The sequence below is a fragment of the Streptomyces physcomitrii genome, from assembly GCF_012273655.1.
In the GTDB taxonomy this organism is placed as follows: domain Bacteria; phylum Actinomycetota; class Actinomycetes; order Streptomycetales; family Streptomycetaceae; genus Streptomyces; species Streptomyces physcomitrii.
Window position 1 is genome coordinate 171118 of record NZ_JAAWWP010000002.1, and the last position, 82522, is coordinate 253639.

General features: G+C 72.8%; 78 protein-coding genes and 2 pseudogenes (1 of these 80 cut by a window edge). 40 read left to right on the top strand and 40 right to left on the bottom strand.

What is annotated here, in order from left to right; genetic code table 11:
* Positions 1 to 176, bottom strand: the 5' portion of a protein-coding gene (locus HFV08_RS03940; RefSeq protein ID WP_168535919.1) for a hypothetical protein. Its footprint begins 118 nt before the window's first position; only the first 176 of its 294 coding nucleotides appear in the window; the start codon lies at positions 174 to 176; its stop codon lies off the left edge, out of view.
* Positions 169 to 1050 (bottom strand): mycothiol conjugate amidase Mca, encoded by an 882-nt coding sequence (gene mca, locus HFV08_RS03945; RefSeq protein WP_168535921.1) that lies wholly within the window; start codon positions 1048 to 1050, stop codon positions 169 to 171. Before mca ends, HFV08_RS03940 begins: the two co-directional genes overlap by 8 nt.
* A 215-nt stretch (positions 1051 to 1265) precedes the next feature.
* Here mca and HFV08_RS03950 point away from each other — a divergent pair, with 215 nt between their 5' ends.
* Both HFV08_RS03950 and greA read left to right on the top strand, forming a co-directional pair.
* On the top strand, positions 1266 to 1700 hold the full coding sequence (locus HFV08_RS03950; protein ID WP_168535923.1) for a DUF4307 domain-containing protein: 435 nt from the start codon (positions 1266 to 1268) through the stop codon (positions 1698 to 1700).
* A 187-nt stretch (positions 1701 to 1887) separates the two neighbouring features.
* The gene (greA, locus tag HFV08_RS03955; RefSeq protein WP_040253125.1) at positions 1888 to 2385 is read left to right on the top strand and encodes a transcription elongation factor GreA; all 498 of its coding nucleotides are present in this window, start codon (positions 1888 to 1890) and stop codon (positions 2383 to 2385) included.
* A gap of 96 nt (positions 2386 to 2481) precedes the next feature.
* On the opposite strand, the gene HFV08_RS03960 is transcribed toward greA, so the two are convergent.
* The 3 genes from HFV08_RS03960 to ilvA form a co-directional block, all read right to left on the bottom strand.
* The gene (locus HFV08_RS03960; RefSeq protein WP_168535925.1) at positions 2482 to 3339 is read right to left on the bottom strand and encodes an ABC transporter permease; all 858 of its coding nucleotides are present in this window, start codon (positions 3337 to 3339) and stop codon (positions 2482 to 2484) included.
* Positions 3336 to 4349: an ATP-binding cassette domain-containing protein gene (locus HFV08_RS03965; protein ID WP_168535927.1), complete on the bottom strand. Its 1014-nt coding sequence runs from the start codon at positions 4347 to 4349 to the stop codon at positions 3336 to 3338. The genes HFV08_RS03960 and HFV08_RS03965 overlap by 4 nt, the downstream gene beginning before the upstream one ends.
* A 553-nt stretch (positions 4350 to 4902) precedes the next feature.
* A complete protein-coding gene (ilvA, locus tag HFV08_RS03970; protein WP_168535929.1) occupies positions 4903 to 6132 on the bottom strand; it encodes a threonine ammonia-lyase in 1230 nt (409 codons plus the stop codon).
* Positions 6133 to 6390: 258 nt separating this feature from the next.
* Between ilvA and HFV08_RS03975 the strand changes: the two genes are divergently transcribed.
* The 3 genes from HFV08_RS03975 to HFV08_RS03985 all read left to right on the top strand — a co-directional run bounded on the left by HFV08_RS03975 (position 6391) and on the right by HFV08_RS03985 (position 7862).
* Complete coding sequence (locus tag HFV08_RS03975) at positions 6391 to 6906, top strand: MarR family winged helix-turn-helix transcriptional regulator (protein ID WP_168535931.1); 516 nt, start codon at positions 6391 to 6393, stop codon at positions 6904 to 6906.
* A gap of 201 nt (positions 6907 to 7107) precedes the next feature.
* Positions 7108 to 7605 (top strand): sigma factor-like helix-turn-helix DNA-binding protein, encoded by a 498-nt coding sequence (locus HFV08_RS03980; RefSeq protein ID WP_168535933.1) that lies wholly within the window; start codon positions 7108 to 7110, stop codon positions 7603 to 7605.
* Entirely contained in the window at positions 7602 to 7862 is a 261-nt protein-coding gene (locus tag HFV08_RS03985) for a hypothetical protein (protein WP_168535935.1), read from the top strand. Before HFV08_RS03980 ends, HFV08_RS03985 begins: the two co-directional genes overlap by 4 nt.
* A gap of 33 nt (positions 7863 to 7895) precedes the next feature.
* On the opposite strand, the gene HFV08_RS03990 is transcribed toward HFV08_RS03985, so the two are convergent.
* The gene (locus tag HFV08_RS03990) at positions 7896 to 9050 is read right to left on the bottom strand and encodes a cystathionine gamma-synthase (protein WP_168535937.1); all 1155 of its coding nucleotides are present in this window, start codon (positions 9048 to 9050) and stop codon (positions 7896 to 7898) included.
* Positions 9051 to 9153: 103 nt separating this feature from the next.
* Here HFV08_RS03990 and HFV08_RS03995 point away from each other — a divergent pair, with 103 nt between their 5' ends.
* The 4 genes from HFV08_RS03995 (at position 9154) to HFV08_RS04010 (ending at position 12688) form a co-directional block, all read left to right on the top strand.
* Positions 9154 to 10272, top strand: a complete 1119-nt coding sequence (locus HFV08_RS03995; RefSeq protein WP_168535939.1) for a hypothetical protein — start codon at positions 9154 to 9156, stop codon at positions 10270 to 10272.
* A 105-nt stretch (positions 10273 to 10377) separates the two neighbouring features.
* The gene (gene msrA, locus HFV08_RS04000; protein WP_168535941.1) at positions 10378 to 11037 is read left to right on the top strand and encodes a peptide-methionine (S)-S-oxide reductase MsrA; all 660 of its coding nucleotides are present in this window, start codon (positions 10378 to 10380) and stop codon (positions 11035 to 11037) included.
* Positions 11038 to 11221: 184 nt separating this feature from the next.
* Complete coding sequence (locus HFV08_RS04005) at positions 11222 to 11632, top strand: hypothetical protein (protein ID WP_168535942.1); 411 nt, start codon at positions 11222 to 11224, stop codon at positions 11630 to 11632.
* Positions 11633 to 11770: 138 nt separating this feature from the next.
* On the top strand, positions 11771 to 12688 hold the full coding sequence (locus tag HFV08_RS04010) for a phosphotransferase enzyme family protein (RefSeq protein ID WP_168535943.1): 918 nt from the start codon (positions 11771 to 11773) through the stop codon (positions 12686 to 12688).
* A gap of 23 nt (positions 12689 to 12711) precedes the next feature.
* Here HFV08_RS04010 and HFV08_RS04015 read toward each other — a convergent pair whose 3' ends face one another.
* Positions 12712 to 14088, bottom strand: coding sequence for an NsdA family TPR-like regulatory protein (locus HFV08_RS04015; RefSeq protein ID WP_168535944.1), 1377 nt, complete (start codon positions 14086 to 14088; stop codon positions 12712 to 12714).
* A gap of 281 nt (positions 14089 to 14369) precedes the next feature.
* Here HFV08_RS04015 and HFV08_RS04020 point away from each other — a divergent pair, with 281 nt between their 5' ends.
* Positions 14370 to 14849 carry an ATP-binding protein gene (locus HFV08_RS04020; RefSeq protein WP_244296377.1) on the top strand — a complete coding sequence of 160 codons (480 nt, stop codon included), beginning with the start codon at positions 14370 to 14372 and terminating at the stop codon, positions 14847 to 14849.
* Positions 14850 to 15049: 200 nt separating this feature from the next.
* On the opposite strand, the gene HFV08_RS04025 is transcribed toward HFV08_RS04020, so the two are convergent.
* A complete protein-coding gene (locus HFV08_RS04025; RefSeq protein ID WP_168535948.1) occupies positions 15050 to 15310 on the bottom strand; it encodes a CU044_2847 family protein in 261 nt (86 codons plus the stop codon).
* Positions 15311 to 15584: 274 nt separating this feature from the next.
* On the opposite strand from HFV08_RS04025, the gene HFV08_RS04030 reads away from it, so the two are divergent.
* Both HFV08_RS04030 and HFV08_RS04035 read left to right on the top strand, forming a co-directional pair.
* Positions 15585 to 16238 (top strand): ATP-dependent Clp protease proteolytic subunit, encoded by a 654-nt coding sequence (locus HFV08_RS04030; RefSeq protein ID WP_168535950.1) that lies wholly within the window; start codon positions 15585 to 15587, stop codon positions 16236 to 16238.
* Between the two features lies 1 nt (position 16239).
* Positions 16240 to 16848 (top strand): ClpP family protease, encoded by a 609-nt coding sequence (locus HFV08_RS04035; RefSeq protein ID WP_168535952.1) that lies wholly within the window; start codon positions 16240 to 16242, stop codon positions 16846 to 16848.
* Positions 16849 to 17519: 671 nt separating this feature from the next.
* On the opposite strand, the pseudogene HFV08_RS04040 reads toward HFV08_RS04035, so the two are convergent.
* Positions 17520 to 17903: pseudogene (locus HFV08_RS04040) on the bottom strand (helix-turn-helix domain-containing protein); the annotation flags it as partial.
* A 334-nt stretch (positions 17904 to 18237) separates the two neighbouring features.
* Here HFV08_RS04040 and HFV08_RS04045 point away from each other — a divergent pair.
* Positions 18238 to 19392, top strand: coding sequence for a right-handed parallel beta-helix repeat-containing protein (locus HFV08_RS04045; RefSeq protein WP_168535954.1), 1155 nt, complete (start codon positions 18238 to 18240; stop codon positions 19390 to 19392).
* Between the two features lie 60 nt (positions 19393 to 19452).
* Here the strand turns inward: HFV08_RS04045 and HFV08_RS04050 are convergent, their stop codons facing one another.
* Together HFV08_RS04050 and HFV08_RS04055 are read right to left on the bottom strand one after the other, a co-directional pair.
* Entirely contained in the window at positions 19453 to 19815 is a 363-nt protein-coding gene (locus HFV08_RS04050; protein ID WP_168535956.1) for a DUF1330 domain-containing protein, read from the bottom strand.
* Between the two features lie 260 nt (positions 19816 to 20075).
* Positions 20076 to 21116, bottom strand: a complete 1041-nt coding sequence (locus HFV08_RS04055; RefSeq protein WP_168535958.1) for an NAD(P)-dependent alcohol dehydrogenase — start codon at positions 21114 to 21116, stop codon at positions 20076 to 20078.
* 179 nt (positions 21117 to 21295) lie between these two features.
* Here HFV08_RS04055 and HFV08_RS04060 point away from each other — a divergent pair, with 179 nt between their 5' ends.
* Together HFV08_RS04060 and HFV08_RS04065 are read left to right on the top strand one after the other, a co-directional pair.
* A complete protein-coding gene (locus HFV08_RS04060) occupies positions 21296 to 22219 on the top strand; it encodes a helix-turn-helix domain-containing protein (RefSeq protein ID WP_168535960.1) in 924 nt (307 codons plus the stop codon).
* Positions 22220 to 22585: 366 nt separating this feature from the next.
* A complete protein-coding gene (locus HFV08_RS04065) occupies positions 22586 to 23776 on the top strand; it encodes a S1 family peptidase (RefSeq protein ID WP_312885363.1) in 1191 nt (396 codons plus the stop codon).
* A 166-nt stretch (positions 23777 to 23942) separates the two neighbouring features.
* Here the strand turns inward: HFV08_RS04065 and HFV08_RS04070 are convergent, their stop codons facing one another.
* Both HFV08_RS04070 and HFV08_RS04075 read right to left on the bottom strand, forming a co-directional pair.
* Positions 23943 to 25208 carry a L,D-transpeptidase gene (locus tag HFV08_RS04070; protein ID WP_168535962.1) on the bottom strand — a complete coding sequence of 422 codons (1266 nt, stop codon included), beginning with the start codon at positions 25206 to 25208 and terminating at the stop codon, positions 23943 to 23945.
* Between the two features lie 238 nt (positions 25209 to 25446).
* Entirely contained in the window at positions 25447 to 25821 is a 375-nt protein-coding gene (locus HFV08_RS04075) for a hypothetical protein (RefSeq protein ID WP_168535964.1), read from the bottom strand.
* Between the two features lie 111 nt (positions 25822 to 25932).
* Between HFV08_RS04075 and HFV08_RS04080 the strand changes: the two genes are divergently transcribed.
* Positions 25933 to 26280, top strand: a complete 348-nt coding sequence (locus HFV08_RS04080; protein WP_168535965.1) for a hypothetical protein — start codon at positions 25933 to 25935, stop codon at positions 26278 to 26280.
* A gap of 13 nt (positions 26281 to 26293) precedes the next feature.
* Here HFV08_RS04080 and hutH read toward each other — a convergent pair whose 3' ends face one another.
* Positions 26294 to 27832, bottom strand: a complete 1539-nt coding sequence (hutH, locus tag HFV08_RS04085; RefSeq protein WP_168536531.1) for a histidine ammonia-lyase — start codon at positions 27830 to 27832, stop codon at positions 26294 to 26296.
* 336 nt (positions 27833 to 28168) lie between these two features.
* Here hutH and HFV08_RS04090 point away from each other — a divergent pair, with 336 nt between their 5' ends.
* From HFV08_RS04090 to HFV08_RS04100, 3 genes are all read left to right on the top strand, one after another.
* Positions 28169 to 28774, top strand: a complete 606-nt coding sequence (locus tag HFV08_RS04090) for a response regulator transcription factor (RefSeq protein WP_168535966.1) — start codon at positions 28169 to 28171, stop codon at positions 28772 to 28774.
* A gap of 75 nt (positions 28775 to 28849) precedes the next feature.
* Positions 28850 to 29365 carry a GNAT family N-acetyltransferase gene (locus tag HFV08_RS04095; RefSeq protein ID WP_168535967.1) on the top strand — a complete coding sequence of 172 codons (516 nt, stop codon included), beginning with the start codon at positions 28850 to 28852 and terminating at the stop codon, positions 29363 to 29365.
* 174 nt (positions 29366 to 29539) lie between these two features.
* On the top strand, positions 29540 to 29953 hold the full coding sequence (locus HFV08_RS04100) for a TraR/DksA family transcriptional regulator (RefSeq protein WP_168535968.1): 414 nt from the start codon (positions 29540 to 29542) through the stop codon (positions 29951 to 29953).
* 31 nt (positions 29954 to 29984) lie between these two features.
* On the opposite strand, the gene HFV08_RS04105 is transcribed toward HFV08_RS04100, so the two are convergent.
* The 8 genes from HFV08_RS04105 to HFV08_RS04140 all read right to left on the bottom strand — a co-directional run bounded on the left by HFV08_RS04105 (position 29985) and on the right by HFV08_RS04140 (position 43060).
* Entirely contained in the window at positions 29985 to 31859 is a 1875-nt protein-coding gene (locus HFV08_RS04105; protein WP_168535970.1) for an ATP-binding cassette domain-containing protein, read from the bottom strand.
* Complete coding sequence (locus HFV08_RS04110; protein WP_312885365.1) at positions 31856 to 34300, bottom strand: ABC transporter ATP-binding protein; 2445 nt, start codon at positions 34298 to 34300, stop codon at positions 31856 to 31858. Before HFV08_RS04110 ends, HFV08_RS04105 begins: the two co-directional genes overlap by 4 nt.
* Before the next feature lie 170 nt (positions 34301 to 34470).
* The gene (locus tag HFV08_RS04115) at positions 34471 to 34602 is read right to left on the bottom strand and encodes a SapB/AmfS family lanthipeptide (protein WP_168535975.1); all 132 of its coding nucleotides are present in this window, start codon (positions 34600 to 34602) and stop codon (positions 34471 to 34473) included.
* 12 nt (positions 34603 to 34614) lie between these two features.
* Entirely contained in the window at positions 34615 to 37275 is a 2661-nt protein-coding gene (lanKC, locus tag HFV08_RS04120; protein WP_168535977.1) for a class III lanthionine synthetase LanKC, read from the bottom strand.
* 1076 nt (positions 37276 to 38351) lie between these two features.
* Complete coding sequence (locus tag HFV08_RS04125; RefSeq protein ID WP_168535979.1) at positions 38352 to 39497, bottom strand: GGDEF domain-containing protein; 1146 nt, start codon at positions 39495 to 39497, stop codon at positions 38352 to 38354.
* Between the two features lie 159 nt (positions 39498 to 39656).
* Positions 39657 to 40472 (bottom strand): enoyl-CoA hydratase-related protein, encoded by an 816-nt coding sequence (locus HFV08_RS04130; RefSeq protein ID WP_312885366.1) that lies wholly within the window; start codon positions 40470 to 40472, stop codon positions 39657 to 39659.
* A gap of 200 nt (positions 40473 to 40672) precedes the next feature.
* Positions 40673 to 41968 carry an adenylate/guanylate cyclase domain-containing protein gene (locus HFV08_RS04135; RefSeq protein WP_168535981.1) on the bottom strand — a complete coding sequence of 432 codons (1296 nt, stop codon included), beginning with the start codon at positions 41966 to 41968 and terminating at the stop codon, positions 40673 to 40675.
* A gap of 192 nt (positions 41969 to 42160) precedes the next feature.
* Positions 42161 to 43060 (bottom strand): biotin--[acetyl-CoA-carboxylase] ligase, encoded by a 900-nt coding sequence (locus HFV08_RS04140; RefSeq protein WP_168535983.1) that lies wholly within the window; start codon positions 43058 to 43060, stop codon positions 42161 to 42163.
* 162 nt (positions 43061 to 43222) lie between these two features.
* On the opposite strand from HFV08_RS04140, the gene HFV08_RS04145 reads away from it, so the two are divergent.
* From HFV08_RS04145 to HFV08_RS04155, 4 genes are all read left to right on the top strand, one after another.
* Positions 43223 to 44830, top strand: a complete 1608-nt coding sequence (locus HFV08_RS04145; RefSeq protein ID WP_168535985.1) for an acyl-CoA carboxylase subunit beta — start codon at positions 43223 to 43225, stop codon at positions 44828 to 44830.
* Positions 44831 to 44877: 47 nt separating this feature from the next.
* Positions 44878 to 45084: an acyl-CoA carboxylase epsilon subunit gene (locus HFV08_RS04150; RefSeq protein WP_040253068.1), complete on the top strand. Its 207-nt coding sequence runs from the start codon at positions 44878 to 44880 to the stop codon at positions 45082 to 45084.
* Between the two features lie 144 nt (positions 45085 to 45228).
* A complete protein-coding gene (mmpB, locus tag HFV08_RS32050) occupies positions 45229 to 45357 on the top strand; it encodes a morphogenic membrane protein MmpB (protein WP_257786943.1) in 129 nt (42 codons plus the stop codon).
* 52 nt (positions 45358 to 45409) lie between these two features.
* A complete protein-coding gene (locus HFV08_RS04155) occupies positions 45410 to 46033 on the top strand; it encodes a nucleoside triphosphate pyrophosphatase (protein ID WP_168535987.1) in 624 nt (207 codons plus the stop codon).
* A 125-nt stretch (positions 46034 to 46158) separates the two neighbouring features.
* On the opposite strand, the gene HFV08_RS04160 is transcribed toward HFV08_RS04155, so the two are convergent.
* On the bottom strand, positions 46159 to 46611 hold the full coding sequence (locus HFV08_RS04160; RefSeq protein WP_312885367.1) for a hypothetical protein: 453 nt from the start codon (positions 46609 to 46611) through the stop codon (positions 46159 to 46161).
* Between the two features lie 441 nt (positions 46612 to 47052).
* Here HFV08_RS04160 and HFV08_RS04165 point away from each other — a divergent pair, with 441 nt between their 5' ends.
* Positions 47053 to 48825 carry an acetyl/propionyl/methylcrotonyl-CoA carboxylase subunit alpha gene (locus HFV08_RS04165; RefSeq protein WP_168535991.1) on the top strand — a complete coding sequence of 591 codons (1773 nt, stop codon included), beginning with the start codon at positions 47053 to 47055 and terminating at the stop codon, positions 48823 to 48825.
* Between the two features lie 140 nt (positions 48826 to 48965).
* On the opposite strand, the gene HFV08_RS04170 is transcribed toward HFV08_RS04165, so the two are convergent.
* Complete coding sequence (locus HFV08_RS04170) at positions 48966 to 49916, bottom strand: DeoR/GlpR family DNA-binding transcription regulator (RefSeq protein WP_168535993.1); 951 nt, start codon at positions 49914 to 49916, stop codon at positions 48966 to 48968.
* A gap of 224 nt (positions 49917 to 50140) precedes the next feature.
* On the bottom strand, positions 50141 to 51589 hold the full coding sequence (locus tag HFV08_RS04175; protein WP_040253063.1) for an NAD(P)H-quinone dehydrogenase: 1449 nt from the start codon (positions 51587 to 51589) through the stop codon (positions 50141 to 50143).
* Between the two features lie 149 nt (positions 51590 to 51738).
* On the opposite strand from HFV08_RS04175, the gene HFV08_RS04180 reads away from it, so the two are divergent.
* The 3 genes from HFV08_RS04180 to HFV08_RS04190 all read left to right on the top strand — a co-directional run bounded on the left by HFV08_RS04180 (position 51739) and on the right by HFV08_RS04190 (position 55145).
* Complete coding sequence (locus tag HFV08_RS04180; protein WP_168535995.1) at positions 51739 to 52176, top strand: gamma-glutamylcyclotransferase family protein; 438 nt, start codon at positions 51739 to 51741, stop codon at positions 52174 to 52176.
* Between the two features lie 278 nt (positions 52177 to 52454).
* Positions 52455 to 53279: a purine-nucleoside phosphorylase gene (locus HFV08_RS04185; RefSeq protein WP_040253061.1), complete on the top strand. Its 825-nt coding sequence runs from the start codon at positions 52455 to 52457 to the stop codon at positions 53277 to 53279.
* Positions 53280 to 53492: 213 nt separating this feature from the next.
* Complete coding sequence (locus HFV08_RS04190; protein ID WP_168535997.1) at positions 53493 to 55145, top strand: phospho-sugar mutase; 1653 nt, start codon at positions 53493 to 53495, stop codon at positions 55143 to 55145.
* A 164-nt stretch (positions 55146 to 55309) separates the two neighbouring features.
* Here the strand turns inward: HFV08_RS04190 and HFV08_RS04195 are convergent, their stop codons facing one another.
* The gene (locus HFV08_RS04195) at positions 55310 to 56260 is read right to left on the bottom strand and encodes an LLM class F420-dependent oxidoreductase (RefSeq protein WP_168535999.1); all 951 of its coding nucleotides are present in this window, start codon (positions 56258 to 56260) and stop codon (positions 55310 to 55312) included.
* 124 nt (positions 56261 to 56384) lie between these two features.
* On the bottom strand, positions 56385 to 57044 hold the full coding sequence (locus HFV08_RS04200; protein ID WP_168536001.1) for a PH domain-containing protein: 660 nt from the start codon (positions 57042 to 57044) through the stop codon (positions 56385 to 56387).
* A gap of 146 nt (positions 57045 to 57190) precedes the next feature.
* Here HFV08_RS04200 and deoC point away from each other — a divergent pair, with 146 nt between their 5' ends.
* The 3 genes from deoC to HFV08_RS04215 are packed head-to-tail and all read left to right on the top strand — an operon-like array spanning position 57191 to position 60613.
* Complete coding sequence (deoC, locus tag HFV08_RS04205; protein ID WP_168536535.1) at positions 57191 to 58159, top strand: deoxyribose-phosphate aldolase; 969 nt, start codon at positions 57191 to 57193, stop codon at positions 58157 to 58159.
* Between the two features lie 5 nt (positions 58160 to 58164).
* Positions 58165 to 59616: an aldehyde dehydrogenase family protein gene (locus tag HFV08_RS04210; RefSeq protein WP_168536003.1), complete on the top strand. Its 1452-nt coding sequence runs from the start codon at positions 58165 to 58167 to the stop codon at positions 59614 to 59616.
* The gene (locus HFV08_RS04215) at positions 59609 to 60613 is read left to right on the top strand and encodes an aldehyde dehydrogenase family protein (protein WP_168536005.1); all 1005 of its coding nucleotides are present in this window, start codon (positions 59609 to 59611) and stop codon (positions 60611 to 60613) included. The genes HFV08_RS04210 and HFV08_RS04215 overlap by 8 nt, the downstream gene beginning before the upstream one ends.
* 140 nt (positions 60614 to 60753) lie before the next feature.
* Here HFV08_RS04215 and HFV08_RS04220 read toward each other — a convergent pair whose 3' ends face one another.
* Entirely contained in the window at positions 60754 to 61173 is a 420-nt protein-coding gene (locus tag HFV08_RS04220; protein WP_168536007.1) for a hypothetical protein, read from the bottom strand.
* 236 nt (positions 61174 to 61409) lie between these two features.
* On the opposite strand from HFV08_RS04220, the gene HFV08_RS04225 reads away from it, so the two are divergent.
* On the top strand, positions 61410 to 62096 hold the full coding sequence (locus HFV08_RS04225) for a nucleoside/nucleotide kinase family protein (RefSeq protein WP_040253046.1): 687 nt from the start codon (positions 61410 to 61412) through the stop codon (positions 62094 to 62096).
* 492 nt (positions 62097 to 62588) lie between these two features.
* Here the strand turns inward: HFV08_RS04225 and HFV08_RS04230 are convergent, their stop codons facing one another.
* Positions 62589 to 63359, bottom strand: coding sequence for a SigE family RNA polymerase sigma factor (locus tag HFV08_RS04230; protein ID WP_168536008.1), 771 nt, complete (start codon positions 63357 to 63359; stop codon positions 62589 to 62591).
* Positions 63360 to 63540: 181 nt separating this feature from the next.
* On the opposite strand from HFV08_RS04230, the gene afsQ1 reads away from it, so the two are divergent.
* The 5 genes from afsQ1 (at position 63541) to HFV08_RS04255 (ending at position 67503) form a co-directional block, all read left to right on the top strand.
* Complete coding sequence (gene afsQ1 / locus HFV08_RS04235; RefSeq protein ID WP_040253041.1) at positions 63541 to 64218, top strand: two-component system response regulator AfsQ1; 678 nt, start codon at positions 63541 to 63543, stop codon at positions 64216 to 64218.
* Positions 64219 to 64255: 37 nt separating this feature from the next.
* Complete coding sequence (locus tag HFV08_RS04240) at positions 64256 to 65878, top strand: sensor histidine kinase (RefSeq protein WP_376770556.1); 1623 nt, start codon at positions 64256 to 64258, stop codon at positions 65876 to 65878.
* On the top strand, positions 65875 to 66501 hold the full coding sequence (locus HFV08_RS04245) for a hypothetical protein (protein WP_168536009.1): 627 nt from the start codon (positions 65875 to 65877) through the stop codon (positions 66499 to 66501). The genes HFV08_RS04240 and HFV08_RS04245 overlap by 4 nt, the downstream gene beginning before the upstream one ends.
* Positions 66502 to 66651: 150 nt before the next feature.
* A complete protein-coding gene (locus HFV08_RS04250) occupies positions 66652 to 67212 on the top strand; it encodes a VanZ family protein (protein ID WP_168536010.1) in 561 nt (186 codons plus the stop codon).
* Positions 67213 to 67299: 87 nt separating this feature from the next.
* The gene (locus HFV08_RS04255; RefSeq protein ID WP_168536012.1) at positions 67300 to 67503 is read left to right on the top strand and encodes a PspC domain-containing protein; all 204 of its coding nucleotides are present in this window, start codon (positions 67300 to 67302) and stop codon (positions 67501 to 67503) included.
* An 81-nt stretch (positions 67504 to 67584) separates the two neighbouring features.
* Here HFV08_RS04255 and HFV08_RS04260 read toward each other — a convergent pair whose 3' ends face one another.
* Together HFV08_RS04260 and HFV08_RS04265 are read right to left on the bottom strand one after the other, a co-directional pair.
* Positions 67585 to 68052: an ATP-binding protein gene (locus HFV08_RS04260; RefSeq protein WP_168536014.1), complete on the bottom strand. Its 468-nt coding sequence runs from the start codon at positions 68050 to 68052 to the stop codon at positions 67585 to 67587.
* Between the two features lie 123 nt (positions 68053 to 68175).
* Positions 68176 to 69330, bottom strand: a complete 1155-nt coding sequence (locus tag HFV08_RS04265) for an adenosine deaminase (RefSeq protein ID WP_168536016.1) — start codon at positions 69328 to 69330, stop codon at positions 68176 to 68178.
* Between the two features lie 116 nt (positions 69331 to 69446).
* Here HFV08_RS04265 and HFV08_RS04270 point away from each other — a divergent pair, with 116 nt between their 5' ends.
* Positions 69447 to 70226, top strand: a complete 780-nt coding sequence (locus HFV08_RS04270) for a dienelactone hydrolase family protein (RefSeq protein WP_168536018.1) — start codon at positions 69447 to 69449, stop codon at positions 70224 to 70226.
* Positions 70227 to 70450: 224 nt separating this feature from the next.
* Here the strand turns inward: HFV08_RS04270 and HFV08_RS04275 are convergent, their stop codons facing one another.
* Positions 70451 to 71494, bottom strand: a complete 1044-nt coding sequence (locus tag HFV08_RS04275) for a LysR family transcriptional regulator (RefSeq protein WP_168536020.1) — start codon at positions 71492 to 71494, stop codon at positions 70451 to 70453.
* A gap of 62 nt (positions 71495 to 71556) precedes the next feature.
* On the opposite strand from HFV08_RS04275, the gene HFV08_RS04280 reads away from it, so the two are divergent.
* Both HFV08_RS04280 and HFV08_RS04285 read left to right on the top strand, forming a co-directional pair.
* Positions 71557 to 72957, top strand: a complete 1401-nt coding sequence (locus tag HFV08_RS04280) for an MFS transporter (protein ID WP_246341491.1) — start codon at positions 71557 to 71559, stop codon at positions 72955 to 72957.
* 265 nt (positions 72958 to 73222) lie between these two features.
* On the top strand, positions 73223 to 74239 hold the full coding sequence (locus HFV08_RS04285; protein ID WP_168536022.1) for a sigma-70 family RNA polymerase sigma factor: 1017 nt from the start codon (positions 73223 to 73225) through the stop codon (positions 74237 to 74239).
* A 39-nt stretch (positions 74240 to 74278) separates the two neighbouring features.
* On the opposite strand, the pseudogene HFV08_RS32280 reads toward HFV08_RS04285, so the two are convergent.
* A pseudogene (locus HFV08_RS32280) lies at positions 74279 to 74485 on the bottom strand (STAS domain-containing protein); the annotation flags it as partial.
* Between the two features lie 161 nt (positions 74486 to 74646).
* Here HFV08_RS32280 and HFV08_RS04295 point away from each other — a divergent pair.
* Positions 74647 to 75582, top strand: a complete 936-nt coding sequence (locus HFV08_RS04295) for an AEC family transporter (RefSeq protein WP_168536024.1) — start codon at positions 74647 to 74649, stop codon at positions 75580 to 75582.
* Positions 75583 to 75601: 19 nt separating this feature from the next.
* Here HFV08_RS04295 and HFV08_RS04300 read toward each other — a convergent pair whose 3' ends face one another.
* From HFV08_RS04300 to HFV08_RS04330, 7 genes are all read right to left on the bottom strand, one after another.
* A complete protein-coding gene (locus HFV08_RS04300; RefSeq protein ID WP_168536026.1) occupies positions 75602 to 76012 on the bottom strand; it encodes a type II toxin-antitoxin system VapC family toxin in 411 nt (136 codons plus the stop codon).
* A complete protein-coding gene (locus tag HFV08_RS04305) occupies positions 76009 to 76272 on the bottom strand; it encodes a hypothetical protein (RefSeq protein ID WP_168536028.1) in 264 nt (87 codons plus the stop codon). The genes HFV08_RS04300 and HFV08_RS04305 overlap by 4 nt, the downstream gene beginning before the upstream one ends.
* 159 nt (positions 76273 to 76431) lie before the next feature.
* Positions 76432 to 77718, bottom strand: coding sequence for a thymidine phosphorylase (locus HFV08_RS04310; protein WP_168536030.1), 1287 nt, complete (start codon positions 77716 to 77718; stop codon positions 76432 to 76434).
* A 177-nt stretch (positions 77719 to 77895) separates the two neighbouring features.
* On the bottom strand, positions 77896 to 78303 hold the full coding sequence (locus HFV08_RS31340; RefSeq protein WP_168536032.1) for a cytidine deaminase: 408 nt from the start codon (positions 78301 to 78303) through the stop codon (positions 77896 to 77898).
* A complete protein-coding gene (locus HFV08_RS31345) occupies positions 78300 to 79589 on the bottom strand; it encodes an ABC transporter permease (protein WP_168536034.1) in 1290 nt (429 codons plus the stop codon). The genes HFV08_RS31340 and HFV08_RS31345 overlap by 4 nt, the downstream gene beginning before the upstream one ends.
* 1 nt (position 79590) lies before the next feature.
* On the bottom strand, positions 79591 to 80718 hold the full coding sequence (locus tag HFV08_RS04325) for an ABC transporter permease (protein ID WP_168536036.1): 1128 nt from the start codon (positions 80716 to 80718) through the stop codon (positions 79591 to 79593).
* Positions 80715 to 82295, bottom strand: a complete 1581-nt coding sequence (locus HFV08_RS04330) for an ABC transporter ATP-binding protein (protein WP_168536541.1) — start codon at positions 82293 to 82295, stop codon at positions 80715 to 80717. Before HFV08_RS04330 ends, HFV08_RS04325 begins: the two co-directional genes overlap by 4 nt.
* Positions 82296 to 82522 lie beyond the last annotated feature (227 nt).

Below are 82522 nucleotides of genomic sequence, written 5' to 3' on the forward strand. Positions count from 1 at the left end.
TCGACCCGCTTCATATGGCGGTTCATCGACTTCATCAGTGCCCATACGGCGACTGCCATCACCGCGAAGACGATGAAGCCGAGAACGCCCGGGGTCACCTTGTTCTCGTCCAGCTCCTTGGCCAGCGGGACGAACTGGGTCATTGCCAGGCTTGCGCTTGCGCTCATATCAGGCATTGTCCCGGATGCCCGCGAAGAGGTCGTGCTCGGGGAGGGAGGTATCGACGAGCGCCTTCGCCAGCTCGTACTCCTCGGTCGGCCAGGCCTCCCGCTGGATCTCCAGCGGCACCCGGAACCAGGCCCCGTCCGGGTCGATCTGCGTCGCGTGCGCGATCAGCGCCTTGTCCCGGATCTCGTAGAAGTCGCCGCAGCTCACATGGGTGGTCAGGGTGCGCTCGGGGATCCCCATCTTCTCCCAGCGCTTCAGCCAGTCCGCGTACGGGGACTCCAGGCCCCGGTCCAGCATGGCCTGGTGCAGCGCCTCGGTGCGGGCGCGGTTGAAGCCCTGGTTGTAGTAGAGCTTCTGCGGCTGGTAGGGGGCGCCGAATTCGGCCTCCGGGTACTTCACGGTGTCGGCCGCCGCGTCGAAGGCCACCATCGAGATCTTGTGGGTCTGGATGTGGTCGGGGTGCGGGTAGCCGCCGTTCTCGTCGTAGGTGGTGATGACCTGGGGGCGGAAGGAGCGGATCGCGCGGACCAGGGCGCCGGCCGCCTCGTCCACGTCCTGCAGCGCGAAGCAGCCCTCCGGCAGCGGCGGCAGCGGGTCCCCCTCGGGCAGTCCGGAGTCGACGAAGCCCAGCCACTCCTGGCGGACGCCGAGGATCTCGCGGGCCTCGTCCATCTCCTTCTTGCGCACCTCGTGGATGTGCTCCTCGATGTACGGGTCGCCCTGGAGCTTGGGGTTGAGGATGGAGCCGCGCTCACCGCCCGTGCAGGTCACGACCAGCACGTCCACCCCCTCGGACACGTACTTGGCCATGGTGGCGGCGCCCTTGCTCGACTCGTCGTCGGGGTGGGCGTGCACGGCCATCAGTCGCAGCTGCTCAGTCAAAGCTCGATCCTCGTTGAGTGATGGTGGGTCGTGGTGGGTGATCCGGCGTTCCGGTCGGTCCGTCCCCCTCCCGCCGGGGCGGGCACCCGCGGCGGGACGGCCTTGCGGCGGCCCCGGGGCGGCGGCCGGTCCGCACTGCGCGACTTCTATAGTGACCGAAGCAGCGGGCGAAAAATTCCGGTACCCCGGGCGTATCGCCCACGAGAGGACATGCGATGGATTCCGCGGTGGAGGGCGAGCGCGCGAAGGACGCGGCCCAGCCGCCCCAGGGCCGCTACGGACGCACCGCCGAGGAGGCGGACGCGCGCACCGACCGCAGGCTGAAGACCCTCGGGGCGGTCCTCGGCGTCCTGCTGCTCGGCGTCGTCGGCTGGTTCGGCTACGACTACGTGACCGGGCAGCGGATCAGCGGCGAGGTCATCAAGTTCCAGGCCGTCTCGGACCGCTCGGTCGAGGTCCATCTCGAAGTACGCAAGGACGCGGGCACCGACGGCTACTGCACCCTGCGCTCCCGCTCGGCGGACGGCACCGAGGTCGGCCGGGCCGACTTCCGCTTCGACCAGGACCGGGACCGGATCGACAAGGTCGTCACGCTGCGCACCACGGCGCGCGGGACCAGCGCGGAGCTGGTGGGCTGCCACACCGGCTGAGCCCTCGCCCGGCTCTCCGGGTCCGCCCCCTTTGACCGGCGCTGACCTGGAACGACCTCTTCTGGATGACATATGTCCTCCCCGTTTCGCGGGGGAATTGTTAGGCTCGTGGTTTCGCCCTTCCGTGAAGGAACATGCTTCTGGGTAGGGCGATGCTTTGTCTTCCCAGTACCTACGAGGAGCACCTGTGACCCAGACCAGCGAGAACGTCACCTGGCTCACCCAGGAGGCGTACAACCAGCTGAAGGCGGAGCTGGAGTACCTGTCTGGTCCCGCGCGCACCGAGATCGCGAAGAAGATCGAGGCGGCGCGTGAGGAGGGCGACCTGCGCGAGAACGGCGGGTACCACGCGGCCAAGGAGGAGCAGGGCAAGCAGGAGCTCCGGGTGCGCCAGCTCACCCAGCTCCTGGAGAACGCCAAGGTCGGCGAGGCGCCCGCGGACACCGGCGTGATCGCGCCCGGGATGGTCGTGACGATCGCCTTCGACGGCGACGAGGACGACACCCTGAGCTTCCTCATGGCCTCGCGGGAGTACGCCAGCGAGGAGATCGAGACGTACTCCCCGCAGTCGCCGCTCGGCAGCGGCGTCAACGGGCACAAGATCGGCGACACGGTCGAGTACGAGCTGCCCAACGGCAAGCTCGCCTCCGTGAAGATCCTCGACGGCAAGCCCTACAACGGCTGAGCCCGCAGGAACCCCGGCCCGCCTGCGCGAACGCCCCCGGACCCCGCCGAGAGCGGGTACCGGGGGCGTCGTCCGTGCGGCCCCCGCGGGCGGGGATCAGGCGGAGCCCTTGCGGTACTTGCGCACCGCGAGGGTGCGGAAGAGGACCAGGATCACCAGCGACCACAGCACCGAGGCGAGCACCGGGTGCTGCATCGGCCAGGCGTCCGGGGTCCGGTAGCCGGGCGGGAGGTTGCCGAAGAGTTCCCGGCAGGCCTGCACCGTGGTGCTGAAGGGGTTCCACTCGGCGATGTGCCGCAGGAAGGTCGGCATCTTGTTGGCGTCCACGAAGGCGTTGGAGATGAACGTCAGCGGGAACAGCCAGATGAGTCCGCCGGAGGTGGCCGCCTCCGGGGTGCGCACGGTCAGCCCGATCAGGGCGCCGATCCAGGAGAAGGCGTACCCGAGCAGGAGCAGCAGCAGGAAGCCGAGCAGCACCTTGCCCGCGTTGGTGTGCACCCGCCAGCCCACGAGCAGCGCGACACCCGCGAGCACCACGAGGGTCAGCGCGGTCTGGACGAGGTCCGCGAGCGTACGGCCGGTGAGGACGGCGCCGCGGGCCATCGGCAGCGAGCGGAAGCGGTCGATGAGGCCCTTGTGCATGTCCTCGGCGATACCCGCACCGGCGCCCGCGGTGGCGAAGGTGACGGTCTGCGCGAAGATGCCCGCCATCAGGAACTCGCGGTAGGCGCTGGTCGACAGGGAGCCGCCGACCTGGATGGAGCCGCCGAAGACGTAGGTGAACAGCACCACGAACATGACCGGCTGGATCATGCCGAAGATGAGCACCTCGGGGATGCGCACCATCCGGACGAGGTTGCGGCGGGCGACGACGAGGCAGTCGCGCACCGCGCTGCCGAAACCGCCGCTGACGGCCGGGACGCGGGCCTCGGCGGCTTGGGACACCGTACTCACTTGCTGGTCTCCTTCGTGTCCTTCGGGGAGTCTTCCGCTTCCGGGCCGGCCTCGTCCTTCTTCTCCTCCTCGGCGCGGTGCCCCGTGAGGGAGAGGAAGACGTCGTCGAGGGTGGGCCTGCGCAGGCCGATGTCGTCGATCTCGATGCCGCGGGCGTCCAGTTCGCGGATGACCTCGGCGAGCAGCTTGGCGCCGCCGGTCACCGGGACGGTGAGCCTGCGGGTGTGCTGCTCGGTGGTGACCTGGCCGCCCTTGCCGAAGGCGGCGAGGATCTCCGCGCCGGAGGCGAGGTGGGCGCGGTCGTGCACGACGACCTCGACGCGTTCGCCGCCGGTGCGGGCCTTCAGCTCGTCGGCGGTGCCGCGGGCGATGACCCGGCCGTGGTCCACCACGCAGATGTCGTGCGCGAGGTGGTCCGCCTCCTCCAGGTACTGCGTGGTGAGCAGCAGGGTCGTACCGCCCGCGACGAGTTCCTGGATGACGTCCCACAGCTCCTGGCGGTTGCGCGGGTCGAGGCCGGTGGTCGGCTCGTCCATGAACATCACCGGCGGCGAGACGACCAGGGCCGCGGCGAGGTCGAGCCTGCGGCGCATGCCCCCGGAGTAGGTCTTCGCGGTGCGGTCCCCGGCGTCGGCGAGGTGGAAGCGCTCCAGGAGCTCGGCGGCGCGGGCCTTCGCGGCCTTCGCCTTCATCTGGTACAGCTCGCCGACCATCTGGAGGTTCTCGCGGCCGGTGAGGTACTCGTCGACCGCCGCGAACTGCCCGGACAGGCCGATCGAGCGCCGCACCTGGTTCGGGTGCTTGACCACGTCGATCCCGGCCACGGTGGCATGGCCGCTGTCCGGCCGCAGCAGGGTCGTCAGACAGCGCACGGCGGTGGTCTTCCCCGCGCCGTTCGGCCCGAGCAGGCCGAGCACGGTGCCTTCGGGTACGTCGAGATCGACGCCGTCCAGCGCCCTGACGTCGCCGAAGGTCTTCACCAGACCTTCGGCATGGATGGCGCCTGGCATGAGAGAGCTCCAAGGGGTCGGGCCGCCCGACTCACGGTCGGCGAGGAAGGGAAGAAGAGAGGAGGGGAGAAGGGGGAGAAGAGGAGGGGAGGAGGGGAGGGGAGGGGAGGACGAGGCGGAGAAGTACGGACGGGACGGGCGCAGGGCTACAGGAGGCAGGCAGGAAGCGACCGGCGGGTACCCGTGCACCCGCACACGCGGCGGCGGCACGTGAGGTGGACCACAGACTAACGCGATACATCGCGTCTCCTCAAGCCGCTTTCGCGGGCGAACGGGAGGCGCCGGTTCACTTCCCGGGGAAGCGTACGAGCCGGGTCTGACATCGGCCCCGGAATTAATCGCCGGGTCCGGCATCGCACGTATATCGGGCAGCCGACGGCGGGCGGTGACCGACCGCCGAGAGGCAAGAGGTACGGCCCGCTCCGCCCCGCCGGGGCCACGGGCCGCGATCCGCCCGGGAGCGCCACCGGCTGCGATCCACCCGGGTCCACCCCAGCCGGAGTTCGCGCACCGCCGCGCAAGCCGGGACGCGCGAACCGGGCCGCGCGGGCCCTCACCCCCCGACCGTGTACCCCGCCGCCCGCAGCCGCTCCGCGACCTCCGTGCAGTGTTCCGGCCCCTTGGTCTCCATCCGCAGGTCGACCTCCACCTCGCTGAGGCCGAGCTGCGGATCCGTACGGACGTGAGAGATGTCCAGGACGTTGGCGTCGGCGGCGGAGAGTTCGCCGAGCAGGGTGGCGAGGGCGCCGGGGCGGTCGGTGAGGCGTACCCGCAGGGAGAGGTAGCGGCCGGCGGCGGCCATGCCGTGGCGCAGGATGCGCTGCATCAGGAGCGGGTCGACATTGCCGCCGGAGAGCAGGGCGACCACCGGGCCCTCGAAGGCGCGCGGGTCGCTGAGCAGGGCGGCCACCGGGCTCGCCCCGGCCGGTTCGACGACCAGTTTGGCGCGCTCCAGGCAGAGCAGCAGGGCGCTGGAGAGCTCGTCCTCGGTGACGGTGCGGACGCCGTCGAGCAGCTCCGCGAGGATCGCGAAGGGCACCTCGCCGGGGCGCCCCACCTTGATCCCGTCCGCCATGGTCACCGGGTGCTCCACGGACACCGGGCGGCCCGCCGCGAGCGAGGGCACGTACGGCGCGGAGCCCGCCGCCTGGACGCCGATCACCCGTACGTCCGGCCGCAGCGCCTTGACGCCGACCGCGATCCCGGCCGCCAGGCCGCCCCCGCCGACGCCCACCACGATGGTGCGCACCTCGGGGCACTGCTCGATGATCTCCAGGCCGACCGTGCCCTGCCCGGCGATCACGTCCCGGTGGTCGAAGGGGTGGATGAAGACCGCGCCGGTGCGGGCCGCGTAGTCCTGGGCGGCGGCCAGGGTCTCGTCGACGACCTGGCCGTGCAGCCGGACCTCGGCGCCGTACTCGCGGGTCGCGGCCACCTTCGGCAGCGGGGCGCCCTCGGGCATGAAGACCGTCGAGCGCACCCCGAGCAGGGAGGAGGCGAGGGCGACGCCCTGGGCGTGGTTGCCCGCGCTGGCGGCCACCACTCCGGCGGCGCGCTCCTCGGGCAGCAGTCCGGAGATGCGGACGTAGGCGCCGCGCAGTTTGAAGGAGCCGGTGCGCTGGAGGTTCTCGCACTTGAGGTGGACCGGGGCGCCCACCAGCGCGCTGAGGTGGCGGCTGCCCTCCAGGGCGGTCGTCCGCGCCACCCCGGCGAGCATCTTCTGCGCGCCGCGCACATCGTCCAGGGTCACGGCGGGCAGCGGGCGGGCGCGGCGATAGCTCATGGCCCAAGTCTCGCAGCCGCGCGCACCCCGGTCCGCCGCCCGCGGGAACGGCCCTGCTCCCCGGCGCTGTGCCCCGGCTGCCAGTCGTCAAGCCGCTGAACAGGCCTGACCCGTGACGCTGCCGTGTCCAGACTGGTTTGTGCACCGGCGGTACGAGATGCGCCGTCTCCGCGTACCCTGTCCCCCAACCAAGTCCCGCACCCCCCGCAGAAGATCCGCCTCCCTTCCCACTCCCATACATGAAGTGAGCATCCGGCCATGCCCACCACTCAGGACATGACTACCGCCGGTGACGCCGGCCTCCTCGACACCCTGCAGCACGAGGTCGCGCTCTTCGCGCGCCGTGCCGAGCAGACCCGCCTCGGCGGGGTCGGGAAATTGCGCAACTCCATGGACCGCGCCGCGTATCTGCTGCTCAACCGCCTGGACAAGGAAGGCGCGATGGGCGTGAAGGCGCTCGCGGCGAGCATGGGAATCGACTCCTCGACCGTGACCCGCCAGGTGGCGCCCCTCGTCGAGAGCGGCCTGGTCAAGCGGACCTCGCACCCCGAGGACGGCCGGGCGGTCGTCCTCCAGCTCTCCCCGCGCGGCATCGCGCGCCTGGCCGAGGTCCGCGCCTCGCGCCGGGAGCTGATGGAGCAGCTCACCGAGGACTGGGAGCCCGAGGACCGCAGCCGGTTCTGCACCCTGCTCACCCGGTTCAACCTGGCCCTCGCGGCCCGCATGGCGGCCAGCCCGCTCCCGGCGGACGACACCCTTCCGCCCGCCAACTGACCGCCCGCGGCGGGGCGCCGCTCACCGCCGGTGCCGGGTACCTCGCGCAGGGCTCTTGACCTGGGCCCGGCGGCGGCCTCATATGAGAGCGGAAGCGCTTGACGAGAGCGTTCCTCCGGGGCCGCGCGGCCGGTGTGCCGCGCCCCCGGCAGGCCGCGGCGCGCCCCGGCTCCGCGGAGCCCGCGGCGGACGGGAGGCGCAGTGCGAGCAGGATCCCGAGGCCGTCCGCCGGGCCAGGCGGCCCGCCGGGCACGTGAGTTCGAAGCCTTCGTCGCGGGCGCGGCGCCCCGGCTGCTGCACACCGCCACCCTGTTCACCGCCGAGCCGCCGGAAGCCAATCCGGGTGCCCGGCGCCTGGCGGTGCACGCCCTCGCGCACACCTACGCCGCCTGGGAGCGGCTGAGCGGCGAGGACCCCTACGCGTACGCCCGCGGCTGCCTGGCGCTGCGCTACGCCCGGACCACCTGGTATCCGCGGCGGCTGCGCAAGGCCCCGGCGGGGGGCGCGCTCGCCCTGCTCGAACCGCGGGAGCGCCTGATCGTCGTCCTGCGGATGTTCGAGGGCGTCGCCGAGGAGCAGTGCGCGGCGCTGCTCGGCCTGCCGCGGGAGCGCGTCGCCGGGCTGTGCGCCCACGCCTGCGCCGTCCTGCTGCATCCGCCCCGCGAGCGGGCGGATCCGGCCGGGGCGGTCCGGCCGTGAGCGCCGCGAGCCCCTTCGAGCGGCGCGAGGAGAGCGTACGCAGACTGCTCGAGGAGCGGTCGGTGCCGCTGCCGCCGGACCTGCACACCCGGGCCGTACGCCGCGGGGAGCGCCTGCTGCGCCGCCGCAGGACCGCCCGGACGCTGCTCTGGCTCGCCCTGCTCGCGGCCGTGCTCGCCTTCTCGCTGTGGGCCTGCTCGGCCCGGCCCTGGGTGGAGCGCCCCTCCGACACGACGCCGCCGGTCACGGGGCTGTGACCGGCGGCGCACGGAGGGGGTTCGGGGCTGGGCTCAGCCGAGGGCCTGCTGCAGGTCGGCGAGCAGGTCGTCGATGTTCTCGATGCCGACCGAGAGCCGGATCAGGTCGGCGGGGACCTCCAGCTGCGAGCCGGCGACCGAGGCGTGCGTCATCCGCGCCGGGTGCTCGATCAGCGACTCGACGCCGCCGAGGGACTCACCGAGGGTGAAGACCTTCGCGCGGTTGCAGACCTCGATGGCCGCCTGCTCGCCGCCCTGGACGCGGAAGGAGACCATGCCGCCGAAGGAGCGCATCTGCTTCGCGGCGATCTCGTGCCCCGGGTGCTCGGGCAGCCCCGGGTAGTAGACCTGCGCGACCTTGCGGTGCCGGGCGAGCGCCTCGGCCACCCGCTCCGCGTTCTCGCTGTGCCGGTCCATCCGCACCGCGAGCGTCTTCGCCCCGCGCAGCACCAGCCAGGCGTCGAAGGGCCCGGCCACCGCGCCCATCGCGTTCTGGTGGAAGGCCAGCTCCTCGCCGAGCGCCGGGTCCGAGACGACGAGCGCGCCGCCGACCACGTCCGAGTGCCCGCCCATGTACTTGGTCAGCGAGTGCACGACGACATCCGCGCCGAGCGCCAGCGGCTGCTGCAGGTACGGGCTGGCGAAGGTGTTGTCCACCACGAGCCGGGCACCGGCGTCCCGCGCCACGTCCGCGACGGCCGCGATGTCGGTGATGCCGAGCAGCGGGTTGGAGGGGGTCTCCACCCAGATCGCCTTCGTCTGCGGGGTGAGCGCGGCCCGTACCGAGGCCATGTCCGAGGTGTCCGCCACCGAGAACTCGACGCCCCAGCGCCGGGCGACCTTCGCGAAGAGGCGGAAGGTGCCGCCGTAGGCGTCGTCCGGGATCACCAGGTGGTCGCCGGGGCTGAGGATCGTGCGCAGCAGGCAGTCCTCCGCGGCGAGCCCCGAGGCGAAGGCGAGACCCCGCCGGCCGCCCTCCAGGGCCGCGAGATTCTCCTCCAGGGCGGTGCGGGTGGGGTTGGCACTGCGGCTGTACTCGTAACCGCCGCGGAGCCCGCCGACGCCGTCCTGCTTGTACGTCGAGACCTGGTAGATCGGCGGCACGACCGCGCCGGTGAGGGGATCCGCGGTGTTGCCCGCGTGGATCGCCACGGTCTCGAAGCTCTGCGTGCTGTGGGAGTCGCTCATGAAATCCGAGCGTAGCCCCGACCGGACCCCGGTGCGGACCGCGCGGACCCTTGCTCTGTGACAGGTTCGCCAATTCGCGGACCGGTCTGGTTCGCTTGGAGGCATGGAGATTCTCTGGGTCCTGATGGCCCTCCTGCTGATCGGGGCGGCCCTCGGCCCCGTACTGCGGCGCAGGCGCGGCGCGATCCGCCAGGTTCCGGCGGGCTCCCCCGACGCGGCCGACCCGGCGGACTACGGCTTCCTGCGCCAGGAGGAGCTGGACATCCGGCTGCCCGGACCCGACGAGGATCTGGAGCAGGTCCTCGACCACCTGCTGCGCACCCAGGACTGGCGGGCCGCCTCGCAGCTGCTCGCCGGGACCGGCAAGGAGGGCGAGCTGCGCTGGCAGCGGGTGCAGGCCTTCGCGGGCATGGCCTCCCTGGAGCTGGCCCAGCGGCCCGGCGGGGTGAGCGAGAACCCGGGCGCCCAGTGGCTGCGGGTCTGGCGGGCCGAGGCGCCCAAGGACCCGGGCGGCGCGGCCGTGCACGCGGAGTTCCTGGTGCAGCAGGCCTGGCGCACCGCGACCGCGGGCACCGACGAGTTCCGGATCATCCTGGAGGAGGCCCGCGGCGCCTGCGCGGAGGCCGCCCTGCTCGCCCCCGGCGACCCGGTCCCGTACATCGTGGAACTCTCCCTCGCCCGCGGGCTCGGCTACCCCCGCGAGGAGTTCGAGCAGCTCTGGCTCAAGGTCCTGGACCGCGACCCGGCGCACTTCGGCGCCCACCTGGCCGCCCTGCACTACTGGTGCGAGAAGTGGCACGGCTCCCGCGCCGACGCCCACCACTTCACCGACGCCGCCGCGGCCCGCGCCCCCCAGGGCTCGCTGCTCTCCGCGCTCCCCCTCTTCGCGGTCTTCGAGCACCTGCCCGACGTCAACCTGGTCCGCGGCTTCCACCAGAGCGAGATCGTCACCAAGGCCGTCGAGGGTGCCCAGTACGCCGTGCACCAGGCCCGCCACGACGACCCGATGGCCGCCCACGTCCGCCACCTCCTGCTCTTCTTCCTGGTACGCGGCGAACGCTGGGGCGAGGCCATGGAACAGGTCCTGCACATCGACGGCCACGTCGGCGCCCTGCCCTGGACCCTCTCCCCGGACCCGGCGGCGGACTACGCGGTCTACCGGGCCCTCGCGGTCGCGGGGTACGAGGCCAACGGCGGAAGCCCGGCGACACTGCGGCACTGAGGAACGCTGCGGCACCGAGGGGGCGGGCCCCGGCACCCGGCACCCGGCAGCGGAATGTCCGGGCCGCCCGCCGCGTTCCCCTCACAGACCCCCGAGGAGGACTCCATGCTGTTCGGCCGTACGCCCGTGCTCCCGACCCCCGACCAGGCGCTCGGAGGCCGCCCCGAGCCCTCCTACTCCGTGCCGGAACGCCACACGGTCCTCGGCACCCCGCTGCTCGGCCCCTACCCCGAGGGCTACGAGACCGCGGACTTCGGCCTGGGCTGCTTCTGGGGCGCCGAGCGGAAGTTCTGGCAGACCGAGGGCGTGTGGACCACCCTCGTCGGCTACCAGGGCGGCCACACCCCGCACCCCACCTACGAAGAGGTCTGCTCCGGCCTCACCGGCCACACCGAGGCGGTACGCGTCGTCTTCGACCCGGCCAAGGTCAGCTACGACACCCTCCTGAAGCTCTTCTGGGAGTCCCACAACCCCACCCAGGGCTTCCGCCAGGGCAACGACGTCGGCACCCAGTACCGCTCCGCGATCTACCCCCACTCCCCCGCCCAGGCCGAGGCCGCCGAAGCCTCCCGCACCCGCTACCAGCAGGTCCTCACCGCCTCCGGCCACGGCACCATCTCCACCGAGATCCTCCCCGCCGAAGACCGCCCCTTCTACCCGGCCGAGGGCTACCACCAGCAGTACCTGGACAAGAACCCTGCCGGGTACTGCGGGATCGGGGGGACGGGGGTTTCCTGCCCGGTGGGGGTGGGGGCCGGGGGCTGAGTCTCCGGCCCGGGGCGGCGGATATCGCCGCCCCGCAGTACGGGTATCGCCGCCCCGCAGTACAGGTCACGCTCGTACGTGCCACAGGCAGCGCGCCCGCGGGTTGAGCACCACAGCGGACGAAAACGCGCCACAGTCACGATGCCAGGCGTAACTCGCTGTTCCCATGCGCATACACGTGTGCATGGGAACAGCGAAGAAAGCCATGTTCGGCGGCCTGCGCCGCTGGTGGGGAATTCTGACATTCCTGCTGCTCATCGCTGCATGGAAGGACTCCACAGTCGGCCCGGCCGTGGTCCTCGCCCTCTCGGTCGTCACGTTGCTCTGGTGTGCTTTCCAAGCCCCTGTTGCATGCGGTGCGCCTGTACGCGGACGCAGCGACGGCTGCCGGAACAATGCGTATGGGCTGATGCTGGGATGCCGCCAGGTCCGACAGCACACCTTCGCGAACCTGCGTCTGCTGTTTGTGCGGCGTCAGGTCAGGGAGTTCTGCAAGGACCTTTTTTCTGACGGAGTACACGTCGTAGTGACGTTGGCGGGCATCGGAAGTTTCCTCTCGGGTCTCGTGGCATTCGTACCGGGCATCGCCCGCTGACGTACCCCCTCTCGGATCCGGACCTGCACGTGCGTGGCGTTCGCCGGACGTATGTACCGTCACCCTTGTCCGTGCCTCGGCTCGCCGTCTGCCTCGGCGGTACGGGGCGCTGAGTGCGATCAAGGGGAGCAGTGCCGCATGCCGTCGGACGGTACGCACAAGGAGCACGCGGAGTTCACGTCGGCGGTGGCAGACCAGGCCATGGCCGAGGCATGCCGGGCCGCGGGGCTCGACAGCCGGGGCGCGGAACTGATCCGGTTCGGGGAGAACGCCCTGTACCGGCTGGCGGCCCACCCGGTGATCGTCCGGGTGGCGCGCTCCGCCGAGTATCTGCCCTCGGTGCGGGTCGAGGTGGCCGTGTCGCGATGGCTGGAGCGCGAGGGCTTCCCCGCGGCGCGCGTACTCGATGATCTCGAACAGCCGTTGCTCACCGACGGCCTTCCGGTCACCTTCTGGCACCTGGTCGAGGAAGGCGACCGGAAGGTGGACTACGGGGAGCTGGGCGGAGTCCTGCGGGACCTGCACGCGTTGACCGTTCCGGAGGGGCTGGAGCTGCCGCCGTACACGGTGTTCGGGCGGACGGACCTGCGAATCGAGAAGGCGACCGTGCCGGAGGACGACCGGGCATTCCTTCGCGAGCGGGCACGGGAGCTGCGCGAGCGGCTGGTAGGGCTGCGTTTCGAGTCACCGAAGGGCCCGGTGCACGGGGACGCGCACGTGCAGAACCTCATGGTGGACCGGGGCGGCCGGGTGGTCCTGATCGACTTCGAGGCGTTCAGCTTCGACCACCCCGAGTGGGACCTGATGGTCACGGCAACCGAGCACCACAGCCTGGGGTGGCAGACGCACGAGCAGTACGCGGCGTTCGTGGACGCGTACGGACGGGACCTCCGGGAGTGGGACGGCTTCCGGACCCTGCGCGATATCCAGGAGTTCAAGATGACCACCTGGCTGATGCAGAACGTAGGCGAAAGTCACGACGTGGCGCAGGAGTACGCCCGCCGGATCGCCTCCCTGCGGGACGCCGACGCGCCGCGGCACTGGCAGCCGGGCTGACATGCAGCGGACCGACGGACTGCCTATGCGCCGTGATCCGCCAGATCGGCCATGGCGTCGTGCACCTGCTCGTTGAACGCCCGCACCGCCGGGTCCGTGCCGTAGACCGAGATCTCACGCTGGAAGTCGGTCACATAGCGCTGAAAGCGTGCGGACTGGAGCGCGTCCCCGACTTCGACGGTGAGTCCCGCAGTGTGCACGGCGGCTTCGAGTTCGCCGTTGAGAAGCTGGCTCTGGGCAAGCACCATGCGGCAGAAACCGAGCGTGCGAGCGTATTTGGGATCGGTCAGCTGCACGGCGCGTTCAGCATGGCGGACGGCTTCGGGCCCCTGTCCGAGGTCACGGAAGCAGTGGCAGAACTCGCCGACGAGTTCGGCTTCGTCCATGTACGCGAGCCAGTCCGGATCGTCGCCGGTGTCGGCACGGCCGAAGTGCCGTGCGGCGTCGTTCATAGCCTGCCCGGCGCCCTTCGAGTCGCCCGCGGTGGCCAGCGCGCGGGCTTCGTGAGCGGAGAACAACGCCATGGCGCGCGGCGTGGCCCGGCCCCTGCCACCCTCGACGGACGCGCGTGCGAGCCGCACGGCGCGCGGAACCTGGCCCAGGTAATTGGCCTGGTGGCTCATGTTGCTGAGGATCCGGGCGCCCATCATGCGGTCGTCCACGACCTGAGTCAGCCGCAGCGTCCCCACCAAATAGCGGTCCGCGAGGGCGTGACTGCCGGTGTCGTAGGCGGTCCACGCGAGGAGCTGGGAGATCTCGGCAGCGGCCCCGAAGAGAACTGCTCCCACCTTGTCGCTGTAATCGGCGTGGAGCAGAGGAAGCACATCTTCGCGGAAGTAGTGCCGCAAGGGCCGGTGTCCGTGACCGCCGCCGTACTTGAAGTCGAGCTGCATGAACATCTCGGCGGCCGTGCGCATCGCGGCGACGTCGCGCATGCCGACCCGGCGGGCGCTGCTGTCACGGGTCCCAAGCCCATCGGGTCGAGACACGAGCCAGGACAGCACGGCCGAGTTGATCTCTCCTTCCGGCAGCAGTTCCGTGCCCGGGACCTGCTGTTCCGGCGCTATCCGGGTGAGGGCGTCCATGACACACAGGGCGCCTGGAAGTGAATCCGCATACGTGACACCCCGGGGTTCCGAGCTTTGCGCCGTCTCGGGGAATCCGATATCGACGGGGGTAACTCGGCGCCGCAGCTTCTCCCCCAGAGCGTCCGCGAGAAACGCGGCAGTCTGCGGCTGGATTCCACTGCCGTCGAGCCACCGCTGCACAGCAACATGCGTGGTGCCGACGTGCGAGCCGCGTCGGCGGGCGACCTCTTGGACGCGCTTCGCGAGTCCCTTGTTCGAAACGCCGGCTTCGCCCATGAGTGCCGCCAGCCGGTAGTTCGGCTTCTTGCTCATGATTTCCCCTGCAACAGGCGGGATAACACTGGGTGTTCATACTGCCACGCGACCGACTGCACGTAAGGGGGTTCACGGGCACCCCCCTTCGGCCGCCGGGTGAACCCGACTGTGCGCGTGAACCCCGGAATGAACGCTGCCCCAGCAGGCTCGACAACAGTTCACTGGGCGTCACCCCGGCGCGGAACCGACCTCGCCGAAGAACAGAAGGGCACGCGATGGATGCCGATCGACTACGACAACTGCCTTTGCGAGTCGCGCAATTCGCACCGTTGGAGCCGGTGAAGCTGGCGACGTCCGAACGGTTCCGTTCACTCGTACTCGTCGTGAACTCGCCGGACACAGCCCAGGTCGCCCGCCGAACGGCACGGGAGGTGGCACGGGACTGGCGGCTGTCCACTTCGCCGCAGGACATGGAACTGTGTGTCTCCGAACTCGTCGGCAACGCGTTCCACCACGCGACACCCGACGGCCGGTTCATGGACTTCGGCGGCGAGCGACGCATCACGGTGTCGTTCCGGGCCTGGTCCCGCTGGCTGTTCATTGAGGTGGCCGACGAGGACTCCACTCCTCCCATGCTGCCAGTCGGCGAGCTGATGGGCCCGAACCTCTCCCGGCTGGACGAGGACGAACTCCTCCCCACCTACGGACGCGGCCTCTTCCTCGTGCAACTGCTCGCGGACGCGGTCTGGTGGGCCCCACACGACTCAGGTGGCAAGAGCGTCTTCTGCCGCTTCGACCTCGACACCGAGGGCCAGTGAGCGGGAAGCGATACGTCCCGTGATGCTCACGGGGAGTTCTTCGGGCGCATCGGCGACCACATGCGCGCAGGTGGCCACGATGTCCGGGGCGACGAAGAAACCCGTCCCGAAGAGCGGCCCGCGCGGCGAGGGGGATTCGAGAGCGACAACGGAATCGAGAAGTGCCGACTCCGGATCTCCCGGATGGTGCGGCGGCACGGCTAGGGCTTCTCCCACTCCAGCGTGACCTTGAAGGCGGACTTCGCGCTGGCTTTTCCGATGGCGGCGATCAGGGCCCCGGATTCCAGCGCCATGTCGCAGCCGAATTCCATCGTCACCTTGCTGGCCTCGCTGTGGCGTATCTGGTTGCCGAGGGTGCGGGCGACCTCGGCGAGGCGGCCCATGACCTGGTCCAGGCTCGGGCGGCGGGTGCTGATGTTCGCCTCCTCGCCGTCGACCGCCGTCTCGGGGCGGACCAGCACGGGAATGCAGACGCAGCATGGAGTGAACACCCAAGTGGCCCTCAGACAGCTCCTGTTGTGTGCTCATCTGCCGGGTGGTCCCCCTCGGAGCAGCCGGGTGCCGTGCTGTCCCGTGCTCCGCTGCCCGCCCCCGTCTCCTCTCGGTCTGCCCCCGTGCTCTGCCCTCAGCAGATCTGCCGCGGGCCGAGATTGCTTCACCCCGCGCCCCCGCGCTCCGAGAGTGGGAGCAGGCGGCCCAGCCGGGTCGCACCGCCCGACACCTCTCGGAGGCCCGATGTCATCCCTGATCACCGGCCGGTATCCGGCCCACGGCCCGCGGGCGGAGGACGGCGACACCCCGCCCTCCCGCTTCGACGACCATCTGGCGGCCCAACTCCTGCACCAGCGCATCGTGTTCCTCGGGACCCAGGTCGACGAGGTCTCGGCGAACCGGGTGTGCGCGCAGATGCTGCTGCTGTCGGCGGAGGACCCGCGGACCGACATCAGCCTGTACATCAACAGCCCCGGCGGCTCGGTGACGGCCGGGCTCGCGATCCACGACACCATGCAGCTCATCCCGAACGAGGTCGCCACGCTGGCCATGGGATTCGCCGCCAGCATGGGGCAGTTCCTGCTCACCGTCGGCACCCGGGGCAAGCGCTACGCGCTGCCGAACGCGCGGATCATGATGCACCAGCCCTCGGCGGGCATCGGCGGCACCACCGCGGACATCGAGATCCAGGCGGAGAACCTGGAGTTCACCAAGCGGGCCATCGAGCGGATCACCGCCGCGCACACCGGCCAGAGCGAGGAGACCATCTCCCGCGACGGCGACCGGGACCGGTGGTTCACCGCCGAGCAGGCCAAGGAGTACGGGATGGTCGACCACGTCGTGGAGAACATGGACGACGTACGCCCGGCCGGTTCGCGACGACGGGCGGGGATCTGAGATGAGCCAGTACACGATTCCGACGGTCGTCCAGCGGACCACCCAGGGAGAGCGCGCGTACGACATCTACAGCAGTCTGCTGTCCGAGCGGATCATCTTCCTCGGTACGGAGATCGACGACGGGGTGGCCAATGTCGTCATCGCACAGCTGCTGCACCTGGAGTCCGCGGCGCCGGACCGCGAGATCGCGATCTATCTCAACTCCCCCGGCGGCTCGTACACCTCGCTGATGGCCATCTACGACACGATGTCCTTCGTCAGCGCCCCGATCTCCACCTTCTGCGTGGGGCAGGCCGCCTCCACCGCGGCGGTGCTGCTCGCGGGCGGCGACCCGGGGCGGCGGTTCATCCTGGAGCACTCCCGGGTGCTGCTGGGCCAGCCCGCGAGCGGCGGACGCCAGGGCACGGTCTCGGACCTCAGCCTCCAGGCCAAGGAGATGATCCGGATCCGGTCCCAGGTCGAGGAGGTGCTCGCCCGCCACTCGCACCACGATGTCGCCACCCTGCGCGCGGACATGGACCGCGACAAGGTCTTCACCGCCGAGGAGGCCGTCGCCTACGGCCTGGCCGACCAGGTGCTCAGCAAGAGGGTTCTCGGCAACGGGAGTTGAGCCTCTGAGGGGAAGAGGAAAAGGGGGAAGAGGAAGAGGAAGAGGAAAAGCAAGAGCGAGGGCAAGAGCAGGACCGCCGGCGCTCCCACGGGGGAGGAGCGTCGGCGGTTCGTGTGTCGCGGTGCCGGAGGGCGTCGGCTGCCGGCTGCGATGGGCGAGGGGCGGGTCGCCGACCGCGGCGGCGAGGGGCGGTCGCCGGATCAGGCGGCGAGGCGTACGTCCCCGGAGTGGCTGCCCGAGCGGTGGCCCTGGTGGCGGGTCCGGCGGGCGGCTTCGCGCCTGGCGCCGAGTTCGGTGACCGAGGTGAGCGCGACCGGCGGCTTCGCCGCGGCGACCGCGCCGTCCGCCGTGCCGTCCGCCGTGCCGGGCTCCGGCTCCGGCTCCGCCTGAGGGGTGTCCCCGGCCGGGGTCTCCTCCGCCGGGGCCGCTTCCTCGCCGCCCTGTCCGGTCTCGCGGATCTCCTCGTCCGGGGCGTCGCCCTCCGGGCCCGTCTCGGGGGCCGCGCCGCCCACGCCCGCTTCGCCGGCGGACCCACCGGACTCGGCAGACCCGCCGGACCCAGCGGACTCGCCGGACTCCTCCGTCTCGGCGGTCCCGGCGGTGCCCGCCATGCCCGCTGCCCCGTCGAGGGGCCGGGCGCGCTCCCCGTGGACGGCGCCCGCGGCCGGCAGCCGTACCGGACCCCGGTGCCGTACCGGCCGGGTGAGGCGGAGGAGTTCGCCGTGGCTGAGGGCGAGGAGGTCGGCGAGCCCCAGGCCGAGCGCCTTGGCCGCGGCGGCGAGGACCTCCGAGGAGGCCTCCTTGCGGCCGCGTTCGAGCTCGGAGAGGTACGGCATCGAGATCCGCGCGGCGGCGGCCACATCCTTCAACGTCCGCTGCTGCGCCCGGCGTTCACGCCGCAGCACGTCACCGACCACGTGTCGCCACAGCGGTTCCCGCACGGGGGCGCGGCCACCGCCGGGAGCGCCTGGAGCGTGCGCTGCGGCGGAGGGCGGCGCCGCGGTGGCCGGGCGCAGCGGGATGACGCGGGCGGAGGAGGACGCGTGGCTGCTCACCTCTCCAGGTTAGGAGCCGGGCGCCGGGCGGGAAGCCCGTGGCGTTGCGCCCCCGGCGAAATCGGCCGACAGCGGACACCCGGCGCGCGGCGAATGGCAGCCCCTCCCCCGGCGGCCCGCCAGTGGTCGGGGACACCCCGGGCAATCCCTCCCCCAGCGGCCCACCGGCAGCAGCCCGGCGACCGTCCGGGACACCCCGGGCAGGCCCCCACCCCGACACCGCGCGCCCCGCGCCGCGTGCCCCGCACCCCGCACCCCGCGCCCCGCGCCCCCGCCCGCGAGACACGACAGAATCGACGGGCAAGCCCTCCCCACCCCGGAAAGGACCCGCTCCGTGGAATCCGAAGGCAGCGCCGAAGCCGACCGCGAGCGGGACCGCGAGGGCCCCCGCGCAGGCCGGGTGTCCCGCCGCCGGGCGATGGCCGGGATCGGGTTCAGCACCGCCTCGGCGGCCCTGCTCACCTCCGGTGCCGCCGTCGGCGCGGGCAGTACGCCGCAGGGGCCGCTGCCGGTGCTGCCGGTGGGCACCGAGGACTGGACGGCCGCGCTCGCCGAGACCCCGCAGGTGCAGCTGGTGCCCGGGGCGGTGTACCGGCTCACCAGGACGGCGGAACTCCCGGACGGCTGTTTCCTCGCCGGGAACGGGGCCACCGTCACCGTCGCGGAGCCCTCGTACGGCGCCTTCACGGTGCGGGAGCGGAGCGATGTCACGATCGCCGACGTCCGCTTCCTGGGGCAGGACGCCGATCCCCTGGGCACCGGGATCGTGCCCGCCCATGTCGGCCTGCGGAGCAGCCGGGCCACCAATGTCCGGGTCCTGGACTGCGACTTCACGCACTGGCGCGGCGCCGGGATCGCGGTGACGGGTGCCGAGCGGGACGACTACTTCGGCTACCGGGTGAAGGTCTCGGGCTGCTCCTTCCACCGCTGCTACTTCGGGGTCTCCACCGCCGACCGCAGCGAGTACTCCCAGCTCACCGGGAACAGCTTCGCCTACTGCCGCCTCGCGGTCTGGAACTCCTCGGGGAACTGGACGGTCAACGACAACACCGTGGTGGCCTGCTACGGGGCGTACTACTCCTTCTCGAAGTCGAGCCCGTACGGGACGGCGGGCGGTCCGCACGGGGACAACTGGGGCCACGGCACCCTGGTCGGCAACACCTTCAACCACTCCAACAACGGTGCTCCCGGCGGGCTCTGGCGCCGCGGTGCCGCCTTCCCGCTCGGTGGTGTGCCGCGCGATCCGGGGGCCGGGGTGGTGGTGGACGGGGTGCTGCCGCCGACCTTCAGCGGCAACACCCTCTGGTACACCGACCTGCGGGCCACCGGCATCCTCGGCACCCGGTGGCTGCTGTCCGGCAGCACCTTCTCCAACCTCGACATCAGCTGCACCGGCAGGGCGTGGGTGCACCTGGCCGGGACCCAGTCGCGCAGCGCGGAGACGGCGCCCCGGTTCCGCGGCAAGGTGAAGGATCTGCTGCCGGGCTGAGGGACGGCGGCAAGGCTGAGGGACGGCGGCGGGGCTGAGGGGCAGCGGCGGGGCCGCGGCTCAGGCGGTCGCCGCCGCCTCCTCCTTCGCCGCCGCCCGCATGGCCGCCGCGGTCCTGCCGGCGTCGTAGTCCTCCGGGGCGCCCGGGACGAGGATGACGTCGCCGGGGATGTTCCGGGTCCGCAGCGGCAGGATCTCCTGGTAGGCGGGCGAGTCGTACCACTGGCGGGCGCGCTCCCCGTCCGGGAAGGCGATGATCACGATCTTCCCCGGCCAGGAGCCCTCCACGACCTCCACCTCGGCCCCGTGCACCAGGAAGCGCCCCTGGTAGGGGTCCATGGTCGCCTGGATGCGCTCGATGTACCGGAAGACCTCCTCGTTCGGGGGCGCGGGCTGGAGATGGGCGATGGCGTACACGGTCACGGCTGCTCCTCGGGTCGTCGGGGTCCCGGGATCGTCGGGCCCCGAGTCGTCGGGTCCCCGGTCCGCGGGTTCCCGGATCGGCCTCCCCGATCCGGTGACTCCAGGCTGCCGGGAGCGGGCGAGGGGGTCGATTACGCCGGAGGTAATGGCGCCGGAGCCGGGTGGGACACCGGAGCCGGAGACGCCGAAGCCGCCGAAGACACCGGAGCCCCGGCGGCCTCGCGGGAGAGGCGGCCGGGGCTCCGGTTACCGGGGGCCGGTCAGATGGTCGCCGTGTCGATCACGAACCGGTACCGGACATCGCTGGCCAGGACGCGCTCGTACGCCTCGTTGACCTGCTCGGCGCGGATCAGTTCGATCTCGGCGCCGAAGCCGTGCTCGGCGCAGAAGTCGAGCATCTCCTGGGTCTCGGGGATGCCGCCGATCGCGGAGCCGGCGAGCGTCTTGCGGCCGCCGATCAGCGAGAAGAGGTTCATCGAGACGGGCTCCTCGGGGGCGCCGACGTTCACCAGCGCGCCGTCGGTCTTCAGCAGCGAGAGGTAGGCGCCGAAGTCGAGCGGGGCCGAGACGGTGGAGACGATCAGGTCGAAGGTGCCCGCCAGCTCCTGGAAGGTCTTCGGGTCGCCGGTCGCGTAGTAGTGGTCGGCGCCGAACTTCAGCCCGTCGTCCTGCTTGCTCAGGCTCTGGCTGAGCACGGTCACCTCGGCGCCCAGGGCGGCGGCGATCTTGACGCCCATGTGGCCGAGACCGCCGAGGCCGACGATGGCGACCTTCTTGCCGGGGCCCGCGTTCCAGTGGCGCAGCGGGGAGTACAGGGTGATCCCGGCGCACAGCAGCGGGGCGGCGACGTCGAGGGCGAGGCCCTCGGGGATGCGGACGGCGTAGTTCTCGTCGACGACGAGATGGGTGGAGTAGCCGCCGTAGGTGGGCTCGCCGTCCTTGTCGAGGGCGTTGTACGTGGCGGTCATGCCCTTGGCGCAGTACTGCTCCAGGCCCTGCTCGCAGTACTCGCACTCGCGGCAGGAGTCGACGAAGCAGCCGACGCCCACCCGGTCGCCGACCGCGTACTTGGTGACGCCGGGGCCGACCTCGGAGACCACACCGGCGATCTCGTGGCCGGGCACCATGGGGAAGATCCCCTCGCCCCAGCCGTCGCGGGCCTGGTGGATGTCCGAGTGGCAGATTCCGGCGAACTTGATGTCGATCAGGATGTCGAACTCACCGACCGGACGGCGCTCGATGGTGGTGCGCTCCAGCGGCGCCTTGGCGGCGGGTGCGGCGTAGGCGGCAACGGTGGTCATGCCGGGGTTCTCCTCGGGTTCGCGGTGTGAACGGCCGGATGCGGCCGGGCACGCCCTCCAGCGTGCCCGGATCCGCCGCGCCTACCCAGGCCCCTGCGGTGCCTACGACCAGCGGTCCTACCACTGGCGGGGTCAGGCTCGCGGGCATAGGACCAGCGGCGGCGAGGGATACTGGGGCCATGGACGAGCAGCCCCCGGAGCAGCCGCCCGCCGCCGACGGGAAGCTGGACCCACGTGCCGAGCTGAGCGAGTTCCTGCGCAGCCGCCGGGCCCGCCTCAAGCCGGAGGACATCGGGCTGCCCTCGTACGGCAGGCACCGCAGGGTGCCCGGGCTGCGGCGCGAGGAGCTGGCGCAGCTGGCCGGGGTCTCGGTGGCGTACTACACCCGCCTGGAACAGGGCAACGGCCGCAATGTCTCCGCCGAGGTGCTCGGCGCGATCGCGCGCGCCCTCAGGCTGACCGACGCCGAGCACGCCCATCTGACCCACCTCGCCAAGCCCCGGCAGCACCGCCGCCGCAGGACCCCGCGCACCCAGCAACTGCGGCCCGCGCTCCAGCAGTTGCTGGACTCGATGGACTCCGTACCGGGGTACGTGGTGGGCCGCCGCACCGACCTGGTGGGCTGGAACCGGCTCGCCTCCGCCCTCTTCGGCGAGTGGGGCTCGCTGCCGGGCCAGGAGCGCAACTGGGCGCGGATGGTCTTCCTCAGCGAGTCCTCGCGGGAACTGTTCGTCGAGTGGGAGACGAAGGCCGCGGACATCGTCAGCTATCTGCGGATGGACGCGGGCTGCCACGCGGACGACCCGAAGCTCTCCGCCCTCGTCGGCGAACTCTCCGTCAAGAGCGAGGATTTCCGCCGTCTGTGGGCCGCCCACGACGTCCAGGAGAAGGGCTACGGCACCAAGCGCCTGCGCCACCCCCTGGTCGGCGAACTCACCCTCTGCTACGAGACGTTCAAGCTCCCCGCGGACGAGGACCTCTCCCTGGTGACCTACCACGCCGAGCCCGGTTCCCCCTCCGCCGAGGCCCTGCGGCTCCTCGCCAGCTGGGGCGAGGACGCCACCCGCGCGGGCTCGGCCTCCCGCGAGGCACGGCGGGACTGAGGCCCGCGCGAAGACCGCCGAGCGGTTTCCGGGGCGCCTTCGCGCGTTCAACCTCTGCAAGGTGAGGGCGGGTTGGGACGGCCCGGGCCGCCGACGGTCGTAGGGACGGCGGTACGGGGCTTCCCCGCCGCCGCTCCCTCTTCACCGCTGCCCGGGGTGGCGCTTTCAAGATCCGACAACGTTGTCCGGTCCCGGTTATTGACGTGCTCACGATGACATTCGAGACTTTGAGCGGCGTCGGCACGCCTCACGCGCCGAACCGGGAGCACCAGGCCCCACCACGCCCGCACGCGGCGCTCCCCGCGCCGACCCGCACCGCAGCACGTCCCCCCGCTGTCTTTGTTCAAGAAACGAAGGAGTGCACCCGTGCGACGTTCCCTCTCCCTGCGCTGGGCCCTGCCCGTGACCCTCGCGCTCACCGCCTCGGCCGCGGTCCTCCAGCCCGCCGTCGCCTCCGGCGCCGATCCCGCCCCGCGGCCCGCACAGCGCGCCGAGTCCGTCTCGCCCGGCATGCTCGGCGCGCTCAAGAAGGACTTCGGCCTCAGCACCGGCGAGGCCCGCACCCGGCTGCGCCAGGAGGCCGCCGCCACCGCGCTCGCGCCGAAGGCGGAGAAGGCGGCGGGCTCCGCCTTCGGCGGCTCCTGGTACGACAGCGCACGCGGCACCCTGGTCGTCGGCCTCACCGGGTCCGGGGCGCGGGCGGACGCGGCCCCCGCGAAGGCCGTCCGCGCGCTCGGCGCCGAGGTGCGGGAGACCGCGCACAGCGCCCGGTACCTCGACTCCGTGAAGGGACGGCTGGACAGCGCCTCCAGATCCGGCAAGGCGCCCTCGGCGGTGCACAGGTGGGGCACCGACCCGCGCACCGGGGCGGTGGTGGCCGAGGTCGCCCGGGGCGCCGAGGACCGGGCCGAGGTCAAGCGCTTCCTCGCCCCCGCCGAGAAGGCCGGGGTGCTGAAGGTGCGCACCACCGAAGCGGCCCGGCCGCTGGCCGCCGGGACGGTCGGCGGCGACCCGTACTACATCAACGGCAACACCCGCTGCTCGATCGGCTTCTCGGTGGTCGGCGGCTTCGTCAGCGCCGGGCACTGCGGCGGTCAGGGCAGTTCGGTCACCGGCTGGGACGGCTCGGCGATGGGCACCTTCGCCGGGTCCTCCTTCCCGGGCAACGACTACTCCTTCGTCCAGATCGGCAACGGCTGGTGGACGGAGCCCGTGGTGCTCGGCTGGGGCACCGTCGGCGACGTCCTGGTCCGCGGCTCGGGCGAGGCCCCGGTGGGCGCCTCCATCTGCCGCTCCGGCTCCACCACGCACTGGCACTGCGGCACCGTGCAGTCCAAGAACGACACGGTCAACTACAGCCAGGGCGCGGTCTACGAGATGACCGGGACCTCCGTCTGCGCCGAACCCGGCGACTCCGGCGGCTCGTTCGTCAGCGGTGACCAGGCGCAGGGCGTCACCTCCGGCGGCTCCGGCAACTGCTCCAGCGGCGGGCAGACCTGGTTCCAGCCGGTCAACGAGATCCTGTCCACGTACGGACTCACCCTCGTGACCGCCTGAGACCCCCTCGCCCCGCCACCGAGGACCGACCGCCTCCTCTCCCTGACCACGGGAGGCGGAACGGCGGACGGCCCGCACCCCGGCTTCCCGGGGTGCGGGCCGTCCTGCGTCACGCTCAGGTGCGGGGCCTGCGGTCCTTCCGGCCGGAGCGGGCCGGATCAGGTGCTCAGATCGCCGAACCGGCCTTCCACTGGGCCCAGTCCATGTTCCAGCCGTTGAGGCCGTTGTCCGGCTGGACCGTCTTGTCGCCGGTGTTCTGGACCACGACCACGTCACCGATGATCGAGTTGTCGTAGAACCAGGCGCCCGGGGTGCTGCCGTCCTTGGCGCCCTTGGCGTCCTTCAGGCCGACGCAGCCGTGGCTGGTGTTGACGGCGCCGAAGATGGAGTCGGCGCCCCAGTAGTTGCCGTGGATGAAGGTGCCGGAGTTCGACAGGCGCATCGCGTGCGGCACGTCCTTGATGTCGTACTCGCCCTTGCCGTCGTCGTCGGTGAAGCCGACCGTGGCGCCGTTCATCCGGGTCTCGCGGAACTTCTCCGAGATCACCATCTGCCCCTCGTAGGTGGGGTTGTCCGGTGAACCGGCCGAGATCGGGATGGTCTTGAGGGTCTTGCCGTCCCGGGTGATCTTCATCGTCTTGGTCTTGGCGTCCACGACGGAGACCTGGCTGCGGCCGACCTTGAAGGTGATCGTCTTCTGCTGGACGCCGTAGACGCCCTCGGCGCCCTCGACCCCGTCGAGGTTCAGCTTGAGGGTCACGGTGGACCCGGCCTGCCAGTAGCCCTCGGGGCGGAAGTCCAGGCGGTTGGCGCCGAACCAGTGGCCGGCGACCTCCTGGCCGCTGCTGGAGCTGACCTTGATGCCGGACTGCACCTTGGACTTGTTGGTGATGCCCTTGTCGAAGTTGATCGACACCGGCATGCCCACGCCGACGGTCGAGCCGTCCTCGGGGGTGAAGTTCCCTATGAAGCTGTTGTCCGGCGAGACCGTGGTGAAGGAGGCGTTCTCGTGCGCCTCGCGGCCGTCGGCGTCCTTCGCGGCGGCGGTGATCTTGTAGGCGGTGGCGCGCTCCAGCTGGCCGTTGGGCTTCCAGCTGAGACCGTCGGCGGAGATCTGGCCGGGAACGGCGGTGCCGCCCGCGGTCTGCATCGTCACCTCGGTCAGCTTGCCCTTGGTGACGGAGACCTTCGCGGCGCTGTTGATGCTCGCGTTGTCCGCACCGTCCTTGGGCGTGATCTTGATCTGCGCCTCGGACGCCTTCTCGGCGGCGGCCTCGTCGACCTGCGACTGGTCCTTGTGTGCCCCGGAGCTGCTGCTGTCGCCCTTGGAGTCCGAGCTGTCGTCCCCGCCACCACACGCCGAGAGCACCAGCACTCCGCCGAGCAGCGCGGACGCGGCCGCCAGGCCCTTGCGCCGTCTGCTGTCCGTCATCACACGCTTCTCCATCGTCGACTGTTCCCCACAAGCCAGATAAGGCTTTCCCGAACCCGAAGGTCCCCTGCAGACCACTAGAACACGCACGCCGCGACATCCCGCCCGAATCCGGATGGTTTGTGGGCAAAGCCACGTGCGCCCCAGGAGTGGCCGCAGGACACCGCTTCCCCCTGAGACGACGAGAACCCCGGGCGCGGTTGCCGTCCGGGGCTCACGTCCTGATGTGCTCGTGGTCCTACCGGCCGCCGTCGGCGCCTTCGGTGCTCGCGGTCACCTGCTCGGCGCCATCATCCTCGTCCAGGTCCCAGTCCGGCGAATCGGGGTCGTAGTCGATCCGTTCACTGCTCCAGGAGGCCTGGGCGAGCTCCACCCCCGGCACCTCGCTCACCAGGTCGTACGGGTCCACGAGATAGGCGAGGGCCTCCGCCTCGTCCTCTTGTACCGCACTCTCGGCCTGTTCACGCTCAGAACGAGCCATGTCGTCCCCGCGCACCGCCGCGTCGTCGGCGATCCGCTGCAGCGCCGCTCCGGTGATCGCCTCGGCGTCGCCGATCTCCAGGACCAGCTCCACGCGTAGCCGGACGAACTGTGAAGTTTCCGTTGGGGTCATACGACGGAGAGTACGGCCCATTCCTCTTGTGACTTTCCTGCGACCCGCGGCTTTCACTAGCATCGGTACGGACACCCCAATTCGCCAGCGCCACAAGGGGATCGATACTCCGTGTCCGCACGCCGCCCGTTGCTGACCGCCGCCGCCGCGGGTGCCCTGCTCGGCGCCCTCTGGTTCGTCCCCTCGGCCGGCGCCACCGCGGGGACCCCCGCCGGCAGCGCGGGGCCGCACCCCGCCGCCGCCACGGCGCCCGGCGAAGCCCGCGAGCAGGCGATCATCGTGACCACGCAGGGCGAGGGCGCCGACACCGAGGGCCTCCGCCTCGCCGACAGCGGCAGCATCGACACCACCCCCTACGTGGTGGGCGGCACCGCCTTCCTCTGCCTCGGCGCGGGCTTCGTGGCCTATTCGGTGCGCCGGGGCCGCACGGCCCCCGAGGGACGTACGGCCCCGGACTGAGCGCCCGCGGGCCTCAGGCCAGGCGGCCGGTGACCGGCTCCACCGCGGCGAGCAGCTCTCCCCCGCCGACGAAGGCCTCGGCCGCGGCGAGGTCGGGGGCGAGGAAGCGGTCCGGGCCCGGCCCCTCGACGCCCGCGGCGCGCACCGCGGCGAGGACCGCCCGGGTCGCCGGGGCCGGGGTCAGCCCCTCGCGCAGCTCGACGGCGCGGGTGGCCGCGTACAGCTCGATCGCGAGGATCCGGGTCAGATTGCCCACGGCGGTACGCAGTTTGCGCGCCGCCGACCAGCCCATCGAGACATGGTCCTCCTGCATGGCCGAGGAGGGGATGGAGTCGGCCGAGGCGGGCACCGCGAGCCGCTTCATCTCGCTGACCAGGGCGGCCTGGGTGTACTGCGCGATCATCAGCCCGGAGTCCACGCCCGCGTCGTCGGCGAGGAAGGGCGGCAGGCCGTGGCTGCGGTTCTTGTCGAGCAGCCGGTCGGTACGGCGTTCCGCTATCGAGCCGAGGTCGGCCGCGGCGATGGCGAGGAAGTCGAGGACGTAGGCGACCGGCGCCCCGTGGAAGTTGCCGTTGGACTCGACCCGGCCGCCGGGCAGCACCACCGGGTTGTCCACGGCGGCGGCGAGTTCGCGCTCGGCGACCAGGCGGGCGTGCGCGAGGGTGTCCCGGCCCGCGCCCGCGACCTGCGGGGCGCAGCGCACCGAGTAGGCGTCCTGCACGCGCGGGGCGTCGTCCTGGTGGTGCCCGGTGAGCCCGGAGCCCGCGAGGACGGCCAGCATGTTCGCGGCCGAGGCGCTCTGGCCGGGGTGCGGGCGGATGGTGTGCAGCTCGGGGGCGAGGACCCGGTCGGTGCCGAGCAGCGCCTCCAGGCTGAGCGCGGCGGTGATGTCGGCGCTCTTGTAGAGGGTGTCGAGGTCGGCGAGGGCCATGATCAGCATGCCGAGCATGCCGTCGGTGCCGTTCAGGAGGGCGAGCCCCTCCTTCTCGCGCAGTTCGACGGGCTCGATGCCGTGCGCCGCGAGGAGCTCGCCCGCGGGGGCGAGGGTGCCGTCGGGGCCCTCCGCCTCGCCCTCGCCCATCAGCGTCAGGGCGCAGTGCGAGAGCGGCGCGAGGTCGCCGGAGCAGCCGAGGGAGCCGTACTCGTGGACGACGGGGGTGATCCGGGCGTTCAGTACGTCCGCCATGGTCTGCGCGACCTCGGGGCGGACGCCGGTGTGGCCGGAACAGACCGTCTTCAGCCGCAGGAACATCAGCGCCCTGACCACCTCGCGCTCCACCCGGGGGCCCATCCCGGCGGCGTGCGAGCGGACGATGTTGCGCTGCAGCTGCGCCCGCAGCTCGTGCCCGATGTGCCTGCTGGCGAGCGCCCCGAAGCCGGTCGAGACGCCGTACACCGGCTCCGGCTTCGCGGCCAGCGCGTCCACGATCCCGCGCGCCGCGGCCACCGCCGCCAGCGCGTCCGCCGAGAGCTCGACGCGGGCGCCCTCGCGTGCCACCGCGAGCACGTCCTCGGCGCTGACGTGCGAGGTCCCCACCACCACAGTGTGCATATTCATATTCAGGAGCCTACGCAGTGAATCGCCGGGTGTCACGAGCGGGGCGCGAGGACGGGGAGTGCGGGACGGCGACCCCGTATACCCCCTCCGGGGCCCGCGTCCGGCAGAACCGGGGAGAAGAAATCCTTACGGTCGGGGCATCCGGCCCCCGATGGGGCGCACGGCGGCGCACCACCGGAGCAGTTCGCACGTCGCGCGCTCCAAACACCACGACGCGTGGAGAAGAAGTGGTGGTCCCGTGGCGACGAACCAGGCACGGTAACTCTGGACCGTAGTCGGATGATTGCGGAACGTGCTTCGGCGTCGTGATCGGCATCGTGAGGGGTGGGCATGATTCGGGTTCATGTGGCGCATACGGCGGACCTGTTCCGTTCGGCACTGGCGGCACTGCTGCGGGGGGAGCACTCCTTCGACGTGACCTCCGGCGGCTGGCCGGGGCCGGGACACCGCCCGGAGTACGCGCCCCCGGACGTCCATGTGATCGACGTGGAGTGTCCCGGCGCCTGTTCTCTCCTGGAACGCCTCGCGGGCGGCGCCCGCCCCGAGGGCGCGGAGGGCAGGCTGCTGGTACTCGCCCCCGCGGGCCGCCCCGGGCTGCTCCGCCGCGCCTACGAGGCCCGCGCCCTCGGCTTCGTCGACAAGAACGGCCCCGCCGCCACACTGGCCCAGGCGGTGCGCGCCGTCGCCCGCGGCGAGCGCTTCGTCGACGGCGCGCTGGCCTCCGGCGTCTTACGCGGCTGGGAAATGCCGCTCACACCAAGGGAGTTGAGCGTTCTCACGCTGGCCGCCGAGGGCAATTCGGTGGCCGACATCGCACTGAACCTGCGCCTGTCCAACGGCACCGTCCGCAACTACATCGCCGCCGCGACCCGCAAGGTCGGCGCCCGCAACCGCATCGACGCGATACGGATCTCGCAGGGAGCCGGGTGGATGTAGCGGGCGGACGCGTGTGGAGCAGGGTGGATGCGGCAAGCGGAGTCGAGCCGGACCAGACCTCCCGGAAGGAAGAACATGGCTGTGCGCTGGGTGAAACTCGAACTGGCCGTCGCCGCATTCGACGCCCGCCGATTCGCGGGCTATCTGACCCGCTGCGAGACCGAGGGCATCCGCCTGTGCACCCTGGCCGAACTCGGGGACACCCCGGAGAACCGCCGGGCACTCTACGCACTCAACAAGGAGTGCTCCGCCGACATCCCCGAGCGGGGCGAGTTCTTCTCCTACGAGGAGTACACGGAACGGCGCTTCGCGGTGCCCTCCTACGACCCCCGCGCGGTCGTCCTCGCCCTGGACGGGGCGGAGTGGATCGGCATGGCGGCCATGTCGAAACACGGGAATTTCGTCTTCAACCAGATGACCGGCGTCCGGGCGGGATACCGGGGCCGCGGCATCTCCATCGCCATGAAGACCGTCGGCATGCGCTTCGCCAGGGAGTACCGGGCACACACCGTCCGCACCTTTCACCACCCGGCGAATACGAGCGCCATCGCCATGAACCGCAGACTGGGATTCGTGGACACGGAGGAATGATCCCCGTTTCGCGGCGGTGCGGAGCGGTGCCGTACCGCTCTGTGCAGTGCTGATCTGTGCCGTATTGCCCTGTGCCGTATTGCTCTGTGCCGTATTGCTCTGTGCCGTATTGCTCTGTGCCGTGTTCCGTGGCGGGCGCGGAATAGGCGGCCGGCCGGTGCCGTTCGGGAGGTAATGGGAGATTTTGTGGACGGCATCGGGGCGAGTGGGGCCGGCACCGGGGCGAGTGGCGGGTCCGACCGGGAGTCCGTGCGCGCCCGGCTGTCCGCCGCGCGCGCCGACACCCAGGCCCGGATCGCCGCCCTGCACCGCGACTTCGCGGCGATCGTCGAGGCCAACTCCCTGGTGGCGGTGGACGACGAGCACGATCCGGAGGGGTCCAGCACCGCCTTCGAGCGTTCCCATGTCGCCGCCCTGCTCGACCAGGCCCGCGAGCAGCTGACCGCCCTGGACCTGGCCCTGGAACGCCTCGACCACGGCGACTACGGCCGCTGCGAGGAGTGCGGCCGGACGATCCCCGCCGGGCGCCTGGAGGTACGTCCGGCCGCCCGCACCTGCGTGGAGTGCGCGGCGGGCGGGCGGCGCTGAGCGGGCGGGCAAGCGCCGGATCGGGGCCGGGTCATGGGGCGCCGATTTCCTCGTACTCGTCCCAGACCCCGACCAACTCCCGGTAGAGCGCGCTCTTCTGGAGCAGCTCGGCGTGGGTGCCGAGGCTCGCGCGGGTGCCGTCGAGGACGAGCACCCGGTCCGCCCTGCGGGCCGAGGAGATCCGGTGGGCGACCACCACCAGGGTCCCGGGGCGCGCGGCGAGGGCCTGCTCGGCACGGGCCTCCGCCAGGGGGTCCAGATGGCAGGTGGCCTCGTCCAGGATCAGCAGCGGGGCGGGCGAGAGGTGGGCCCGCAGCAGCGCGAGCAGCTGGCGCTCGCCCGCGGAGAGCGCGGCGGGGTCGACCATCCCCTGATGGCCGCCGAGCCGGTCGACCAGTTCGCCCGCGCCCAACTCCGCGACCGCCGCGTCGAGTTCGGCCTCCGGCACGCCCTCGGGCCGCAGCGCGCCGAGGTTCTCGCGCAGGGCGGCGCCGAACACATAGGCCTGCTGCGGTACGAGGCAGCGCAGGGCGGCGAGTTCCTGGGCCCGGCGGGCGCCGATCGGGGCGCCGTCGAGCAGGACGAGCCCCTCCCGGGGCGGCAGCACCCCGGCGAGCAGGGCCGTCAGCGTGGACTTGCCGATCCCGCTCGGCCCGACCACCGCCAGATGCTCCCCGGCGCCGAGAACCAGGTCGAGCCCGTCGATCACCGGCCGCGCGCCGGGCCCGTAGGCGAAGCTCACCCCGCGCAGTTCGGCGGCGGGAGGCGGCTTGCGGAGGGGGGCGGCGGGGGCTGCCGGTTCCCGGTCGGGGCGGGGGAGGCCGTCGCTCCGAGCGGGTTCCGGTGCCGGGTCGAGGTGGCCGCCGGGTGGGATCGGGCGGGAGAGGCGGTCGCAGACGACCAGGAGGCGGGTGCCGGCCGCGCCCAGCGAGGCGAGCAGCGCGTTCACGGCGGGGATCAGCGCCTGGGTCACATAGGTCAGGGCGCCGAGCAGGGCACCCGCGGACACGCCCCGGCGCAGCAGCCAGGGCACGGCAACCAGCAGGACGAGCACGGGCAGTTGACCGGCGATACCGAGTGCGACCGTGCGTACCGCGGCCCAACGGGCGAGGTAGCGGCCCGCCTTCGCCTCGGCGGCGATCAACTCCGCCGACTCGCGGGCCAGTTGGTCCTGCGCACCGCAGGCCGTGATGTCCCGCAGCCCCTCGCCGAGCCGCCCCGCGTGCGCGGCGAGCGCCTCGTCCGCGTCCAGGAGCGCGCGCTGCCGCGCCGCCATCGGGGCCAGGGTGGCGAGGAAGAGGCCGAGCCCCGCGAGCAGCGGCGGCAGGACGAGCAGCAGCAGGACCGGTTCCAGGGCGAGCAGCCCGGCCGCCGCGCCCACCGAGGTGAAGAGGAAGGACCGCACGGTCAGGACGAGCCCCGCGAAGCCGTCCCGGGCGATCTCCGTCTGGTGGGTGATCCGGGAGACCGCGGCGCTGTCGGCGCGGGCCGGGTCGGCGAGGGCCTCGGCCAGCGAGCGGGAGACGGCGCGGCGCACCAGGGCGTCCCGGAGCGGTTCGACGAGCCCGGCGAGGTGGCGGAACACCCCCCGCACGGCCACCCCGCCGAGCAGCGCGCCGACCGCCGCGACCGCGAGCCAGAGCAGCCCCTTCGCGGTGTCCCCGGCCAGAAAGCCCTGGTCCAGGGCGCGGGCGACGCCGTAGCCGCCGAGGAAGGTCTGCGCCGACTCCAGCAGCGACCAGGCACCGAGCCCGGCGAGCGCCTTCCGGTGCCGCCCGAGGAACCGCCCGGCCCGCGGCGCCACCCGGCGCAGACTCCCCCGCCGCTCATCCGCCCCGGCCCCCTGCGCGGGGGTACGGGAGGGCGCGGCACCGGGGGCGGCGGGCGGCAACTCGGTCGCGGTCATCGCCGGGCCTCCGGGGTGGTGACGGCATGCGGCTCGGCAGGGCTCGCGGGAGGGGGGTCGGCAGGGCTTGCGGGAGGGGGGTCGGCTCGGTGGGCGGCTTCGGTGCTGTCAGGGGTATCGGTCAAGGTCACGGTCTCGGTGTCGCCGGGGCCGGGGCCGGGGCTGGCGCTGGAGCCGGGGTGAGCGGCTTCGGTTCCGCGAAAGCCGTCGCCACCATCGGCGCCATCGCCATCGCCATCGCCGTGGCGATGGTGATCGCCACGGTGAGCGTCGTGGCTTCCGCGAGCGGCACCGGTCCCCCGCCGGGTATCGGCATCGACACCGGCGCCCGCACGGGTGCCGCCCTCGGCGCCCGCCCCCAGATCGCTCGCGAGCGCGGTACGCCCCTCGGCCTCCCCGCTCTCCCCGAACACCCCCCGGTACGCGGCCTGTTGCCAGAGCACGGCATGCGGGCCGACCGCGCGGACCCGGCCCTCGTCCAGCCAGACGACCTGGTCGGCGCGGGCGGCCGAGGAGAGGCGGTGGGCGACGACCAGGCGGGCGCCCTCGCCGACCTGGGTGGCCAGCGCGCGGCCGACCTGGCGTTCGGTCACCGTGTCCAGGCTGGAGGTGGCGTCGTCCAGGATGAGCAGGCGGCCCGCGTGCGCGAACGCCCGTGCCAGGCCCAGGCGTTGGCGTTCACCCCCGGAGAGCGGGGCCTCGGTGAGCGGTGTCTCGTACCCCCTCGGAAGCAGCCGTACGAAGCTGTCGGCGCCCGCGGCGGTGGCGGCGCCGTGAACCTGTTCGGCGGGTGGGGTGTACGGGCCGAAGGCGAGGGCCTGGGCGACGGTGTCGCCGAAGAGGACGGGGCGTTCGAAGGCGTAGCCGACCTCGCGGCGCAGCGCGGAGCGGTCGAGCGTGGCCAACGGGACGCCGTCGAGCCGGACTTCGCCCCGGTCGGGGTCGGTCAGCCGTCCGGCGACCGCCGCGAGCAGCGACTTGCCCGCGCCGGAGCGGCCGACCACGGCGGTCGTCGTCCCGCCGGGCAGCGCGAGGTCGATGTCCCGCAGCAGGGCGGTGCCGTCCCGGACGACGGTGACGCCGCGCAGCTCCAGCGCGCCGCGGCCCCCGGCGGGCAGCTCCCCGGAGCCGTGCGGCAGGGCGTCCAGCGTGGTCAGGGCGGTGAGGCGGCGGGCGGCGGTGCGGGCCCGGATGAGCGCGCCGAGGGCGCCGGTGAGCGCGCCGATGCCCGCGGCGAGGGCGGCGTACCGCGAGACCGCGAGCAGCTCGCCGACGGTCAACTCCCCTGCGGACAGACGGATTCCGCCGACCGCGAGGACGAGCACCATCAGCAGCGGCATCAGGATCTGGGCGCGGGCGGCGGCCCGGCCGTGCACCCGCCACACCCGGTGCCCCTGTTCGCTCATCTCGGCGAGCGGGGCGAGGACCCGGGCACGCTCCCGGGCACCGGTACCGGCGGCGGCGACGGTGCGGGCGCCGGACAGGACCTCGGTGAGCCGCCCGGCCAGCCGGGACTGGGCCTGCTGGTAGCGCAGGGTGCCGTCGGCGGAGGCGCGGGCGAAGGCGCGGAGCAGCAGGACGAGCAGCGGCAGCCCGGCCAGGAAGGCGGCGGCGGTCCAGGCGTCGAGGAGCAGCAGCCCGGCGAGTCCGCCGAGCGGCGGCAGCAGGGCGGCCGTGGCGGTGGCCGCGGTGACCGGGGCGGTACCCGCGTCGGCGGCGTTGGCGGTGAGGCGGGTGGCCAGGTCGCCCGCCGGGAAGGCCGCGGCCCGCCGGGGTTCGCCCGCGAGCAGGGCGGTGGTGGCCCGGCCGCGCAGCCAGGCGGTGGAACGCGCCCCGGTGAGTCCGCCGAGCAGGGCCACCGCGGCGTCCAGGGCGGTCTCGGTCACCAACAGGGCCGCGCACAGCAGGAGTTGAGTGCCGCCGGCCCGGCCGGCGAGCAGCAGGTCGAGGGTCCGCCCGAGCACCGCGGGCAGCGCGACGGCCGCGGCTGCCGCCCCCGCACCGCACAGCAGCAGAAGGACACTCCGGCCCCGGCTGTGCCGCAGGGTGGCGCGGAGCAGGAGATCGTCGGCGGGCGGGTCGGGGGGCGAGACGTCAGACGGGGTGGAGGGCGGGACAGCAGGCGAGGCGGGGGGCGAGACGGCGGACGGGCCGGGGGGTGCGTCCGCGGGGCGGTGTGCCGCCGGGGCCATGGGGCGGTGTGCCGCCGGGGCCGCGGGCCGCTTCTCGGCTGCCGCCGCGGGCTGCTTCTCGATGGTCGTCGCGGACCGCTCCTCCGCGGTCGCTCCGGGCCGGGTAGTCGCTCCGGGCCGGGTATCCGCCCTCGCTCCGGGCCGCTGGTCCGCGATCGCCTCGGACCGGTCCGCCGGGGACACCGCGGGCCGCTCCTCCGCTGAGGCTGCGGGCTGACCGTCCGCCGGGGCGGGTGCGGCCTGGTCCACCGGGTCTCCTCTCTCCCTCCCGGGGCCGCTCGCGCGGCGCCGGGGCGGCCCGGGTACGGACCGCGGGCAGATGAACGGTCCCGGGCGGCATCGCCGCCCGGGACCAGGACCACCTCTGAGCACGGCGCACTGCGCGCGGGCGCCGAGGGGTCAGGCTACGAGGCCTGGCATCACGGGGTGCACAGGACAACGCTGAGCGAGCTGTACTCACAGACGAGCAGGCTCACCTGGCTGCCGGTGGCGAGGTCACCGAAGGCCTCTTCCTTCGGGGTGTCCATCGTCTGGAGGTCGAGAAGCGACATGGTTTTTTCCTTTCAGGGACAGGGAGTTCCTACGTTTCGGCCCTGGGACAGGACCGGCTTGTGGGCCGCGGTGGGCGGCAGGAACGGCAGGTGCGCGGCGGTACCGCCCAGCGCGCTGCCGAGTGCGAGCAGTACGCCCGCGGTTCCGGTGGACAGGTCCATCGAGAGCCGCGACAACTGCTCGCCGGGGAAGGCGAGTTCGCCCTGGTACGGGACCGCGTGGCAGCTGAGCAGGGCGGCCTGCCGGTGCAGGGCACCCGGCCGGTCCGGCACCTCGGTACTGGTCTGCGCGAGGTGCAGCAGCAGGCCGGCGACCCCGCGGAAGAGTCCGGGCTGTACGTAGAAGGAGGAGAGCGCGGCCCCCAGCACGGCGGGGCGCTGTCCGGCGAGCTCCTCGTCCTCGCGGTGCTCCAGGTAGGCGTCGAGCACCATGCCGATGCCGGTACTGCCCGCGCCCAGGTAGGGCATCGTGCGCCGTCCCTCGTCGACGAGCAGGGCGCCGCGGGAGTCGGTCCGGCAGCGCGCCAGGTCCCGGCGGAGTGCCACCGCGGCGGCCTCCAGGAGCACGGGGTCACCGGTGCGTTCGTAGGTGCGCAGGCAGAGCAGCGCGGTTCCGGCGGCGCCGTGCAGGAGTCCGGCGCGGCCGCCCTTGCGGGGCGGGGCGGCGAGGGTGCGTACGGCGAGTTCGGCGCAGCGCAGCGAGGCCTCGCGCAGGGTGCCGTCCCCGGACTGCTCGGCGAGGTCGCCGAGGGCGAGGCCGATCCCGGCGAGGCCCGAGTGCAGATCGGGGGCGAGCGGTTCCAGGGCCTGCTCGGCGGCCAAGTGGGCGAGTTCCAGGGCGTGTTCGCGGTGGCCGAGCCCCCACAGCGTCCAGGCGGTGCCGGTGAGCCCGTCGTAGAGGCCGAGCGGGGTGCCGGAGGCGGGGCGCTTGCTGCGCAGCAGCAGCCACTCCTCGGCGTCCGGACATCGGGTGCCCACCGAGTCGAGGGCGTACAGCACCCCGGCCGCGCCGTAGCCGAAGGACTGCCCGCCGCAGGGTGAGGCGAACTGGGCGATGTCCCCGGGGAAGCAGCGGTCCTCGCGGTCGAAGGTCGCCGAGGCGAGCAGGGCGCGCACCATCGAGTCGCGGGCGGCGGGCCAGTCGGTCGGCGCGGCCGGGAGGTACGGCTCGGTCGGCTCGGCCGAGAGGTGCGGCTCGGTCGGCTGGGCCGGGAGGTGCGGCGCCGAGCGGACCGCGGTGGCGCGGCTGTCCCCGCGGCCTATCTCGCGGACGGCCTCGTCGAGCAGGCTCCGGTCCACGGGGTAGCGGGCGGCGATGAGGTCGGCGAGGTGCGCGGCCTTGGCCCGGTCCAGCGGGAGCAGGGTGGTGAGCGGGAGGAAGAGGGCCAGGCGCAGGCAGGCGAGGGCGTAGCGGTCGATGTCGGTGCCGCGCCGGTCGGCGGGGGCGACGAAGGCGGGGTTGGCGACCACCTGCCGGCGGTTCTCGGCGGCCGGGGCCGCGGCCTCGAAGTCGAGGAGGAAGACCGCGGACTCGTCCTCGGCGACCATCACATTGCTCATGTGCAGATCGCTGAAGACCAGGCCCCGGGCGTGCACGGCGGCCACCGCCTCCTCGACCAGGCCGTGCATCCGCAGCGCCCACGCGGCGTGCTCGGCCAGCGCCTCCGGCCCGGGCTCGCTGGCGGCCAGCGGGAAACGGCGGGCGAAGACGGTGTTGAGGGTGGTGCCCGCCACGTACTCCATCACCAGGAAGCGGTGCTCGCCCACGCTCAGCAGCTCGTGCGCCTCGGGCACCGAGGGCAGCCCGGCGAGCTGCCGCAGCACCTCGTACTCGCGCTCCAGGCGGGCCACCGCGTCCGCTCCGTCGGCGGCCAGACCGGCGTAGGGCCGGGCCTCCTTGAGGACCACCCGGGCATCGGTCCGCTTGTCCCGGCCGAGGTAGACGCCGCCGCCGTTGGAGAAGTGCAGCGCGCCCTCGATGGCGTACGGCAGGTCGGTGACGGCGAGCGCGGCCCGCGCCTCCAGATGGGGGCGCAGGAAGTCGGGCGGTTCCACCCAGTCCGGGGTACGGAAGGCGGGTCCGCGCAGGTCGGGGACGAGCCGGCCCTCCGGGTCCTCGACCGCCGGGCAGAGCGCGCCGTCCTCGCCGTAGCAGTAGCGCTGCGCGAAGGCGCCGTAGCGCAGATACACGGGCCCGGCGCCCCAGCGCAGATCGCTGAGCACATACGGGCCGTGCTCACCCGCCAGCAACGCGTCCAGCGCACCGGCGAGTTCCTCGCACTGCTTCTCGTCGGCGGGATAGACGGTGAGGAACTTCCCGCTCCCGGCCCGGTCCGCGTACTTGGCGCTGCGCATGTGCAGCAGATACGGGCTGGGCAGGCACTTGAAGGGCACCCCCGCGGCGAAGCAGTGGCCCGCCACCCGGTCGAGCACCGAGGCGGCGTTGTCGAGGCCCGCCGAGACATGGATCTTCCAGCCCTGCGCGGGCAGCCGCGCCCCGACCGGCGTGAACGCCGCCCAGTCCCCCCGCAGATGCCGCTCCCAGCCCTCCGGCAGCGGCCCCCGTACGGTCGGGAAGTGCACGGTACGGGCGTCCGCCGCCGACGAGACCCGGCGGGGCGCGTCATAGAAGTAGCGGTCGGCATCGCAGTACACGGCGTACTCCGGGTTCATGCGCACCCCCTGTCGGTTTCGGGCCGGGCGTTCGGACTCTGGGTTCCGGTTGGGCTGGGTTGAGCTGAGCTGAGCTGGGTTGAGCCGGGCTGGGCTGTCGGGCCCTGGGTTCCGGGTCGGGCTTTCGGACTTCCGGTTCCAAGTCGGGCTTTCGGAGTCCGGGGTCCGGGTCGGGCTGTCGGCCGCGTGCAGGGCTCGCGGGCCGGGCTTTCGGTGCCGGGCCGGGCTGCCGGGTACCGGATCGGCCGCCAACCGGCTTGCGCTCGGGGCCTGTTCGGTGTCGGTCAGCGCCTGCTCGGCGACGGGATGACAGTTCCACGCGGGGCAGGGGGCGCCTAGTCACGATCGTCACCAGCTGCCTATGCGAAATGCACACAGTGTGAATGTCGTTTGATCAGCGACTCGCCTCCGGCCGCCCACCCGGGACACGCCTGCGAGGGGTCCGGCCACACCTCATCCGGGCACGTCAGAAGGGGTACGGGGAGTGTACGTACGCGATCGGGCCGCCGGGCGCGGCACATCAGCCGGGGGCGACCGGAGCCACGTACGGGGTACGTGCACGGGCTGGGCGGGACCAGGGGGCGCGCGGTTGCGAGAGGGGCGGTTGAGGGGGCGCGGGGGCGGGGCGAGTCGGGTGGGGGTGGCCGGGGGCGAGTGCGGGGCAGCTCGGGCGGGGCAGGTGCGGGGCAGCTCGGGCCCACGGGCGCGGGGGCAACTCGGGCCCACGGGCGCGGGGGCAACTCGGGCCGACGGGCGCGGGGCTGATGGTCCCGGGCCGCCTGCCTCAGCGAGACCCGAGCGACCGGCATCTCGGGAGTTCCAGCGACCGGTAACACCTCCAGAGCCCCGGCGACCGGCAGCAGCTCCGGAGTCCCAGCAGCCGATACCTCAGGGACCCCGACGGCCGGTGCCTCAAGCGCCCCCAGCGGCCGATACCTCAAGGACCCCGACGGCCGGTACCTCAAGAACCCCCAGCGGCCGATACCTCAGGGACCCGGGCGTCCAGTACCTCAGAGACCCGACCGACGGACCGCCCCCGGGCAAGCCTTCTACGGCGCGCACCCCTCGCCCCCGCCTCAGGCCGGTCTCCGCCCCCGGATCCTTCGGCGCTCGCCCTCCGGTGGGGCCGGGGCGTCGGCGAGGCGGATGACCTCGTCGTCGGGGCCCTCGTGACCGGCGACCACCGGCTTGTCGGAGCCCGCGGCCTTGGCGCGGTACTGGGCGGCGTCCGCGAGGCGGAAGAGGCGGCGGGCCGAGCGCACCGGGCCGATGGGGTCGCCGGTGGAGGCCACCCCGCAGGCCACGCCGTCACCGACGCCGAGGTCCGTGGCCCGGCGGCACAGCTCGCCCGCGACGCGGACCACCTCCTCGGTCGAGGGGCCCACCGAGAGCAGGCAGAACTCGTCGCCGCCGAGGCGGGCCGCGAGGGCGCCCGGCAGCATGGCGCCGCAGAGGGAGAGCAGGGAGCCGAAGCGTTCGAGGAGGCGGTCGCCGGTGGCGTGGCCCTGGGTGTCGTTGACCTTTTTGAGGCCGTTGAGGTCGCAGACGACGAGGCTGACCACGGCCTCCCCGGTGCGGTGCTCCTCGATGGCCTCGTCGAGCCGGACATCGACGGCGCGGCGGTTGGCGAGCCCGGTGAGGGCGTCGGTGTAGGCGAGCCGGTGGGCCTCCTCCAGGCGCTCGGTCTGGGCGATGCCCGCCGCGACGACGGCCGCGAGCACGGTGGCGAAGTCGGCGTCCCCCTGGCCGAAGACGGGCTGCCCGTGCGGTCGCGCCACATACAGCTCGCCCCAGGCCCGGCCGCGCAGCACCACGGGTGCGACCACGCAGCAGCCGCGCCCGCGCCTGCGCAGGGCGGCGACCCGCTGGTGGCAGTACCCCGCCTCCGCCTCGGCGGGGCCCTGGGCCGTCTCCACCCAGGCGTTCGGTTCGCCGCCGCCGATCCACCGCTCGTGCAGGAACTCGGTGATCTCCGGGAACTGGTGCACCGGATAGGCCTCGGCCGCCGGGAACTCCTCCTCGCCCTCGGCCCGCTCGCCGACGTTCACCAGGACCCGCAGCCTGCCCAGCTCCCGCTCCCAGACCGAGAGCGCGGCGAAGCTGCCGTCCAGGCCCCGGCAGGCCCCGATCGCCGCCGCCTTCCAGGACTCACGGGACGACCGCGCCGCCGCCATCCCCTGCGCCAGTGACACCACGGCCCGGAGCCGTATTTCCTCCGCCATTGCTCCAGATTAGGGAGGTTTGCCCGGAGAGGGGCGATCAGGCGGCGAAGCGGGGGAACGGCGGCCGGGCGCCGCGCTCCCGGGACGGGAGGGCAGAGACGGGAGGGGACTCCGGTAGCCGGGGTGCCGGGCCGTGTCCGGACACGGCCCGGGTGCCCGCTACTCCCCCGGCCAGTTCGGCGAGCGCTTCTCGTTGAAGGCGGCGACCCCCTCCGCGCGGTCGCCCGAGAAGGCGGTGGCCCGCCAGGCGGCGTCCTCGATCTCCAGGCCGCTGGGCAGGTCGAGGCCGTTGCCCAGGCGCAGGGCGCGCTTGGCGTTGCGCAGGCCGACCGGGGAGTTCGCCGCCATCCGGGCGCCCATGGCCAGGGCCTCGGCGCGGTCGGCGCCCTCCTCGACGAGGAAGTCGACCATGCCGATCTCGCGGGCCTCGACCGCGGGCACCTTGCGCGCGGAGAAGACCAGCTCCGCGGCGCGGGCCGAGCCCACCCGGCGCGGCAGCAGCTGGGTGCCGCCGCCGCCCGGTATGACGCCGACCGAGACCTCGGGCAGCCCGACCAGGGCCGTGCTGTCGGCCACGATCAGATCGCAGGCGAGCGCGATCTCGTACCCCCCGCCGAGGGCGAAGCCGTGCACCGCGGCCAGGGTCGGCTGGGGGAGTTCGAGGACGCCGGTGTAGGCGCGGCGGGCCAGCGGGCGCTGGCGGACCAGCTCGGCGTCGGTGAGGGAGTTGCGCTCCTTGAGGTCGGCGCCGACGCAGAAGGCGCGCTCATGGGTGGAGGTGACCACCACGACGCGGGCGTCCCGGTCCGCCGCCAGCGCCTCGCAGGCCTCGGCGAGCGAGGCCGCCATCGCGCTGGAGACGGCGTTCATCGCCTTCGGCCGGTCCAGCGCCAGTTCGGCGACGTAGGGATGCGCCTCATGCCTCCGGACCGCCACGAAATCCCCGTACCGCTGCTCCACCACACCCTGCGCCACGACGCCCTCCGCTGACGTTAACGATCGTTACCCGGGGATCATGTCAGCTTTCCGGTGCCCGGCAAAAGGCCTCAGCGGGGGACTCCCGGTCCCCGGCGCGCGACACCCGCACACGCGCCCCGCCGCACCTCGCACGCCCGCCCGGGCACCGGCCGACCCAGCACCGCCCCTCCCGGCGCCGCGAGCGCGAGCCGCCCGCCTCAGCCCCGCCGGGTGAGCAGCCAGGGCTCGACCACGCCGAGGCCGCGGACCGGGCGCTGCCACATCGGCTGGAGGGCGAAGCGGTAGTCCGGCGGCTCCTCGCCCTCCTTCTCCGCGGCGGCGGCCTCCTCGGCGGCCTCGGCCTCGGAGGCCGGGGCCAGCGAGGTCCGGGTCAGCTCCTGGGCGAAGGCGCCGTCGACCAGGACCGCGTCCCGGGGGGCGATGGAGGTGAGGCGGCTGGCGAGGTTCACGGTGGTGCCGAAGACATCGCCCATCCGGGTCGTGACCGTGCCGAAGGCGATGCCGACCCGCAGCGCCGGCATGGTCTCGTCGTGCGCCATGGTCTCGATGAGCAGCAGGGCGATCTCGGCGGCCGTACCCGCGTCGTCGGCGGCGTAGAGGACCTCGTCGCCGAGGGTCTTGATGAGGCGTCCGCCGCGGGCGGCGACCAGGTCGGCGGCGGTGGTCTCGAAGGCCTCGACGAGTTCGCCGAGCTCCTCCTCCTCCATCCGCCGGGTCAGCCGGGTGAAGCCCACCAGGTCGGCGAAGCCGACGGCGAGCCTGCGGTCGACCATCTCCTCGTCGTCCCCGGCCTGGACGACCCGGCCGGTGGCGGCGGCCAGCTGGCGCCGCCAGACGTAGACGAGGAACTCCTCCAGCTCCGGCAGGAGCAGTTCGACCAGGGGGTAGGTGACCTCGGTGCGGGTCATGCCGGGCTCGGGCGGCTCGGTCAGGCCCTCCAGGAAGGAGTCGATCTGCCACTCCGCGAGGCGCGCGGTGGTCTGCCCGGTGGAGCGGGCGACCTGCACCGCCATCGCCTCGCTGAGCAGCCCCGCCTCGACCAGACCGGCGAGCCGCCGCAGGGCGAGGACGTCGGCCTCGGTGAGCGCCTTGGCCTGGCCGATGTCGGCGAAGCCCATGGCCCGCCAGAACCGCGAGGCCAGCTCCATGGAGACGCCGGCGGTACGGGCCGCCTGGAAGGGGGTGTAGCGGCGCTCGGCGCCGAGGATGAGGCCTTCGATGCGCAGCGCCAGCGGGTTCTCGCTGGCCTCCTCGGACTCGCCGTCCGCGCCCTCGCCCTGCGGGCCCGCGGGCCCGGAGCGGTCCGCGCCGCCGGCGTCCGGGGCGGGATACGCCTCGTCGAAGGGTTCCGCGGAGAGGGGTAGCCCGGCGTCGCCGGTCGCCCGCTCGCGCCAGCCGGACTCCCGCCGGGTCTCCGGCTGCCCCTCCCCGGCCTCTCGCTGCGAGCGGCCGGGCCCGGGTGCCGCGCCGGAGCCCGTGTCGTCGACGCTCACGCCTGCTGCCCTTCCGATCTGCCGCGGTCAGTGTACAACTGGAACCCCAGTTTATGAGATCCAGCTCACGAGAGCCGCCCGGAGCCCGGTACCGCCGGGCGGTGTACCTCACCACCCCGGCGGACCGTCAGCGCGGACGTCCTCGGCCACGCGGTCCCGCGTGCCGACACAGTACGGCAGATGTGCGCTGTCTCACTCGCGCGGAGCGGGCCCCGCCGCCTTGAGATGCACGATGTCCCCGGCGCCCACCGGCTCCTGGACACCGTCCTGGGTGGCGAGCACCAGGCGCCCGTCGCCGTCCACGGCCACCGCCTCGCCGATGATCTGCCCGCCGCCCGGGAGTTCGGCCCGCACCCGGCGGCCGAGGGTGGCGCAGCCCGCGGCGTAAGTCTCCTGGAGCCCGGAGAGCCCGGGGTCGCCGCCCGCCTCGCGCCAGTCCCCGTACCACTGGGCGAAGCTGCGCAGGATCGCGCGCAGGATGGGGTCCCGGTCGGTGCTCGCGGCGCCCGCGAGGGCGAGGGAGCCGGCGCCGGGGACCGGGAGTTCGTCGGTGCGCAGGCTGACGTTGAGGCCGATGCCGACGACCACGGCGCCGGTGCCCGCGCGCTCGGCGAGGATGCCGCCGGTCTTGCGCTCCTCGGCGCCGACGGTGACCAGGAGGTCGTTGGGCCACTTGAGTGCGGTGTCCACGCCCGCGGTGCGGGAGAGCGCTGTCGCGGTGGCCACCCCGGCGAGCAGCGGCAGCCAGCCCCAGCGTTCGACGGGGACGGGCTCCGCGCCCTCCTTCGCGTCACCGGGGCGCACCAGGACCGAGAAGAACAGGCCGCTGCGGGCCGGGGCGTTCCAGCGCCGCTCCAGCCGTCCGCGCCCGGCGTTCTGCTCCTCGGCGACCAGCACGGTGCCCTCGTCCAGGGCGTCGGCGGCGGCCGTCAGATCGGTATTGGTGGAACCGGTGCTCGGCACGACCTCCAGGGAGGTCCACAGGGATCCGGGGCGGACCAGGGCGCGGCGCAGCGACGCGGCGTCCAGCGGCGGGCGGTCGAGGTCGGACCAGCGGCCGCCCGGTTCGCCTCGGGCATCTTCAGACGTCATGCAAGCCAGCGTAGGTGTGGTCAACGCCGCACTGCTGAACCGTATGCACGCCGATACGCTACGACGCAGTAACCGTAGGCCAGTCGGACGGTCCCCCGATCTCCGTCCCCGAACCGTCCCCCCGACCCGTCCCCATTTGAGCAGGCAGGGAGCCGCAGCCCGATGTCAGAGCCGCAACAGCCGCAGGAAACCCCCGCGCCGGACATCCACACGACCGCTGGCAAGCTCGCCGACCTGCAGCGGCGCATCGAGGAGGCGACGCACGCCGGTTCGGCGCGCGCGGTGGAGAAGCAGCACGCCAAGGGCAAGCTGACCGCGCGCGAGCGCATCGAGCTGCTCCTGGACGACGAGTCCTTCGTCGAGCTGGACGAGTTCGCCCAGCACCGCTCGACCAACTTCGGCCTGGAGAAGAACCGCCCGTACGGGGACGGCGTGGTCACCGGCTACGGCACCGTCGACGGCCGCCCGGTCGCGGTCTTCTCGCAGGACTTCACCGTCTTCGGCGGCGCGCTCGGCGAGGTCTTCGGGCAGAAGATCGTCAAGGTGATGGACTTCGCGCTGAAGACCGGCTGCCCGGTCATCGGCATCAACGACTCCGGCGGCGCCCGTATCCAGGAGGGCGTGAGCGCGCTCGGCCTCTACGGCGAGATCTTCCGCCGCAACACCCATGCCTCCGGGGTGATCCCGCAGATCAGCCTGGTCGTCGGGCCCTGTGCGGGCGGCGCGGTGTACTCCCCCGCGATCACCGACTTCACGGTGATGGTCGACCAGACCTCGCACATGTTCATCACCGGCCCGGACGTCATCAAGACGGTCACCGGCGAGGACGTCGGCTTCGAGGAGCTGGGCGGCGCCCGTACCCACAACTCGGCCTCCGGCGTCGCGCACCACATGGCGGGCGACGAGAAGGACGCCATCGAGTACATCAAGACGCTGCTGTCCTACCTGCCGTCGAACAACCTCAGCGACCCGCCGGCCTTCCCCGAGGAGGCCGATCTCGCGGCGAACGACGAGGACCGCGAGCTGGACTCGATCATCCCGGACAGCGCGAACCAGCCGTACAACATCGTCTCGGTGGTCGAACACGTCCTGGACGACGGGGAGTTCTTCGAGACCCAGTCGCTCTTCGCGCCGAACATCGTCACCGGCTTCGGGCGGGTGGAGGGGCACCCGGTCGGCATCGTCGCCAACCAGCCGATGCAGTTCGCGGGCTGCCTGGACATCGACGCCTCCGAGAAGGCCGCCCGCTTCGTGCGGACCTGCGACGCCTTCAACGTGCCGGTGCTCACCTTCGTGGACGTGCCCGGCTTCCTGCCGGGCGTCGAGCAGGAGCACACCGGCATCATCCGCCGCGGCGCCAAGCTGATCTACGCCTACGCCGAGGCCACCGTCCCGCTGATCACCGTCATCACCCGCAAGGCCTTCGGCGGCGCCTACGACGTGATGGGCTCCAAGCACCTGGGCGCGGACCTCAACCTCGCCTGGCCCACCGCCCAGATCGCCGTGATGGGCGCCCAGGGCGCCGTCAACATCCTGCACCGCCGCACCCTGGCCGCCGCCCCCGACGCCGAGCGCGAGGGCCTGCGCGCCGAGCTGATCCAGGAGTACGAGGACCGGCTGCTCAACCCGTACACGGCGGCCGAACGCGGCTACATCGACGCGGTGATCATGCCCTCGGACACCCGCAGCCACCTGGTCCGCGGACTGCGCCAGCTGCGCAGCAAGCGCGAGTCCCTGCCCCCGAAGAAGCACGGCAACATCCCGCTGTAGTCCCGGCCTCCGAGCCCCCATCCCCCGAACCCCCAGGAGGAGCGGACATGATCAAGGTCGTACGGGGCAACCCGACCCCCGAGGAACTGGCCGCCGCGCTCGCGGTGGTCCGCGCCCGCGCCGCCGCGGCCGACGCCGCGCCGGACGGCGGCCCCGCGGTGCCCGAGGCCTGGGCGGACCCGGCGCGGCTCGCCGCCAGCCGGGTACCGGCACCGGGCCCCAAGTCCTGGGGCCGTACGTACTGGCCGGCCTAGGTTGCCGATCCGCCGCGGGCGCCGTCGCACGAGGAGTGCGGCGGCGCCCGCGGCCGTGTCCGGCGGGGTTTCTCCGCGGCGCCCGGCGGGGGTTGAGTACCCGTACTCAGGCCCCTGGTCGGCGCGGGCGCCAGGATGGTCCGCATGCTGTGGTCCGATCCGAAGAACGAGCCCCCGCAGGAGCTGCGCGAGATGCAGTCCATGTTGCGGCGGGCCTCCGTGCTGATCGCCGTCGCCGTGATCCTGGCGCTGCTGATCCTCGGGGTGCGCTGAGGTCCGCCGGGACGGCGGCGAGGGGCCCCGGCCGCTCGTCTACGCTGAGCCCATGAGTGATCAGCGCCGCCTCGTGCTCGCCTCCCAGTCCCCGGCCCGGCTCGGACTGCTGCGGCAGGCGGGACTGGCCCCCGAAGTGATCGTCAGCGGGGTGGACGAGGACGCGGTGAGCGCGCCGACCCCCGCCGAGCTGGCGCTCGCCCTGGCCGAGGCGAAGGCCTCGGTGGTCGCCGCCCGCCCCGAGGTGGTCTCCTCCGGCGCCCTGGTGATCGGCTGCGACTCGGTGCTCGACCTGGACGGCGAGGCGCTCGGCAAGCCCGCCGACGCCGCCGAGGCGAGGGCCCGCTGGCAGGCGATGCGTGGGCGCGCGGGCACCCTGCAGACCGGCCACTGCGTCTACGACACGGCCTCGGGACGGCACCGCGCGGCCACCGCCTCCACGGTGGTCCGCTTCGGCAGCCCGAGCGACGCGGAGATCGAGGCGTACGTGGCCTCGGGTGAACCCCTGTACGTGGCGGGCGCGTTCACCCTGGACGGGCTCTCCGGGCCCTTCATCGACGGCATCGACGGCGACCACGGCAACGTCCTCGGCCTCTCGCTGCCGCTGCTGCGCAAGCTGCTCGCCGAACTCGGCGTGGGCATCACCGACTTGTGGGCGGCCGGGGCACGGGACTGAGCCGGACTCCGGCCCTCCGCCGCACGCCCGCACGCCCGCCCGTACGCCCGTGCGCAGACCGAAGGCCGGCCACCCGGGACGGGCGGTCGGCCTTCGCACGGCGCGTGGGGCGCGTACGCGGGCGCTCAGGCGGGCTGCGGGGCGCCGCCCTCGGTTCCGGGCCCGCTCTCCGCGGGGCCCTCGCCCTTGTCGACGGCGTCGGCGGTCCTGGCGTCCGCGACCAGGGTCAGCACGATCAGGCCGAAGACCACCATCATGAAGACGAAGGCGAGCCAGCCGACCAGGCCGACGGTGAAGGCGCCGAGCAGCGCGTGCACAACTGCCGCGCTGATGAGGAGGATCCGGCCGATGCCGACGGCGGGCCGGTTGCGGATGCCGACCAGGAGCATGACCAGCGCGCACAGCAGCAGGTAGAGGCCGAAGAGCCCGCCGCCGATCCAGGTGCCGATCGACATCGCGTCCGGGTCGAGCCCGCCCATCGACATGTCCTGCCGGTCGACGACGAGGCCGAGGAACCAGTTGAGGAGCCCGATCCCGATCGCCTCCCCCACCAGGACGACCGCACCCACAAGTGCCACCGGTCTGCGCACCACCGCACCCCACCCGCTTTCGACTTACCGCCCCTGAGGGGCCCGCCCGTTGCCCGGCAGACGGCCCCGGGTGGGCCGGTGGACCACGGACTCTTCCGGCCTGCGTACCACTACGTTCGAACACCGCGAACGCTACTAACGGGTAAACCTTGGGACAAGGGGTCGGGCAAAGGCAAAGAATGACTGGGCCATTCGTAGGGACTCCACAAAGAAACCCCGCAGGGCGCGGCATGAATTCACAGAGACCTTGACCACACCAGCGGGCTAGGGTGCGGGTGAGGAAACCTGTCAACGGCGGCACGACAAGGGGTTTCACCAAAAGAGCGGGCCTCGAATCACGCTCCGTGTGGGCAAGCTCACCACTGGGGACGGGTCGTAAGGCCGTGTCGGCTGTCCCTAAACTCAGCTTGTTTCAAGGAGGGAGCCATCGTGCGCAAGGTGCTCATCGCCAACCGTGGCGAAATCGCAGTCCGCGTTGCCCGGGCATGCCGGGATGCGGGTATCTCGAGTGTGGCCGTCTACGCCGAGCCGGACCGGGACGCCCTGCATGTCCGCGCGGCGGACGAGGCGTTCGCCCTGGGCGGTGACACTCCGGCGACCAGCTACCTCGACATTGCGAAGGTACTGGCGGCCGCCGCGGACTCGGGCGCGGATGCGGTGCATCCCGGCTACGGGTTCCTTTCGGAGAACGCCGACTTCGCCCAGGCCGTACTGGACGCCGGACTCATCTGGATCGGCCCGCCCCCGCAGGCCATCAAGGACCTCGGCGACAAGGTGGCGGCCCGTCACATCGCCCAGCGGGCAGGGGCCCCGCTGGTCGCCGGAACCCCCGACCCGGTCGAGGGCTCCGACGAGGTCGTCGCCTTCGCCAAGGAGCACGGCCTGCCGATCGCCATCAAGGCGGCCTTCGGCGGCGGCGGTCGCGGCCTGAAGGTCGCCCGCACCCTGGAAGAGGTCCCGGAGCTGTACGACTCCGCGGTGCGCGAGGCGGTCGCCGCCTTCGGCCGCGGCGAGTGCTTCGTCGAGCGCTACCTCGACAAGCCGCGCCACGTCGAGACCCAGTGCCTCGCCGACAAGCACGGCAACGTCGTGGTGGTCTCCACCCGCGACTGCTCGCTGCAGCGCCGCCACCAGAAGCTGGTCGAGGAGGCCCCCGCGCCCTTCCTCAGCGAGGCGCAGAACGACGAGCTCTACGCCGCCTCCAAGGCCATCCTCAAGGAGGCGGGCTACGAGGGCGCCGGCACCGTCGAGTTCCTGGTCGGCGCGGACGGCACCATCTCCTTCCTGGAGGTCAACACCCGCCTCCAGGTGGAGCACCCGGTGACCGAGGAGGTCACCGGCATCGACCTGGTCCGCGAGATGTTCCGGATCGCCGACGGCGAGGAACTGGGCTACACCGACCCGGCGGTGCGCGGCCACTCCTTCGAGTTCCGCATCAACGGCGAGGACCCGGGCCGGGGCTTCCTCCCGGCCCCCGGCTCCGTCACCACCTTCAACGCCCCCTCGGGCCCCGGTGTCCGCCTGGACGCCGGTGTCGAGGCCGGCAGCGTCATCGGCCCCGCCTGGGACTCGCTGCTCGCCAAGCTGGTCGTCACCGGCGCCACCCGCGAGCAGGCGCTCCAGCGGGCCGCCCGCGCCCTGGACGAGTTCCAGGTCGAGGGCATGGCCACCGCGCTGCCCTTCCACCGCAAGGTGGTCAGGGACCCGGCCTTCGCGCCCGAACTCACCGGCTCCAAGGACCCGTTCACGACCTTCACCCGCTGGATCGAGACCGAGTTCGTCAACGACATCGCGCCCTTCCAGCCCGCCGGTGAGGGCGAGGGCGACGAGGAGCCGGGCCGCGAGACCGTCGTGGTCGAGGTCGGCGGCAAGCGCCTGGAGGTCTCGCTGCCCTCCTCGCTCGGCATGTCGCTGGCCCGTACCGGGCTCGCCCAGGGCGCCAAGCCCAAGCGCCGCGCCACCAAGAAGTCCGGCCCGGCCGCCTCCGGCGACACCCTCGCCTCCCCGATGCAAGGCACGATCGTGAAGATCGCGGTCGAGGAGGGCCAGGAGGTCAAGGAGGGCGACCTCATCGTGGTCCTGGAGGCCATGAAGATGGAGCAGCCGCTCAACGCGCACCGCTCCGGCACCGTCAAGGGCCTCGCGGCCGAGGTCGGCGCCTCGATCACCTCCGGCGCCGCCATCTGCGAGATCAAGGACTGAGCCCCCGGCGCCAGTTCAGCCGGGAAGCCCCGTCGGACCACCGTCCGGCGGGGCTTCCCGCATTCCGCTTCCCGCGCTTCCTGCTCCCTGTGCTTCCTGCGCTTCCTGCTTCCTGTGCTGCCTGCGCTTTCCGCCGTGCCTCAGCGCCTGCGCAGATCGGCGACCCGGGCGCCGGGCTGCTCCAGTGCCGCGGCGCTGCGCAACTGCGGTCCGCCGCCCCCGACCTGGCCGCGGCGCGGACTCGGCAGCGGCACCTGCGGCCGGGGCTTGCGGCCCGCCGGGCGCTCGCCCTCACCCCCCGAGGGGGGCCGCTCCCCGGCGACGGTGATCTGCACCCCCTGGTCGGCGAGTGCCTGCAGGGCGGTACCGGCGCGCTCCTCCTGGGCCGGCGGCTCGTCGGTCACCAGGCGGGTGATCAGCTCGGTGGGCACCGTCTGGAACATGGTGTCGGTGCCCAGCTTGCCGTGGTCGGCGAGGACCACGACCTCGGCGGCGGCCTGCACCAGGGCCCGGTCCACGCTCGCGGAGAGCATGTTGGAGGTGGACAGGCCGCGTTCGGCGGTCAGCCCGCTGCCGGAGAGGAAGGCGCGGGAGACCCGAAGGCCCTGGAGGGACTGCTCGGCCCCGCTGCCCACCAGGGCGTAGTTGGAGCCGCGCAGGGTGCCGCCCGTCATCACCACTTCGACCCGGTTGGCGTGCGCCAGGGCCTGGGCGACGAGCAGCGAGTTGGTGACCACGGTCAGTCCGGGCACCCTGGCGAGCCGCCGGGCCAGCTCCTGGGTGGTGGTGCCCGCACCGACGACGATGGCCTCCCCCTCGCCCACCAGGGAGGCGGCGGCGTCGGCGATCGCGGTCTTCTCGGCGGTGGCGAGGTGGGACTTCTGCGGAAGAGGGGACTCCCGTGTGAAGCCTCCGGGGAGCACCGCGCCGCCGTGCCGGCGGTCGAGGAGCCCTTCGGCCTCCAGGGCCCGTACGTCCCGGCGTACGGTCACTTCGGAGGTCTGGACGACGCGGGCGAGTTCCCGGAGCGAGACCGCTCCGTTTGCCCGCACCATTTCGAGGATCAATTGGCGACGTTCTGCAGCGAACACGAAACCGACAGTAACGCGGGCGACCGTCTGCTTTCAGCGGTTTGCGGTGAACAACGGAAGTTGTCCGCAGTGTGCCGCGCGAAGTGGTATATGCGACCACGAAATGGCCGAGCCCTCGCACAAGTGACCTCCGGCCGCCATTCCGGCGTACCGGAACCGGCCGTCCGGAACGCCCAACTCCCTTTACACAATGGGGAGTCGGCGGAGGCAGAACCCGGCCGCGCTCAGGCCTGGCCGGTCTCCTTGCGGGTGTGCAGCTGGCGGGCGACCTCGGCGAGCGAGCCGGAGAGGGAGGGGTACACGGTGAAGGCCTTGGCGATCTGCTCGACCGTGAGGTTGTTGTCGACCGCGAGCGAGATCGGGTGGATCAGCTCCGAGGCGCGCGGCGAGACCACCACACCGCCGACCACGATCCCGGTGCCGGGGCGGCAGAAGATCTTGACGAAGCCGTCCCGGATGCCCTGCATCTTGGCGCGCGGATTGCGCAGCAGCGGCAGCTTGACCACCCGGGCGTCGATCTTGCCGCCGTCCACATCGGCCTGCGAGTAGCCGACGGTGGCGATCTCGGGGTCGGTGAAGACGTTCGAGGAGACCGTCTTGAGGTTCAGCGGGGTCACCGCGTCCCCGAGGAAGTGGTACATGGCGATCCGGCCCTGCATGGCCGCCACCGAGGCGAGCGCGAAGATGCCGGTGACATCGCCGGCCGCGTAGACGCCGGGGGCGCTGGTGCGCGAGACCCGGTCGGTCCAGATGTGCCCGGAGTCCTTCACCCGGACCCCGGCCTCCTCCAGGCCCATGCCCTCGCTGTTGGGGATGGCGCCGACCGCCATCAGGCAGTGCGAGCCGGTGATGACCCGGCCGTCCGCGAGGGTGACCTCGACCCGGTCGCCCACCCGCTTCGCGGAGGCGGCGCGCGAGCGGGCCATGACGTTCATGCCGCGGCGCCGGAAGACGTCCTCCAGTACGGCGGCGGCGTCCGGGTCCTCGCCGGGCAGCACCCGGTCGCGGCTGGAGACCAGGGTGACCCGGGAGCCGAGCGCCTGGTAGGCACCGGCGAACTCGGCGCCGGTGACACCGGATCCGACCACGATGAGCTCCTCGGGCAGCTCGTCGAGGTCGTAGACCTGGGTCCAGTTGAGGATGCGCTCGCCGTCCGGCTGGGCGTCGGGCAGCTCGCGGGGGTGACCGCCGGTCGCGATGAGCACGGCGTCGGCGGTGAGGATCTCCTCGCTGCCGTCGGCGGCGCGCACGATCACCTTGCGCGAACCGTCCATCGCCTGCTGCCCGTCGAGCCGCCCGCGGCCGCGCATCACCCGGGCGCCCGCGCGGGTGACCGAGGCGGTGATGTCGTGCGACTGGGCGAGGGCGAGGCGCTTGACCCGGCGGTTGACCTTGCCGAGGTCCACGCCGACCACCCGGGCGGGGGTGTCGATGTGCGGGGTGTCGTCGGCCACGATGATGCCCAGCTCCTCGTAGGAGGAGTCGAAGGTGGTCATCACCTCGGCGGTCGCGATGAGGGTCTTGGAGGGTACGCAGTCGGTGAGCACCGAGGCCCCGCCAAGACCGTCGCAGTCGACGACGGTCACCTCCGCGCCGAGCTGGGCGGCCACCAGTGCCGCCTCGTATCCGCCGGGTCCGCCGCCAATGATCACGATCCGAGTCACGTACTCCATTGTCCCGTACGCCCGGCATTGCTTCGTCCCGGGGGTATCCCGCCCCCGCGGGGGCCGCGCGCCCCAGGTCAGGCGGAAGCCGTGCTTCCGGTGCCGGGCGGCTTCGGGCCGTCGCCTGCGCGGGCCCCGGCTGCCGTACCCTCGAAGCCATGTCGCTCTACGCCGCGTACGCCGGCAACCTCGACCCGCGGCTGATGACGCGCCGCGCCCCGCATTCGCCGCTGCGCGCCACGGGGTGGCTGGAGGGCTGGCGGCTGACGTTCGGCGGCGAGCACATGGGCTGGGAGGGCGCCCTCGCCACGGTGGTGGAGGCCCCGCGCTCGCAGGTCTTCGTGGCGCTCTACGACATCGCGCCGATGGACGAGGACTCCATGGACCGCTGGGAGGGCGTGGGCCTCGACATCTACCGGCGGATGCGGGTGCGCGCCCACACCTTGGACGGCGAGGAGCCCGCCTGGGTGTACGTGCTCAACGGCTACGAGGGCGGCCTCCCCTCGGCCCGCTACCTGGGCGAACTCGCGGACGCCGCCGAGTCCGCGGGCGCCCCGCACGACTATGTGATGGAGCTGCGCAAGCGCCCCTGCTGAGGCGCCGGCCGCCGCGGCGGCTTTGCGGGCGCGACGCCCCGGGGCCCCGCCGGTACGGCCGCCGGGCGGCCGGGGCAACGGCCGCGCACCGGGGCCCGGAGTGTGCGAAAGGTGACGTTCCGGCGCCCCTCTTGGGGGCGTTCACGCCGTTCGCGACCGACCGTGAGCGGATTTTCCGTACCGAACACCCGCATTCGGCCCGTCTTATGAGATCACGATCCCGCCGCTGTGACCCTGCGTGTCTACGCGCGTAGGTGAAAACCCGCTACCCTCATTGCGTGAACGCATCTCTTCCTTCGGACGACATCCGGCGCGAGCCGCACGCCGCTGCCGACGCCGCCGCCCTGCGCCTGCGTGAACTGACCGGTGAGAGCACCCACGACGTGGCCCTGGTGATGGGCTCCGGCTGGGCACCCGCCGTCGACGCGCTGGGCGAGGCCGACCACGAGTTCCGGGTCACCGATCTGCCCGGGTTCCCGCCGCCCGTGGTCGAGGGGCACGGGAGCACCGTCCGCTCGTACCGGATCGGCGAGAAGCGCGCACTGGTCTTCCTGGGCAGAACCCACTTCTACGAGGGCCGCGGGGTCGGCGCGGTGGCGCACGGGGTGCGCACCGCGGTCGCCGCGGGCTGCAAGACCATCGTCCTGACCAACGGCTGCGGCGGGCTGCGCGAGGGCATGCGCCCCGGCCAGCCGGTGCTGATCAGCGACCACCTGAACCTGACGGCCACCTCGCCCATCGTCGGCGCCAACTTCGTGGACCTCACCGACCTCTACTCGCCGCGGCTGCGCGCCCTGTGCAAGGAGATCGACCCCAGCCTCGAAGAGGGCGTCTACGCGCAGTTCCCCGGCCCGCACTACGAGACCCCGGCCGAGGTGCGGATGGCCCGTGTGCTCGGCGCGGACCTGGTCGGCATGTCGACCGTCCTGGAGGCCATCGCGGCGCGCGAGGCCGGGGCGGAGGTGCTCGGCATCTCACTGGTCACCAACCTGGCCGCGGGCATGACCGGCGAACCCCTCAACCACGAGGAGGTCCTCCAGGCGGGCCGCGACTCGGCCACCCGGATGGGCAGCCTGCTCACCAAGGTGCTCGGCCGGATCTGACCGGGCCGCCGGAACAGGGAGCCCACTGCCCCGAACCGGGCGGCCTCGCTGTGCCCGGCCCGCCCCAACAGGGCGCTGACCAGGTGGAATTCCCGGCCCGCGGAAGTTTTCCACAGGCTGCCCGCGCCGCTTGCCGCTGAGGCAGGATTGCCCCACACCACAGAGAGACGGGTCCGCGCAGCCGCGGCGCCCCGGACGGAAGGCGGAGGACACGTGCCGGAGGAAGAACTGCTCGCGCGCGCCCGGACCTGGCTCGCCGAGGACCCCGACGACCTGACCCGCGAGGAGCTGGCCCGGCTGATCGCCCGCGCCGAGTCCGGTGACGGCGAGGAGCTGGCCGAGCGCTTCTCGGGCACCCTGCAGTTCGGCACCGCGGGCCTGCGCGGCGAGATCGGCGCGGGCCCGATGCGGATGAACCGCGCGGTGGTCATCCGCGCCGCCGCCGGTCTCGCGGCCTACCTCACGGCCCAGGGCCTGACGGGCGCGCTCGTCGTCATCGGGTACGACGCGCGGCACCGCTCGGCGGACTTCGCCCGGGACACCGCCGCGGTGATGACCGGCGCCGGACTGCGCGCCGCCCTGCTGCCCCGCCCGCTGCCCACCCCCGTACTCGCCTTCGCCATACGGCACTTGGGCGCGGTCGCCGGGGTCGAGGTGACCGCCAGCCACAATCCGCCCCGGGACAACGGCTACAAGGTGTACCTGGGCGAGGGCTCCCAGATCGTGCCCCCGGCCGACAGCGCCATCGCCGCCGAGATCGCGGCGGTGGGCGCCCTCGACGAGGTGCCGCGGCCCGAGTCCGGCTGGCGGGTCCTCGGCGAGGATGTGCTCGACGCCTATCTGGCCCGCAGCGGCGCGGCCCTGGCAGAGGGCTCTCCTCGCACCGTGCGCACCGTCCACACCGCGCTGCACGGCGTGGGCACCGAGACCCTGCGCGCCGCCTTCGCCCGCGCGGGCTTCCCCGAGCCGGTCCCGGTGGCCGAACAGGCCGAGCCCGACCCGGACTTCCCGACCGTGGCCTTCCCCAATCCGGAGGAGCCCGGCGCGATGGACCTCGCCTTCGCCACCGCCCGCCGGGAGCGGCCCGACCTGGTGATCGCCAACGACCCGGACGCCGACCGGTGCGCGGTCGCGGTGCCGGACCCGGCGGCCCCGGAGGGCTGGCGGATGCTGCGCGGGGACGAGGTGGGCGCGCTGCTCGCCGCGCACCTGGTGCGGCGGGGCGTGACCGGCACCTTCGCCGAGTCCATCGTCTCCTCCTCCCTCCTCGGCCGGATCGCCGAGAAGGCGGGCCTCGGGTACGCGGAGACGCTCACCGGCTTCAAGTGGATCGCCCGCGTGGAGGGCCTGCGCTACGGCTACGAGGAGGCGCTCGGCTACTGCGTCGACCCCTCCGGGGTGCGCGACAAGGACGGCATCACCGCCGCCCTGCTCGTCGCCGAGCTGGCCTCCGAACTCAAGGAGCAGGGGCGGCAGTTGACCGACCTGCTCGACGAACTCGCCGTCGAGCACGGCCTGCACGCCACCGACCAGCTCTCGGTGCGGGTCAAGGACCTCTCGCTCATCGCGGACGCCATGCGCCGCCTGCGCGAGCAGCCGCCGACCCGGTTGGCGGGCCTCGCGGTCACCCGGGCCGAGGACCTGACCCTGGGCAGCGCCGCCCTGCCGCCCACCGACGGGCTGCGCTACACCCTGGAGGGCGCCCGCGTGATCGTCCGCCCCAGCGGCACCGAGCCCAAGCTCAAGTGCTACCTGGAGGTGGTCCTCCCGGTGGCCGACGCGGACGCGCTCCCGGCGGCCCGGGAGCGGGCGGTGCAACTGCTCCAGGCGCTGAAGACGGACCTGTCGGCGGCCGCGGGGATCTGAGCGGGGGCGTACGGCGCGAGGGCGCCCGGGAGTTGGCCCTGCGGCGCGGTGGCTGCGATGCGGTGGCTGCGGTGCGGTGACGGCGATGACCGCGGTGCGGCGAGCCGGTGCGATGCGGCGACCGGTGGACCGGCCCGCCGGGGGTCGGCGCACCGGCCCGCGGCTCACTCCCCCGCGCCCGCCTCCTGCCGGGCCAGCTCACCCAGCAGCCGCCAGGTGCGCAGCCGCTCCTCCTCGGTGCCGAAGCCGGTCTGGGTGACGACGACCTCGCTCGCCCCGGCCTCCCGGTAGCGGCGTATCTCGGCGGCGACCGCCTCCTCGTCACCGAGGGCGAAGAGGTCGCCCGCGCGCTCCACGCCGCCGCGGTCCAGGATGTCGCGGTAGGAGGGGAAGCGCTCGTAGAAGGTGAGGTCCTCGTGGGCGCGGGCCCGCAGCTCCTCGGTCCGGGTGGTCACCAGGGCGGGCAGCATGGCCACCACCCGGGGCGGACGGCGGCCCGCCTCGGCGGCGGCGGAGTTCAGCGTGGGCACCAGATAGTCGTCCAGGGCCTTGGGCGCGGCGAGGAACGGCAGGACGCCGTCGGCGAGTTCGGCGGTGACCCGCAGGGCCTGCGGCCCCATCGCCGCGACCAGGACCGGCGCGGGCGGCGCCCCGGGGACACCGGCGGGCCCGAAGGCGGTACGGGCGCGCAGAGTCTGGCCCTGGAAGTCGATCTCGCCGTCGTGCAGCAGGGTGCCGAGCGCTTCGAGGTACTCGCGCAGATGCCGGATGGGGCGTTCGAAGGGCACCCCGTAGCTGTCCTCGACGAAGAACTTCGCGGAGAGCCCGAGCCCCAGCTGGAACCGGCCACCGCTCGCCGCCTGCGCGGTGCGCACCTGTGCGGCCAGGGTGATCGGATGCCGCGGGTACAGGGGGACCACCGAGGTGCCGATCCGCACCCCCGGCACCGCCTGCCCGGTGAGCGCGGCCAGGCTCAGCGCGTCCAGGTCCTGCCGCTGCGAGAACCAGACGGCCCCGATCCCGGCGTCCGCCGCCTGCCGCGCCTGGTCGAGGAGCGTGGTCACCAGGTTCTCGCCCTGTTCGCCGCCCGCGGGCAGACTGATCCCGACCGTCATCCCTGTCACCCTCCGGTACACCGCTGCGAGGCCGCCTGCCGCGGACGCTCTCCTCGGGCAACAGGCCCCGCGCACCGGGAAATTCCGGGCGGCTGTTACGTGCGCGTGAAGGGCGGGACCCCTCTCAGCCCACCAGCAGCAGAATCACCAGCAGGAGGGCCCCCGCACCGGCCGGGCCGAGGATCTCGTACGCCCAGCGGACCTCGACGGGACCCTGGGCGCCGGGGGCGGAGGCGCCCTTCTCCTGGAGTTCGCGCAGCTCGTCCATGGCGCGGTCCGAGGAGGCGCGGTGGTCCTGCACCGGCTCCGCGCCGCGCGGCGCCGGACCGGCGCCCCGGCCGCTCCCGCCCCGGGCCGCCTTCTCCTGCCGGGAGGCCGCCCGCTTGCGGGCCCGCAGCGAGACCGGCAGCGCCCACATCTGGTACTTGCGGCCGGACTCGTCGAGGACCTCGTTGGAGTAGCCCGCGCGCAGCACGGCCACCTGCGACCAGGGCAGCGTGATCACCCGGAAGGGGTTGCGGATCCGCATCCGGTCGTCATTGGCGAAGATCGCCGGCCGTACGGTGAAGGCCACCAGGAGCGGGACGACGAGCAGGACCGCGGCGAGCGTCATCCACGGCACCCTGCCCTCACCGCGGATCAGCGCGTCGATCCCCAGCCAGGCGGCCAGCGCGAGCAGCAGCACGCCTCCGGCGATGCCGCCCGGTGAGCGGTAGACGCGGTCCTTGTACTGCGGATCGCCGTCGCTGCCGGGTGCGGGAGACTGGGGGTCCGGGCTCGTCATGGTGCCGATTGTGCCTGACGGGTGTCCGCCCGGCGGACGCCGGTGACCGCTCACGGCCCGGCAGTGGCCGGGTCGTGACCTCGGCGGTTCGGCTTGTTGTCCGGCTGTACAGCTGCTACGCGCGTAGATATGCTCCCCTCGTGACTATGGCGACCACACCACCCTCCACAGCCGCAGGGCGGGCCGCGTTTGCCGACGCGACCGCGTCCGACGCCACGCTGCGCCGCTTCCTGCACGGCCTTCCCGGCGTCGACGCCGTCGGCCTCGAAGCGCGCGCCGCAGCGCTGGGCACCCGCTCGATCAAGACCACCGCGAAGGCCTACGCCCTGGATCTGGCGATCTCGATGATCGACCTGACCACGCTCGAAGGCGCCGACACCGCGGGCAAGGTCAGAGCGCTCGGCACCAAGGCCGTCCACCCCGACCCGACCGATCCGGAGACCCCGAAGGTCGCCGCGGTCTGCGTCTACCCGGACATGGTCGCCACCGCCAAGCAGGCCGTGGGCGGCTCCGGCGTCAAGGTCGCCTCGGTCGCCACCGCCTTCCCCGCGGGCCGCGCCGCCCTGGAGGTCAAGCTCGCCGACGTCCGGGACGCCGTCGCCGCGGGCGCCGACGAGATCGACATGGTCATCGACCGCGGCGCCTTCCTCTCCGGCCGCTATCTGAAGGTCTACGAGGAGATCGCCGCCGTGAAGCAGGCGAGCGGCGCCGCCCGGCTGAAGGTCATCTTCGAGACCGGCGAGCTGTCCACGTACGACAACATCCGGCGGGCGAGCTGGCTCGGGATGATCGCGGGCGCGGACTTCATCAAGACCTCCACCGGCAAGGTCGCGGTCAACGCCACCCCGGCCAACACCCTGCTGATGCTCCAGGCGGTGCGCGACTTCCGCACGCAGACCGGGGTCCAGGTCGGCGTGAAGCCGGCGGGCGGCATCCGTACCGCCAAGGACGCGGTGAAGTTCCTGGTCCTGGTCAACGAGACCGCGGGCGGGGACTGGCTGGACAACCACTGGTTCCGCTTCGGCGCCTCCTCGCTCCTGAACGACCTGCTGATGCAGCGCCAGAAGCTGAGCACCGGACGCTACTCCGGACCCGACTACGTGACGGTGGACTGAGAGACGTGAACACGCCCCTTTCTTCAAGCGCCTTCGAGTACGCGCCCGCGCCCGAGTCGCGCTCCCTGGTGGACATCGCGCCCTCCTACGGGCTCTTCATCGACGGCGAGTTCACCGAGGCCGCCGACGGCAAGGTCTTCAAGACCGTCTCCCCCTCCAGCGAGGAGGTCCTCTCCGAGGTCTCCCGCGCCGGGGCCGCCGATGTGGACCGCGCCGTGGCGGCCGCCCGCAGGGCCTTCGCCTCCTGGTCCGCGCTGCCGGGCGCGGAGCGCGCCAAGTACCTGTTCCGTATCGCCCGGATCATCCAGGAGCGCTCCCGCGAACTGGCCGTCCTGGAGAGCCTGGACAACGGCAAGCCCATCAAGGAGACCCGCGACACCGACCTGCCGCTGGTCGCCGCGCACTTCTTCTACTACGCGGGCTGGGCCGACAAGCTGGAGCACGCCGGTTTCGGCGCCGCGCCCCGCCCGCTGGGCGTCGCGGGCCAGGTCATCCCCTGGAACTTCCCGCTCCTGATGCTCGCCTGGAAGATCGCCCCGGCGCTGGCCACCGGCAACACGGTCGTCCTCAAGCCCGCGGAGACCACCCCGCTGTCCGCCCTCTTCTTCGCGGACATCTGCCGCCAGGCCGGGCTGCCCAGGGGCGTCGTCAACATCCTCACCGGATACGGCGACACCGGCGGCGCCCTGGTCGCGCACGAGGACGTGAACAAGGTCGCCTTCACCGGCTCGACCGCCGTCGGCAAGCAGATCGCCCGCACCGTCGCCGGTACGGACAAGAAGCTCACCCTCGAACTGGGCGGCAAGGGCGCCAACATCGTCTTCGACGACGCCCCGCTGGACCAGGCCGTCGAGGGCATCGTGACCGGCATCTTCTTCAACCAGGGCCAGGTCTGCTGCGCGGGCAGCCGCCTGCTGGTCCAGGAGTCCGTCGAGGAGGAGCTGCTCGACGCGCTCAAGTCCCGGCTCTCCACGCTGCGCCTCGGCGACCCGCTCGACAAGAACACCGACATCGGCGCCATCAACTCCGCCGAGCAGCTGGCCCGGATCACCTCGCTGGCCGACCGGGGCGAGGCGGAGGGCGCCGAGCGCTGGACCGCCGACTGCCCGCTGCCGTCCGCGGGCTACTGGTTCGCGCCCACCCTGTTCACCAAGGTCACCCAGGCGCACACGGTGGCCCGCGACGAGATCTTCGGCCCGGTCCTGTCGGTGCTCACCTTCCGTACGCCGGAGGAGGCCGTCGCCAAGGCCAACAACTCGGCGTACGGGCTCTCGGCGGGCATCTGGACCGAGAAGGGCTCGCGGATCCTCGCCGTGGCGGAGCGCCTGCGCGCGGGCGTGATCTGGGCGAACACGTTCAACAAGTTCGACCCCACCTCGCCGTTCGGCGGTTACAAGGAGTCGGGCTACGGCCGCGAGGGCGGCCGCCACGGTCTGGAGGCGTACCTCGATGTCTGACAAGTCCGCGAAGGCACCGCAGAAGCCGGCCAAGCCGGGCCGGAGCGCGAAGGCGGCCAAGAAGGACCAGCCCGGCACCGGGGCCGGGACGGCGACCGCCCCCGCCCGACCCGGGCGGCTCGCCGTGTTCAAGACCTACAAGCTGTACGTCGGCGGGAAGTTCCCCCGCAGTGAGAGCGGCCGCGTGTACGAGGTGACGGACTCCGAGGACCAGTGGCTGGCGAACGCCCCGCGCGCCTCCCGCAAGGACGCCCGGGACGCGGTGGTCGCCGCCCGCAAGGCCTTCGGCGGCTGGGCCGGGAAGACCGCGTACAACCGGGGCCAGATCCTCTACCGGGTCGCCGAGATGCTGGAGGGGCGCCGCGAGCAGTTCACCGAGGAGGTGGCCGCCGCCGAGGGCCTGTCCCGCGCCGCGGCCGCCGAGGTGGTGGACGCGGCGGTGGACCGCTGGGTCTGGTACGCGGGCTGGACGGACAAGGTCGCCCAGATCGTGGGCGGCGGCAACCCGGTGGCGGGGCCGTTCTTCAACCTCTCCTCGCCGGAGCCGACCGGGGTGGTGACGGTGCTGGCCCCGCAGGAGTCCTCGCTGCTCGGCCTGGTCTCGGTGCTCGCCCCGGTGATCGCCACCGGCAACACCGCGGTGCTGGTCGCCAGTGAGAAGGCCCCGCTGCCCGCGCTCTCCCTCGCCGAGGTCCTGGCCACCTCGGACCTGCCCGGCGGTGTGGTCAACATCCTCTCCGGCCGCACCGAGGAGCTGGCCGGACCGCTCGCCGCCCACCAGGACGTCAACGCCCTGGACCTGACCGGTGCCGAGGACCCGCAGCTCGCCAAGGCCCTGGAGGTCGCGGCGGCCGACAACCTCAAGCGGGTGCTGCGTCCGGGCACCGACGGCGACTGGCACGCCGACCCCGGCACCCACCGCCTGACCGCTTTCCTGGAGACCAAGACCGTCTGGCACCCCACGGGTTCCCTCGGCGCCTCGGGCTCCGCCTACTGACCCGCCCCGCACCACCGGCGCAGGCAGACCGGAAGCCCCCGTTGCTCCTCTCCCCCGTGGGGAGGAACGGGGGCTTCCGCGGGTCCGGGCGCGAGGCCGCGGCAGGCGGTCCCGTCCGCCGTCCCGCGCTCCCCGGGGCCTCAGCCCAGCAGCCCCCGGGTGACCGAGCCCACCACCGGCAGCTCGCTGAGGGAGTCGCCGTCCGACAGTGGACCGGTGACCGCCTTGGTCGACACCGGCTTGAAGTCGGCGACCTGGGTGGAGATGCCGTTGTCCAGCGGGTCGACGCCGGTCTGGGCCAGCGGGTTGAGCTTGAGGTCGGAGACGGCGCCGAGGGCCGAGGTCACGTCCAGGGGGCCGGACTTGGCGGGCGCGGCGCTCTCCGGGGCCGGGGCCTCGCTCCGCGCCGCCGGGGCACCGGAGTCCTCGCCCGCGAAGGTGGCCGCACCGGCCGCGGCGGTCCCGGCGGCGAGTGCGGCACCGGCCGCGCCGAGGGTCAGACCCGCGCGCAGCAGGGTTCGGGCTGCCGGGGACGTCCTGGGGGCCGCGTGTCGGGCCATGGCTGTGCCGCCTCTCGAGGGGACCCGGACCGCCGCCGGGGATGGGCTGTCCAACGAAGGGCGCACCGCACGGTCACGGAGACACACACCGGGTATCCGATCTTTCACACAAGGTGATCGACGGTCCGTCGGGGAAGCGGAAACCGGTGGAGGGTGTGTGAATCCGGCTTCATTCCGGCACCGAAGGACGTCCCGGGGCTCGGAGCGCGGGCGGGAATGGCGCACACTGGATTCTCGTGAGCTCACCTCCCCACATACCGACGCGCGTGGTGCTGCTGTGCGGCCCCTCCGGTTCCGGAAAGTCCTCGCTGGCGGTCCGTTCGGGGCTGCCGGTGCTCGCCCTCGACGACTTCTACAAGGAGGGCGACGACCCGAGCCTGCCGCGCGTCCCCGGCACCGAGGCCACCGACTGGGACGCGCCGGGCTCCTGGGACGCCGAGGCCGCGGTGGCCGCGGTCGCCGCGCTGTGCCGCACGGGACGTACCGAGGTGCCCCTCTACGACCTCGCGAGCAGCAGCCGTACGGGCAGCCGGACCCTGGAGGTCGGGCGCACCCCGCTCTTCGTGGCCGAGGGGATCTTCGCCGCCGACATCGTGGAGCGTTGCCGTGAACTCGGCCTGCTCGCCGATGCCTTGTGCCTGCGCGGGCGGCCCTTCACCACCTTCCGCCGCCGCCTGCTGCGCGATCTGCGCGAGGGCCGCAAGTCACCGGCGGTGCTGGTCCGCCGCGGCTGGCGGCTGATGCGCGCGGAGCGCGGCATCGTCGCGCGCCAGTCCGCCCTGGGCGCCCACCCCTGCGCGAAGGACGAGGCGCTCGGACGCCTCGCCGCCGCGGCCGCGGGCCACCGCGCGGGCGGCCGTCCCCGGACCCGCGTCCCGGGTGCCACCGCACCGGCCAAGTCCCAGCAGCCGCAGCCCCGCTGAGCCGAGCGGCCCCGGCGAGGCCGGGCCGGGCACCCTCCGGCAGGACCCGCGGGACCACCGGTCACGGGAACAGCGGGTACGGCAGAGCGGGTACGGAACCGGCACGTACGGCCGCAGTGCGTACGGAAAACGGGCACCGGAAAAGCCGCAAGACCGGCAAGGCCCCCCAGCCTTCCGGTCCTGCGCTCTCCACCCCCGTGGATCCCCGGTTCGTTGCTCCGGGCCTCCCCCTTGTTCCCCCGTGACCCGGGAAGCGCGCCGTCGCCGTTCCCCCACGAACGACGACGCCGCATTTCCCGGTTTCCCCCTCGGGTTTCCCCGTTTTCCTTCTTCTCCCGGTCGCCCGGGACCGGGTCGCCCCGGTTTCCTTCCCCCGTACCGGGTCGCCCCGGCCGTTCCCCCGTACCGGGTCGCCCCGGCTTCTTTTCCCCCGTACCGGATCACCGGGTCTCCCCGGCTCACCGTCTTTCCCCCGTAGACCTCCGGAGGGGCTCAGGCGACGAGCTCCCCGAAGGACTCCTCCTCGTCACGGCCGAAGCTGAGCACCTCGTCCTCGCGCAGCCTGCGCAGCGAGCGCCAGATGCTGGACTTGACCGTGCCGACACTGATGTCGAGGATGTCCGCGATCTCCGGGTCGGTGCGGCCCTCGTAGTAGCGCAGGACCAGCATCGTGCGCTGGAGTTCGGGCAGCCGGGCGAGCGCCTGCCACAGCACGGCGCGCAGCTCGGTGCCGCGCATCGCGTCCGTGTCGCCGACGGTCTCCGGCAGTTCCTCGGTCGGGTATTCGTTGAGCTTGCGCCGCCGCCAGGCGCTGATGTGCAGATTGGTCATGGTGCGGCGCAGGTATCCGCCGACGGCGGCCTTGTCGCTGATCCGGTCCCAGGCCTTGTACGTCGAGAACAGCGCGCTCTGCAGCAGGTCCTCGGCCTCGAAGCGGTCACCGGTCAGGTGGTAGGCGGTGGCGTAGAGGGAGGCGCGGCGCTCCTGGACGTACGCGGTGAACGCGGCCTCCGCGTCCGCCGCGGTCTCGGTGGTGCGCCGCTCCTGCGCCTCCTCGCGCGCCTGTCCGGCGCGCGTCCCCTCGTTCGCGTCAACCACCGTCATGTACACGGTGTGCTGACGCCCGGTGCCGCGAGCGCACCCCCGCCCGCTCACGGCACCGGACTTCTCACCGGGGTGACCGGACTTACCGGCACTCCGCCCGACGGCGTCGTGCAGGCGCGTGACAACTGCGCCAGTGGTGGTGCTGTGCAGTGTGTTCATCGTGCGCCCCCCGTCGTCGGGTCCGTCGTCCCTTGCTTGTGGACACCACCCTGCCGAGGCCACTTCATGGCGGTGTCCGCCGACTGTCACAGGGCTGTCACAGGCCCCGAGAGGTGTGGGTGCGGTGAGAGTGAACTCCCGAGGTCGAAACCCCGGCACCCCATGGGACAGAATGTCCAGCGTGCCTTCCCTGTTGCTGATCGAGGACGACGACGCCATTCGTACGGCCCTGGAGCTGTCGCTGACGCGCCAGGGGCACCGTGTGGCCACCGCTGCTACCGGCGAGGACGGTCTGAAACTGCTGCGCGAGCAGCGGCCGGACCTGATCGTGCTGGACGTGATGCTGCCCGGCATCGACGGCTTCGAGGTGTGCCGCCGCATCCGGCGCACCGACCAGCTGCCGATCATCCTGCTCACCGCGCGCAGCGACGACATCGACGTGGTGGTGGGCCTGGAGTCCGGCGCCGACGACTACGTGGTCAAGCCGGTGCAGGGACGGGTCCTCGACGCCCGGATCCGCGCGGTGCTGCGGCGCGGCGAGCGGGAGGCCAACGACGCCGCCTCCTTCGGCAGCCTGGTCATCGACCGGGCCGCGATGACCGTGACCAAGAACGGCGAGGACCTGCAGCTGACACCGACCGAGCTGCGGCTGCTGCTCGAACTCAGCCGCCGGCCCGGCCAGGCGCTCTCCCGCCAGCAGCTGCTGCGGCTGGTCTGGGAGCACGACTACCTCGGCGACTCCCGCCTGGTCGACGCCTGTGTGCAGCGGCTGCGCGCCAAGGTGGAGGACGTGCCCTCCTCGCCGACCCTGATCCGCACCGTGCGCGGGGTCGGCTACCGGCTGGACACGCCCTCATGAGCCGTCTCCCGGTGTCCGCGGCGGGCGGCCCGCGCACGTGACGAAGGCGCAGGATGAACGGCGCGGCTGGACCGCCGCGCGCCGGGCACTGATGGCGGGGCTGCGCCTGACCAGCCTGCGGCTGCGCCTGGTCGTGGTCTTCGCACTGGTCGCGCTGACCGCGGCGGTGCTCGCCTCCGGCATCGCCTACTGGCTGAACCGCGAGGCCGTGCTCACCCGTGCCCAGGACGCCGCCCTCGGCGACTTCCAGCAGGAGATGCAGAACCGCGCGGGCGCCCTGCCCACCAACCCGACGCAGGCCGAACTCCAGCACACCGCGGGCCTGATGGCGGGCACCGGGCAGCACTTCAGCGTGCTGCTCATCGCGCAGGACGAGGACGGCAACACCGTGGTCGGCAACTCCGACCTGGACCGCTTCACCCTCGCCGACGTGCCGCGCCCGCTGCGCGAGGCGGTGGACCGCAGGCAGCCGAGCGGGGAGCACAACTCCGCCCCGTACCACCTGTACTGGCAGCGCACCGAGGAGGGCGGCACCCCGTATCTGATCGGGGGCGCCCGGGTGATCGGCGGCGGGCCGACCGGCTACATGCTCAAGTCCCTCGAACCCGAGGCCAAGGACCTGGACTCGCTCGCCTGGTCGCTGGGGATCGCCACCGCGCTCGCGCTGATCGGCGCGGCCCTGCTCGCGCAGGCCGCCGCGACCACCGTGCTGAAGCCGGTGCACCGGCTGGGCACCGCGGCCCGGCGCCTCGGCGAGGGCAAGCTCGACACCCGGCTGCGGGTCTCCGGCACCGACGAACTCGCCGAGCTGTCACGGACGTTCAACCGCACCGCGGAGGCCCTGGAGAAACGCGTCGCCGACATGAGCGCGCGGGACGAGGCCTCCCGGCGGTTCGTGGCGGACATGTCGCACGAGCTGCGTACGCCGCTGACCGCGATCACCGCGGTGACCGAGGTCCTGGAGGAGGAACTCGACGCGGAGACCGGCAGCGTGGACCCGATGATCGAGCCCGCGGTGCGCCTGGTGGTCAGCGAGACCCGGCGGCTGAACGACCTCGTCGAGAACCTGATGGAGGTCACCCGCTTCGACGCCGGTACGGCCCGCCTGGTCCGCGACGACGTGGACATCGCCGACCAGATCACCGCCTGCATCGACGCCCGCGCCTGGCTGGACGCCGTCGAACTCGACGCGGAGCGCGGCATCATGGCCCGCATCGACCCGCGCCGCCTCGACGTGATCCTCGCCAACCTCATCGGCAACGCCCTCAAGCACGGCGGCTCGCCGGTACGGGTCTCGGTGCACCCGGACACCCGGGACGGCGGCAAGGACATGATCATCGAGGTGCAGGACCACGGCCCCGGCATCCCCGAGGACGTCCTGCCGCACGTCTTCGACCGCTTCTACAAGGCGAGCGCCTCCCGGCCGCGTTCGGAGGGCAGCGGCCTCGGCCTCTCCATCGCCCTGGAGAACGCGCACATCCACGGCGGCGAGATCACCGCGGCCAACTCCCCCGAGGGCGGCGCCGTCTTCACCCTGCGGCTGCCGCGGGACAGCGAGCCCGCGCCCGAGGACCCCGAAACCGGGGCCCCGGCCGACACGGACGACACCGACCGCCCGGACGCCACCGGCGAGGCACCGGGCGAGGGCGAGGAGAAATGAGTACGCGAGTTCTGCCCCGGCGGCGCACCACGGCGGCCGCCACCCTCGCCGGGGTCCTCGGCGCGCTCCTCGCCGGCTGCGGGATCCGCCCCACCGAGGTGCCCACCGACTACGGCGCCGCGCCCTCCCGGGCCTCCTGCACGCTGTCCGCGCCGGAGACCGGGGCCCGCTCCGCCGAGGACGGCATCCCGGTGCAGGTCTTCCTGGTGTGCGCCTCCCAACTGGTCCTCGCCGACCGCTCGGCGCAGCTCCCCGAGCGCCCGGCCGCCGCGGACCGGCTGCGGGTGGCCCGGGCGCTCCTCGACCAGTTGGAGCGGCTGCCCTCGGCGACCGAGCGCCAGGTCGGGTACACCACCGACATCCGCCGTCTCACCGTGCGCGGCCCCCGCTCCGGCGACCCCGCCGACACCCTGCGGCTGAGCACCGCCCCCGAGGACCTCTCGGCCTTCGCGCTGGCCCAACTGGTGTGCACCTACGCCAATTCGGCCGCCGCGGACGACCGCGGCGGCGTGACCCTCGGCGGCCCCGAGGCCGAACCGCTGCGGCGCTACGAGTGCCCGGCCGAGGTCCGCTCCCGGCCGAGCACGGAGGCGCCGCCGAACACCGTGGTCGAGCGGGACTGAGGGCCGTACGGCTCCCGCGGCGGGACGGGAGGGGCGTACGGGGCGCGAGGGGCGGTCCGCGTACCGTTCCGGCGTCTTTTCCCGCGCGCCCTGTTGACTCGGGCGTCAGGAGCGGGAACCGATCGGCCCCGGTCTCTCGTCCTTGAGGTCGTGCAGCGTCAAGGCTCGGGCGGCGGAATCGTCGCGGTACCACTTCGTGCGGCGGGAGTCGTCCTCCTGGTCGCGCATCTGCTCGTCGTCGCCTGGCTCACCCTGCGGCCGGTGGAGGTCGCCTGGGTGAGCGCGCCCAATCTGCACCCGCTGGCCGGGATCCGCGCGGACTTCGCGCAGGGCTGGTGGCCGGGGCTCCGCCGGGTCGGCAAGGACCTGTTCATGCTGGCGCCGCTCGGCTTCCTGCTGCCGCTGATCGCCGGGCGGGTGAACGCCTCGCCCTTCTTCTCGCTGATGCGGACCACCGCCACCGGAGTCGTCGTCTCCATGTGGATCGGCCTGCTGCAGACCTACATCCCCGGTCAGGTCGTCGACGTCGACTCGCTGCTGCTCAACACCCTCGGGGTGATCGTCACGCACCTGGCCGTGGTGCCCTGGGCGCGGGCCCGGCTGCGCCGCCGGAGCGGGGCGGACGGCACCGGGGCGGGTTCTCAGGGTCCGACCCCGACGATTGCCAGGGTCGAGTTCGCTCCCTGGGGCGACGCCCTGCGGCGGCCCTGAACGTAGCCTCGAAGAGGAAGCCGGTCATCAGGGACCGGCCCCCGGCGCCGGTGAGCGGCGCGAAGACGGCACGCGAAGGAGCCCGGTATGTCTGCCCTTGTCCGCCCCACCCACGGCCGGATGATCGGCGGAGTCTGCGCGGCGCTGGCGAAGCGCTTCGGCACCTCCGCCACCACGATGCGAGTGATCTTCCTCGTCTCGTGTCTGCTGCCCGGACCGCAGTTCCTGCTCTACCTCGCCCTGTGGATCTTCCTGCCGGGCGAGGGCAAGGCGCACCGCGAAGCCTGGTGAGCCGGGGCCCGCGTACCGGCACGGTACACAGGCACCCGAGGGGTTCCCGGCACCGCCGGGAACCCCTCGCCGCTTCCTGACTCAGCCGCCCAGCGGCAGACCGCCGCCGAGCAGGCCGCCGACCGGGGAGCTCGCGCCGCCGAGCGGGAGCCCGCCGAGGAGTCCGCCGACCGGGCTGGAGTCCCCGGTGGGCAGCAGCGAGCCGCTCTCCCGCTGCTGGTCCTGCCGGCCCTGCTGGCCCTGGCCCGCCCGCTGGGCCTCCTGGGCCCGTGCGGCCATGGCGGTGGTCGACTCCAGGCCTCCGGTGATCTGCTCCACGGGGGCCGCCGAGTCCACGCCGTCCGCGACCTGCTCCGGCACGCCGAGGACCTTGTTGACGCCGTCGGCCGCGGGGAGGGTCTTGGGCGCCTCGGCGGAGTCGAGCGCGCCGGTGACCGTGCCGAGGGCGTCCGGGGTGGCCGGGGCTGCGGAGGCGGCACCCGCGCCGACGGCGGCGAATGCGGCGCCGAGCGCGGCGACACCGAGGGTCTTGACTGCAGACTGCTTCATGTTCAGTGGGTCCTTGCGACGGGGAATCGAGCGGTCCAAGAACGTATCGAGGCGATTACCCGGCCGCAAACACCGAATCGCGGCCGAAGAAACGAATCACCGGCCGCGATCGGTTTATCGGAATCAGCCCTCTTCGAGGTCAGAACCCCTGGTCACAGCGGTCTGACGGAACAGCCACTCGGACTTGAGTTCTGCGTATCCAGGCTTGATCACGTCATTGATCATCGCCAGTCGTTCATCGAAAGGAATGAATGCTGATTTCATCGCATTGACGGTGAACCACTGCATGTCGTCGAGCGTGTAGCCGAAGGTGCCGACCAGGTGCTCGAACTCCCGGCTCATGCTGGTGCCGCTCATCAGCCGGTTGTCGGTGTTGACCGTGGCCCGGAAGTGCAGCTTGCGCAGCAGCCCGATCGGATGCGCGGCGTAGGAGTCCGCGGCGCCGGTCTGCAGATTGGAGGTCGGGCACAGCTCCAGCGGGATCCGCTTGTCCCGTACGTACGAGGCGAGCCGCCCGAGGCGCACCGTGCCGTCCTCGGCGACCTCGATGTCGTCGATGATCCGCACCCCGTGCCCGAGCCGGTCCGCGCCGCACCACTGGAGCGCCTGCCAGATCGAGGGCAGCCCGAAGGCCTCGCCCGCGTGGATGGTGAAGTGGTTGTTCTCGCGCTTGAGGTACTCGAAGGCGTCCAGGTGCCGGGTGGGCGGGTAGCCCGCCTCGGCGCCCGCGATGTCGAAGCCGACGACGCCCGAGTCCCGGTAGCGGTTGGCGAGTTCGGCGATCTCCAGGGCGCGGGCCGCGTGCCGCATCGCGGTGAGCAGGGCGCCGACCCGGATGCGGTGGCCGTTCTCGCGGGCGATCCGCTCGCCCTCCCGGAAGCCCTCGTTGACCGCCTCGACGACCTCTTCGAGGCTGAGCCCCTGCTCCAGGTGCTGCTCGGGGGCGTAGCGCACCTCCGCGTAGACCACCCCGTCCTCGGCCAGGTCCTCGGCGCACTCGGCGGCGACCCGGCGCAGGGCGTCCTTGGTCTGCATGACGGCGCAGGTGTGGGCGAAGGTCTCCAGGTACCGCTCCAGGGAGCCGGAGTCGGCGGCCTCGCGGAACCAGAGGCCGAGTTTGTCGGCGTCGGTCTCCGGCAGGCCGGTGTAGCCCGTCTCCCGGGCGAGTTCGGCGACCGTCCCGGGGCGCAGGCCCCCGTCGAGGTGGTCGTGCAGCAGTACCTTCGGGGCGCGGCGGATCTGCTCGGCTCCCGGTCCGGCGAAAGTCTGGCTCGTCATCTGCGCACTCTAACGCCTACGCGCGTAGATCACTCCCGGGGGCGCTTTCCGGCCGATACGTAACAGTGATCGCCAAGAGGGGTGGCGCGGTGCGGCGCTTCTGACACTGTTCTGCCATGGGTTCAGTCAAGTCACAAGCGACGGCGGCCCGTGCGGCGCGGCTCTCGGCTCCGATCGGAACCGAGCCCTCCACCGTGAGCGGCGTGGTGCTGCTGCTGCCGGGCGGCGAGGCGGTCTCCGCACGAAAACCCTCGCCGCTGCGCACCTCCGGGATGCGCGGCATGGGACGGCATCTGGCGCGGGCCGGCCGCACCGAGGGGCTCGCCGCGCATCTGGTCCACTACCGCAACCGCGGCTGGAACGGCCGTGAGGCCGACCTCTCCCAGGACGCGCACTGGGCGGCCGAGGAGGTACGCCGCCGCTACGGAGACGTCCCCGTCTGCCTGGCCGGGGTGGACATGGGCGCCCGGGCCGCACTGCACGCGAGCGGCCACCCGGCGGTCAACTCCGTGTTCGCGCTGGCCCCTTGGCTCCCCGAGGACGATGTCGCCGCCGCCCCCGAGCCGGTGAAGCAGCTGCACGGCCGCACGGTCCTGATCGTGCACGGCACCAACGACGAGCGCACCGACCCCGAACTCTCCTTCCGCCTCGCGGCCCGCGCCAAGAAGGCCCACCGCGACATCGCCCGCTTCGAGGTCCACTCCGACGGCCACCGGCTGGCCCAGCACCGCAGCGAAGTCTTCGCCCTGGCAGCCGACTTCGTCCTCGGCACCCTCTTCGGCCACGCCTTCTCCCGTCCCGTCCAGGACGCCCTGGCCGCCCCGCCGCCGCTCGGCCTGCGGATGCCGCTCGCGGCGGGCTTCGGGAAGTCCCTCGACAAGGCCCGGCGGAAGTGAGCGGGGCGCGCAGAACCCGAAGTGGCCGGTAGGCACGTCGACTTGTGGGACGGGTGAGCGTACGCCCCCTGTCCGGACGGCAGTTGAGTTCCGCTGCCCCTGGCATGGCGGCGACCACCTGTCCGGATCGCGTGAGCGTACGCCCCTTGTCCGGGCGGAAGTTGAGCCCCGCCATCCCCTGCTCGGCGGCAACCACTCGTATCCGTAGGTGAACTGACGCCTGCTCAGGACCGCGGCAGCAGCCGCCCCCGCCGCGAGAGCAGGAAGCGTTTGAAGGCGGCCACCGGCGGGGTGTCCGGGTGGCCGTCCAGCCAGGCGACGCCGATCTCCCGTACGGCCCGCGGAGCGGTCACCGCCAGGTCGGCAAGTCCCGGGCGGGGAAAGGCCGGTGGCGGCAGCAGGGCGACCCCGAGCCCGGCCGCCACCAGTCCGCGCAGGGTCTCCGTCTCCTCGCCCTCGAAGGCCACCCGGGGCCGGAAACCGGCCTGCCCGCACAGCTCGTCGGTGATCCGGCGCAGCCCGTAGCCGGGCTCCAGGGTCACGAAGGTCTCCTCGGCGGCCTCCGCGAGCCGGACCCGGCGGCGCCCGGCGAGGCGGTGGTCCTCCGGCACGACGAGGAAGAGCCGCTGCTCGTCGAGGCGGCGGGCGACCAGATCGGGGGCGGCCGGTACGGGCGCGGTCAGACAGAGGTCGAGTTCGCCCGCGCGCAGCCGCTCGATCATCGCCTCCCCGTAGGTCTGCACCAGGCTGAAGCGGACCCGCGGATGCTCGGCGCGGAAGGCGCGCAGTAGCCCGGGGACCGTCTCGGGACCCATGGTGTGCAGGAAGCCGAAGGCGACCTTCCCCGCGGCGGGGTCGGCGTCCGCGCGCACCTCCTCGGCGGCCCGCTCGACCTCGCCGAGGGCGCGCTCCACGGAGCCGAGGAAGGCGCGGCCCGCGACGGTCAGGCCGAGGGCGCGGCCCCGGCGCGCGAAGAGGGCGATCCCGAGGTCCGCCTCCAGCCGGGCCAGCGCCCGGGAGAGCGTGGACTGCGGCATCCCCAACTCCTCGGCGGCCCGGGTGACATGCTCGGTCCGCGCCACCGCGGCGAACTGCGCGAGGCGCGGGGCGAGCAGCGCCGGCCAGGACCGCGGGTCCAGGGCGACGGCAGTGCCGGGCGGGGCCTCGGGGGCGGCGGCCTCCCCGCCGTTTCCGGGGCCGGGATCCGCGCGCTCTTTCCGGCGGCTGTGCGCGCCCTCGCGCCGGGCTGACCTCTGCTCATGCTCCATGGCATCGATTATCTGGTTTTCCCGCATTGGACGCATGAGCCCGGGCTGCCTAGGTTCGAGGCATGCTCCCCGCCAGTAGCCGGGCGCCCGGCACCGCCCCGGACGCCCTCGCCCCCGCCGCCACGACCGCTCCCGCCCGCACCGGTCCCGGGAGCGCCGGGGCGGACGCGGCCACCGAGTCCGCCGGGAGCCCCGAGATCGCCGAGACCACCGAGTCCGCCGAGTCCGCCGAGTCCGCCGAGTCCGCCGAGGAAGCAGACCGCCTCACCCCGGGCGGCCCCGGCTACCGCCGGATGAGCCTCGCCCTGTTCCTCGCGGGCATCGCGACCTTCGCCCTGCTCTACACCACCCAGGCCCTGCTGCCGCTGATCTCCGCGGACTTCGGCGTCACCGAGTCCGCCGCGAGCTGGTCGGTCTCGGCGGCCACCGGCGCCCTCGCGCTGTGCGTACTGCCGCTGAGCGCGCTCTCCGAGCGGTACGGGCGGCGGACCCTGATGACCGGCTCGCTGGCGGTCGCGGTCGCCGTCGGTCTCCTGGTGCCCTTCGCGCCGAGCCTCGGCGCCCTGGTCGCGCTGCGGGCCGTACAGGGCGCGGCCCTCGCCGGTCTGCCCGCGACGGCGATAGCCTACCTCGCCGAGGAGGTCAGGCCGCGGGCCTTGGTGGCGGCGATCGGGCTCTTCGTCGCGGGCAACAGCATCGGCGGCATGAGCGGCCGGGTGGTCGGCGGCTGGGCGGCGCAGCTGTGGGGCTGGCGGGTGGCGGTCGGCGTGATCGGCGCCCTCGCCGTCCTCTGCGCCCTGGCCTTCCGCGCCCTGCTCCCCGCCCCGCGCCACTTCACCCCGGCCCCGCTCGCCGCCCGCGCGCTGGCCCGCACCGTCCGCGGGCACCTGGGCGACCCGCTGCTGCGGCGGCTGTACGCGATCGGCGCGCTGTTCATGGCGGTCTTCGGCGCGAGCTACACGGTGATCGGCTACCGGCTCAGCGAGGCGCCCTTCTCGCTCCCGCAGGGCCTGGTCGGCTCGGTCTTCCTGATCTACCTGGTCGGCACCGGGGCCTCGGCCGCCGCCGGACGCCTGGTGGACCGCCTCGGGCGGCGCGGCGCCCTCTACCTGGGCGGCGGTACGGCAGCCGGGGGCCTGCTGCTGACCCTCGCGCCCTCGCTGCCGCTGGTGCTGCTCGGCCTGGTGCTCATCACGGCCGGCTTCTTCACCGGCCACGCGGTGGCCTCCTCCGCGGTGAGCAGGACCGCCGTGCACGGGCGCGCGCAGGCCTCGGCGCTGTACACCTCCGCGTACTACATCGGCTCCAGCGCGGGCAGCACCCTCGGCGCCGTCGCCTTCCGCGCGGGCGGCTGGCCCGGCACCGTCGGCTTCGGACTCCTCGCCCTGCTCGGCGTGGTCACGCTCACCCTGCTCGGTACCCGCGCGGCCCGCGCCGAACGCCTCGCGGCGGACGGGGCCTGAGCCCCGGGCGGCCTCGTCCGTACGGGCCCGGACTCCCGTACCGGCGAGCCGTCCCGCTCACCGTGCGTCCCCCGCCGCGGACCCTGCGTCCCGAGGACTCGCCCCGCGCCGCGCGGAGCGGGACCATCGGGGCAGGAAGCCTCGCATGAAGGGATTTCTCCACCCGAGGGCCGTTGCAGGGGCCATTGTCAGTGGGGTCCGCTAGCTTCCGTGAGTGTGCCGCCGCCGCTCGGGTGGCGGCCGGGCCACCAGGGGTGTGTGGGTGATGACACAGACGGCGACGAGCGATCTCGACCTCCGCCTTGAGGAGTACCGGGTCGAGCTGACGGGCTACTGCTACCGCATGCTGGGCTCCTCCTTCGAGGCCGAGGACGCGGTGCAGGACACCATGGTGCGCGCCTGGCGCAGCTTCGACCGCTTCGAGGGCCGCTCCTCCCTGCGCTCCTGGCTCTACCGCATCGCCACCAATGTCTGCCTGGACATGCTGAACGCGGGCAACCGCCGGGCCCGCCCGATGGACCTCACCGCCCCGCAGACCGCGGCCACCGCCGTCCTCAAGGAGCGCTCCGAGCCGACCTGGCTGGAGCCCGTCCCGGACGGCCGGGTGCTGCCCGGCGGCACCGCCGATCCCGCGGAGGCGGCCGTCGCCCGCGAGTCGGTGCGCCTCGCCTTCGTCGCCGCCCTCCAGCACCTGCCGCCCAAGCAGCGCGCCGTGCTGATCCTGCGCGAGGTGCTCGCCTGGCGGGCCGCCGAGTGCGCGGAGCTCCTGGAGACCTCCGTCGCCTCGGTCAATAGCGCCCTGCAGCGCGCCCGCGCCACCCTCGCCGCCACCGGCGTCAAGGACAGCGACGCCGCCGACCCGATGGACGAGGACCAGCAGAAGCTCCTGGAGCGGTACGTCCGCGCCTTCGAGGGCTACGACATGAAGGAGCTGACCGCCCTCCTCCACGAGGACGCGGTCCTGTCCATGCCGCCCTACGACCTGTGGCTCCAGGGGCACGCCGAGATCCAGGCCTGGATGCTGGGCGTGGGCTCCGGCTGCCGCGACTCCCGCCTGGTGGCGACCGTGGCCAACGGCACCCCCGCCTTCGGCCAGTACCGCCCGAGCGGGAGCGGCAGCGGTCACGAGGCCTGGGCGCTCCAGGTCATCGAGATCTCAGGGGGCCGGATCACCGGGCTCAACTCCTTCCTGGACACCGCCCGTTGGTTCCCGCTCTTCGGGCTGCCCACCCGGCTCGAAGCCGATACCGCGGCCGCCGAGCAGTCCGGTCAGCTCCAGTAGCGCCCGCAGCCCCGGGGCGGGTCCGCGCAGGCTGATCCGCCCCCCGGCCCGCCGCGCGGTGAGCTGAAGCCGCGCCAGTACGTCCACGGCCCCCACCCCGCAGGCCTCGAACCGGGCGACATCGCAGACCACCACCCCGCCCGCGCCCGCGGCGAGCCGCAGCCGCACCTCGGCGCAGAGCCGCGCCAGCTCCGCCCGGCCCACCTCGCCGCGCAGGACCAGCACCTCCGGTGTCCTCGCATCCACGCCCCGGTAGACCCCGCCCGCGTACGGAACTCATCGGCACTCCCGCCCGCCCCGGCGAAGATCACATTGACCCGGGCGAGTCCCGCCGAGGAGGCTGTCGCCATGCCGTGTACGCCGATACCCCCGCCCCCTTCCCGTGACGGCAGCGGACAGGGGGCGCGGTGCAGGGCGTACTGAGCGGCTTCGCGGTGATCGCCGTGGTGATCGCCGTCGGCTACCTCATCGGACGCCGCGGCCACCTCGGCGAGAACGGCCCCGAGGTACTGACCCGCCTCGCCTTCCATGTCGCCACCCCGGCCCTGCTGTTCACCACGCTCTCCCGGGCCGACCTCTCGGTGATCCTCTCCGGGCGCCTGCTGATCACCGCCCTGTGCACGGCCGCCACCGCCGGGGCCTTCGTCGCGGTGGGCGCCCTGCGCGGGTGGGGAGTGGGCCGCACCACCATCGGCGCCCTCTGCTCCAGCTACCTCAACGCGGGCAACCTCGGCATCCCGATCGCCGCCTACGTCCTCGGCGACGCCTCCCTGATCGCGCCGGTCCTCCTCTTCCAGCAGATCCTGGTCACCCCGCTCGCCCTGACCGTGCTCGATCTGTCGGGAGCGGAGTCCGGCTCCGGCGGCAAGGACCCGCTGTGGAAGCGGCTGACCACCCCGCTGCGCAATCCGCTCGCGCTCAGTTCGCTCGCCGGGGTCACGGTGGCCGCCACCGGCTGGTCGGTGCCGGGACCGCTCGGCGACCCGGTGGCCCTGATCGGGAACATGTCCATCCCCGCCGTCCTGCTCGCCCTCGGCATCTCGCTCTGCGGCAGCAGCCTCCCCGGCGGCCCCGGCCCCGACCGCCTCCCGGTGCTGCTCTCCACCGCCCTGAAGTCGGTGGGCCAGCCCCTGCTCGCCTGGTTCCTGGCCGCCGAGGTCTTCGGCCTCGACGGCGAACCGCTGCTCCAGGTCGTGGTGGTCGCCGCCCTGCCCGCCGCCCAGAACATGTTCACCTACGCCTCCCGCTACCAGGTAGGCGAACGCCTGGCCCGGGAGTCGATCCTGCTCTCCACCCTGGCCTCGGCCCCGGTGATGGTGGGGGTGGCGGCGGTGCTGGGGTGAGGGATGGGCTGAGGCCCGCTCAGGGCAGGAGCGTCAGCGCGGGGCAGTGGCGAGGGCGGATCACCCTGAAGTGCCGGTGGTCGATGGTCGCGACCTCGTGGACGCCGAGGCGTTCCGCGACAGCGACGACAGAGGCATCAGCCGCGCCGAGCGGCAGGTCCTCGTACTGCTCGACCAACTCCACCATGCGCGAGAGGTCCTGTGAGGTCAGCGCCACGAGACTGAGTTCCTCGGTCTCCAGCGCACGGAGGAACTGCCCCTCCGCACGCGTGCCGGCCCGGGTCTCCAGGAGATAGCAGACCTCGGTCAGAATCGGTCCCGGGACGAGCAGGGGCCCGGGATGTGTTTCGAGCACCCGGAGGCAGTCGGCGTGACGGTCGTCCTTGGCGTTGAAGGCGGCGACGATCGGGCCCGTGTCGCAGATGATCACCGACCGGTGCCGCCCAGTCCTTCACGCAGGATCTCGGACGACCGCGTGGCCAGGTCGGGCTCCGCTTCGAGGGAGCCCGCGAAGGACAGTCGCCGCCGACGCGCCGGAGGCTCCTCGACCGTGTTCTCGGTGGTCCCGGTGGTCTCGGTGTTGTCCACCACCAGGTGGAGCACGACGGAACGAACCGCTTCGGCCTGATCGGGCCGCAGTTGGTCGATGAGCCGGTGCAGCTCTGGATAGTGGTCGTGAGCAATGCTCATGGCGCCAGTCTAGACGTCTCCCACGCGATCGGTCCGAGGACGGCGGAGGGGCACGAACGGCAGGAAAGGCCGGTACGTCCCGCTCGTCGGGCGAGGGCGTTCCGCTCCCGTCTCCGACGGATGTCCGGTCGGCGGCCTCTCCCTCCTGGACTGCGCCCCTCAGGCCACCCGCTCCCGCACGATCCCCCGCGCCGTGAAGGCGGTGCCGTCCGGCTCGATGTCGTACGCGCCGGTCAGGGCTTCGAGGCCGTAGGGGAAGCGTTCGGGGGTGTCCGTGTGGAGGGTCAGGAGGGGCTGGCCCGCGGTGACGCGGGCGCCGGGCTTGGCGTGGAGTTCGATGCCCGCGCCGGACTGCACCGGGTCCTCCTTGCGGGCGCGGCCGGCGCCGAGGCGCCAGGCGGCGACGCCGATGCCGTAGGCGTCGAGGCGGGTGAGGACCCCGGTGGCGGGGGCGGTGACGACATGCTGTTCGCGGGCGGTGGGGAGCGGGGCGTCCGGGTCGCCGCCCTGAGCGGAGATCATCCGGCGCCAGACGTCCATGGCGGAGCCGTCGGCGAGGGCGCGCGCGGGGTCGGTGTCCGGGAGTCCGGCGGCGTCGAGCATCTCGCGGGCGAGGGCGAGGGTCAGTTCGACCACGTCGGCCGGGCCGCCGCCGGCGAGGACCTCGACGGACTCGCGTACTTCGAGGGCGTTGCCCGCGGTCAGGCCGAGCGGGGTGGACATGTCGGTGAGCAGGGCGACGGTGCGCACGCCGTGGTCGGTGCCGAGGCCGACCATGGTGGCGGCGAGTTCGCGGGCGTCCTCCAGGGTCTTCATGAAGGCGCCGGTGCCGACCTTCACGTCGAGGACCAGGGAGCCGGTGCCCTCGGCGATCTTCTTCGACATGATCGAGGAGGCGATGAGCGGGATGGCCTCCACGGTGCCGGTGACATCGCGCAGCGCGTACAGCTTCTTGTCGGCCGGGGCGAGGCCGTCGCCTGCCGCGCAGATGACCGCGCCGGTGGAGCCGAGGACGGAGAGCATCTCCTCGTTGGAGAGCGCGGCCCGCCAGCCGGGGATGGACTCCAGCTTGTCGAGGGTGCCGCCGGTGTGGCCGAGGCCGCGGCCGGAGAGCTGCGGCACGGCCGCGCCGCAGGCGGCGACCAGCGGGGCGAGCGGCAGGGTGATCTTGTCGCCGACCCCGCCCGTGGAATGCTTGTCGGCGGTGGGGCGGGTGATGCCGGAGGCCGGGGAGAAGTCCATGCGCTCGCCGGAGGCGATCATCGCGGCGGTCCAGCGGGCGATCTCCCGGCGGTCCATGCCGTTGAGCAGGATCGCCATGGCGAGCGCCGACATCTGCTCGTCGGCGACCGCGCCCCGGGTGTAGGCGTCGATGACCCAGTCGATCTGCTCGTCGGTGAGGGCGCCGCGGTCGCGCTTGGTGCGGATGACGGAGATGACGTCCATGGTCTGTCTGTCCTCGGTGAGTGGTGCGTGCGGGAAGTGCGGGGCCCGCCTGTGCCGGTGGGGCGAGGCGGGCCGGGCGGGGCGCGGCGGTCCTGACCGGCCGCCGGGCCGGGTGAGTCGGAGCCGCCCCGGCCGGGCCGGTCGGCCGAGCCAGGCCGGCCCGACCGGCAGGCGGGGTCAGTCGAGCTGGTCCGGGCCGAAGGCGTCCGGCAGCATCTCGGCCAGGGAGCGGATTCCGGAGGCGGTCTCCAGGAGGAGCTCGGGGCCGCCGAACTCGAAGAGGAGCTGACGGCAGCGGCCGCACGGCATCAGCACCGCCCCTCGCCCGTCCACGCAGGTGAAGTGGGTCAGCCGCCCGCCGCCGGTCAGCCGCAGCTGGGCGATGAGGCCGCACTCCGCGCAGAGCCCGAGCCCGTACGAGGCGTTCTCGACGTTGCAGCCGACCACGACCCTGCCGTCCGTGACGCGCGCGGCGGCACCGACCGGGAAGCCGGAGTACGGCGCGTAGGCATGGGACATCGCCTCGCGCGCCGCCTCCCGCAGTGCCTCCCAGTCCGCCTCGGCGGCCCCCGGGGAGGCGGTCACTTGCCCTGCCCCTTGTGGTAGCGCATGCCGTTGGCCCGTGGCATCCGCAGCCGCTGCGCGGACAGCGAGAGCACCAGCAGCGTCACGAAGTACGGGGTGGCGCCGACGAAGTCGCTCGGCACCTCGTCGGTGGTCAGGTACCAGACCAGGACGGCGGCGGCAGTGAGCGCCGAGAGTCCGGACTGGAGCCAGGCCTTGCGGTAGCCCTTCCAGGCCGCGAGCAGCAGGAGCAGGATGAACAGCAGGAGCAGCAGGGCGTGCACGACGGTGCCGCCGTTGCGCAGTTGGAGGGCGTCGGAGAAGCCGAACAGGCCCGCGCCCATGGCGAGTCCGCCCGGCCGCCAGTTGCCGAAGATCATGGCGGCGAGGCCGATGTAGCCGCGGCCGCCGGTCTGGCCCTCCAGGTAGATGTGCGAGGTCACCAGGGCGAGGAAGGCGCCGCCGAGGCCCGCGAGGCCGCCGGAGATCGCCACGGCCGCGTACTTGTAGGTGTAGACGTTGACGCCGAGCGACTCGGCGGCGATCGGGTTCTCGCCGCAGGAGCGCAGCCGGAGGCCGAAGGAGGTCCGCCAGAGCACCCACCAGGTGGCGACCACGAGCAGCGCCGCGATGATCGTCACCACGGACAGGTGGGTGACCAGGCCGCCGAGGATCCCGGCGAGGTCGGAGACGAAGAACCAGTGGTGCTTCTCGATCGAGCTGAGCCCGTCGGAGATCCCGGCCACGCTGAAGTCGGGAAGCGCCTCGGAGGACGGCGACTGCTTGGGGTTGCCGCCCTTGGCCTGCGCCTCGCCCCCGGCGAAGAAGATCTTCGCGAGGTACTGGGTGGCGCCCAGGGCGAGGAGGTTGACGGCCACACCGGAGACGATGTGGTCGACGCCGAAGGTGATGGTGGCCAGGCCGTGGATCAGCCCGCCGATCACACCGAAGCCGACACCGCAGAGCAGGCCGAGCCAGGGGCTGGTCTGCCAGCCGAGCCAGCCGGCGCCGAAGGTGCCGAGGATCATCATGCCTTCGAGGCCGATGTTGATGACCCCGGCCCGCTCGGACCAGAGTCCGGCGAGCGCCGCGAGGCCGATGGGCACCGCGAGGCCGAGCGAGGCGGCGATCTGCCCGGCGGAGGTGAGCTGGTCCGCGTCGGTGATCACCCGGACCAGGGAGAGCAGCAGCAGTCCGAAGAAGGTGTAGAGCAGGGCACGGGTGAGCGTGCTGCGCGAGCGCGGGCCGCCGCTTCCCTTGACCTTGGGAGCCGCGGGAGGCGGGACGTCGGTCATCGTGGCGGTCATCTCACGCCACCTCCTGCTTCTTGACGGGGCCGGCGGCCTGGGCGGCGAGTTCGGCACCCACGCGCTGCTGCTGCCGCTTGATGCCGTAGCGGCGTACGACCTCGTAGGCGATGACGACGCACAGGACGATGACGCCCTGGATCACGCCGAGGATCTCCTTGTCGTAGCCCTGGAATTCGAGGTGGTTGGTGGTGCGCTCCAGGAAGCCCCAGAGCATGGCGCCGAGGGCGATGCCGATGGGGTGGTTGCGGCCGAGCAGCGCGATGGCGATACCGGTGAAGCCGATGCCGCCGGGGAAGTCGTTGCTGAACTCGTGGCTGTCGTTGAGCAGGGTCGGCATGCCGATCAGGCCCGCGACCGCGCCGGAGAGGATCATGCTGGTCGCGATCATCTTCTTGACGCCGACACCGCTGGCGGAGGCGGCCGACTCGGACATGCCGACCGTACGGAGGTCGAAGCCGAAGCGGGTGCGGCCGAGGACGAACCAGTACAGGACGCCGACGACGGCCGAGACGACGATGAAGCCCCACAGCTCACCGGCCGCACCGGTGTCGAAGACGAAGAACTGCGAGCCGGAGGGCAGCGGTTCGGTGGAGACCTTGGTGCCCGCGCGGTCCAGCTCGCCGAGGCGGCCGGGCTGGAGCAGGTAGGCGATGACCGCGGTGGCGATGGAGTTCAGCATGATGGTCGAGATGACCTCGCTGACCCCGCGGGTCACCTTGAGCACGCCCGCGATGGCCGCCCAGAGCGCGCCGACCGCCATCGCGCAGAGGATGATCAGCGGGATGGAGACGATGCCGGGCAGGGTGAGCGCCCCGCCGAGCGCCGCGGCGATGAAGGCCGCGAGGCGGTACTGGCCGTCCACCCCGATGTTGAACAGGTTCATCCGGAAGCCGATGGCCACCGCGACGCCCGCGAGGTAGTACGTGGTCGCCTTGTTGAGGATGTAGACCTGGCTGTCGCTTGCGGTGCCGTAGGTCAGCATGTCGTTGAAGGCGGGCCCGGGATTCTTGCCGGTCGCGAGGATCACCAGGGCGGTGACCACGAGCGCGGCGACGATCGCGAGCAGCGGGGCGGCGATTCCGAGGAACAGCCGCTCCTTGTCGAAGCGGGAGGTGTACTTCTTCATCGGGCCTCGTCCTCCGGCGAGTCGTCCACGTGCTCCAGGTGGCCGGCGGCGGCACCCGTCATGGCGGAGCCGAGCTCCTCGGGGGTGATGGTCGTGGGGTCGGCGTCGGCGACGAGCCGGCCGCGGTACATCACCCGCAGCGTGTCGGACAGGCCGATCAGCTCGTCGAGGTCGGCGGAGATCAGCAGGACGGCGAGGCCCTCGCGACGGGCCTCGCGGATCTGGTCCCAGATCTGCGCCTGCGCGCCGACGTCCACGCCGCGGGTCGGGTGCGCGGCGATGAGCAGCTTGGGCCGGTGGCTCATCTCCCGGCCGACGATCAGCTTCTGCTGGTTGCCACCGGACAGCGAGGCCGCGGTGACCTCGATGCCGGGGGTGCGTACGTCGTAGGCGGCGACGATGCGCGCGGTGTCGGCGCGGGCGGCGCGGAGGTCGAGCAGCCCGCCCTTGCTGTTGGGGCGTTCGGTGACATGGCCGAGGATGCGGTTCTCCCAGAGCGGTGCCTCCAGGAGCAGACCGTGCCGGTGGCGGTCCTCGGGGATGTAGCCGATGCCCTCCTCGCGGCGCCTGCGGGTGGCGACATGGGTGATGTCGTCCTTGTCCAGGCGGATGCGTCCGCTGCCCGGGTCGCGCATGCCCATGACGGCCTCGACCAGCTCGGACTGGCCGTTGCCCTCCACTCCGGCGATGCCGAGGACCTCGCCCTGGTGGATGGTGAAGGAGATGTCGTCGAGGATGACGCGCTCGACGCCGTCGAGGTCGGTCTGGGTCAGGCGCAGGCCGTCGACGGTGAGCATCGGGCGGTCGGTGACCGTGGACTCCTCGGTCTCCGGCGAGGGCAGCTCGCTGCCGACCATCAGCTCCGCGAGCTGCTTGGCGGTGGTGGAGCGGGGGTCGGCGGTGCCGACCGTGGTGCCGCGCCGGATGACGGTGATCTCGTCGGCGACGGAGAGCACCTCGCCGAGCTTGTGCGAGATGAAGATGACCGTCAGGCCCTCGGACTTGAGCTCCCGCAGGTTGTCGAAGAGCGCGTCCACCTCCTGCGGGACGAGGACCGCGGTGGGCTCGTCGAGGATCAGCGTGCGGGCGCCGCGGTAGAGCACCTTGAGGATCTCCACGCGCTGCCGGTCGGCGACGCCGAGTTCCTCGACGTGGGCGTCCGGGCGGATGTTCAGCCCGTACGCCCCGGAGATCTCCTCGATTCTGCGGCGGGCCTTGGCCCCGATGCCGTGCAGTCTCTCCGCGCCGAGGACGGTGTTCTCCAGGACCGTCAGATTGTCGGCCAGCATGAAGTGCTGGTGGACCATGCCGATGCCGCGCGCGATGGCGTCGGCCGGGGTGGCGAAGGAGACCTGCTCGCCGTCGACCGTGATGGTGCCCTCGTCCGGCTTCTGCATGCCGTAGAGGATCTTCATCAGGGTGGACTTCCCGGCGCCGTTCTCACCGCAGAGGGCGTGCACGGTGCCCCGGTGGACGGTGATGTCGATGTCGCGGTTGGCGACCACGCCGGGGAAGCGCTTGGTGATGCCGCTCAGTTCGACGGCCGGGGTACTGACTTCGGGCTCGGACGCTTTGATGGTGCACTCTCCTCGGGAGAAGGAGCGGAGGAGTACGGGAGGTCTGGCGTCGGCGACGCTAGCGCGGCAACTCCGCGCTACCCGCGTAGAGTTGACACATTGTTATGGCTCGGCGCGTCGGCGTGCGCCGCCCTCGCCGAGCCGGGTGCCGGCACCGTCGGGCGGGGCGCACACCAAGCCCCCCCCCCCCCGGGGCACGGGGGGGGGGTTGACATGAAAAAGCCGGC

What these genes read in the sequence shown, in the direction of transcription:
- HFV08_RS04255 (WP_168536012.1), top strand. Translation starts at nt 67,300, where the DNA reads ATGTCTGCCCTTGTCCGCCCCACCCACGGCCGGATGATCGGCGGAGTC.
- ilvA (WP_168535929.1), bottom strand. Translation starts at nt 6,132, where the DNA reads ATGAGCTATCGCCGCGCCCGCCCGCTGCCCGCCGTGACCCTGGACGAT.
- HFV08_RS04015 (WP_168535944.1), bottom strand. Translation starts at nt 14,088, where the DNA reads ATGAGCAAGAAGCCGAACTACCGGCTGGCGGCACTCATGGGCGAAGCC.
- HFV08_RS04305 (WP_168536028.1), bottom strand. Translation starts at nt 76,272, where the DNA reads ATGAGCATTGCTCACGACCACTATCCAGAGCTGCACCGGCTCATCGAC.
- HFV08_RS04150 (WP_040253068.1), top strand. Translation starts at nt 44,878, where the DNA reads ATGATCAAGGTCGTACGGGGCAACCCGACCCCCGAGGAACTGGCCGCC.
- HFV08_RS04195 (WP_168535999.1), bottom strand. Translation starts at nt 56,260, where the DNA reads ATGACGGTCGGGATCAGTCTGCCCGCGGGCGGCGAACAGGGCGAGAAC.
- HFV08_RS04035 (WP_168535952.1), top strand. Translation starts at nt 16,240, where the DNA reads ATGAGCCAGTACACGATTCCGACGGTCGTCCAGCGGACCACCCAGGGA.
- HFV08_RS04175 (WP_040253063.1), bottom strand. Translation starts at nt 51,589, where the DNA reads ATGGAGTACGTGACTCGGATCGTGATCATTGGCGGCGGACCCGGCGGA.
- HFV08_RS04310 (WP_168536030.1), bottom strand. Translation starts at nt 77,718, where the DNA reads ATGGACGTCATCTCCGTCATCCGCACCAAGCGCGACCGCGGCGCCCTC.
- HFV08_RS03975 (WP_168535931.1), top strand. Translation starts at nt 6,391, where the DNA reads ATGCCCACCACTCAGGACATGACTACCGCCGGTGACGCCGGCCTCCTC.
- deoC (WP_168536535.1), top strand. Translation starts at nt 57,191, where the DNA reads ATGGCGACCACACCACCCTCCACAGCCGCAGGGCGGGCCGCGTTTGCC.
- HFV08_RS04070 (WP_168535962.1), bottom strand. Translation starts at nt 25,208, where the DNA reads ATGACGGACAGCAGACGGCGCAAGGGCCTGGCGGCCGCGTCCGCGCTG.
- hutH (WP_168536531.1), bottom strand. Translation starts at nt 27,832, where the DNA reads ATGCACACTGTGGTGGTGGGGACCTCGCACGTCAGCGCCGAGGACGTG.
- HFV08_RS03965 (WP_168535927.1), bottom strand. Translation starts at nt 4,349, where the DNA reads ATGCCAGGCGCCATCCATGCCGAAGGTCTGGTGAAGACCTTCGGCGAC.
- HFV08_RS04200 (WP_168536001.1), bottom strand. Translation starts at nt 57,044, where the DNA reads ATGACGAGCCCGGACCCCCAGTCTCCCGCACCCGGCAGCGACGGCGAT.
- HFV08_RS04095 (WP_168535967.1), top strand. Translation starts at nt 28,850, where the DNA reads ATGGCTGTGCGCTGGGTGAAACTCGAACTGGCCGTCGCCGCATTCGAC.
- HFV08_RS04325 (WP_168536036.1), bottom strand. Translation starts at nt 80,718, where the DNA reads ATGAAGAAGTACACCTCCCGCTTCGACAAGGAGCGGCTGTTCCTCGGA.
- HFV08_RS04075 (WP_168535964.1), bottom strand. Translation starts at nt 25,821, where the DNA reads ATGACCCCAACGGAAACTTCACAGTTCGTCCGGCTACGCGTGGAGCTG.
- HFV08_RS04145 (WP_168535985.1), top strand. Translation starts at nt 43,223, where the DNA reads ATGTCAGAGCCGCAACAGCCGCAGGAAACCCCCGCGCCGGACATCCAC.
- HFV08_RS04265 (WP_168536016.1), bottom strand. Translation starts at nt 69,330, where the DNA reads ATGACGAGCCAGACTTTCGCCGGACCGGGAGCCGAGCAGATCCGCCGC.
- HFV08_RS04215 (WP_168536005.1), top strand. Translation starts at nt 59,609, where the DNA reads ATGTCTGACAAGTCCGCGAAGGCACCGCAGAAGCCGGCCAAGCCGGGC.
- HFV08_RS04245 (WP_168536009.1), top strand. Translation starts at nt 65,875, where the DNA reads ATGAGTACGCGAGTTCTGCCCCGGCGGCGCACCACGGCGGCCGCCACC.
- msrA (WP_168535941.1), top strand. Translation starts at nt 10,378, where the DNA reads ATGCTGTTCGGCCGTACGCCCGTGCTCCCGACCCCCGACCAGGCGCTC.
- HFV08_RS04270 (WP_168536018.1), top strand. Translation starts at nt 69,447, where the DNA reads ATGGGTTCAGTCAAGTCACAAGCGACGGCGGCCCGTGCGGCGCGGCTC.
- HFV08_RS04155 (WP_168535987.1), top strand. Translation starts at nt 45,410, where the DNA reads ATGAGTGATCAGCGCCGCCTCGTGCTCGCCTCCCAGTCCCCGGCCCGG.
- HFV08_RS04275 (WP_168536020.1), bottom strand. Translation starts at nt 71,494, where the DNA reads ATGGAGCATGAGCAGAGGTCAGCCCGGCGCGAGGGCGCGCACAGCCGC.
- HFV08_RS04100 (WP_168535968.1), top strand. Translation starts at nt 29,540, where the DNA reads ATGGGAGATTTTGTGGACGGCATCGGGGCGAGTGGGGCCGGCACCGGG.
- lanKC (WP_168535977.1), bottom strand. Translation starts at nt 37,275, where the DNA reads ATGAACCCGGAGTACGCCGTGTACTGCGATGCCGACCGCTACTTCTAT.
- HFV08_RS04060 (WP_168535960.1), top strand. Translation starts at nt 21,296, where the DNA reads ATGGACGAGCAGCCCCCGGAGCAGCCGCCCGCCGCCGACGGGAAGCTG.
- HFV08_RS04055 (WP_168535958.1), bottom strand. Translation starts at nt 21,116, where the DNA reads ATGACCACCGTTGCCGCCTACGCCGCACCCGCCGCCAAGGCGCCGCTG.
- HFV08_RS04125 (WP_168535979.1), bottom strand. Translation starts at nt 39,497, where the DNA reads ATGGCGGAGGAAATACGGCTCCGGGCCGTGGTGTCACTGGCGCAGGGG.
- HFV08_RS04285 (WP_168536022.1), top strand. Translation starts at nt 73,223, where the DNA reads ATGACACAGACGGCGACGAGCGATCTCGACCTCCGCCTTGAGGAGTAC.
- HFV08_RS04010 (WP_168535943.1), top strand. Translation starts at nt 11,771, where the DNA reads ATGCCGTCGGACGGTACGCACAAGGAGCACGCGGAGTTCACGTCGGCG.
- HFV08_RS04105 (WP_168535970.1), bottom strand. Translation starts at nt 31,859, where the DNA reads ATGACCGCGACCGAGTTGCCGCCCGCCGCCCCCGGTGCCGCGCCCTCC.
- HFV08_RS31345 (WP_168536034.1), bottom strand. Translation starts at nt 79,589, where the DNA reads ATGACCGCCACGATGACCGACGTCCCGCCTCCCGCGGCTCCCAAGGTC.
- HFV08_RS03950 (WP_168535923.1), top strand. Translation starts at nt 1,266, where the DNA reads ATGGATTCCGCGGTGGAGGGCGAGCGCGCGAAGGACGCGGCCCAGCCG.
- HFV08_RS04005 (WP_168535942.1), top strand. Translation starts at nt 11,222, where the DNA reads ATGGGAACAGCGAAGAAAGCCATGTTCGGCGGCCTGCGCCGCTGGTGG.
- HFV08_RS04220 (WP_168536007.1), bottom strand. Translation starts at nt 61,173, where the DNA reads ATGGCCCGACACGCGGCCCCCAGGACGTCCCCGGCAGCCCGAACCCTG.
- HFV08_RS04140 (WP_168535983.1), bottom strand. Translation starts at nt 43,060, where the DNA reads ATGACGTCTGAAGATGCCCGAGGCGAACCGGGCGGCCGCTGGTCCGAC.
- HFV08_RS04230 (WP_168536008.1), bottom strand. Translation starts at nt 63,359, where the DNA reads ATGAACACACTGCACAGCACCACCACTGGCGCAGTTGTCACGCGCCTG.
- HFV08_RS04260 (WP_168536014.1), bottom strand. Translation starts at nt 68,052, where the DNA reads ATGAAGCAGTCTGCAGTCAAGACCCTCGGTGTCGCCGCGCTCGGCGCC.
- HFV08_RS04030 (WP_168535950.1), top strand. Translation starts at nt 15,585, where the DNA reads ATGTCATCCCTGATCACCGGCCGGTATCCGGCCCACGGCCCGCGGGCG.
- HFV08_RS03990 (WP_168535937.1), bottom strand. Translation starts at nt 9,050, where the DNA reads ATGAGCGACTCCCACAGCACGCAGAGCTTCGAGACCGTGGCGATCCAC.
- HFV08_RS04280 (WP_246341491.1), top strand. Translation starts at nt 71,557, where the DNA reads ATGCTCCCCGCCAGTAGCCGGGCGCCCGGCACCGCCCCGGACGCCCTC.
- HFV08_RS04090 (WP_168535966.1), top strand. Translation starts at nt 28,169, where the DNA reads ATGATTCGGGTTCATGTGGCGCATACGGCGGACCTGTTCCGTTCGGCA.
- HFV08_RS04180 (WP_168535995.1), top strand. Translation starts at nt 51,739, where the DNA reads ATGTCGCTCTACGCCGCGTACGCCGGCAACCTCGACCCGCGGCTGATG.
- HFV08_RS03995 (WP_168535939.1), top strand. Translation starts at nt 9,154, where the DNA reads ATGGAGATTCTCTGGGTCCTGATGGCCCTCCTGCTGATCGGGGCGGCC.
- mmpB (WP_257786943.1), top strand. Translation starts at nt 45,229, where the DNA reads ATGCTGTGGTCCGATCCGAAGAACGAGCCCCCGCAGGAGCTGCGCGAG.
- HFV08_RS04115 (WP_168535975.1), bottom strand. Translation starts at nt 34,602, where the DNA reads ATGTCGCTTCTCGACCTCCAGACGATGGACACCCCGAAGGAAGAGGCC.